Genomic DNA, 115,343 nt, shown 5'->3' with positions numbered 1-115,343 from the left:
CGGCACCGCTGCCTTCTCCTGCTTTCACGCGGGCTTCTGCTTCCATCAGGTAAGTATCTGCCAAACGGATCTCATACAGATTCTGAGGAAAGTTCAACTCCATGTTACCACCACCTTTTGAAATATTGGCAGTACGGCCAACAAATTTATTCAGGAAGAAACCGGTGTCATCAAAACTGGGAGAATACGTAGCTTTTTTTGCATCCACCAGCTCTTTCATATTTAAGATGGTAGCGGCATAGCGCGGATCACCTTTCATCACTGCCTCCAGTTCTTTGGAGACGATCAAAAAGCCCCAACCAGCTACATACGCGGATACTTCATTAGTGGCTGGTGTAGGTGTAAGACTACGTGGACCACAAAGAATATTCAGCATGTTACCGTCAGTCTTAGCCACACCATCTGTCCAGTTGCCACCGGAAGTAGATGTATAGGATACTTCAAAGATAGATTCTGTGTTAAATTTGAAGGCATCGTCTGACTTCCAGAGGTCGGCAAAATTCGCTACCAGGTTGTAGCCATATTTACCGCTGGGCTGTCCGGGTGTTTCTCCATTCACTTCTTTAAATTCAGCGGCTGCTTCTGTCCATTTCTTTTCATATAAATATACCTTACCCAGCAAAGCATGTGCAATACCTTTACCCATACGGCCACCTTCTGAAACACGTGGAGGAACATCCGGCAGGTTGGTCTCAGCAATACCATCTTTCAAATCCTGTTCAATTTGTTTATATACCTCTTCAGGAGTTGCCTGGGTAACGGTTTTTACTTCTTCCGGTGTAAGCGGTTTCGTCATCAGGGGTACACTCTTGAATAAACGAACCAGGTCGAAATAGAAATGTGCCCGCAATACTTTCGCTTCCGCTGCATATCTCTTCTTCAGGTTATCATCCATCGGCACATTAGGCAACTTGGCTAATAACACATTTGCACGGTTAACACCGGAAAAGCCTTTTTTCCACAGCTCTTCCTGCGGTCCTGTAAGAGGAGTCAACATGCTTAAGCGGGTCATTACCTGGAATACATTGATATCGGCCGGGCCACCACCACCTGTCCAGTGATCATCGGAAGCGGCATCCATGGCGCCTGTTTTATTGGTATAGTTGCCGGCCTGGTATCCTACCATATCATAGATGGCTACTAATCCGTTAAAGGCTTCCTGCTGGTTCTGATAGTAGCTGCTCTCCAGGAAATTACCTTTCGGAGCAACGGTTACAAATTTATCGCTACAGCCACCCATCAGCTGCAAACCTGCTGTAATAGCTACTATATATTTTAAGTTTTTTCTTTTCATTTTTAATCAGCTTTAAAGTTATCAGAAAGTAACATTCAAACCACCCATAAAGGAACGTGCCTGCGGGTATACACCACGGTCAACACTCAACGCATCGGTGCCACCAATTTCAGGATCGTAACCGGTATATTTGGTGATCGTCAACAGGTTTTCACTCATTATGTATACACGTATTTTCTGTAAACCAATTCTTTTAACTACGGTAGATGGCAGAGAATATCCTATCTGTATCGTTTTAAGTCTGAAGTAACCACCATCTTCCAGGTAGAAAGAAGATAACCTGTTGTAGTTGTTGTTAGCATCTGTTTGTGTCAGCCTTGGATAAGTAGTAGAGTGATTCTCCGGTGTCCAGCGCTCCAGTGCTTTGGTAGACCAGTTGGCATTTGGAATGTCCAGGCGGCGTAATCCCTGGAAGATTTTATTCCCGGAAGCGCCCTGACCGAATGCTACTATATCAAAGCCCTTGTAGGCAGCGCTGATGGTCAAACCGTACGTCCAGCTTGGCGTTGGATTACCAATAAAAGTGCGGTCATTATCACTGATCAATCCATCTCCATCACGATCAGCCCATTGAAAATCTCCGGGTTTCGCATTGGGCTGTATTTTCTGACCAGCCTTGTTAGTGTATTCATCTATTGATTTCTGATCCTGGAAAATACCCAGTGACTCAAAACCATAGAATGAGTTAAAGGCATGTCCTACCTGCGTTCTTACAATACCAGGCATGTTCTGGAAATTCACATCTTTGCCATCTAACTTTTCTACACCGTCACCCAGGAAAGTCACCTTATTTTTCATGTAAGACGCATTACCATTGGCAGAAAACTCTACCTCACCAATTTTGGCATGATAACCCAGTTCCAGTTCAACACCGTTATTAGTCATACTTCCCACATTGGCAGCGGAGTTGGCAATAGCACCGGTGAATAAAGGAAGACGGGGCTTCATCAGGATGTCTTTTGTTTTCTTGCTGTACCAATCGAAGGCGATGGTAAAATTGCGTAACAATGTTGCTTCAAAACCAACATTTGTTTGCGTGGTAGATTCCCATTTCAGGTTAGGGTTGGCGGGTGCATTAGGACTGTACCCTACGTTGAAATTGTTTAACCCGAAATTATAGTTTCTGCCGCTACCGATAGTGGATTCATAAGCCCCATCATCAATATCATCACTACCTACGGTACCATGGCCCCCACGGAATTTCAGGAATTCCATTACTTTATTTTCAGGCCAGAAGCTTTCTTTTGAAGCTACCCATCCTAATGAATAAGAAGGGAAAATACCATATTTATGATTCGGACCAAAACGGGTAGAACCATCCCGGCGCAGAATACCTTCTACCAGGTATTTTTCTCCGTAGTTATAGTTGATACGTCCGAAAAGGGAAGATACTTTGTGATCTACATTTTCCTTACCATCAGAGATACGATTGGCAGCAGCTGATTTGAAATTAAGCGATGCCTGCTCAAAAGTTTCCGCAGGAATATCATAGAATAATACGTTGGTTTCTTTCAAACGATTATCCATATAAGCGCCCTGGCCAGCCAGTAAAGTAATATTATGCTTATTGAAACTACGTGTATAGGATACCGTATTTTCCAGATTCCATGCATAGCTTTGGTGCTGACCACGGTTAAAGGAAGTACGTGTACCTTTAGAAACGCTGTTGTAATAGTAAATCGGTGTAAATGTTTCATCACCCCAGAAAGAAATTTTGGCCCCAAGTGTGGAACGGAATTTCAATCCTTTAATAGGTTCCATTTCCAGGAAAGTATTACCTACCACGTTATGTGACCAGTTATAATTGCCCAGGTGGGTGCTGATATATGCCAGTGGATTTGCGATCTCCTGTGTTACAGAGCTGGAAATACCATAAAACTGGCCAGCCGCATTTTTGCGGGCGCCTTTCTGCAGGTATTCACCACTGGCTGATTCCGCAGGATCAGTAATCACCGCCTTAGTGATCGGATCCAGGTTGATAGCAGAACTCAGCGGACCGCCAAACTCATTATTGGTGTTTCCAATGCCTATATTTTTTTCGTAAGAATAACCTACGTTTTCACCCCAGGTAAGCCACGGTGTAATTTTATGTATGGAATTCAAACGGAAGTTAACGCGTTCGTATTTGGAGATCTCGGAGGCAATCACACCATTCTGTTTCAGGTATCCAAAGGAGGTATAAAAAGTAGATTTATCACTGCCTCCACTGATGCTCAGTTCGTGGTTCTGACGGATCGCATTGTTGTTGAATATTTCCGCCTGCCAGTCGGTACCTTTTCCATAAGATGAAGGATTAGCAAATGGTAAAGGTTTACCATCGTTGGCTGCTGTTTCATTTCTTAAAGTAGCATATTGGGTAGCATCCAGCAGTTTCAGTTTGCGCGCAGGAGCAGAGGTACCTAAGTAACCGTTATAGCTAACAGATATTTTACCTGCCTTCCCTTTTTTGGTCGTCACCAGGATGACGCCGGCAGCAGCACGTGCACCATAAATAGCCTGGGAAGCGGCATCTTTCAATACTTCTACAGATTCTATGTCATATTGGTTCAGGTAACTGATACCACCATTGTCTACCACTACTCCATCTATTACCCACAATGGATTGTTATTATTGAAAGAGGTAATCCCCCTCACACGTACGGAAGAAGCAGATCCTGGTTGTCCGGAGCTGGCAGCCACCGTTAAACCGGAAGTACGGCCCTGTAATACCTGCTCAATACGGGTAACGGGCTGCGACTCGATGTCCGCAGCACGCACACTGGAAATTGCGCCGGTCACCACACTCTTTTTCTGGATGCCATAACCTACTACTACGGTTTCTGTAAGTGCCGTGTTAGCCGGTTTTAATTGTATCCGCATTGGACCGGTAGCAACAGCCACCGTTTTACTGTCGTAGCCAATAAAGGATATCAGCAGGAACACCCTGCTGTTAGGTACTCTCAGACTAAATTTTCCTTCCCCATCTGCCGCGGTACCACTACCGGAATTTTGTATCCGTATGGTTGCTCCCGGAATAGGATCACCTGCTTCGTTCACAATTCTTCCGGTAACCGTGATACTGGAATCTGCCGCCCCCTTCTCCGGGAATACATTCACCAGGGTAATACGGTTTCCTTCCATCACATAAGCCAATGGCTTATTCCTCAAACAGATGTCCAATGCTTCCTTTACGGATACATTGGTAACGTCTACATTGACATTAGCGAAAGAAGACAGTAAAGCCTCATCATACACCACGGAAACACCCGCCTGTCGGGCTACTTCTTTCAGCACTTTCTTTAGTGGTGCATTCTTTTCCGAGAGGGTGATCTGCTGCGACAATCCTTTTGCGCTGATATGCAGGCAAGCTGTGAGTAGCAAAAAGGCGGTCATTTTCATAACGCAGAACATTTTGGTTGATAGTAATTTCCGGGTACAGGAAATTATACCACATAAGTTTAATTGCATACTTTTGTAGTGTTTGGGAATTCTTGTAAAATAGTTCTTCGATTAAGGGATTGATTTTCAAGGGATGCCCAGACTCATACCGGCAGTGTTGCGAGCACTTCCGGTTTTTTTTGGGCATACGTTCCCTGACTAGCTTGTCTCGGTTGTTGCCATCTTGTTTAAAAATTTATCAGTTTCTACTTTTTATACGTGGTTTGCCGCAACGTGGAAGCAGCAATTTTTCAAGCAATTATCTTATAACGGTTAATTTTCTTCCTTCCAGATTAAACCTGGCGCCACTGCTTTCCAGCAGAGACAGCATTTCTGACAATGGCAGATTTCTGTTGATCCTACCTCCAAACAATCGTTTATCTACTATTTTAGTATCTACTTCTATATCATACCAACGGGCTAACTGCCGTAAAATGACATTTATATTGGCATTATCGAATTCAAAAAATCCAGTTTTCCATGCCACCACTTCCTGTACATCTGCATTGCGTACAGACATTACACCAGTGCTGTTGTCAATAGCCGCCTGCTGTCCGGGCTTCAGGTATTTTTCCACCACGCCCTGTTTCACTTTTACCGCTCCACTCACCAGCGTTGTTCTCAGCTCCTCTTCATCATCATAAGCCATAATATCGAAGCCAGTACCTAATACCTGCACTTCCATGCTATTCACTTTTACGACAAAGGGTTGTTTGGCATTTTTCTTTACTTCAAAATAGCCCTGCCCCTGCATTTCCACAGTACGGTTATTACCGGTAAAAGCTGTGGGATAGCGTAAGCTCGAAGCTGAATTCAGCCATACCTGTGTACCATCCGGCAACACAATGGTAAACTGGCCACCACGCGGCACTTTCAGCATGTTATAGCCAATGGAAGCATTATTGCCGGCTGTTGCATATTGCAGCTCTCCATTCTTCTGTTCCACCTTTGTTCCTCCCTGTTGTATTACCTGGTTACCTGCACTGTCTAATGTTACTACTGATCCATCTGCCAGTGTAAGCACCGCTTTGTTGCTACCCGGTTGTACATCGGCTACTTTTAATGCCAATACCGGCGCTTTTACTGGCCTGGGTAAATTATAAAACACAGTAACTCCCGTTACGAGTAATACCGCAACAGCAGCAGCAACACCCCATTTCCACCGCTGGGAAACCTTCATCTGCACCACCTTTTCCCGACCGATAGACTCCAGTAACCTGGCTTCTATGCGGTTACTTAATTCTTCCGGCACAACAGGCTGCGCTTTCATGATACGTTCGAAATCCTGTTGCATCACTGCCAGCAGCGGTTTATGCGTATCGGAAGAAAGCAGCCAGCTATACAAAGTGGCCATCTCCTCCGGGCTGCATTGCCCGTCAAGATATTTTTTCAGTAATGCTTCCTGGTAGTCTTCCGGCTGATTCATTATAATGATGCAGGACCATTTAAACACAAGTCCTGTATATAATATCCGGAAATAAAGAAAGAGGGTACCCCTGCGGAAAAATATTTTTTTATATAACGGTCGTGATCAGCAATACCGCCACCAGGATATCCCCATGACGGAAAATATAATCCTGTATAAACCGCATACTGAGCACCATATGTTTTTTGACGGTATCACGGGAGATACCTAATATGGCGGCGGCTTCATCATATGTTTTACCTTCCTGCCGGCAAAGACGGAATACATTCAAACGCTGACTGGTCATCTGACTCAATGCTTCCTGGAAAAGACGATCGTACTCCCGCGCTCTCACAGCCAGGTCTGTTAATCCCGCATCCTGATGCACCAACTGCAGAAACAATTGCTCCCGCATCTGCTCATCAGTCGATAATTTGGCAATGGTTTTGAAAACGTGGTTACGGGCAATCCGGTAAAGATAACCACTGAAAGAGAGCTGTGGGTTAATACGTGCCCTGATTTCCCAAACCTTCAGAAATACATCATGAACAAGGTCCTCCGCCAGGGAAGGCACTTTGCAAAAGCGTAACAAGTAGATATAGAGTGAAGAATGGTAGTGCCGGTAAATACTGGAAAAAGCCAATTCATCGCCTCCTATCATCCTCAACAACACTTCCTCTTCTGATGGCATTCGCTCCATTGAGTATAACAATTTTTAAATGATGCACACCGTTCGGATGTAAATTATAAAAAAGCATGAATAATACCAATAACACTATAGCGGGAGATTAAAGGTCCCTGCTACGCTTCCTGTAGAAACGCCAACGCCCTTTTCTCAGACCAGTAAAAGTCCTCCCCGAATCTTACAAAACCTACATGTCCACCCTGATGTGGCGTTTCCAGGTAAACAAACTGACTATCAGCAGCTATTTCGTATGGATAGCATTCTTTGCCCAGAAAGGGATCATCCTGCGCATTGATGACCAGGGCCGGAATACGAATGTTATGCAGGTAAGAACGGGAGCTGCATTGCTCCCAATAGGTCAATGCGTCCTTAAAGCCATGCATTGGCGCCGTATAGCGATCATCGAACTGCCGGAAAGACTTCACCTCCCCATAGCGGTCCAGGCTGATGCTGCCCGGGAATTGCTGTTCTTTTAACCGCAACTTATGACCCAGATCCCGGATAAACCGTTGCATATATATGACGTTATGCCTTTTCTCCAGCTCAGCAGACCCACTCTTCAGATCACAGGGCACCGATATAGCTACTGCCGACTTAATCACCCCCACCGCATCGTCTCCCTGCTCTCCCAGGTACTTCAACGTCACATTCCCTCCCAGCGAAAAACCTACCAGATGTATGGCCGTATATTTTTTCAGCGATACCAGGTAGGCGATTACGGCACGGAGATCATCCGTTTCGCCACTATGATAAAAACGAAGATTCCTGTTAGGCTCTCCGCTGCATCCCCGGAAATTCATGGACACGGTATCAAATCCGGCGCCATTGAAAATATGTACCATCCCAAACACATACTTGCGGGTGGAGTTGCCTTCGAGGCCATGCAAAATCACCACAATGCTTTTATTCCCCTGCTCACTGAAATCCAGATCCAGGAAGTCATTATCCGGCGTAACAATGCGCTCCCGGCGATAGGCAGCGGGTTTAATACTGCGAAACAATGAAGGATAAATCGTCAGCATATGACGATTCTGTAATAAAAAAGGCGCTTGATAATCTGAGTTGTGTAACACCGGCATGGCGCAAAATTACGAATTCATATCCCTTAATTCGTAATTTCGCCACATGTCGCTRCCTACCTTCGGTATTGAAAAAATCTTTAATCTTCCTTACAAAAAGGAAGATTTCAAAATCGTACATCATGCGCCATTAAATATGCCTGTCATACCCGAGGCGCATAAACATGATTTTTTTATGTTGATGATGATCAGCCAGGGCAGTGGCACACATACGATTGATTTTGAAGATTATAAGGTCAGCAACCGGACTGTTTTCTTTCTCGCCCCCGGCCAGGCACACCAATGGCATATGTCCAAAAACACGACAGGCTACCAGGTGATGTTTTCTGCTGCATTTATGTTACAAAAAGGTCCGCTATGGCCATTCTTTACCCCTGCTGCCGTGCCGGCACTCAAACTGGATACCGGACAATACGAACAGCTGATCCATGAATTACAGCTCATGGAAAAAGAAGCCGCGGCCAATATCATACAGCACCGGCTGCAGATTGTGTTACTGTTGCTGCAACGCTGGTATGCTGCCACGCACCCGGAAGAAGTGGCGGCTGCCTCCAATCATCTTATCAACCGCTTTCTCCTCCTGCTGGAAAAACATTATGCGCAATATCATGAAGTAAGCTACTACGCCGCCCAGCTGCACGTCACCGCGAGCTACCTGAACCAAGTATGCAAAAAAGAATCCGGCAAAACCGCCGGGGAATATATCCGTGAACGCCTGCTGCTGGAAGCCAAACGTATGCTCACACTCACCGATATGGATGTAAAGGAAGCTGCCTACGCCCTGGGCTTTAATGACACCTCTTACTTCTCCCGCTTCTTTAAAAAATATACCACATTCACGCCACTGGACTTTCGCCGTCAGTTATAAAAAGTACCCGCTTTCTTATAACCAGTACCATTTTTCGCCAGGAGGCCGGGGTACCTTTAGGAGATGAAAAAAATCTGGCTCTCTTCTCTGGCAATTCTTTGTGGTATCACTGCATTCAGCCAGCAAAAAAAGGCGGACCTGCTGATTAAGTCCGTTCGCATCATTGATATAAAAACCGGCAGGATCACTGCCAACCAGGCCATCGCCGTGCGCAACGACAGCATCATACAAGTGATGGATAACCAACTGGCGAAACAATACAAAGCCACCCAAACAGTGGATGGCAGCGGTAAATACGCCATGCCCGGATTATGGGATATGCACATGCACTTCGGCGGCGGCGACACGCTGAGCGAAGAAAATAAAAACTTCCTGCCTTTGTATCTCGCTAACGGCATTACTACTATCCGCGACTGTGCTGCAGACATCAGCCCGGATGTATTACAATGGCGCGATGAAATAAACCAAGGACAGCTACAAGGCCCCACCATCTTTACTTCCGGCCCAAAACTGGAAGGCTATAAGTCCATATGGCTGGGCGACCTGGAAATAGGCACTTCCACAGAGCTACAACAGGCCCTCGATTCCCTCCAAAAACTGAAAGTAGATTTCGTAAAAATTACAGAGAACACGATTAAACCGGAGATCTACCTGGAAGCATTACGCGAAGCCAGAAAAAGAGGCATGGCGATCTCCGGTCATGTTCCGTATGTACTCACTATGAAACAGGTAGCTGACGCCGGTCTCAGCTCTGTAGAACACCTCACTTATGCATGGAAATCAGGTGTAAAAGATGATGCAGCTTTATCCCGCGGCATCGCCAGCGGCGAAATAAAAGGCGCAGATATCAATAAGTACATTCTGCAGCATTTCGACACCGCTGCTGCGATGAAAACATATCGCTATATGGCGGAAAAGGGCATGTACCTTACTCCCACACTCACCCTGGGAAATGTAATGGCTTATTTTGATCAGGACAATCACGCACACGATCCATATCTGCAATACATCGGTAAAGGATTGCAACGTACCTATCAATGGCGCGTAAAAAGAGCCGCATCAGACGATAGCGCTGCTATTGTACGCCGCAAAATGATCTACGAAACATCTTCTTCTATTCTTCCCCTGTTACAAAAAGCAGGCGTGAAAATAATGGCAGGAACAGATGCCGGATACCTCAATTCATTTGACTTCCCGGGCATAGGCTTACACCAGGAATTAGCGCTGATGGTAAAATTTGGCCTTACGCCCTTGCAGGCATTACAGGCATCTGTCATCAACTCACCGGCTTACCTGCACAAAACCAATTACGGCGCTATTGCCGCTGGTAAAAAAGCTGATATCCTGTTGCTGGATGCCAACCCGGTAGCGGATATCCACAACACACAGAAAATTAATGCACTTGTAGTAAAAGGTAAACTGCTGGACAGAGCGGCACTGGATCAGCTACTGCAGGAAGTAAGAGAAAAGACAGCAAGCACTAAATAATACACTGCGGCATTTTTCTTACTCCCCGGAGCAGGGAGTAAGAAAAATGCCGCTTTACTTTATCGAAGAAAACAACCGTCCCCACCTGATACGGTTCTTATGATAGCTTAACCAGATAATCCATGCTTTCCCTACTATATGATCTTCGGGAACAAAGCCCCAGAAGCGGGAATCCGTAGATTCATTCCGGTTATCTCCCATCATCCAGTAATAATTCATCTTAAAAGTATAGGTAGTGGTTTCCTGTCCATTGATATAAATTTTGTCCCCGTCTCTTCTCAGGGTATTATGCTCATAGGTATCAATAATACGCTGATAGAAAGGTAGTGTAAGGGTATCCAGTTTTACGGTTGCACCTTTTTGGGGAATGTATATCGGGCCAAAACAATCTTCGTTCCATTCATAATGTTTCAGATCAAAAGGAAATACCCTGGAATCACCGAATGCATCGTACGTTTTACGCTTCACAATAGCCCCCCTGGCACGAAGTGTATCTACATTAGCGCTACTAAGATTATAAATAAACATGGTAGAATCTACCGTAGGCCTGGAAATATGATCTGATTCCAGCTGATCCAGCAATTGACTGTCTATAGGCTTATGATCCGGCATCGTTACAAAATACCGGGCCTCAAAATGAAGGGGTACTTTACCCGGCTGACCATTGATATATACGATGCCGTCAATGATCTGCAAGCTATCGCCACTGATAGCCACACATCGTTTAATCCAGTTCTCGCGTTTATCCACAGGCCGGGTAATTATAGGCGGATAATTTTTGCGGATATATTCGTCTCCGAGTGACCGGTACATGGAATAGTAATCCTCATCTTCCCCCGCCAGGTTCTTCAGCACACTATCACCGCAGGGGTAATTGAATACAATCACATCATTCCGCTTTACACTGCTGAAACCGGGCAGTCTTTTGTATGGCCATTCTATAGCTGTGGTAAAAGGTTGTATATTTTTCGTAAACGGAAGCGTATGATGCGTAAATGGCCATGCCAGTGGCGTATTAGGGATTCTGGGGCCATAACTGATTTTGCTGACAAAAATAAAGTCATTCACCAGCAGGGTTTTCTCCATCGAAGCACTGGGGATAACAAAAGCTTCGAAAATGAAAGTGCGGATGAGGGTAGCAGCAACCACCGCAAAAAGAGCTGCCTCTATCCATTCCCTTACTTTAGATTTCTTCCTGACGCCTTCTTCTGCCTGACTTACATTGCTGAAAAAAAAACTCATTTTAGACGCGGTTTTGGATAAGTAACTACTAACAATTTAATTAATTAAACCCACATCTTTTCAAAATTTATATAAACGAAAAAGGCTGCTGTTATGATGCAGTACATATGCAATAAAAACCGCCACAGATAAAGCATACAGATAAAATGAGGGTTGTACACGTATACGCGGTTACGTTAGAACGATGATGCTATTCCAGCCGTTTTTTGCAAAAAAGCAGTAGCACGGCATTCTCTTTTTAAAAAATTTCAACAAGTTAAAATCGTTTTATTAAATTGCTGTGCAGAACTGCTTCAGTAGTTATACATTTATCCACGTTAAAAACAACACCCGCATGCATACTTCAAGACGTTCATTCATTCAGCAAACAGGACTCATGGCAGCCGGCATGATGTTACCCGGCAGTATCTTTGCCATGACAGGCAATAAAGCCCTTCCCAAAAAAATAGGCTTACAACTATATACCCTCCGTGAGGAGCTGGGCAAAGACGTCAAAGGCACGCTGGCCAAAGTAGCCGGCATCGGCTACAATGAAGTAGAAACTTTTTATGGTTACCAGGGCGCAGGCGATAAAGGCGAATTCTGGGGATTAAAACCAAAAGCACTCAGTGCCCTCTTAAAACAATACCACCTCAATACACCCAGCGGACACTATCAGCTAAACGATTACCTGACCCGTGGCAATGGCAATGCAGACGCACTGCAGCCACAAATAGAACTGGCAGCAGCACTCGGTCAGCAATACTTCATCGTACCGGTATTACCCCTTTCCCTCTGGGATAAAAAACTGGTGGCAGATGATTACAAATTCATGGCAGCACAACTGAATAAAGCCGGCGAAATATGTAAAAAATCAAACCTGCATATCGGCTACCATAACCACTACTGGGAGTTTAAAAAACTGGCAGATACAGACAGCACCGGCTACGATATTATGTTGAAAGAAACGGATCCGGCCCTCGTTTCCTTTGAACTCGACCTTTTCTGGGCCGTGAAATCAGGCCGCGATCCTATCACACTTTTTAAAGAAGCACCCGGCAGATTTGTGGCCTGGCACGTAAAAGACATGGATAAAAACAATACTGCCAGTCTTACTGCCACCGGCACAGAAAACAAAACCTCCATGGAGCTGCTCTCCGGTGTCACCTTTGCAGAAGTAGGTACCGGCAGCATAGACTTCCGTAAAATATTTGCCCAGGCGAAACTCGCCGGTGTGAAACACCTGTTTGTAGAACAGGACAAAATCACCATCGATCCATTCCAGAGTGTAACGACCAGTTATAAGTATGTGAAGAATGTACTGCTGAAGTAAAGAATTACGAATTAAGAATTACGAATTACGGATTTGTGGGTAGATCAACGCGTTTACTATATCCCCACAAATCCGTAATTCGTAATTCCTAATTCGTAATTTCGCAAAAAAGCGAGTTACATATGGCGATGCATGAAGTAGAATCATTGGTGGAGCTATCCGTTTATTGTCTGGACAAAAGTCAGGAAGAAGGACTGGATCGCAGGAGCCTCTTTTACAATCTATATAAATTACAAAACCAGTTTGACACTGGCTTTACCCATTTCAGGGTAATGGATCAGTTAATCAAACATCATTTCGTATATACCTTTCCTGTTAGCGCCCACCCGGCGTATACAGCCCATCAGGCATGGTTTGATGCACTGGCCGCCAGCCAGAAATTCAGCTTTATCTACCAGCAGCCAACGGAAGTATGGGACGAAGAAAGCAACCCCGTTACCGGCTACGCCAATTATGACTTCCCTTCCAAAACGTATATTTTATACTGTGATGCAGGATCTGCACTCTGGGCCAGCCTGGTAGCCAATGGCACCATTACCGGCGAAGATGCGGAAGCTCCTGTTGCCATGGATACCTTTTCTATGGCGCATGAAATTGCGGAAATTGCCGGCGAGCAGAAAGACAAAGACCTGCTCGCCCTCTGGTATCAGCTCATTCCATACATGGTAATGCAGGCGGAACAGGAAGGCGAAACCATTCACTACAAAGCATTGGAAGCCATCCAGGATTTAATCATCGCCAATGATGCCATTAAAGAAGAAGGCCTGCCTCCTGCCGATGAACTGCCTGTAGGTGGTGAATTAGGTAAATTCTGCCAGTGGTGGTATGCGCCGGCGGCCGACAAAATGAAAGCAACCGCTGAACCGGAAGAAGCCATCGATCTCGAAGCCATTCCATTTACGGAAAATGTAGAAAAAAGCGCTGCCTGGTACGAACAACAGGTTGTACAAATTCTGCAGGAAGCCAATGAAGCCATCAGTCAGATAGAAGAACAGGGCGCAGATGAAGCTACCCGGCAGCACATTTTCAACCGCCTCCAACTGGGACTGCAATACGCTGACAAAGGACTGGAACTGTCGCCTGGCGAACCAGGTCTGCTGATGAATAAAGGCTCCATCCTGATGTTGCTGGAACAATACGACCTGGCCCTCGCCACGTATGATCAGGCGCTCGCTATTGCACCTGAAAATCCCTATGTACATTTGAACCGCGCGGTACTCTTTTATCATATGGAACAAGTTCCCGCATCCATTGCCTCCTTCGAAAAACTGCTTCAGCTGGATCCAGGCAACGAATTTGCACAACAATGGCTCGCTCATCTGAAAGGTAATGAACAATAATATCAGAGATATAGAAGAAGCACTCGGCATAATATTGCCGGGTGCTTATCGTAGTTTCCTGTTACAGGAACAGCTGTCAGGAGATCGCTTTATAAATGATCTCCTGGCACTTTACGGCACCAACAGCCTGTTAGAACGTAACACTACCTACCAGGTACAACATTACCTCCCTGCATATATCAGTATCGGCGATGACAGTGGCGGACAAGCCATCCTCCTGCATTGTAACGACAGCGATGAAAAAGTATACCTTACCGGCTATGGTGCACTGGATACCGGCAGTATGGAAGTTATAGGTAACAGCTTTTCTACCTGGTCACAGGAAGGATACCCATTGGAAGTTATCCGCGAAGCACCGGATGTGCTGGCATTCCGCGCATCTGAAACCTATCAGTTGAGAACAGCTTACCAGGAGATGCATCGTGCCCTCATTCAACTGGAAAAAGCAAAAGCAACCGGAATGGACCTTAAAACATATCTCACACAAAAACGTGCTTTACAACAACAGATAAAAGACTTTGAAATACAGCATGCCGGCAAAAAGTACCGGGTATAAATAAATCACACCTTACTTCCCACCGGCTTGCACCAACATATCCACGATGGCTTTATATCCCCTGCTCTTTGCGTGCTGCAAAGCCGTAATACCTTCTTTATCTCCGATGTTCAGATCTGCGCCGGCAGCTATCAGCATCTTCACTACCTGCTGATGTGTAGCTCCTCCGGAACCTAATATCACCGCTTCCAGCAATGCAGTCCAGCCCAGACGGTTAATATGATTCACCGGAAAAGTTTTATCTGCCAGTAAAAGTGCAATCACCTCAATATGGCCACGCTCACATGCGGGTATCAATGCAGAACCGCCGTAACGATTATACACTTTGTAATCCGCGCCGGCAGACATACACATTTTCAAAACATCTGCATACCCTTCTGCACCAGCATACAGGAAAGGAGAATTCAACATTTTATCCTGCGCATTTACATTTGCCCCTGCTGTAATCAATATCTGTGTAGCCGCCGCATGATGATGATAAGTTGCCACCATCAATGGCGTGCGTCCTTCTGCATCTCTCGTTTCCAGTAATGCAGGGTTGGATAATGCCCGTTGAATAGCAGCAGTATCATTGTTTGCCGCTGCTTTTAAAATATTATTTTCGGTCATGGTAACTTCTTTTTTTTGGGCGCATGCCGGACTACTCATCCAGAGCACGGCCAGTATTAAGATAATTCGCATAAATAGTTAGTTACTGTTTACAAAAATAAGYAACCACTGCTGCCGGTAATGGTGCTCATCCGGGATAAAACAGGATTAATTAAAACAATCCTACCGTATCGAAATACCAATATTTTTCCCTATCTTATTAGTGAAAAATACTGATGCAAAATGTCTGCTGAAAACGACCAACAACCCTCCTCTCACAAAAAGGATAAACAGGAAGCACGCCGTGACTTTCTGAAGCAGTCCTCCGCAATGATGGCACTGGCGCTCACTCCACCATTGGTGATGAAAGCGGCTCAACACGATGAAGCCATTGCAGGTATCTTTGAAAAGATGCCCGTGAGTATGGAAATAAATGGAAAAAAAATGCAGCTGTCTGTGGAGCCACGCACCACCTTGCTGGATCTCCTGCGGGAACAACTGGGAATGACTGGTACCAAAAAAGGCTGTGATCACGGACAATGTGGCGCCTGTACGGTACATGTAAACGGCCACCGCATTAACGCCTGTCTTACCCTCGCAGTGATGCAGGAAGGAAAACAAATCACCACTATCGAAGGACTGGCCAATGGCGATCAGCTGCATCCCGTGCAGGAAGCTTTTATTAAACACGATGGCTTCCAGTGTGGTTATTGTACACCCGGTCAGATCATGTCGGCAGTAGCCTGTATACGTGAAGGGCATGCAGGCTCTCCGGAAGAAATACGTGAATTCATGAGCGGCAATATCTGCCGCTGTGGCGCATACGACAATATTGTAAATGCCATCACCGATGTAAAAAAAGGAGGGAAAACAGTATGAATCAATTCTCCTACGTAAGGCCCGCCAACCTGAAAGCCGCTATTGACGCCGTTGCCAAAGACAACGCCCGCTTCATTGCCGGCGGTACCAACCTGCTGGATCTGATGAAAAGCGGTGTAGTCATACCGGATAAACTGGTAGACATTAACCGCTTGCCACTAAAAGATATTCAACTGAATGAAGGTACCCTGCATATAGGCTCCCTGGTGCTCAACAGCGATCTGGCCGCGCATGAACTCGTAAAAACGCATCATCCGCTGCTATCCCAGGCCCTGCTGGCGGGTGCCTCACAGCAACTCCGCAATATGGCTACCGTGGGTGGCAATATGATGCAACGTACCCGCTGTTCTTATTTCTACGATACCACCATGCCCTGCAACAAACGTAGCCCTAACACTGGCTGCGGCGCTATCGGCGGCATCAACCGCATGCACGCCATCTTTGGCGCAAGCGACAGCTGCATTGCCGTACACCCCAGTGATATGTGTGTGGCCCTGGCTGCACTGGATGCAACGGTGCTGGTAACCGGCCCTAAAGGCAACCGCCGCATTCCGTTCGCCGACTTCCACCGGCTGCCCGGCAATACACCGCAACTGGATAATAATCTCGGTAAAGGAGAACTGATTACCGCCATAGAAATTCCGGCTAATCCATTCACTAAAAATGTACACTACCTGAAAGTACGCGACCGCGCTTCCTACGCATTTGCACTGGTATCAGTAGCTGCCGCACTGGATATCCGTGATGGTGTTATTCAGGGCGCCCGTCTCGCAATGGGTGGTGTGGCACATAAACCCTGGCGCTTACCCGATGCAGAAAAAGCACTCACCGGCAAAGCACCTACCGCAGAAAACTTTCAAATAGCCGCCAACATCGCTATGCAATCCGCCAAAGCGTATAAACATAATATGTTTAAACCAGCCCTGGCACTCAATAGTATTCAAACCGCATTACAAAAAGCAGCCACCGTATGAAAAAACAACAAACAGGACAGTCCATGGACCGTGTAGATGGCCGCCTGAAAGTAACCGGCGGTGCAAAATATTTCGCAGACTATCACGTCGATGATCTGCTGTACGCTGCACTGGTATGCAGTCCTATCAGTCACGGTACCATCAGAAGTATTAACACCACCAAAGCCCTGCGCGCTCCCGGTGTAGCAGATGTTGTATCTCACCTCAATGCTCCCAAAGTAGCAGGCTATCAGCAATCCAAACCCGGCGAAAAAAATGGATTGCAGATATTCAAAGATGACCGTATCTACTCCAATGGACAGCCCGTAGCCATTGTAGTGGCCAATACCCTGGAACGTGCCGTATATGCGGCCACACTGGTAGATGTACAATACAACCAGGAAACACATTATACCGACATGAATGCCAGCATCGGCAAAGCCTTTCAGAACAGTCGTATGAAAGACTATCTCCGCGGAGAAGCCGATGCCTGGGAAAAAGCAGCAGTCACACACAGCGCTGAATATACCATTCCACTGGAAGTACACAATCCAATGGAGCTGGCAGGTATCATCGCTCACTGGACAACACCAGACACGCTGACACTCTACGCCAAAACACAGGGCGTAAAAAGCGTACAGGAAACCATCAAAGACCTGTTCCAGATACCGGAACAGAACATCACGGTGCATTCGCAATTTGTAGGGGGCGGCTTTGGAATGGCCCTCCGCATATGGCCACTGGAAGTAGCTACCATACTCGCCGCTAAAAAAATACGTAAGCCGGTAAAACTGGTGATCACCCGAGACCAGATGTTTACGCTGGTAGGCTACCGCCCTAATGCTACCCAGAAATTAAGTCTGGGTGCTACTGCCGAAGGTAAATTGACCGGCATCACACACGAAGCCGTAGCTATCACCTCTCCCTACGAAGACTTCACAGAAGGCATTGTATCCATGAGCAAATTCATGTACGCCTGTCCGAACGTGAATACGAAATACCAGCTGGTGTCACTCAATATGAGCACGCCGGTATGGATGCGCGGCCCCGGTGAAGCTACAGGCGCCTTTGCCCTGGAATCGGGTATCGATGAACTGGCATATAAACTGAAAATGGATCCACTGCAACTGAGAATCCTCAACCACGCAGATACCGATCCGGAAAGAAATCTTCCATTTTCCAGTAAATATTTGAAAGAAGCATATGCACTGGGTGCAGAAAAAATAGGATGGTCCGCCAGGAACCCACAGCCCCGCAGCATGGAAGAAAATGGGATGCTGGTAGGCTATGGCATGAGCAGCGGTACTTTCGGTGCTTACCGCGGTAAGGCTACGGTGTCGGCTACGCTGAAGGCAGATGGCTCCCTGATATTGCAAAGCGCCGCCAGTGATATTGGCCCTGGCACCGCCACTGCCATGGTACAAATTGCCGCAGATGTTACCGGTATTGCACCAGAAAAAATAAAGTTCATGCTGGGAGAATCGATCTATCCTTTTGCACCTGAACAAGGAGGTTCTTCTACCGTATCTACTGTAGGTAGCGCGGTGTCAGATGCCTGTAAAGCGTTACAGCAACAACTGGCCACCATCGCCATCAGTAATATTCCCGCTTTTAAAACAGCTACACCGGAAACTGTTATTTTTGAAGATGGACAACTGATGACTGCCAACCAGGAAACAAAAATCAGTTACGAAGCGCTCTTACAACAACAGCAGCTACCGGAAGTAAAAGTAATGACAACCTCACAAGGAGGTCCGGAAAGAAAAAAATACTCCATGTATTCTTTTTCTGTACACTTCGCCAAAGTGCATGTGCATCCGGATACCGGCGTAGTACGTATTCAACACATTGTAAGCGTGGCCGATGCAGGCACTATCGTTAATGCCAAAACTGCGCGCAGCCAGATGATTGGCGGCGTTGTTGGCGGCATAGGAATGGCACTAACGGAAGAGGCTATACTGGATCACCGCTTTGGAAGATTTGTAAATAATAACTTTGCAGACTACCACGTAGCCGTCAATGCAGACACGCCACCCACAGATGTATATTTCATCAATAAAAAAGATCCTTACATTAATCCCATGGGCTCCAAAGGCATGGGAGAAATAGCGCTGATAGGCTTTGCTGCCGCCGTTTCCAATGCCGTATTCAATGCTACCGGTAAACGCGTACGCGATTTACCCATTACACCTGATAAGGTATTGAATACAGCAGCATCTATTTAGTGCATTAAAATGACTACATGAAAGAACTGGAAGATATCGTGAAAGCGTACCATACTGCCTGCCGACAGGGACTCAAAACAGCACTGGCCACCGTAGTGCATGTGGAAGGCTCTGCCTACCGGCAACCCGGCGCACGCATGCTGGTAACAGAAAACGGTCTCCTCACCGGCGCCATCAGCGGTGGATGCCTGGAAGGAGATGCTCTGCGTAAAGCACAACTGGTCATGCTACAGCAACAACCCATGCTGGTGACCTACGATACCAATGATGAAGACGATGCCAAACTGGGCGTAGGGCTGGGATGCAATGGCATCATACATATACTCCTGGAACCTGTAAATACAAACGATCCACGTAACCCGGTAGCGCTGCTGCAGGAAGTAACCAGTCATCGTGCACCCGCAGTACTCGTCACCATTTTTACCCTGCATAACCGCAAAGCGCCACAACCCGGCACCTGCCTGGTACTCACGGCCAACGGACAAATGCAGCACCACATCCCGGACTGTCACCTGCAAAATGCCATCACCGCAGATGCACACCTGGCACTCCAGACACAAACCACTTTCACAAAAACATACCTCTCTACCGGCAACGACTATACGGCACATACCGCCTACCTGCCACCGGCACCTCAGTTACTGATTGCCGGCGCCGGCAATGATGTAATCCCACTCGTGAAAATGGCCAGTCTCCTCGGATGGCATACCATTGTTGTGGACGGACGCCCGGGATACGCCACTACCACCCGCTTCCCGGAGGCTACACAACTATTCACAGCCAAACCTGCACCCGCACTTGCACAGGTAGCTACCGACCAGCATACCGCCGTGGTACTCATGACACATAACTACAATTACGACCTGGCACTGCTGGCACAACTGCTGCCATTGCCATTACCATATATCGGCGTATTAGGGCCCGCAAAAAAATTACAACGCATGCTGGTGGAACTGTCTGAAAATGGCATTCCTATTTCCAGGCAACAACGTGCACGCATACACGGACCTGCAGGACTTGACCTCGGCGCAGAAACAGCCGAAGAAATAGCATTATCCGTTATCAGCGAAATAAAATCCGTATTGTCTGCAGCAGCAGCCACCTCACTGCGGGAAAAAACAACCACCATCCACCCACGTGAACAACAAATCATCCTTCAACAACAACTATAATGGAAACAACCGGTATCATCATCCTGGCCGCAGGCGCCTCAAAAAGACTGGGTACTCCCAAACAACAATTGCCCTTTCAGAATAAAAGCCTGTTACAAAATGTAGTACACACCGCCACACAATCAGGCAATATGACCGTGGTAGTAGTACTGGGCGCTTTCGCCACACAGATCAAACAACAACTGATCGATGAAAAAGTAAACACAGTGATAAACCCCGGCTGGCCCACCGGTATGGGCGGCTCCATCAAAACAGGCTTACAGCATCTACTCCACCTTTCACCAAATGTGAACAGCGCTTTATTGCTGCTCTGCGATCAGCCATTCATTACCACACCACTCCTGGAAGAAATGTATGCACTGAAAACTACTTCCGGCAAACCTATAGTAGCCTGCTCCTACGGCAATACCATTGGCACCCCTGCCCTGTTTGATAAATCACTCTTCTCCCAACTGCTCGCGCTGAACGGACAGGAAGGTGCAAAAAAAATATTACTGCAACATCCCGAACAAGTGGCTACCGTTGACTTTCCACAAGGTGCTGTGGACATTGACACCAATGGCGATTATGAACAACTACTGACCAAAATATAAATTACCGGAAATCCCGTATCCATTCTCCATCTCAAAGAGACTTACCCACCTGTTTGTCAGCAGGTTATCAAACCATTAACATCCGTATAACACCGGACAGCAAAAAATATTTTTTGTAAATAAAATGATATTCCTATATTTGTCTACAAGAATGGTAGACTAATAAAAAATCATATTCACCATGAACACAGATCATCAATATCGACATCCGCACCAAATACGTGCAACAGCCAAACATCAAAATGTAGCAGTTTCCTATTGTTGTTGTTAATTCCCCACTCCTGCCTGCGGTCACCCCACCAATTGCCGCTATAGCATTTTCTATTTCAACAACTGTTTTATCACTGTCAGCTAAAAGTACTTCGTCATGAAAACGAACAACCAACCATTATTCCGCCTCGACGAGGGGGTAACAGATGCGCATCTCGCATACTTCCAAAAATATGGCATCATCCAGTTTAAAAACTTCCTGGACAAATCTGCCTTAACGCATATCCATACGGAAGTGCAGCAGGTACAGGAATTACTGATCCGCAACAACATCCAGAAAGTTAACGGGATACCGCTGAAATTCGGTACTGATGTGGATGGCAGCCCCCTTATACAACGTATTGCCTTTGCATCGCACTACAGCAACGCATTGCGCGAATTACTAAAAGACAAAAGGCTGCAATCACTCACCACTTTACTGGGCTCCTATGCTGGCAGGATTGGTGAAAATGAAAAAGATGGTTTGGTCATCAACCATTATGTAAACGCAGCAGAGAGCCAGTTTAAGCAACTGGGCTGGCATACAGACAGTCCACGGGACCTGTTCCTCGGATCACGCATTCTCCCTATGCTGAATGTGGGCATTCACCTTGATGATTGCCCGCTCAACAACGGCGGCCTGCGCGTACTCCCCGGTACACATGAGCAGGGATTACTGAAATTATTATTCAGAAAAAAATATTTCATCGATAACAATCCTGATGAAAAAGAAGTAGGCTTTGATATTGAAGCAGGAGATCTGACTGTACATGATGGCCGCCTCTGGCACCGTGTACAACAATCACCACACACCGGCGAAAAGAGCCGAAGAAGAGTGATGTATATTCCGATCATTACCGGCGCCTATCAGCCTAAAACGGCCAATAGCCCTACTCCTTTCTATCATAAGCTGGCACATCTCAAACAACATCTCTACGGTGGCAGACCGCAGTGGGTGAATGTAAAAGCCAGAACAGAAAGTCTTGCTGAAGTAAACTCACCATCTCTCTAAAAAATAACAAGCATGTCATACGCATTAATAACCGGCGCAGCCAAAGGAATAGGAAAAGCCATTGCTGCACAACTCGCAGAAAGAAATTATCATTTGCTGCTGGTAGATATAGACGCTGAAACACTGGCCACCACTGCAGAAGAATTATCTGCTCAGTATCACGTACACGCACATACGTTGCATCAGGATTTATCACACCCCGATGCCTTACTGAAGGTGACCGCCTGGACCAGTACCTACCATGATGTACTTTCTGTAGTAGTGAACAACGCCGGTTATGGCATCAATGGTGCATTTGAAGAACTGTCCCTGGCAGAACAATTCAATATTATTGATGTAAACATCAAAGCGCAGGTGGGCTTATCGTACGCCTATATACCGGTACTGCGGAAATTTCCGAAAGCATACCTGCTGAATCTTGCCAGTACCACTGCTTATCAAACAGTGCCTTACCTGAATATCTATGCAGCTACGAAAGCTTTTGCGCTCTCGTTTACACGTGGATTAAGGCATGAACTAAGGCATTCCCCTATCTCTGTCAGCGCCCTGAGCCCTGGCAGTACCGACACCGATTTTGTGAACAGAGCCCGCATGGGCGACTATACCCGCAATGTGGCCAACAGGTTTAACATGACACCGGAGAGCGTGGCTAAAATTGCGGTGGATGGGCTTTTTAAAGGAAAAGCAGAAATCATCCCCGGCTTCACCAACAAGCTGAATGCCTGGCTGCCTAAATTTTTCCCGAAAGCATTTGTGGAAAAAATCGCAGCAGGTATATACGAACCTAAAGAAAAAAAAACTACTGAAGTAGTGCTCACAACATAATACCATATCGCCTGTCTTTTAAGAAAAACCCGGCATCGTCTAGAACGATGCCGGGTTTCCTATGCTTACTTACAGGTTTATTCAAACAACACCTGTTCATCCGTATAATACGTTTTCCTGCCACCACCGGTATCCTTCTTAATCTCTGCGCCACCGGGACTCTCAGTTAGTTTGGAATTATGCACCAGCATAAAATCCCTCACTTCTCCGTTAATAATATCAGGCTTACTCTTCAATATTTTCTTTTCCGCTTCCTGCAGAATTTTCTTAATAGATTTCAGCAATACTTTTATCTGTGTAGCAGGAATTTTATTGCAAACAGAAAAAGGAGAAATCTTTGCGTCCCACAAAATATCATCCGCATAAGCATTACCTATACCCAATACATTGTGCTGATCCAGTAAATATTTCTTTATGGTGATTTTCTTCTTCCCTAACTGTGTTTCCAGATAGCTTTCGTTAAACTCTTTGGATAACGCATCCGGCGCAGTCTTCTCTTCCGGATCAAGGAAAACGTTGGCGGCGCCCTGGAAATCCGTCAGGGCCAGGCCTGTGCCATCTCCAAATAATAATTCTACAATGGTATATTTCTCTTCATTTTTTTTCTGGAAGAGATATAATTTACCATGGAGCATTAAATGCATACCTAATACATGACCATTCTTAAATACAAAATGTAATTCTTTTCCCACCCTGAGTATATGCTCCAGCGTTTGACCTTCCAGKGCCGATTGCAGTGCTTCCGGTGTGGTGTGTAATTTCTTTGCATTCTTAACCGTCAGTGACTTTAATTTTTTATGCAGCAACGCTTTTTCCAGGTTATGGCGAAAAGCCTGCAGGTCGGGTAATTCAGGCATGACTTAATTTTTATGAAAAATTAAAGATAATGGGGCAAATAATAAAGGGCCGGTAACGGAAACCGACCCCTTTTTTTATGGCAGTTTTCTCTTCTTACGAAACAATACTTCAAAGATAAATCCCCCAGCGTAGCGCGTTATGCCGAAATTGTCCATTCATTAACAGATGTTTGCCACTTATATACATTTTCCATGTATGTGAACAACCTGTTAAAAATACCCTTACAGCGGCCTCTGACGGGCATTCAGCCTCCTTTTCCACTGCAATAATCGTTATCTTCGTTGCCTTATGCCATTTTTATAACCAACTAAAATATTACGGCGTGAACATGAAATTGAAGCGATTAGTTAAACCGTTAATTTTTATTCTTACCATTGGCCTTTTTGCATTTCTGATTACTACTCTTACTACAGCAGAAAATACCACTGCAGCTCATGAACCGGCTGTTGCTGTTATCAAAACAGATTCTTCCAAACAGGAAAGTCTATACGATAATATGAGACTGGACTCTGCAGGTCTGTCAAGGGAGGCTTTTGAAAATGCATTAAGAGGGTATCAACACCTGGAAGAAACCGGACGGATAAAAAATCCGGACGTAATTTCCATTATCGACTTTTCCCTGCCCAGTACCAAAAAACGTTTATTCGTAATAGATCTCAAAAACAAGCTATTACTTTTCAACACCCTGGTATCTCATGGCAGAAATTCCGGTAAAGACATTGCCAGTACTTTTTCTAACCAGATGAACAGCTTCAAAAGCAGTCTGGGCTTTTATATCACCGGCGATACTTATACCGGCGAACATGGTTACTCCCTCCGTTTGGAAGGAGAAGAAGCCGGCATCAACGACAATGCCCTCAGCAGAGGTATTGTTATGCACAGTGCGAACTATGTAAATGAAAGCCTCGGTAAAATCCAGGGATACATAGGCCGCAGCCTGGGATGCCCTGCCATTCCGGAAAACGTTCACCGTAAAGTAATTGAACGCATCAGAAATGGCACCTGCCTGTTTTTATACAGTCCGGATAAATACTATTCGGCTCACACAAAAATCCTGGGCAGAGATAGTACCGCCTCCTGATTTATTGAAACAATTTCTTTCTGAAAATAATATCGTGTCCATATACATCGGATGCGAAATGTAACATCCCATTATCACTCCAGGCGGTAAAGTAAGTAATGATCACGGGCACCGGATCTTTTACCGCCACAAATTTCTCCTTGCCACTATTCATGGCGCTATCAATTTTTTCGTTGGTCCATTGAGGTGAGTTCTCCAGTACAAACTGCGCCATTTTCACCGGATCTTTCAATCTTATACAGCCATGGCTGTAAGCACGGTTATCGCGGTTAAAGAGGCCCTTTTCCGGCGTATCATGGAAGTAAATGTTATAACTGTTGGGGAACAGGAATTTTACCTTTCCAAGCGCATTATGTGCCCCGGGTAATTGCCGTACTACGGGCAGCCCGTTGGCCGTTCCGGTCACCTCCATATGTTTGGAAGCCAGGTATCTCTTATTTCGCCCGATAGCAGGCAGTATTTCCTTTCTCACTATGCTGCGGGGAATATTCCAGTAAGGACTAAATACTACCTGGTTCAGCACACCCGAAAACATAGTAGTGCTATGCCCCTCTTTTCCTACCACAATATCCATATCAAACAGGTGCTTTGGTCCATCTGTTACATGTAGTACAAAAGCCGGTATATTCACCAGTATTAACTTTCCGGCAGGTGTTTCCGGCATCCATTTCATGCGTTCCATATTTACCAGTAACTGCTGCAAACGCTCTTCTGCGGGTATGTTCAGTGCATTCGTCACGGTATCATTCAATACACCATTTTGCGTATAGCCATTACTGCTGCGAAAGCTGTTTACGGCAGCTTCCAGTTCGGCTGTAAATACCTCGCTGCTATCGTTATTTTTAAGCTCACCGGTTATGAAAAGCCGTTTTTTTATGGGTATTATTTCGGGAGAAGACTGACCTGTCTTTAATCCCTTTTTCACCGCGGGCACAGGCTGCCAGCCACCTTTGCTGACATACTCCCTATAGGCTTTGAGCGGCCCTTTCATAACAGCTACGGCCGGAAACATTTTGTCGTTGGTTTGCAGCATGGAATCAGCCAGCACCATTACAGGATAACGTTGTACCGGCACCATATGCTCCAGTTGCGCAATACTGCCGTTCTTTTCCTGGAAGTAATTAATCAGTCGCCAGGTAAGCTGCAATTCAGTACTGACCATCTGGGGATCGGTAGCGCTGATTTCCAGGCTATCCTCATCCATTAAGGCATCCAGGCGTCTGTCCAGGGCTTTGTTGCTGATACTGTCTTTACTATAATTAAATAAACTACGGAAAGCTGCCGCCTGTTCTACCGGCCCCCGGCTGTCGAGCCAGGCAAATTCAAAATTGCGCGCATTATAAAAACTACGCAACCGTGTAGCAATGGTATCATCCAGTTTTTGCGCTGCAATAAATTTTTCTACCGCAACACTATCAAGGAACAGGTCGTTATACGCATTCTCCCGCGTAATCCCGGTATTGCGGGGACTTATATCGCTTTTGTTGTTGGAGTTGACCGGAGCGGAGGGGGAGCCGCAGCCATTCAGCATAATGTATGCAAACAATGCAACCAGTAGTAGCCTTTTCATATGATCTGTATATCAAAAGAAAAGCCGATTGCTATAGCCCCTCTGATGGCAGTTGTAGCGCCAGTAGTACGTGGCTGCCCGGGAACAAACTGTGCATATACTGCAACAAAAAGTCCCCCAGCCACCGGCAGGAGGACTTTTCCATCGTTGTGATATTATGGTATTAATCTTTCAGACCCAGGTATTTTTGTACAGATTTATAGTTCTTCCAGTCTACCGCACTACTGCTGCTACGTGCAGCCACTCCGCCTGGAATCAGGATATAACGGTATTGAAAAACTTTTGCGTTGGCAGCGTTAAGCCCGGTAGATAATTTGAGATTTGAATTGATAGAAATATCGCCGGTCAGCAGCGCATAATTAAGGTATACCTGCCCGTCCACATAAGGGATAGACACTACTGTGGGATCTGCCAGTGTACTAAGATTTACATACACATACACGAGTCCCTTTGAGATAATATCTGCTGTAACCTTTGGCGCGTCAATATCGCCTCCAAACCCAACAACCGCACCGGTGTTATCCTTCAGCGTATCAAAAGCAACATCCAGCCAGTCGGAATAAATAACATTGGCGGTACCGGGATCGCCTTTCCCTCCGGCAGGGCCACCAGGACCAGCGGGACCGGCAGGACCAGCAGGGCCGGCGGAGCCATCTTTAGAACATGCCGCGAAAGCCAGAATAGCGGCTAATAAGAAAAGGTAAGGCAGGTGAGAGTGAATACGTTTCATAAAGGACCGATTTTGGATGATTTAAATATGATTAATTGGTTGAGGTAATACGAGGCAAACGGGATCATTAACCCAATAGTCAATATACAAAAAAACAAATAACAAAAAAACGATAATTTAGTTCAAACATCTATTCATAAAAAAGCCGCTCCCCGTAACGGAGAGCGGCTTTCTATTCTCAATTCTTCTGGTATTAAACTCTTCCCATTACCGGGTCACTGAAACTTTCTTTGCCTGTTTCTACTCTGCCTGCATACCGCTGTTCAAAAGACGCGCTGCCAGCCACCTTCATTGAAAAATCGTACCAACCATGGCTTTTAGATAAGTCTATCACCAGCGTTGCGGTTGTACGGGCAGCCACTGTTTTTTTCAACTCCCCTTTATGGTAACCCAAATCGTTGATGGCGATATTGGCCGTCCCGCTACTGTGATTGATCAGCTTCAGTTCCACGTTGCCGGTGAGCTTCCTGCTATTGGTCAAACCAGGCTGATAGCTGCACTGTACCTCTATCTGAGGATCATTGGCATCTCCGGCAAATTCACGGTAAAACCCGTTAGGACCATACACCCTCAAGTGATAATGCGCATCTTCAAAGGAAGCCAAAGGCCAGGTATCTTTCAGCTTATCTGCCGGCTTCACCGCATAGGACCAGGTTCTTACCGGTTCCAGCGCCTGTGTATCTTCCTGCAGATGTTTACCGGGAGCATACACGTTAAAAGGTGCGCCTGCCGCCTGTTTGCCAAATACTTTGTTACCCGCCTCAAAACTGATCTCAAAGGATTTTTTATCCGCACTCAGCTTACCACCTACATACAACTCATAGGGCAGTGCATTCGAAATACGGACGCCTTTTTCCTGGTGAGCCATCCATTCTGATCCGGCGGGATCCGTATTGATCTTCGCAATTTCATCCGCTGTCAGCAGCTTAAATCCATCCGGCAGCTTCTTGAATTTTGCGTTGTACACCATTTCTATAAACTCGTTCCTTTCCGGGAAAGGTACGGTCACTTTTTCCCCATTAAACGGCCGGAATACAGAGGTTAAATCACTGCATACTGTACGACGCCACTCAGAGATATTCGTTTCCTTAATAGCCTTACCCGTTTTATGCTGCAGGAAATTTTCCATCAGCCGTATAATAGAAGTATGATCACATACCTGTGAGTTCACATACCCACCTCTGCTCCACGGAGATGCTATCACCAGCGGTACCCGATATCCCAATCCTATCGGGCTTTCACGGATTTCATCCGCACCCAGGTATGGCTTCGCCTGCTCTTCTTCCTTCGTTACGTATTCAAGACCGGTATCAATTCCTTCGGAAACCTTTCCTGTACCTGGTTTATGTGGTGCCGTAAACGGAGGCACGTGATCGAAGTAACCATCATTTTCGTCGTAACAAAGAATGAAAATGGTGTTCTTCCATACCTCTTCCTTACGGGTTAATATGTCCAGTACTTCAGATACATACCAGGCGCCATACCAGGGGGAACCCGGGTGATCTGAAAACTCGCCCGGTGCCACCAGCCAGGATACGGTAGGCAGTTTGCCTTCATTTACATCTGTTCTGAACTGATGCAGGATATCGCCTTTAGGCACCTGCACTGTTCTTTCGGTATCCCCGTCTTTATAGGTCAGCGTTTCCAGCTCATGATAATCAGGATCGCTTATATTGGTGGTAAATGCTTTTTTGTGAAGGTTTTGCGCACGCTGTGGCAGTTTCGCAAAATTAGCGGCCGTGAACTTTTCTGCATCACTCCTGGTTTTCTCCAGCTCTGCTTTCCGCTGCTCCAGCTTCTTTTGCACCTTTGTTTTTTCATCGGCGGCAGAAGTAGCTGCCAACACTGCTTCCAGGTCAGTTATTTCAGCCGGGAGTTCTTTGATTCTCCTTTGCAGGTAGCCAATATGCCCTGCAGCAAAACGTACGTTAAAGGCCGCAAACCATTCTATCGGGTTATCGGTGAAGTTGGCCAGCATGCCATCTTTCTCCCCTTCTAATCCGGCTGCACTGATTTCATTCTGGTATATTCTCCAGGAAACGCCGTTATCTTCCAGTCGCTCAGGGAAACTGGTCCAATGGGCTTCCCGTCCGTAGTCCACATCTTCATTCCATACGTTGGCTTTGGCGGAAGCCTTTTGTTCGTCCCGCAGGGTACCTGTCCACAGATAAAGCCGGTTAGGCGTGGTGCCGGTCAGGGAAGAACAGAAATTCTGGTCACATACGGTGAAAGCATCTGCCAGTGAATAATAGAAAGGAATATCTTCCCGGTTGTAATACCCCAGTGTGAGTGGCATAGGCGACCAATCCTTGTTACCGGATTGTTTCACCAGCAGCCATTTATCATATTTACCATGGTTACGGGCATCTACCTGGTTGCCCCAGGAATGTGGCAAACTGCTCATCCAGGTGGCTTTGGTATCTTTCAGATTCAAACGGAAAGGTGCATACGTTTCGCCTTTGGCGTTGCTTTGCAGCCAAACCAGGTTTTTGTTGGGCAGTTGAATCGCACGTGGATCATTGTATCCACGCACGCCCCGCAAAGAGCCATAACAATGGTCAAAAGAACGGTTTTCCTGCATCAGGATCACAATGTGCTCCGCATCCAGGAAAGTAGTACCAGGCTTGGGATCTATGGCCATAGCCCGCTGAATGGAAGCTGGCAGGGCACTGAATACTCCGGCAGCCCCGGATAGCAACGCTGCCTTTTTAATAAAATCTCTTCTGTTATCCATTAATGATTAATTTTTTCATCTACACTGGTAAATGGGATTCACGTGAAAGGCGGAAAATAATAAAAATCTACAGCTACGCACAACTAACTGTGAGGAGTGGTAGTTATGTTATTGTTATGATCAAATAAAAAAGGCCCCCGTTTTCACGGAAGCCCCTGTATATATGTTGAGAAATGGTAAAGCCTATGGCTGTATTTCTGAAGGTACCAATACAATTTTAATCCATACTTTGGTAGTTGGTTTCTGACTGGCAGCACCGTTAACGCCCTTAATATCTACTTCCACGGCACTTCCATTGTGAATTACGAAATAAGACTGACCACCGTATACCTGTGGTAACAACTCAAATGATTGTGGGTCTGCACTGCTATTGACTTCATATCTGCCTATAGATACGATTACCCCATCTGACTGATTTACGTTATTGAGCTCCGGAACCGGCACTGAATAAAAGTAAAGCTGGTTAACAGCATCAAATCCCCAGTCATTGGGATTTACTGGTTGTAATATTGTTTTATTCGGAATCACTACCTCATTTGTTGTTTTGGTGCACCCAGAAAAAACAAACACCAACAGTAGCAGCGGAAGGTAAAACCATGTTTTCATATGAGACTCTTTTCTCAGAAATAACCAAATACAATGCCATAAAAGAAAACTGATCCGTAATCCGTAATTTCACGGTATGTTACAACGTTACCCGAAGGCATTTGAAGGCATTCCCACAGTAAGATTACACCACGCCGGCAGGTCCGTGGTGGCCTGGTTCAGGCTTATGGACAAACACGACAAAGAGGAAGGCTTCCTTACAGAAAACACCCTGGTGTTTTTGCTCAAAGGGGTGAAACATATTCACCTCGGCGAGGAAGATATCGTGGCCCATGCGGGCGACCTTATTCTCCTGAAACGGGGCGCCTATTTCATGACCGATTTCATTACAGATGGCAGCGACTATCAGTCGCTCATGCTCTGTACGGATGACGCACTGTTGCGTTCCTTTATCAGTGAAGATGCAGGCTTCAACGCCGCCGACCAGGTACGTCACCGTATCCCCTCCGCCCCCATGGTCATCCACTGCTCCCCGGAAGTACTGCAGGTACGCAATAGCATACTGGATTACCTTCAGCACCCCAATAACAATACCGATAAGCTGCTCGAACTGAAGATCCGTGAAGTATTATTATTACTGCTATCAGGGGCACATCAGCAAAGCGTGTTGTCCTTCCTGTTTCACATGTTCGACAGCAGTGCAGAAAGCATTATCCTCACCATTCGCCACAACCTGTTGCAACCCTTTACCCTGGRAGAATATGCAAAAATGTGCGGATTAAGTCTCTCTGGCTTTAAACGGGAGTTCTCCAGGTTGTATAATGCGCCACCCAAAAAGTGGATAAATGAGGAACGATTGAAACATGCTCAGCAACTGTTATTGCAGACCCGAAAAAATGTCAATGAAATTGCGGACGAGTGCGGCTTTGAAAATGTGTCTTACTTTATCAAACAATACAGGCTACTATACGGTACCACCCCTAAAAATGCACAACGAACCAAAAGTGCTATTTTTTGAACGATTCCTGTTACCCGCCTGCCCCTGCCGCCTATACCTTTGCTAAAAATAAAATCAAACGATGAAAAGTATCACCATGGCAGGGCTGATAGCTGCCGCCTTACTCACAGGCGGCCACACCTTTGCACAACAACAACTCAACAGTACCTCATTTATGCATGCTCCTGAAAGCGTGGCCACAGATGGCAAAAGCTTTTATATCGCAGATGTTGGCGAAGGTGGCGACCCTACTAAAAAAGATGGAAACGGCATTATCTTTAAAATGGATCAGCAAGGCCACAGCAGCATCTTTGCCAAAGGGCTGGATGCACCCAAAGGAGCCTTCCTGTTGCACCACCAACTCTTTGTGGCAGATATAGACAAAATAAAAGGCTATGACCTAAAAGATGGTACACTACGTTTTAATATAGATGTGGCGCCGGCTACCAACTTTTTAAATGACATAGTAGCTATCAATGATTCGATGCTGATCGCTTCTGCAACAGACGTAAACAAGCTTTTCCTCGTACACCTGGGCAATCATCCCCGCGCGGAAGAACTGCTTTATACAACGCCGGTAAGAGGCACTAACGGGCTTGTATATGATAGCAAACTGAAACGGCTATACGTATGTGGATTTGGTGACGCGGGAAAACCAGACGGACAAATCGGTTATATTGATATGGCAGCAGCGAAGAAAGTGTTTGTACCATTGACAGACCGCCTGGGTTACTATGATGGCATTGCCCTCACGCAACATAACACGAAACTGATCATATCCGATTGGGTAGCATTTGAAAAGAAAGGTGTGCTGCTGGAGCTGGATCTGGCAAGTGGAAAAGTAAACACATTAAACCACGTATTGATTGCCGGCCCGGCCGACTTTATATTAGATAGTAAGGGAGATGTAATTACACCGGCGATGTTGGAAGGAAATATTCTGAAATATAAAATCACTAAATAGTCTGACGCGTTTTTTTGTCTTTGGGCAGGATTATATTAATCCTGCCCAAAGACAATATCCGCTTATAACCTTACCTGTACACCACCTGCTGCACCGATGTAAGCTCCGTTAAAACGGTTATTCCTAACATCTTCAGACCAGATATAATGATTCACCAGGTCTACTCCCAGGTCATGTTTGCTTTCAACATAGTTAAACGTAGGCCCCGCAAATACTTCCACTCTGCTGCCAAAACGATAAGCTGGATAAATCCCTAATGTTTGACGATGAAAATCACCTCCTTTAAAAGCTGTCATGAAGGTATTGGTAGCTTCTGCATTAATTCTGAAATGAGAGAGTAAAGGCAGATGTGCACCGATACCTGCCTGCAGGGCGTATAAAGAAGTACTGTTTTTCGCGTTATATCCCACGCCCAGAATACCATACAGGATCCGGCCACCAGACTTAAAAGCTGCCATGATAGTCGTCGTTTCATCTATGCTCACACTCACCTGTTTTTCTCCGCCTTTTATAATGTTAATAGCCCCGATAGGACACTCATTACTATCTGCAATATTGATGAAACCCACCTGCACACCTTTTACTTTCTTAGCGACGTTCAGGAACCCGGCTACCTGTACATGTACATCAGTTGCTTTATTCATAAAACCAGTTACCTGTACATTTCCTTTATTGGTAATATTCGTGAAGCCGGAGATCTGCGCCTGTGAATTATTGCGGGCCATATTCATGAAACCGCCCACCTGTGTACCGTCCACATCTTTGGATACAATATTCGCAAAACCGGCTGCCTGAAAGCCTTTCAGGCTACCATCCAGATTCATAAATGCGGCTATCTGCGCACCATTGGCATCATTCTTTACCTGGTTCATAAATCCTGCTACCTGTACACTGCGGGAAGTGCGGCCAATATGATTGGAGAAGCCTGCTATCTGCAGGCCGGTAGCGCTGTCTTTGATGATATTGGAGATGCCGGCAATCGCTGCACCAGTTTCTGCTTTGGATAAACCTGCAATAATATTTAATGAAAAATGGTTCGTATAAGCCGCTGCATTTTTACCATTACTGCTCAACGGATAAACGAGTCCTACATGTGCGGGACTTGTAAGTGGTGTCTGCGCAAACGCGCTGCTGGCGAGGGATAAAATTGAAATTACAATTATTACGATCCGGTTGCTGAAGTTAAATGTTCTCATGTTGTGTAATTATTTCGTATAGTATAACGACACGTTGAGGAACATCTACCCCTATGCAATAAATGAAAAATTAAAAAAGACTGATACCGGCCTGCCAGCCCAGCCAGCCCTTGGCTGAACCTCCCATATCAAAAGAAGGATAGTGATTACCGAAATCAATGTAGTGACGTGTGGGATCTATTTTATTCTCGGTGTCGGCTACAGCAATAGACAGTGCAGGTCCTGCAAATAAAGAAATACGTTTGCTGAGCTTTACATTCAGTGAAGGTTGCAGCCGGTATATCTGGGTATTATGATGCCAGCCACCTTGCCAGGTGTTTTGTGCAGTGACTTCTGTTGCAAGAGAAAGTACTTTATTTAAAGGAATATTTTTTCCAATACCATATCCGATAGACCACGCATTATTGTTTTCACCGGTACCAAAACCTCCCAGCAAAATACTGTATAACTCACTGCGGCCAGCCTTCCAGGCGATATTGTAAGGCAACACGTCTGTGGCAAACAATACCACTTTTTTATATCCCCGGCGTACAATGTTAATGATGCCGATGCTATAACCATTCACGCTATCAGCAATATTCACCAGGCCTATCTGCACCCCATCCATCTGCCGCGCATAATTAAAAATGCCGGATATCTGTACGCCTTTCATGGTACCCCGGCTAATATTGCCCGCACCTGCCAGCTGCACCCCGTTCGCATCTTTCTGGCTGTAATTGGCAATACCACTCAGTTGCAGTCCTTCGAGATTACCTTTCGTATAATTTAATGCACCAGACACCTGCCAGCCAATGGTATTACCACGTGTGATACCTGCCAACCCCTGTATTTGCGCACCATTCATGTTACCATATACCTGGCCTACAGCGCCGGTGATCTGCACGCCCCGCAGACTGCTTTCTGTAATATTACTGAAACCGGATACCTGCAAACCAATCATAGAGTCCAGCACATTGTTATGGAAACCCGCTAATTGTACGCCTCTTGTTTTTCCACCTACCACATTCACCAAACCCGCTATCTGTACATCCTTCATATCATTTTTCACAATGTTGAATGCGGTACCTATTTCCACACCATCCACACCGGCAGTATAACCACCCAGCACATTCACGGAAAATTTATTCACTACCTGTCCACTCATGCGGCCATGCGTACCTAGTCCAGGTGTAAGCGATACCTGGTAAGGCTTATCTGCCAGGAAGGCCCCTATATTCAAGCTGGTTAATTTCTGACGGGAGGATAAGAATATTTTAGCAAACCATGTTTTTTCTACCTGTGAATGCCCGGTAATATCTACCGTTTTCAGTTGATAGGTAGTAGGTGAAATACTCACCGCTACTTCCTGATCATAGCCCGTAGTGAGGAACAGAGAGGTATCTGCATACAGGTCCTTACTAACGCTGATGGCTGCGGTAGGATATTTATCCTTTAACCGCAGCCTGAAGTAACCGTCGTTGTTTGTTAATGTAGAAATGAGTTGCTGTCGTTCATAGACACTGGCATTGGGTAGCCGCTGTCCTGTTTTTTTATCCGTGACGACCCCGCTGATCAGATAATATACCTGCGATTGCCCTGAAGATTTTTTTAGCAGGATAATATAATTCCCCGATTCTTTATACTGGTAATCAGAGAGCAACATATCCAGTATCTGTTTTACACTTTTATTCTTTTCCGAGATGCTTACCAGACTGTCTTGCGGAAGCATCGTAGTTAGATAGGAGAAATAAAAACCGCCTTGTTTGCTAATCAAAGTAAGTACCTCTGAAAGTGGCCGCTGCTTTGCTTCTATGCTCACTGTTTTATTCAACAGATTTTGTGCGGCAACCGACATGGAGAAAATAGATCCTAAAAATAAAGTCAGCAATTGCTTAGATAGTAACATACAGTACGAAGGCTATTATTTCAATATGATTTGTGATCCTTTTCTCTCCACTTCAATCTCATAAGTAAGCCCGATTACTTGCAAAGTACTATCCAGCGAACTGTTGGTAAAGGTAGAATTAATCTGCAAATCACGTTTATTATTATCCGCAATAACAATGTTCACACCATATGCTTCATTCAGGATCTCTACCAGTTTCCACAGCGGTGTATTATTACATACAAAGGTTTGTGTGCGGTAATAGCTGTACAGCTCATCGTTATTGCTTTGTTTGCTGGGGGCCGACTGGTCGTTGGTAACAACTGCTTTCTCATGTTGTTTCAGCTGCACGCTGTTGCTATTTTTACTTACTTCCACGGCACCTGTTTCTACGATCACTTCTGTTTTTCCATTTACACTTTTTACATTAAAAGAAGTACCCAATACTCTTACGGTTACATCGTTTACCTTTAATATGAAAGGTTTTCCGGGATCCTGTGCCACATTAAAAAATGCTTCTCCTTCCAGTTTTACACTCCGCTCTTTTTTAAAGGAAGCGGCATACTCAATGGTAGACTGTTTGTTAAGTGTTACCTGTGAGCCATCGGGCAAGGTTTCGTTTTTTATTTGTTGACCGGAGCTCACGATCATGGGTTGCCCATTTGTTTTGGACAGGTACCAGAATCCTGCGGCGCCCAGGAGTACAACAAGTACGGCAGCAATACGGAGTAAAGGTTTCCAGTTTATGCCGGTATCCAGTTGTACAATACGTGCAGTATTTTCGTTGGTGCCTACCCGTTGCTGGAAGCGACTCCAGGCAGCATTTTCATTAACCGTACTAACGGCAGCAAGTTTCTTACTTTCTGTCCATATGAGGCGGAAATGTTCAAAATAACGTTGGTGCTCCTCTTTTTCCGTCAGCCATTCAGCCACTGCTGCTTTCTCCATAGGAGTGGTAATATCCAGCAGATATTTTACCAGGAGGTCATCGTTTATATGATCGGATTGTTTTTTCACTTATGCACTTTTACAGGTGGAGCAAAATTAATAACAAGGGTAGAAAATCTACCAGGTTGAGTCGTAATAAGCGCAAAGCTTTGCCCATCTGGTTTTCCACAGTTTTTATAGAGATATCCAGGCGATCCGCTATTTCCTGGTATTTCAATTCTTCAAACCGGCTCAACTGAAAAACAGTACGGCACTTCTCTGGCAATGCCTGTAAAGCCAGTTCCAGCTTCTCTTCCAGCTCCCGTAACATTACTTTACCGGAAGCGTTTCCGGCGCTTTGATCATTGCTCATCTGATATTTTGAATGTGCCTGGTGGGTGGCTTTTACTTTTTCATGTCGCAGGTAGTTAATGCATTCATGGTATACTGCCCGGTAAAGGTATCCTGAAATGGATTGCTTTATTTTTATATCGCCGGATTTCTCCCACAGTTTGCAAAAGACGTTCTGCACCATTTCCTCCCCCATTATTTCGTCTTTTAACAAGGTACAGGCATAGGAATGCAAGCCTTTAAAATGTGTTTTAAAAACCTGTTCAAATGTTAATGAGTTTTCTATCTCCGGTACGGCAGTACCCGGATTTCTAAATTCCATGCTTAGGGTTTGATATCTAACGTCAAATATAATTCCTTCTGCCAATTGAACTGATTTATTATACGACACGCTGAGGAGCTCCTACCCCTACGCTGTAATGCAAAATTTCCTTGTGGAAACATCCTTTTTGGGATGAAGCCGGCGTACAATTTCATATCTAATTGGTTATCTGTTAAATATGCAATATTATAAAGGTGTTTATATGAAGCACTAACTATCAGGTATTCATCTCCCAAAAGGTAAAATGAAACTAAAAGTAGCGAATACAGGCCGTGATACATCTGTTAGTGGCAAGGAAAAGGGGATACAGCGACAGTTTAAGGCTCCGGAAACGCGTTAACTTTTCTAGTCACTTTAACAATACATTATATTCGTCTTATAGAATATTTCACAACTGGACCACTAATATTGTGAAAATTATCCCGATGAAATTTATCTGTACACTTTGTCTGCTGCTATTAGGAAGCACTGTTCTTTTTGCCCAATCTAAAACGGGTTATATTAATTTTCAACAAATGATTGGTTTAATGCCTGAGAGCAAACAGGCCACTGATACATTAAATGTATTGCAGGAAAAATTAAATCAGGATGGGCAGCAACTGCTGGCGGAGTATACCAAAAAGGTAACGGAGTTCGACAGTATTCAAAACAAACTAACACCTGCCATGCAGGAAGTAAAGGTATCTGAGATTAAAAGTATGCAGGCTAACTTACAGCAGTATAAACAAATGTCAGAGCAAACCATGTCTACCAGGGAACAGGAATTACTTACACCTATATTAGATAAAGCTAAAAAGATTTTGAAGGCGGTGGCTAACGAAAAAGGCTATACGCTGGTGATTGATAACTCCAGAGACGCGGTATTGGTATCCGCAGAAACCGATGATTTGATGCCGGCTGTGAAAGTGAAGATGGGCATCAAGTAAGAGGGCATTTGGGTATTTAGTTATTTAGTTATTTGACTGGTATAAATGTTTGTCGTCTCTTCCGCCATTCTTATATTCTGCAATATGTTTACTACCGGCAAATAATTAAATAACTAAATGTCAAATGTAACTTGTAAAGAACTATATGTGTAAACCGTGCGCCAGCAATGTTTTCCACTGCGGATTGCTACGTACAAATTCTGCCACTTTTTTGCTGGAAGGTACCATACGGATATTCTGTGCAGAAATCTCCTCCATTACTTTTCCCAGCATCATTGGTAATACACCCTGCTTTTCCAACACCGGAGGCACTTCTGCACCAGTCAGGAAAATACGGCTTCCATTTCTTTCGTAAATTACTTTAGCCATTTGTCCAGCGATATGCGCTTCAAACTGCCTGGCTTCCTTGTTGTCAATAATTTTAAAATCCTTCATGATCATAATTATTTTTTACACGATGTTTCTAGCGGTAGCGTACTAAAGGGAAAGTATCTTATGCAAAAGGGAAGTTGATATAAGATAGCATGATTGGTATTAAAATACCCTGAAAAAGCTCATTCCGTCTGCAAATATACTAATATTTTAGTAGAAAACCGTGAAACATTAATATGTAAAAATAATTAATACTTAAAGTAGTTGGCAGGTAAGCCTTTAACGGGAAGTCTTACGTGAAACACACTACCACTAAGGGGATATTCCCTTATTTGCTCCGCTGTCATATGCTCCCGGGCGGTAGTAATCAGCATTTCATCCATATCGGCACCTCCAAAAGCACAGGAAGAAACATGTGGCGCAGGCRCTTCTACCTTACCCAGCAACTCCCCCGTTTCAGGATTCCAGCAATACACACCCCAACCACCCCATTGAGCAATCCATAACATGCCGTTGCTATCCATCGCCATACCATCCGGATCTCCCAGTGCTTCAGGAATACGAATCGCTACGCGCGTAAAGGCAATAGCACCCGTGGCTTCGTCATAACTGAATTCCTGCACTGTACCTGTATGTGTATCGTTATAGTACATCTTATCTCCTTTCCACACCAACCCGTTGGAAATGGTAACGCCTTCCAACTTCACTACCGGCACAGCTTTGCCCGTAATACAATACAATGTCCCGGTGCCTTCTTCTGCCGGCATCTGCATGGTACCTATCCATAGCCTTCCTGCCGGATCGCACTTACCATCATTACATCGCATATTGTCTCTGTCATCGAGTACTGTCAACAGTTTACCCAATCCCTGCTCCGGAGAAAAAAAGGCAATACCCTCTTTCAGTCCCGCTACTAAGGCATTCTGCCCGGCCACCGGTACCAGTGTAGTGACATGGGTACCCGCATCAAAAGCTTGCTGATGCCCGTTTTCATCTCTCATGTAAATAATATGTCCGAGTATATCTACCCAGCACCAGCTCTTTCTTTCCGGCCACCAGCAGGCGCCTTCGCCCAGCTCACTCGTTAACTGCGATAATAACTCCGGTTGATATAACTTCATATTTCTTATTTTAATAAACAACCCTGTTGGCAAACATCCAATATATACTTTTGCGCGTTGATATTGTATATTGCATGCTATAATGATTGTTAATTTCCAGTTCTTTAATTCCGTCTATGAACGTAAAAGTATTTGAAAAACTCCACAAGGAGGGGTTGATAAATGACAACTCCCTGGCATCCGTAAAAACAGCAGAAGAGCATCATTTATTTTCCCTCCACTGGGAAATTAAAACCCTCCTGTATCTCGGCGTATTACTGCTGAGCGGCGGTTTAGGTATACTGATCTATAAAAATATTGACACCATTGGCCACCAGGTAATATTGCTGATCATTGGTGTGATCTGCGCCGGTTGTTTCAGTTATTGTATCCGGCAAAAACTGCCCTTTTCATGGCAACAGGTAAAGTCACCGAATACCTTTTTCGATTATGCGTTACTGTTAGGCTGTCTCACGTTCGTTACTTTTATCGGATACCTGCAGTTTCAATATACCGCTTTCGGTACCGCGTACGGACTCGCTACTTTTATCCCATTGGCAGTACTTGCCATCAGTGCTTATTACTTTGATCACCTGGGTGTGCTGTCCATGGCTATCACCAATCTGGCTGCCTGGATGGGGATTGCTGTCACACCATTTCAGTTACTATCTGCCAATGATTTCAGCAGCCAACGACTCATTTACACCGGCACATTATTAGGTGTGATCCTGTTGTTACTGGCCATGTTATCTACCCAAAAAAATCTAAAGAAACATTTCGCCTTTACCTATCAGAATTTCGGCGCGCATATTATTTTCATTTCCTGCATAGCAGGTATATGCATGTTTGATGACGCTCACTTCTTCTGGTTCCTCTTTATGGCTGGCATAGGTACTTACATCTACCTGCAGGCATTCCGGGAACGCTCTTTTTACTTTGTTCTGATCACCGTCTTATATCTTTATCTCGGCTTCACGATTGTATTCTTCCGGGTGCTTTTCAAGGCGCCGGATATCGGGGGGCTGTACCTCGGATTTTTCTATGTGATCGGCTCTGCTATCGGCGTTATCCTGTTATTGATTAACCTCAACAAAAAAATTAAAAATGCTCGCGTATAATTCCAACACACTCGACAACCTGGAAATAAAAGAAGAAGCGGAAATAGCGCTGAGAAAGGATTGTATTGACGTGGCTACTTATAAAGCCATTGAAGCAGCACATCCCGTAAATTTTTATACGCCTAACCCCATCATCAAAATCGGGCTGTTTATACTCACCACTATTATCATTTGTTTTTCACTCGGACTGCTGACTTTAATGACGCTCGACGCCCTGCGCAGTGAGAGAGGATTTGCAGGCCTCTGTATTTTCGCCGGAGTAGCCTGTTATGTGGCACTGGAATTATTTATACGTGAAAAAAAATTGTTCCGTGCCGGTGTAGATGATGCGTTGTTATGGGGTACTGTGTTATTGCTGATCAGTAGTTTAATTGCTTACGACTTTGACCACGTTTCCATGACTACCTGGTGTCTGGTTACTTTTATAGTAACGCTATTGGCCACCTTACGTTTTGCTGATATGGTGATGGCAGGAGCCGCCTTCCTGGCATTCCTGGGGCTTGTTTTCAGTCTGCTGATCAAACTGGGGCCTGTTTCTAAAACCGTCACTCCTTTTGTGGTAATGGCGCTTTCGCTGGCCGTTTATTTTATAGTAAGAAGATGGATGAAACAGGTGGCTTTCCGGCACTACAAACATTGTTTAACGGTGATATCGGTGCTCGCTTTACTCACGCTTTACCTGGCCGGCAATTACTTTGTAGTAAGAGAAGTCAGTAACGACATGTTTGACCTGCAATTACAGGATGGACAGTCTATACCCGGCGCTTTATTCTTCTGGATATACACGACCATTATACCTTTCATATACCTCTATCTTGGCATCCGTAAAAAAGACGCTATCCTGTTACGCACTGGTATGATCCTGTTAGCAGCCATTGTATTTACCGTCCGGTATTATCACAGTGTAATGCCGCTGGAAACAGCGATGGTAGTTGGTGGCCTGGTATTAACTTTCGGTGCGTGGGCACTGATACGCTACCTGCAGATACCTCGTCACGGCTTTACTTATGTAGAAACAGATGAGCCTTCCCTGGCCGATAAACTAAAACTGGAATCGCTGATCATTGCCCAAACTTATGTACCTGGTGCACATACGCCGGATATGGATTTTGGTGGTGGCACCGGTGGTGGTGGCGGCGCCAGCGGAGATTATTAAAGCGGTTACAGCCTGGCCATAGCAGCGGGCTTAGATCTGCAGCATTCGTAGGGGCATAAAAAAAGCCTGACTGAAATAATCAGTCAGGCTTAAAGAGCGAAAGACCGGGCTCGAACCGGCCACCCCGACCTTGGCAAGGTCGTGCTCTACCAAATGAGCTACTTTCGCAGATGTATTAAGAACTTCGGGATTGGCTTCGCATTAGCTATGAGCGTCATGCGTTACTTGTTATCCCCAACAAGTATTTGGAGCGAAAGACCGGGCTCGAACCGGCCACCCCGACCTTGGCAAGGTCGTGCTCTACCAAATGAGCTACTTTCGCAGGTATTAAAAACTTCGTTATTTTAAGAACTTCTCCCTTCCAYGTGCATTCTTTCGTTTGCTTTGCCCTGTGGCGTTTTTGTTGGGATTGCAAAGATAGGAAACGGACTGAAAACACAAAATTTTTTTTCGAACTTTTCTAAAAAAATTATGCACGGATATATGCACCAACTTACTGAAACACAGATCTGTAAAGCATTTCAAGAGAAAAATTAGTAATACTTTTTATTTACATTGTGTCCGTTACTGCTACACTACGAATGACTAAAGGCTTCTTTTTAGACTTTTTCCGCTTGCCCCACCATACCAAGAAACCCGTTACAGGCAAGGAAGCGCATATTAAGCTGACAATAAATGCAATGATCTTTCCTGCTATGCCACCAATAGCACCTACATGAATATCATAGTTCATTTCTATTAACCGCTCACCTGCATTTTTGTGTGCATCATTACGCCTGCCCAGCAGTTTTGCGCTGTATTGATCAAACTGTAGCTGATCGGATCCATAGTACGTTTCCTTTCCTTTATAGCCACCAATTACATTCACGCCTTTTTCACCACTTGCAGGATAAATGAAAACGCGGTCGTTGCCTTTCAGGATAGGCAACGCTTTCTCAAAAGCGAGGTCCAACGGGTCACCCGTCAATGACGCAGTTCCTTTTACCGACTCGTGCAATGATCTGTCAGGAGGCGTAATACTACGGGAAGCCACTACATACACCGTAGCCTCAAACCAGGTAAATGCCCAAACCATACCTRTCAGGGCCAGGACCAGCGCAAGGATGAGGGCATAAAAGCCCAGCACATTGTGCAGGTCGTAGTTCACCCTTTTAAAACCAGCTTTCCACTTAATTTTAAAGCTCTTATCACGATTGCCTTTAGTCCACTTTTTAGGCCACCACATGATCAATCCGGTGATCAACAGGATCACAAAAATGAAAACGCTCCAACCTACAATCGGCTGCCCGATTGCATTATTTAACAGTAAACTCCAGTGAATAGCTTTTACAACAGAAAAGAAATTGTGCTTATAATCAATGATGCCCGTAACCTGTCCCGTATAAGGGTTCACCATGGCAGATTCATAGTATTCCATGGAGCCGAAATAGGTCAGCGCGGTATCATTCCCTTTGTAGGTCATAAATTCCCACGCCTGGTCAGGGGCAGTATAGGTAGTAATATTACTAATCGGCTTATCGGGACCCAGTGCGGCCTCTGCTGCTTTCTTCAGCTCGCTTAATGGACGTACGCCATGTGCTTCGGGGGTAACAATTAGTTGTTTACGGTAATAGATGTCGTTCACTTCTTTCTGGAAAACAAACAAACATCCTGTAATGCTTACAATCAGCACTATAATTCCTGCTCCCAGGCCTAACCAGAGGTGCAATTTTTCCACTGCTATCCTGAAAAGCGACTTATGTTGCTTCTTTTTTAATTTATCCGTCCGTTTAAACATAGATCAATACCGTGGGTAGCTATTATTCCCGAGATACAAAAATCCTTGTAAAAAGGCATTTTCACTACTCGGATCCGGAATTTCATTTACGCAAAAGGGAAAGATGGGGCATAAAAAAAACCTCCCCCGGAAAAACCGGAGGAGGCCTGGATAATTATGTTAAAGCCGTTGCTTACTTATATTTTGGATTATACAGCGAGCTTCCCTGTACTTTTACTTCAGGTTTTCCGGCATATCTATGTGCATAAAGGCCGTAGCTAAGCCCCAGGATAAAGGCCACCAGGCAAAACAACTGCACGTAAAATAACCAGCGGGAGCGGGAAACCTTATCTAAGGTAATATCGTATTTATTTTCTACTGTATTCTGTTCCATAATCAGTTTATTTCCGATGCAAACCTACATAATATTTTGAAATTTTCGAAGTTATTTGGCCGGTAACGAAAACTTTTGCCTGCTAAATCAGCTCGGAGAATTTCTTATGTTTTAAAAAATAATACCTCCAGATCATGATACCATGAAACACGCCCTTCATTTTCATCAGCTTCATTTCCGGTAAATCATCCTTTCTCACATATTTACGGCGCCAGCGGTAGTAATCCTTATAAGCACGGTAAATAGCAGCCATATCCTTGGGCTTCCCTGCTACCAGGCTTTTAACACCTGCCAGGATATCCAGGAAAAAACGTTGTACCAGTACTATCCACCGATCCTCACTATGCAGGTTTTTCCACAGCATCATCAGGTTATTCCGGAAGTTCAGATACAGCTTACGGGGATTTCCCTGGGGCAAACTTCCCCCGCCCACATGAAACACTGTGGAGTCCGGGCAATAACAAATACGGTACCCTGCCCGCTGTAAACGCCAGCAAAGGTCCACTTCTTCCATATGTGCAAAAAAATCGCGATCAAAACCATTTACCTGGTGAAAACAGGCCGAACGTATAAACAACGCTGCTCCCGTAGCCCAGAAAACGTCCTGCACATCGTTATACTGTTCCTGGTCCTTTTCTGTAGTATACAGGATACGTCCCCGGCAGAAGGTATAACCCAGGATATCCATCCAGCCTCCGGCTGCACCGGCATACTCAAACTCGTCCGGCTGCAGATAAGCCCTCATTTTAGGCTGACAGGCAGCAATACGGGGATCTTGCTGCATTAATGCCACCACCGGCTCTATCCAGCCAGCTTCCACTTCCACGTCCTGGTTCAGCAACACATAAATATCTGCTTCTACCTGTTGCAAGGCGTCATTATAACCGCCGGCAAAACCGTCATTACTGGCATTACGGATAATCCGGATCTGCGGGTAATGTTGCGCCACAAAAGCCACACTGTCGTCCGATGAGGCATTATCTGCCAGCACCAGCTGCAGGTTGCCGTAAGTAGAACGGCAAACAGACGGCAGGAACTTCTCCAGGAAAGATTTTCCGTTCCAATTTAAAATAACAACTGCTACTGATGGCAATACGGGCAACTGATATTACGTTTAGCGTGAACAATTATTTTTGAGATGCAAATATGCAACAAAGGATTTTAATATTTGCTAATCATTACAGAATCAGACAAGCCAAATATGGCTTAAATTAGAAGTATGTTTAAACAGTATATCGGATGGAAGTTTGTACTGGCCTCCATAGCAGTGCTCATCATTGGGACCACTATATGGTTTGTAAGTAATTTATCAAAGAATATTCAGGAAGAAGAAAGGAAAAAAGTAGCTATCTGGGTGGAAGCCAACCGCGAATTGCTGCGGGCGGATACTGATGCCAACCTCAATCTGGCCATCAGCATTGTGACCAACAACACCACCATCCCCCTGATACAGACCAATGAGGATGGGAAAATAATGGATAGCCGAAATCTCGACTCCATGCGCATTATGCAGGATCCCAGGTATCTCCCCGATGAACTGCTGGCCTTCAAAAAACAACATCCCCCCTTTATCATGGAGGTAGATGCCAGGCAAAAAAAATATAATTACATCTATTACGGCGACTCGCTTATTCTCCGGCAAATCCGCTACTATCCCTACATACAACTCATAGTAGTTACCCTTTTTATCGCCATCGTGCTTTTTGCCTTATCCAGTACCAACCGTGCCACCCAAAACCAGGTATGGGTAGGACTGGCCAAAGAAACGGCCCACCAACTCGGTACGCCACTATCCTCCATGGAAGCCTGGCTGGAAATTCTCCGGGAAAATGAAGCCAATACCACCCTGGTAACGGAGCTATCGAAAGACGTAGATCGCCTGAAACTTATCACAGACCGCTTTTCGAAAATAGGAAGCATCCCAAAACTGGAAGAAAAAGACATCGTGGAGCAGATCCGGAATATGACCAACTATATCCGCAAAAGAGCACCACAAAAAGTACAATTAACGGTGCATAGTGCAGAAGAAGAGCTACCAGCTATGATCTCTCCCCCGCTTTTTGATTGGGTTGTGGAAAACTTATTAAAAAATGCGTTGGACGCCATGGAAGGCAAAGGAAAGATCGATATTACCATAGAAAACCATCCTACTTTTATCACGGTAGATGTGTCGGATTCCGGAAAAGGGATTCCGAAAATGAGCTTCGAAAAAGTGTTCAAACCCGGATTCAGCACCAAAAAGCGGGGATGGGGCCTTGGACTCTCCCTCGCCAAACGGATCATAGAAGAATACCACCGCGGCAGGCTCTATGTAAGGTCGTCTGAAATCAACAAAGGAACCACTTTCAGGATCGTACTGCGAAAATAATGACCCGTTTCAGCAAAATATGAATAAATAAATTTGCTTATTTTAAAAAAGCCGTTATTTTTGCACCCCATTCTACCAGATGCGAAGGTGGCGAAATTGGTAGACGCGCTACTTTGAGGTGGTAGTGCCTGAAAGGGCTTGGGAGTTCGAATCTCCTCCTTCGCACACAAAAAAGACTTGCTGAATCAGCAGGTCTTTTTTCATTTATATCCATCCTTAACAATTACCTAACCCCTCCTTAACGCCCACCTAACAATAAATTTCCAATTTGCACGCACACCCCAATCGTATTACGACCCCTCGAAAACCCTTTACCTGTTGTTTGTTTCTACTAACGTTGATTAATAAGGAAGGATGAGGAAACTCCTTCCTTTTTTTATTAAGGCAACCAATCCCCTATCTTTACTTAATTTTTTTACTGAATACTATGGGAACATCAATCACCTGTCCCAGTTGCAAGCACCAGTTTGTCATGGAGGATGCCTTTGCAGCGGATATCGAAAAAGAAATGAGGAGTAAAATGGAAGATGAATGGCRCCGCCGCCTCAAGTCTCTCCAGGACGAGAAAGATACGCTCCTATCCGAAAAAAATAAGATGGCACTGGAACGCCGTCAAATAGAAACACTGAAACAACAACAGGAAGAAGAAGTGAATAAGCGTGTCCTGGTGGAGAAAAAACAACTCCAGGAAACGATGGAAGGAGAACTGCGCAAATCCATTACTGCCGACCTGGACAACCAGATGGCGGTGTTAAGAGAAGCTAACCAGGAGCAGGAAGAAAAGCTCAGGGAAGCCCGTAAACAGGAACTGGATTTTCTGCGCAAAGAACAGGAACTGAATACCAAAGAACAGGAACTGGAAATTAACCTGCAAAAGAAATTACTGGAAGCCCGTTCTGAGCTGGCAGATAAAATACGTAAAGAAGAATCTGAGCGAAACAGTCTCCGGGATACGGAACACCAGATGCGTTTAAAAGAACTGGAAAAACAACTGGAAGATCAACGCCGACTCGCAGAAGAGATGAAACGCAGGGTTGAACAGGGTTCTACGCAGTTGCAGGGAGAAGCCCAGGAACTCGTGCTGGAAGAAATGCTGCGCGCCAATTTTCCATTTGATGAAGTCACCCCGGTAGGAAAAGGCGTACGTGGCGCCGATTGCGTACAATTGATCCGCAATCAGTTCGGACAGGAATGCGGCCGGATCATTTACGAAAGCAAACGCACCAAAGAATTTATTAAAGACTGGGTAGAAAAACTCAAAGCAGATATGCGTAGCCAGGGTGTTGATGTAGCCATTCTCGTTACCCAAACCATGCCTAAAGACATGGAACGCTTCGGTGAAAAAGATGGTATCTGGATCTGTACTTTCGCAGAAGTAAAAGCACTGGCCTATGTGTTGCGCGATGGTATCATAAAAATTTCCAGTAAGCTCCGCACCCAGGAAAACAAAGGCGATAAAATGCATATGCTCTACGAATACCTTACCGGTGGAGAGTTTGCAGAACAATGGAAAGCCATCCGTGAAGGATTCATGTCCATGAAATTATCGATACAACGGGAAAGGGATGCCATGGAAAAACTCTGGAAATCACGCGAAAAACAACTCGAAAAAGTATTACTGAACGCAGCACATATCAGAGGATCGATTGAAGGCATTGCCGGCAGCGACTCTGTAGACCTGCAACTGCTGGAGGATGCAGCGGATGAAATACTGGATTAATTTTTATTTTTTTATTTATATACGCCTATGCAGTCATCTATCAATACCATTATTTTTGATCTGGGAGCAGTATTAATTGATTGGAATCCCAGGCATCTGTATCGTAAACTTTTTTCTTCTGAAGAAGAAATGGAAACATTTCTGCGCGATGTTTGCACATCCGACTGGAATGAAGCACAGGATGAAGGCAGAACACTCGCTACAGGTACTGACTTGCTCGTAGCCAGCTTTCCACATCACGAAGAAAACATCCGCGCCTACTACGGCAGATGGTCCGAAATGCTGGCCGGAGAAATTGAAGGCACCAAAAATATATTACAACAGTTGAAAGAAAGCGGACAATATAAATTATATGCGCTCACCAATTGGTCTGATGAAACATTTCCTATAGCACAGGCTATGTATCCTTCCCTTCATTGGTTTGATGGCGTAGTGGTATCTGGTCGTGAAAAAATGCGTAAGCCCGCCGCCGCCTTTTATCAGCTGTTATTAGACAGGTACCAGGTAGCTGCTGCCAACGCTTTATTCATCGATGATAATGAAAGAAATGTGATTGCCGCAAGAGCGTTCGGTATCGACAGTATTTTATTCGAAAATCCACATCAGTTAAAAATTGAATTAGAAAATAGATCTATTATTATTTAATCCACTTCGTTAATAATTGAATCTGTTAACCCTTCTTTCACTTTAGGATTTCCTTAACACTCCACAGCTAAACTTTCTGTAACAATCAACTATCTAATCCGTTCAAGAGAGAGGAAACACGGAAAACATGATTGTCAGGAATACCAACCTGTTTTGGTTCATCATTGTTAGCCTGTAAGGAAATTATTTTTTAAATTAATACGCTAGGACATGAAAAAAACTTTGTTTTTATTCAGTGCCGCTGCCGCAGTGGTAGCGATGGTTTCATTCAGCAGCTGTCGTAAAGATCCTTTGAAAGATATGACTAATGAAGAGTCAAGGATCTACATTACGAATCACGATAGCACCGCAAATTTCACATCTTATTCAACATTCAGCATAGTAGACTCGGTAGCTGTATTAACGCGTAGCGCGGATACCGCTAAAAAAGCATTGACGGACTATGATAAAAAACTGATTGCATCTGTTACTGCTGCAATGCAACAACGAGGATATACACTGGTGAACAAAGCGGCCAAACCCGATCTGGCAGTGAATCTTACCCGTATAGATAATTCCTATACCAACATCTCCTGGAATCCGGGATGGTGGGGCGGTGGTGGCTACTGGGATCCAGGTTACTGGGGATATCCCGGTGGTGGCTGGTATTGGCCTTCTTACTACACCGTATACCAGGTAAATGAAAAACAAGTGGCGATCGATCTTTTCGACCTGAAAAATCCGAAAGGAAACAAGCTGACAGCTGTATGGAACGCACTGTGGCGCGGATCAGGCGTATGGACTACCGGAAATATAGACCCCATGGTACAGGCATCTTTTGCCCAGTCCACTTACCTGAGTAAAAAATAATGTTGACTTGAACTTTTAAATTGACAGGAAGATGAAAAAGATTATAAACTGGATATTGATTTTTGCAGGATGTTTTGCAGCGCAGACAGTATCTGCACAGGTTCGTCCACCATTATCAGTGGATATCAACTATTCCATCGCACAGCCATTTGGCTCACTGAAAGATTATACCGACAAAACCAGCTTCCGTGGCTGGAGTGCAGGATTACAATATATGCTGAATGATCAATGGTCAGTGGGTCTCCGTTTCGGATTCCAGGACTTTTATCAGAAGCTCCCACGTGCTGTTTATCCCGATAAACAAGGGGATGTATCCGCCGTACAAACACGTACACTCCAGGTGATCCCTATTCAGGCCACCGTGAGTTATGCATTCACCAAACCCGGATCAGCAGTCATCCCATACGCAACAGTAGGCGTAGGTACAGCAAATATGAATTATGAAAAATATTGGGGTGAGTTTGTTGAAAAGAATAACAGCTGGCAGTTTCTCGTAAGCCCCGAAATAGGTATCAACGTTCCTTTTGGCAAGGCTTCACCAGTAATGTTTAATGCGAATGTGCGCTACAATTATGCACCGTATAAATATGGCGACATTACCAGCTACAATACCCTCCAGGGAAATATTGGGTTGAAGTTCCATTTGAACTAAGACTCACTTTTGTCCATATTCTAAGAAAGAAAAGTGAGAGTGGATCCCATCCGTTAAACCAGCGGATGGGATATTTTTTTTCAGAATTCCATGTATTGCTGAAACCCTTTGCTAAACGCCTCTTTAATAGTACCCTCTTTATCTTTATAGATGTAAATAGCTTCCAGTCCGTACTCCGCATGTGCTGCAATATAAGCCAGTCCCTTTTCTACCCCCATTAAGATGAGCGGATTATCAAATGCGTCTGCCGTAAAACAATCTTTTGCAATCACCGTTACACTGATAATATTATTGTGCAATGCCACCCCTGTTAACGGATGAATGGTATGTGCAAAACGGGTACGTCCCTGATCAAAAAAGCGGCGGTAATTACCACTGGTAGCAATGCCTTTATCCGGAAGCCGCACCAGCCCCTGCACGGGCTCATAAGTGGTATCACCTGGCGATGGCCTTTCTATTCCCACACTCCAGACTTTATGTTGATGATTGTGACCTTTTGCGCACAGCTCCCCGCCCACATCTACCAGGTAATTATTTATGCCCTGCGCAGCCAGAAAATTACCCAGCACATCTACGGTATATCCCTGTGCAATGCCATTACAATCTATCTGCACCCCTTTTTTTGTAGTATACAACTCATTCCCTTTTACGTGGAGATAACGCGAACCTATATACGACATCGCCGCTTTGATACTATCCGGCGGTGGCACACCTTTAAAGGATGGTTTGCTCACCCCGAATCCCCACAGGTACACCAGCGGTTTAACGGTGATATCAAACAGACCTGCTGTGGCTTTATTGGTAAACAGGGCTTTTTTTATCACCGCCTGCATATGTTCATCCATTTGTACCCGACCGGTTTCATTGAAACGATTAATGACAGAACCCGGCTTATACAAAGAAAGTGATTGATCAATCACGCGGAAGATAGAATCTATGCGCGGTTGCAGCGAAGTTGTATCTGCAGACAAATATTTCACAATGTAGTAGGTGCCTTGTGCTTTGCCTTCACAGGCCACCAGTTTCAAGACAGGCTCCTGCTGCGCTTTAGCCGCAGTAGCCCATAGCAGGATACCTGCAAATAATAATTTGTTCATTTTTAATTCAACTGTTGGCGCTAAGTTATCTCCATTTCAGTATAGCTGCAAGCGCCTGCTCATGGCTGCATTTCTGAAAGCTATCTTCGCTGCATTTCTATTCGCTGCATTTCTAAAAGCTAACTGCTAATAGCTAAAAGCTATTTAAATGCATCAAATCCGGTTACGTCCATACCGGTTATCAGTAAATGTATTTCATGTGTGCCTTCGTAGGTCATCACGCTTTCCAGGTTCATCATATGCCGCATCACAGAAAATTCACCGGTAATGCCCATACCGCCTAAAATGGTGCGGGCGTTGCGGGCAATATTGGCCGCTACCTCGCAGGAATTGCGTTTCGCCATGGAAATTTGTGCAGGGGTAGCTTTGCCTTCATTTTTCAATACCCCCAGGCGCCAGTTGAGCAATTGTGCTTTGGTGATTTCAGTGATCATTTCTGCCAGCTTTTTCTGTGTCAGCTGGAAACCGCCAATTGGGCGACCGAACTGGATGCGTTCTTTCGCATAGCGGAGGGCCGTATCGTAACAATCCATTGCCGCGCCTATCGCTCCCCAGGCGATGCCATAACGAGCGGAAGAAAGGCAGGATAATGGCCCTTTTAATCCTTTTGCATCAGGCAGTATATTTTCTTTAGGTATTCTTACATTATCAAAAACCAGCTCACCGGTGGCGCTGGCACGTAAGCTCCACTTTCCTTTCGTTTCAGGTGTGGTAAATCCTTCCATGCCTCTTTCCACAATAATGCCGCGGATAACACCGGCTTCATCTTTTGCCCATACTACTGCGATGTCTGCAAAGGGGGCATTGGATATCCACATTTTGGCGCCATTCAGTATTACATGATCCCCATCGCTCGTGAAGTTGGTGATCATACCGGCCGGATTGGAGCCATGGTCAGGTTCGGTGAGCCCAAAGCAGCCCATGAATGCTCCTGTAGCCAGTTTAGGAAGATATTTTCGTTTCTGTGCTTCACTGCCAAAAGTAAAAATGGGATACATCACCAGCGATCCCTGCACCGAAGCGGTAGAACGGATACCACTGTCGCCGCGCTCCAGCTCCTGCATCATGAGTCCATAGGAGATGTGGTCCATTCCTCCTCCTCCATATTCTGTTGGAATGGTAGGACCAAAACAGCCCAGTTCTCCGAGTCCATCTATAATCTGCGTGGGAAAAGTGGCCCGCTGGCAATAGTCTTCAATGATAGGCGATATTTCTTTCTTCACCCATTGTCTGACCGCATCACGGGTCAACAGGTGTTCTTCTTTCAGCAAAGCATCTACGGCAAAGTAATCGGGTGACTGAAACAGATCTTGTTGCATTAACTACAGGTTTAATACCCAATATAAGAAATTACGAATTACGGAGTTGCGGGAAGCAGGCAGGTGTAATGAAAAAATGCTGTCAGGGGCTATAGTGGCTGCATAAATAATGCAGTCTCCTGCAAAATCTTCGCTGTTATAAACGCGTTAATTCGAGACAAGTTAGTACCTTTCCATCAAATTAGAGAGCTATGGCAAGCAAAGTTATACCTGCGCTTTTGCTATTGGGATTCTTAGTCGTTGTGATGTTATCATTTCACCCCACACCATTACAATCTGTTGCACTCAAGGTGCTACCCCCAAAAGTCAAATCAGGCGCTACCCCTGAATTAAAAAGGTACTGGATGGTCTTTTTACGGAAAGGCTCCAGACGCGACCAGGATACCGCGGTTGCAGCAAAAATCCAATGTGATCATCTCGCTAACATCCACCAACTGGCCGATGCGGGCAAAATTATTGTGGCAGGCCCTTTTGGAAACGATGAAGATCTGCGCGGTATTTTAATTATGAATTGTGAAGACAGTCTCGAAGTAGTATCTCTGGTTAACAGGGATCCTGCAGTGGTGGCAGGCAGACTGGTATTTGATGTAAAGCCGTGGTGGACAGTAAAGAACGCGGTGTTTAAGTAAAGAATTACGAATTTCAAATTACGAATTACGGATTTGTGGGTAGATATAAGCGAAGCAGATATTCGCGTTTACTATCTTCTCACAAATCCGTAATTCGTAATTTGAAATTCGTAATTCTTTATACTGTCGCAGCAATCTTATTCAGGTATCCTGCCATTTCCTGTTGATATTTTATGGCCACATTTCTGGCATCTGTTGCGAAATCTTCTCCATTACCGGCATAAATAATGGCACGGCTGGCATTTACCAGTAACCCGCAATCCTTATTCATGGCCTGTGTAGAAATTTCTTCCAGACTGCCTCCCTGTGCACCTACGCCCGGCACCAGGAAGAAATGATCTGGAACCAGCTTACGGATATATCCCAGTTGGGTAGATTGTGTAGCGCCTACAACAAACATCAGGTTGTCTGGTGTACCCCATTCCACACCGGCTTTCAGTACTTTTTCAAACAGGAATTCATCGCCCATCTGTTGCATCTGAAAATCCTGGCTGCCTTCATTGGAGGTGAGTCCAAGCAGGATGGCCCATTTTTCAGAAAACTGCAGGAAAGGTTCCACACTGTCTTTTCCCATATAAGGCGCCACGGTAACGGAGTCGAACTTATAGGTTTCGAAAAATGTTTTGGCATACTGGGTAGATGTATTGCCTATATCACCACGTTTGGCATCAGCAATTGTAAATATACCGGCAGGGATATACTCTACGGTGCGTTGTAAACTTTCCCAGCCACGGATACCCATACTTTCGTAAAAGGCCGTATTAATCTTGTAGGCTACACAAAGATCTTTGGTAGCATCAATAATCGCCTTGTTAAAGGCAAACACCGGATCTGCATGAGAAAGCAGGTGTTTTGGAATCTTTTGTATGTCTGTATCCAGTCCTACACAGAGGTATGACTGCTTTTCCTTAATCAGATTCACCAATTCCTGTYGATTCATAGTCGGTTAATTTGGGGCGCAAAGTTAAGTAAAACTTAAGTATTGACGCTTCTTTAAACATATTATGATTACCTGTAATTGAAAACAACTCTAAATATTCACTGTGGTAGTTGTGGTTTACCAACATAATTTTTATGAGGAAGATAAATTAAAGATATTCCTTTTTGCGAATACGCGCATCAACAAAAAATAAAATAATTCTTCTATTTTTCTGCTGCCCGGCGGGCTTCCATTTCTGCAGCCACACGCAGGGAATTTTCATCCCCCAACGCCCGTAAATGGGCAATTACGCTGTAATAATCTGTATCTTTTTTATTCTGGCTGAGCTTATAATTGGCATTCACGTCTCTCACAGTAAGTTCAAATCCAACAATCGCCTTTACATTATTCCCGAGTGTTTTATCATCAATATCTGTAATATGCACCGGGCAGGCAGATGCGGCTTCATAGTGGTCCATCAGGGAATCCAGTGCAGCAATTACTTCCGCCTCTTCCTGTATCCTGATCTGTCCGTGAATATGCACGGCCATATAGTTCCAGGTGGGGATTTTCTCTTTTTCATACCAGGAAGAAGAAATATAGGCATGATGTCCGGAAAAAACAGCCAATGTATCGCCCTTGCTGAAATACTCCCATTGCGGATTAATCCTGGCAATGTGTCCATGTAACACAAAATTTCCGGGTGTTTTTTCTACCAGCGTCATGGGAATATGAGTGGCGTGTGGTACACCGGCATCATCCACATTAATCAGCAAACCAAAACCATTTTCTTTGATAAAAGCGGCAATAGTATCCCAGTTGGTTTCCCTGGTGAGTTTTGGAGTATACATCTGAAGAAAGAATTACAAATTACGAATTACAAATTACGAATTACGTTTGTTGTGAAACGCCGTAATTCGTAATTCATAATTCGTAATTTTCTAAACGATAATATCAACGATCTTGGTAGGTGCTATGTTGGCGTTACGCATCGCTATACTACGGGCGGCGGCACCTGCAACATCCAGGAATGCTTTACGGATAATTTTCTCATCCCCGGCCATAGCAGGCACACCGGCATCACCACCTTCGCGGATGCTTTGTACCAGTGGTATCTGTCCCAGGAAAGGTATTTCCAGTTCTTCTGCCAGGCGTTTACCGCCTTCTTTACCAAAAATATAATATTTGTTATCCGGTAACTCTGCTGGCGTGAAATAGGCCATATTTTCCACTAAACCAATGATTGGCACATTAATCTGTGATCCCTGGAACATGGAAATTCCTTTTTTAGCATCTGCCAGCGCTACATCCTGTGGAGTGGTAACAATCACTGCACCGGTAACAGGTACGGTTTGTACCAGGGTCAGGTGAATATCACCAGTACCAGGAGGCATATCGATGACCAGGTAATCCAATTCATCCCAGTATACGTCGGTAATAAACTGTTTTAATGCGCTGCTGGCCATGGGGCCACGCCACACAACTGCTTGTCTTTCATCGATCAGCAAACCAATAGACATTACCTTGATACCGAATTTCTCAATCGGCTGAATCATGCCTTTACCGTCTACATTCACCATCAGTGGCCTTTCTCCACGTACACCGAACATGATAGGAACGGAAGGACCGTAAATATCAGCATCCATCAACCCTACTTTAGCACCATCCCTACCCAATGCCAGGGCCAGATTGGCCGCCACAGTGGATTTACCCACGCCTCCTTTACCGGAAGCCACCACTATAATATTCTTCACATTAGACAGTACACCTTGTCCGCTTGTTCTTTTGGTACTCACATTGGCGGTCATCACTACTTCCACTTCCGCATCCCTGCTCACTATCATGTGAATAGCATTCACACAGGCATTCCTGATCAGGTCCTTTAACGGACATGCCGGCGTGGTAAGTATGACTGTAAATTTTACTTTGTTGCCGTCAATCTCTATATCTTTTACCATGTTCAGCGTAACGAGATCTTTCCCCAGATCTGGCTCCTCTACGTTGCTCAGGGCCTTTAAAACCTGCTCTTTCGTGATCATAAATTGTTGTTAATTTTGAATCCAGACAGCAAAGTTAACCCAATTGGGATTTAATTTACAATTTCTCTGGGCAGCTGATCAACTGCATGGAAACACGTAATTAAATTTTTATATCTTAGGGCCGGCATGCATCAGAAAAGATCCTACATACTGTCACTCATAATTGTTTTCCTTTTGTCTCCTTTCCTGTTGAAAGCACAGATTGCGGAATTCAGAGACAGCGTCATTCAGATTTCAGGTATTACCATGACAGCAGACAGCCTCCGGGCCATCCCTGCGGTAAGCGTACTGGTAAGAGGTCAGGGCAGAGGTACCATTTCCAACAGATCCGGTATATTCTCCATCGTAGTGTTTAAAGGTGATACCCTGTCATTCAGCGCAGTAGGCTTTAAGCATAAAAACTACCGGGTACCGCCAGATATCAAAGGAAACAGTTTCTCCCTGATACAACTGATGGTAGAAGATACCACCTATCTCCCGGTCACCATCATCAAGCCCTATCTCTCAAAAGAAGAATTTGAACGTGCCTTCGCTAATATGGACATCCCCGATGATGCCTATGAGGTGGCACGAAAAAATACCAACAACGCCAGGCTCCGTGCCATGGCCCGCTACACTCCTGTTGATGGACGTGAAGGCGTAAACCAATACCTCAACAAACAGGCACAGAGCCTCTACTATGCAGGTCAGCCGCCACCACAGAACATCTTTAACCCGCTGGCATGGGCACAATTTATCCAGGCCTGGAAGCGAGGCGACTTTAAAAGGAAAGACGATAGTTACAGCAACTAGTTCGTAACGGGTAATTCTTTAAATTAGTGGCTTATTCAATTCTGACAAATCACTACACCATGCAAAAAATTGCGGTAATCGGCGCTGGTACCATGGGAAATGGTATTGCGCATGTCTTTGCTCAACACGGCTATGCCGTTACTTTAATAGATGTTTCTGCCCCGGCACTTGATAAGGCACTACAAACCATTACCCGGAACCTCGACAGGCAGGTGACCAAGGGAACTATTACAGAAGCCGTTAAAACTCAAACGATTGGCAACATCTCCCTGCAAACAGATCTCGCTACCGGCGTAAAAGACGTTTCCCTGGTAGTGGAAGCAGCTACCGAAAATATTTCGCTGAAGCTGAAAATATTCCAGGAACTGGATCAACATGCCCCTGCCGACGCGATCCTGGCCACCAACACGTCCTCTATTTCTATTACAAAAATTGCAGCAGCCACCAAACGCCCTGCTAAAGTAATAGGCATGCACTTTATGAATCCCGTACCAGTCATGAAACTGGTAGAGATCATCAATGGCTATGCTACCGATAAAGACGTGACCAACACCATTGTGGCGCTCTCTGAAAAACTGGAGAAAGTTCCCTGCGTGGTAAATGATTATCCGGGCTTTATTGCTAACCGCATTCTGATGCCCATGATCAACGAAGCTATCTGCTCCCTGTTTGAAGGCGTAGCTGAAGTTGCAGAAATTGATACTGTCATGAAACTGGGGATGGCTCACCCGATGGGACCCTTGCAGCTGGCCGATTTCATAGGATTGGATGTTTGTCTTTCCATCCTGCAGGTGCTGCATGATGGCTTTGGCAATCCTAAATATGCACCTTGCCCACTGCTTGTGAACATGGTAACTGCAGGCTATTTAGGCGTGAAAAGCGGAGAAGGATTTTATAAATATACTGCCGGTAGCAAAGACCTGGTAGTAAGTGAAAGATTCAGCAGATAATAAACAACGGGTAGTATATGCAGCTGATTTAGCTACCTATACTACCCGCTAATAGTTTATTCGTCTCCGTTATACTACAGCAACCCTACTTTCCATTTATTCTCCCAAACAGATTCCCGCTTCTTGCCATCAATTAACCAACTGCCGCCCACTTTTACAACAACGTAGATAAAATGCTCCGGCATCGGTTTGGTCCTTGCCGTGCTGATGGCAATTCTGCCGGCACGCTCACTAATTCTTTTGACAAGCGTATATCTTCTTCTGATGCCATTGTAATGACTCGCTAATTCGTTATCAATCGCTATCTGATTTTATCCAAAATGCTGATGGCCAGGTTTCTGGAAGCATCGCTTTGCGATGTTATTTTAGTCAACAGCTGGACGTCTTCTTCCGTATTGAAATAAACATTTACGCCGCTCTGCATAAATACGACTGTTTCTTCTTCATCCCCATAGATCGCCACTATTTCCGCATCATATTTTGTAACAAAGTCAGTATAATCAGTCAATGCTGTTAATACGGCCGAACGCAGCATTTCTATCTGCTCCGCTGTTATTTGATTTGAGAAAGTATCATAAACAAAAGAAACCGTAAAATCTTCCAGGTAGAAGTAATACATAGGTACCTCCTCTCCAAAAACACTGTCGCTGTTTTCTTTGAGCCAATCTATATTAACTTTTTTTCCTTCTTTATCAAAAAAACTACCCGAATGAATAAATTTATCAATATTGAATTCCATCATAAGTGCTAATGCTGTTTGAGTGCTTTTGAAGTTGTTTCGAAATCTCTTTTGTTATTTGGATAATTTTGATGCGCAGCATCTGCTACCGCGGCAAGCTTAGCACGATTCTTAGGATTAGCAGCAAACTTATCTACCGCTTCCGTTATTTTATTCCATTTTGATGCATCCTTCCCCATAATTGCCGTGGCTGTTGGATCTGCTGGTTTATACTCAATGTTATATTTATCAGGAATTATTTTTCCTTTTTTATCCAGCTGTGGTGTTCCCACAATTTCAACGTGCATTGTTTCTCTTCCATCCGCTACGTTGACATGTACTCCCCTGGCAGGAACATCTGTCAATGCAGTATTCATAGAAACACCAATCTCTCTTGCCAGGCCCAACACATCTACCCATCGGTTCGGATCTCCAACATACCCGTACAATCTTATTCCCCCTGCCAACCCTATCGGGTCCTGACTTAAATACATCCCTTCTTCGGGTGAATAATACCTAAACCTGTTATACGCCAGTCCTGTTTCCTCATCTTCATATTGCCCCTGATAAAGATAATTACAAAATGTTTTATCCCCGTGTAGTTGTCTCGTTTTTCCATAGCRATCCAGCTCACGCTCCCACACCTTACCGCCAAAAGCATCATATGCGTGGGTAGGCGTACCCAGATGATCCGAAATAATACTGTATGAATCGCTTCCGACAATTTTTGCACAGGGCACAAATGAATCTTCCTCAAAAATCCAGGTAACCAGATCTTCCACCGGTATCCTTTCTTCCTGCAGGTCGCCATTGGCGGTTGCTGCTAAATAGGGAGGATAATCACCCTTATATTGCCATTCATGCAAAGGAACATGCCCATCCCACAACCAGCGCGTTACTGTTTGTTTACGTTTATTGACTTTGGCAATACGTCGCCCTAAAGGATCATAACTAAATACTATTTCACCTCCTGCAGGTGCAATCACACGGTGTAATAAACTATTCCCTTTCCATTCGTAGATCCAACCAGTTCGGCTGCCTTTGAGTGTTATCCCCGCGGCGTTGGCATATGCCTTTTTATCTTCTGCAGTGGTGTGATGATTATTCTTAAATTCTTTAAACACCAGATTGCCTTCTACATCATAATGATAGTAGTAATCCGGACACTCCAGCAACCGGCCACCTTTGCCATATACCCGATCTTTCCGTGCCGGTGTACGGAACAGGTTACCTAATTTATCCGGTATCCGGTAAACAATAGCAGCAACATCACCAGGCTGCGCATAGGTAGCACTCACCAGGTTATCAAACTCATCATAGGCAAATTGTGTCTGTACTCCAGACAATTCATTGATGATACGGCGTACCTGCATCGACTGCCCCCATTCGTAACGGATGCGGCTCTGCTCTGTATTATCCACGCCAATAGATCGTCGTATAACCCGCCCTTGTTTATCCCGCTGTGTTTGTACGTTCACCCCACCCACCAGCATCCGCTGCAATTCCTGTCCGCTGTGATTACGCTCCCAGGTGGCCGTCCAGTTATCTGATATGCCATTCGATGCTTTCATTTTTTCCACAAACCCGGCCACGCTGTATTGCAGACTAACAGCAGCACCAAGACTACTACCTGTGAAACAATGATCCCCCGCTTCATCGTATTCATGCGTCACCTCATTCGTTCCCTGTATTTCACTGGTCACGCGACCATAAGCATCCCGTTGCAGGGTAATTTCGCCATCTTCATTAAAAGCCCCTGTCAGCAAACCATCTTTATCATAGCCATAGGCTGCAGTAGTACCGTCATGAAATTCTTCACGCACTACCCGGCCTACACTATCATAATCATACATTGTACTGCGGTTGCCTGGACGAATTATTTTTTTAATGCGCCCTGCTTCATCCCGCTCATACCTGCGTTGTATGCCATCAAAGCCCCATTCGTGAATGGTTTTTCCCGTCGCATCCGGTTCCAACCGGTACATCTCGCCTCCTTCATTGGCAATGCTACGCAACTGCAGCTCCGCATCATAGTTGAAGCGAACATTTACGCCATGCTGGCTTCTCCCCGTTAATATGCCTAACGGACCATAGGTAAAATTCACTTCCCGTTGCCCATCCTTAGCGCCAATCAGATTATCGGCGGCATCATAGCTGAAGGTATTGATATTACTATCTGCTTCTGTTATCTGTATAGTATTTCCGGCCGCGTCATACTGATAGGTATACCAGTAACCGGTAGCGCTGGTTTCTTTTACCAGTCGCCCCAGGTCATCATATTTCCAATGTAGTTGCGAGCCTTCCGGCGTAGTCAGTTCACTGAGATTATGCTGCGAGTCATACGCCAGGTCAAATGCGCGGCCACTGCTGTGAACAATCCTGACCACATCTCCCCCGCTATACTCATACTTTAATGTATTGCCATTCACAAAGGTTTTCTTCTCCAACAATCCCTGTTCATTATAGCTCCATCGCAACCGCCTGCCACCCGGACTTTTAACTGCAATCAGCCGCTGCTCCTCATCATACGAAAACAGGGTCGCTTCCCCATTACCATTTACTTCTTTCTCTATTCTGCCAAATTCATCATAGCTGTTTTTCGTAGTATTCCCTACCGGATCCACTATCACTTCCAGCTCCTGGTAGCTGTTATACTGCTGCATGGTGACGCCACCGTTGCCATCAATAATTTTATAGATGAGATGCTGTTCATCAAAATAATATTCCGTGCTGTGTCCGAGGCTATTGGTAGCAGTGGTTTTCCCTACTTCATAAGATGTATGATACTCCAACACACCACCATCGCCCCAGGTATGTATGCAGCGGGCATCTTCGCCTGTGCCATCATACTTCCAGTAAAAATTCAGACCACTCTGATTTGTTAATTGCACTAATAAATGTCCTTTGTAAAAAAAGTATTTACTTACATCCAAAGCATTGGTGGTACTGCTTAAATTACCATCTTCATCATACGTATAGCGTACGAGGTTGATGATATCTGCGCCATTGCTGGTATGAATTCTTTCAATGCGTCCCTGCTCATCTGTGGTTACCAGCAACAACCGGTTGCTACTGTCAATGATCTGTTGCAGATAGCCGTTACCGTTATAACGGAACAGGATACAAAATCCGGCTACGCTCCTTATTTCAGAAAGCTGGTAAGTTCCGTCCGGAGCAGGTTTGGATGCAAATCTGTAAGTTTGCTTTGCAATATCCTCCAGGTAATAGCCACTGTTGTCACGATGCCACCATAGCTTTTCCCCTCTGTTATAATAACTACCTCCCGTTGCTAATACCGGCATCACGGTTTCACGACCATCCCGCAGTCGTATGCTGAAATAGCCGTTTTGAAGGTCATATACATGCATGTTATAGGTGTGATGCCAGTTATAACCCAAAGGGCCTTTTACTGCTGCATCACTATAATAGGTACGTTCCCATACCAGTGGAATGGGCCCAGGCAATTCAAAATCTATGTTGGAGGAAAATACTCTTCCGCTGGCTGCATCTACGGGCTCACCAAAATGTTTGCATTTGAAGTCCTGCAGAATGGCTGCCAACCGCGGAAAGCGGCTTTCTATCTTATCAATCACCTTCTGCAATATCTTGCCTGCTGCTTTTGACAAGCCTTTCAAGCCAAGTTTAAACATCAGCTGAAACAGGTCTATCGTTGGCGGTCCGCCTACCAGCACAGGTTTGCCGGCAGAGGTCATAATGAGCAACACAGAAGTGGGGGCCATCAATGCAAAGGCGGAACTCTTTTTATTAAGACGGGGTGGTGACGGTAGTCCTACCAGGTTACAGGAAAGCGCCGGGTGAAACTGTGTAGAAAAAGGGCCGCCATCTGCCAGCACAGTAGAACTACCCATCCACATTTCCGAGGCCGCTTTAGGCTTTATGATGGGAAAAGGCAAATGTGCAATGAATGCTGGCAAATGAAAAATGGTAGTGCCGGCGTTGGCGATCCATTGGTTATGCACCTTTACAGAAGGACTTAACGCATGTACCAGCATTTGCGCGGTAGCCGCCAGGGAAAATGGTTGAGGTGCTGGTTCTTTCCCTTCTTCCGGTTCCGGCGGTTCGGGCGGTGGTGGCACCACACTGGCTATGGCCGCCATAATAGCGCCCATTATATCGAATACCATTCCTATATGAGGTACTGGTAACAAGGGAGAAGGAGGAAATACGGAATCATGAAAATCGATTCCTATGCCCAGGTCAAAATACTTCGCGGCGGGCATGCCCGGGAAGGAGGGTAAAATGCTCGCCATTCCTTTTTGTATATGGTCCAGCGAGTTTTTCTTTTCTGCAAACAATGCTCCGAAGCCTTTATTTTCTGCAGCCATAGTAATATTACTTTGATCCCTGTTGGGAGTGGGCTATTTAGTTAAATTCAAAAAGAGAGGACTTACGTCTTACAGTGGCCTTATCCATGCCTTCAGATTGAAGCAGGGTGGCCCAGTCATCACCTAGCAATTCCTGTAACTGGTCCTGTAATATTTTCAGATCTTCCGGTCCTCTGATTTTTTCACAGAGGTGAACTGCCATGCTGGCGGCATGCAGGAAAGTAGACTGACGCCTTACTTCCAGCTCCAGGTAGCTGCCACCGGTAAGGGAAAGCAAAAGATTTTCAAACGCAATATTCAGTTGACTCAGTTCATAATACAGGTGACCACAAAGCCGGTAGCCTTCCATGATCATGAATGCATCTCCCTTATCCGCCGCTTCATGTGCCAGTTCCTCATACAATGCGATGGCCTGTTTACGCTTCTTTTTGCCTACTAATATGGCTGCTTTTATCATGACGCATGATTTCCAGGTGGGATACCCCGCCGGATCACTGGCATCCATGAGCTGTCTGGATTGTACGATGGCTTTATCTGCATAAACAGCACTCTTATTGGGTTCCCGGATCATAAAATACGCCTGGGCCGCTATCATCAAACCAGCTACGGCATGTGTGGCACCACCCATCTTTTTACACAGGGAAAGCAGCACAGTTATTTCATTATCCAGGACGCCTGCATCCTGCTGCGTGGTGCAGTCCATTACTTTACGGATCTGTTTACGGAAACGTGCATCGATGCTGACAGTATCAGAATTGCCGCCACCTTTGTCCATATCGTTTTTTATCGCAGCCACCATATCCAGCTGCGGCTGCAGCAACGTTACCTGTTCAGCTAATATTTTTGGGGAAAGGGTAATCCTGGGGTTTGTTACAATATCAATGGTAACAAGACGAATGCCATCCGGTAAACCTTTCTTCAGTACATCGGTGTACCAGTCGCCGGCATCCGGACTATCCRGTCTCAGCATGGGAAAATAAATGCAACAGCCAATATTTTCCAGACCGGTGATATAGGATTTAAAACGAAGTAATTCTTTCCATACGCTCTGCACACATGGTGCCAGCGTCATGTCTGGCTGATAATCCTGTTTCAGTAATCTGTCCTTTTTCAATGCGCCGTAAACATCATACTTCGAATCGGGTATCGGCTCAAACCAGCTTACATATTCCTCCCACAACGCTTTCTCCCAGGCTTCATGATCCCCGTTCCAGGGCGCATCAAAACGAAAAAAAATCTCTTTGAAAACACCTACAGCAGTGCGTTCAATTTCCAGGAATTTATCAATAATATCTACATCTGCATATTGTACCAGCCAGATAGCCAGTTTCCAGTGTTTTTGCTGATCAGCAACGGCCCAGGCGTCCCTTACTTTATAGAATTCCTGCCCAATGGAAGGTGAGGTCGTCATAAGTTAGCATTAAGGAATCAGGAATTTATTTTCACTAGTCCGCCAGATACTACCAAGTCGGCAGTACAGCTCACCGACACATCTTTCCTGGCGTTCACGGTAACAGAATCACCTGCAATATTTGCGGTGGCACTGCCTTTGGCAAGAAACTCCTTCGTCAGCATAGTGATAGAGCTATCCCCTTTAAACAGGGTATCTTTTCCTTTAACAACAACTGATTCCTTCCCTTCCATATAAATCCCTTTCGTTGCAGTTAAAGTACCTGAGTCAGATGCTGCAATGGTGAATTTTTCCGCACTGATTTGAATTTCTTTGGAAGAAATATCCATTTTGGTTTTGGAAGAAATGGCAATACTTTCCTTTCCATCCATAAAAATGCGGTTACCACCAGGATCTGTAATGGTAACGCTGCCATCGGCATCATTCAATAAGATGGAAATACCACTGCGGGTGCGGATGGCTTTCATATCATTGGCTGCAGTACCAAAACCCGACTTACCTTCTCCGTTATAGGTAGTACCCAGTACAAAAGGTAATTCCGGATTGCCACCTTCGAAGTCCACGACTACTTCCTCTCCTTTTTCCGGCACCATGTACATGCCTTTGCTGCCACCACCATGAGGAGACACCACCCGCATCCAGGGTGTCATTCCCTGCTGCTGCCATTTAAAGCGGGCCCTTACCCGGCCCAGGTCTTTAGGATCATGGTTGTCTACCACGGTGGCACTCTGTGCTTCGGAGAAAGGCATATTTTCCAGGTTCACGGGTGGTGCGGCAGCATCGGCGGGAATACCTTCAAACTCATTATAGTAATCGCCGTTGCCGGTAACATGATGTGTCAGACCCCAGATCATAAATTTACCATGATCATCTTTCGCATATACATTTTCCTGGATAGCAATATGATCTCCTACCCGCAGGGAAGTATGTCTGCTGCTGCCTTTCAGCTGCACCATCGCCGCCATACGGCCTTTCTTCTGCCGGGTCACCAGCGTATCCAGTTCTGCTTTTGCATTGCTGGTAAACGCGTGTGTCATTTTATACAGAGAAGGATTACTGTATAACTTCTCACTTAACCCCTGTACATGTTGTGTATAATCATTTACTTTTCCTGCCGGCTGCGCAGAAGTGGAATTATCCACTACCTTATTACTGCGGTAGTCATATCCGTTCAGGTGCTGATTATTAGGCTGCACCTTCATTTCCAGGTCGAAGCTCATTAAGTCTACCAGGTGTACCAATGATATTTCTCTTGGTTGATATTTTCCAAAAACAACCTGCTGTCCGTTATAAAAAAACCATTCGCCGAAACGCTCCGACATCCGGTGCAGAAAGTCAAAAGATGTTTCTTTATACTGCACAATATATTTCAGGGAAGTACTCGTAGCCGGGTCTACCAATGGACGCGAAATGTAGGGACCACAGGCTTTCAGTGCGGTATTCACAATCGTAGCCAGGTCCTGGTTCTCGAAGGCTTGTACATGTGGGTCATTATTCAGCAATATCGTGGGACTGTATCCGCGGATCACGCAAAAGCCATGTGTGCCATCGCTTTCCTTACCGGAGCTGACAGACATCACAATGCCATTAAAGATCAGCGGATCATAGTGTTGTAATGCTTCATAGGCCTGGATCGTGATACTCACTTCTTTTCCCAGGAAAGCTTTGGTGGCAGATACTATACCTGGACCCAGTTCCTGCAGCCAGTCGTAACCGATCTTCAGCTCAAAATGATGATGCCCCTGTAATTGTTGCTCCAGGCGCAGGGAATGGAATTGTTTAAATTGCTTGTCGGCAATAGATACGGTTGTTATGGTATGTAACATAAACAAGGGGGCTTTTAATATTAATATGGTCATGCATGTATCCTGAATAAAAAGAACGGATACTGTTATAAAAACACTAAAAACGGGCTAATAAAAAACGTTAGTTAACAAAATTAAATTTAAGAAAAAATACATAAAACGAGGTCAATTTTATGTAAACGTGGAAAAATATTTCACAGGAGATGGGGATATCGAAATATTCGTAAGATGATCCTGATAAGTATGGATTCCTATCTTTAGACAAAAGGCATAAAGCGGAAAGCAAAAAGCTATCAAAGCGAATGATCATTCGCTCTGATAGCTTTTTGCTTTATGCTTTATGTTTTTTTATATCCAGTCCGTAAATATCTTTCAAACGCAGGAGGCACAGCTCCTCGCCGGATTTAGGCACACCTATTTCCATCTCACAAAATAACTGCAAATCCTGTGATAACACGGTGCAGTTGTTTTGTTTTACCACCATCATCACATCATTCATGATGGTGTAATCAAAGCTGAGATGATATTTTGCTTCTATATTTTTCTGGATAACGGGGATCAGTTGCAATACCATTGCAGCGCTCATTTTATACGCGTTAATAAGTCCGGGTACACCCAGGAGACTGCCACCGAAATAACGTACTACTACAATGAGTACATCCGTAATCTGTTTGCTGTCTATTTGTCCCAGGATAGGCTTTCCGGCAGATCCGGATGGTTCACCGTCATCACTGGCACGAAACTGGAGACCAGCCGTACCCAGGCGATAAGCATAACAGTGATGTGTAGCTTTGGGGTGTTCTTTTTTCACTTCTCCGAGGGCTTCTTTTACCTCTTCCGGGGTTTTGACAGGAAAGGCATATGCCAGAAATTTGCTGCCCCTGTCCTTGAACTCTGCTACAGCTGTTTTATCAATTGTAAAATAAACCTCCATCAATATCATTTAAAATGCGCACCTGAAAACTACGCAGGATTATAAAAATCAATACGATCGCCGTTCACCTGCATCGTATCTACACTTATTGCCCGGGTGAGTACAGGTGCCGACAGTCCGTCTGCCAGTGTAACCGTACCAGTTATAATGCGGGCCTCATCCCATAACCCGGCTGCGATAAACTGCTGCAACAGATGAGGACCACCTTCCACCAAAACGCTCTGAATATGCCGCTGGTGCAGCTGTTTCAGTAACGCGGGCAGCATATCGGTAAAATCCAGCTCCATGATTTCCGTCAACCCGTGGGTATCTGTACTGTTGCCTGTAATAAATATGGTAGGAATGCTACCATCCCATACATGGTGGGAGCGCGGAACTTTCCCTTCCCGGTCGATGATGAGGCGGACCGGATCTTTGCCGGTCCACAGCCGGTTATTCAGCCTGGGATTATCCAGGATAGCGGTTCGGGTACCTACCAGGATGCCCATCTCCTCACTGCGCCATTTATGCACCAGCCGGTCGCTGTAAGGATTGGATATTTTTACGGGTGCTCCATCGGCAGCGGCCATGATGCCATTACTGGCCTGCGCCCACTTCAGTACAATATAGGGGCGTTTCTTTTCATGAAAAGTAAAAAAACGGCGGTTGATATACCGGCATTCTGCCTCCAGCATGCCAGTATGCACTGTTATCGCGGCCTTTTTCAGCTTCTCAATGCCTTTACCTGCTACGGCAGAAAACGTATCTATGCAGCCAATCACCACTTCTTTAATTCCCCGTGATACAATCAAATCGGCGCAGGGCGGCGTTTTGCCGTGATGGGCACAAGGCTCCAGGCTTACATACATGGTTGCCAGCGGGATCAGTGACTGATCTTCTGCGGCAACGCTGTTAACGCAATTCACTTCTGCATGGGCCTGCCCGTACTGCCGGTGATAGCCCTCTCCTATGATGCGCCCCTGGTGAACCAGTACAGCTCCTACCATTGGATTAGGTGCTACCTGACCTGCTCCCATAGCGGCCAGCTCCAGGCAGCGCTGCATAAAAAATTCATTGAACGTGCTATTCATAATCGCCAGCGATGTAATATTTTTGCAAATGTATCGTTTTTAGCCAGTGGAAAATGCCGCTCCCCCAGGTTTGCATTTTTCCGGTTATATTCCTTAAACTATTTATATTGACTATACAAACGGCCTTTACCTATATTACTGGTGCCATCAGTGAACTATATGAGGAGCGGGAAGCCGCCAATATAGCGCACATTATCATGGAATACCTAACGGGCATGAGTAAACTGGATCGCATTGTTCACAAAACAAAAATCCTCTCCCCCGATCAGAATCAACGACTAAAAGCAGCTATTGAAGCACTGCAGCGCCACGAGCCGGTGCAATACATTACTGGTAGCAGCTGGTTCTACGGCATGGAACTCCTGGTAAATAAAAATGTACTCATTCCCCGCCCGGAAACCGAAGAGCTGGTAGAATGGATGGTACAGGATGCGGCACACCGCCATCGCCTGCACCTGCTGGATGTGGGCACGGGCAGCGGATGTATTCCCCTGGCCCTGAAAAAATCATTGCCTGACGCACAGGTGTCTGCAATAGATGTAAGTGAAGGCGCCCTGGAAGTAGCCCGCAGCAACGCCTCCCGTCAAAGACTGGATGTTAACTTCTTGCTGCTGGATGCACTGGATCCCGCGCAGCTGGCCACATTACCGGAATTTGATATGATCGTCAGCAATCCGCCCTATATTACACAAAGCGAGCAAAAAACAATGCAGGAGCTGGTTTGGGGCTTTGAACCCTCCCTGGCCCTTTTTGTTCCTGACAACGACGCCCTGTTGTTTTACCGCCATATTTCTGTGATGGCAAAAAGTAAACTACTCCCTGGCGGAGCGCTTTACTTTGAAATCAATGAAGCACTGGGTAAAGAAGTGATGACCCTCATGGAAGAGCTGGGATTCAAAGACGTAGTCCTGAAACAGGATATGTTCGGGAAAGACAGGATGGTGAAGGGAGCTTTTAGCTTTTAGCTTTTAGCTTTTAGCAAAAATGCAGCGGAGAACATCAGATATGTTCATCTCCGCTGCATTTTTACTAAAAGCTAAAAGCTAATGGCTAAAAGCTAAATCGCTATTTGTGTGCTGTTGCCAATACCACCTTGGCTCCCATTTCTCTGGCCACTTCCATCACATTCACCACATCTTCTACGGGGACTGATTTCTCGGCATTGATTACAATCGTAGGCTCTATCTTTTCATTGCCGATAGATGGAGCCAGGGCTTGTTTCAGATGATCAAACGGTACTTTGTTGGTACCTACAAAAAACTCGCGTTTCTCATTAATACTTACTACTACTGTTTGCTTGGATTTGGTGTTGCTCTTGGCTTTGGGCAACAACAGCTTAATAACATTCGGATTAGCCAGTGTGGAAACAATAAGGAAGAACAACAGCAGAATGAACAGGATGTCATTCAGTGCAGAGTTGTGCATTTCCACCTGTCTCTTATTTCGCCTGCGTAAATTCATGATCTTTTGTTTTAGCGGGTGGGTTCCTGCAAAATATCGATGAATTCAGCTGAAGCGCCTTCCATCTTATTTACTACCTTATCGATCTGTGCATTCAGATAGCTATAACCAATGAAGGCTACGATACCGATAATTAACCCGGATGCAGAGGTGATCATCTTTACATAGATACCACCGGCAATGGTACCCAGTGTAATATCTGACGTAATAGAGATGTTGAAAAAGGTTTGGATCATACCCGCAATCGTACCAAGAAACCCGAACATTGGTGCAATTCCCGCAATAATAGACAGGATCACCAGGTTCTTTTCCATCCGGTAGATTTCCAGCTTACCCACATTTTCCATGGATTTCTCAATATTGTCGATAGGCTTGCCTATACGTTGAATCCCTTTTTCAATCATACGTGCAATGGGACCAGCAGTATTTTTGGCCAATGAACGCGCTGACTGCATATTACCAGTGGTGATCTGATCACGGATCATTGGCATAAAGTTATCAGGCAGCGTCCCGGCTTTTGCAATGGTGATGGCCCTTTCCACAAACACATATACTGCGATCAGCGACAGGATACCTAATGGAATCATCAGGACACCGCCTTTCATCAGCATGTCTATCAGGTGGATCTGTGGTGTGGCCTCAGCGGTAGCGGATATGCCCTGTGCCACAGTATCTGCTTTAGGACGTAATAAAGAATCCTGTAATAATGTAATAAAACCTAACAACATGAACTATATTTTAACGGGTGCATAAGTAGAACACTACTATAAACGGTTAAAGTAAGAAAATATTTGCGAAAGTTTTCCGCATAATTTATGCCTTCTCTTCCCAAACCTGTGCCAGATATACAATTGTCTGCACCGCTTTCCGCATATCCTGTATGCTCACATATTCATGCTTGCTATGTAAGGCCATCTCCCCTGTAAAGATATTCGGGCAGGGTAATCCCATAAAAGAAAGACGGGAACCATCTGTACCACCGCGGATGCTCATTCTCAGCGGCTGTACACCTGCACGGCGTATGGCCTCTGCGGCATGGGCAGTTACTTCCGGGTGTTTCACCAGCACTTCTTTCATATTACGATATTGCTCCGTTACTTTCAAAGTAGCTTTTGCACCATGGTGTTTATCCAGTACTTTGTCCATAATACGACGCAGGTAAGTTTCATGCGCTTCCAGGTGATCGGTTTCAAAATCACGGATAATAAAATCTATTTCCGTTTTCTCTACCGTACCCTGTATACGAACCGGGTGAATAAAACCTTCGCGGTCATCTGTGGTTTCAGGAGAGAGGCTGTCTTTCGGTAACGCATCTACGATTTCACCGGCTATTTTAATAGCACTGATCAGCTTATCCTTCGCAGCACCGGGATGCGCGCTCACGCCATACACGGTAATCCTGGCACCATCGGCAGAAAAGTTCTCATCTTCCAGGGAACCCAGCTCTCCACCATCCATGGTATAACCAAAATCTGCTGCCAGCTTTTGCATATTCACTTTCTCCACACCACGACCTACTTCTTCATCCGGGGTAAACAGGATGCGGATAGCACCATGCTTCACTTCCGGGTGTGTCATCAGGTAATTGGCCGCATCCATGATTTCTGCCACTCCGGCTTTATCATCTGCTCCCAGCAAGGTGGTGCCGCTGGCAGTAATGATGTCATCGCCCTTTTTACTGGCCAGGTAAGGATGCTCCTTTGCACTGATCACCACTGTTTCATCGTCCGGCAAAGCAATGTCACCACCATCATATTGCTGGTGTACAATAGGCTTTACGCCTGTACCACTACTGTCTGAAGAAGTATCTACGTGAGAACAGAAACAAATCACCGGTACTTTTTTGTCCGTGTTTGCAGGGATCGTTGCATAAACATAGCCATGCTCGTCCAGCTCTGCATCCGTAATGCCCATTTCCTGCAATTCCTTTACCAGCAGGCGGGACAGATCCTTCTGCTTTTCCGTTGTCGGAAAACTGCTGCTCATCGGATCTGATTGCGTATCTATTTGCACATAACGCATGAAGCGTTTGTCAACCGTATATGAGTAATTTGTAAACATATTGCAAACCTAAGGAAAATCACCTATACACCCCTGCCGTAGATTATTCTGTTTTACCACCTCTCACAATATCTTCAAAAGTAAATTATTCTTTTTTTTACTTCTTTTTTAAGACAAAAAACTGAATTTGATGCAAATGATCGAACAAATGATCAATAATAATAGGTTTGTGAAGAATAAAATATATCCTATATATGCTTACCAACATTCCAGGCTACCCTAGAATAGGCAGCCAGCGGGAACTGAAAAAAGCCTGCGAAAACTATTGGGCCGGAAAAATTTCACTGGAAAGACTTGAACTAACGGCAAGGCAGCTACGAAAAGAAAACTGGACATTGCTGCAGGAAGCCGGTATAGACCTGATACCATCCAACGACTTTTCTTATTACGACCAGGTACTGGACATGTGTGTAACACTGGGCGTAATACCATCCCGCTTCCGGGCCCTCCAACAAACATTTGCCAACCCTACCTGTCCTGAGCTGTACTTCGCCATGGCAAGGGGTTACCAGAAAAATAATTTTGATATCACCGCCCTGGAAATGACCAAATGGTTTGATACCAATTATCATTACATGGTACCGGAATTTGAAGCCAGTCAACAATATGCACTGCATCATCCCAAATGCGTGCAGGAATTCAAAGAAGCACTCAGTCTGGGTATTACGACCAAACCGGTACTGATCGGGCCTGTTACCTTTATTTTAAGTGGTAAAATAAAAGACGCCGGTGTCGGCTATACGCAGTTGCTGGAGAAGTTGCTGCCGGCCTACATTCAACTACTTGCTGCTTTACAAGAGGCAGGCGCAGAATGGATTCAGCTCGATGAACCATCGCTGGTAACAGACCTCGAACCCGCTGTCAGAGAGCTTTATCATACGGCCTATTCATCCATCAGACAGGCATTGCCTGCGGCAAAAATATTGCTGACCACTTATTTCGGTGGCCTGGAAGATAATACTGCACTGGCCCTGCAGTTGCCGGTACAGGCACTGCATATCGACCTGGTGCGGGCTCCGGAACAACTGGATGCCGTATTATCTGCTTTACCGGAAGATAAACTGCTATCCCTCGGTGTGGTAGATGGCCGTAATATCTGGAAAAATGATTATGCCGTTTCCATCGGTCTCATTAAAAAAGCGATCGCCCAAATTGGCGAAGATCGTCTCCTGCTCGGCACTTCCTGCTCTCTGCTCCATGTCCCCTATAACCTGGAAGATGAAACAGCGCTGGACCCGGAAGTAAAACAATGGATGGCTTTTGCGAAACAGAAGGTAGCCGAAGTAATAGCGCTGCAGCAAATCGCCGCCGGTGATGACACCTTACCGGCCGACAACGAAAAAGTGATGAACAGCCGTAAAACGGCCAGTAGCATACATCTTCCGGATGTAAAAGCCAGGATAAAACAGATTACTACTGCAGATACCCAGCGCCACAGCATTTTCCCGCACCGGCAGGTATTACAGCACAGTGTTTTACAACTACCGTTGTTTCCTACCACCACCATTGGCTCCTTCCCGCAAACCACGGAAATAAGACAGCTACGCGCAGACCTCAAAAAAGGAATTATTACGCAGGAAACATACAATGCAGATATCCGCAATGCCATTACTGAAACCATTTACCGCCAGGAGAATCTTGGTCTCGATGTGCTGGTGCATGGCGAGTTTGAGCGGAATGACATGGTGGAATATTTCGGCGAACAACTCGATGGATTTGTATTTACACAAAATGGCTGGGTGCAGAGTTATGGTACCCGTTGTGTAAAACCACCGGTGATTTTCGGAGATGTACAACGTCCGGAACCCATGACCGTCGCCTGGAGCCGCTATGCACAATCACTCACCAGCAAACCGGTGAAAGGCATGCTTACCGGCCCCATTACTATCTTACAGTGGTCATTTGTGCGCAACGATCAACCCCGCATGCAAACGGCTTTCCAACTGGCACTGGCGATCCGCGATGAGGTAAAAGACCTGGAAGATGCGGGTATCACCGTAATACAGGTAGATGAACCTGCCCTGCGCGAAGGCTTGCCACTCCGCAAATCCCAGCGTGCAGCATACCTGGAACAGGCAGTAAAAGCTTTCCGTCTTGCCGTATGCACAGTAGATGATGCCACCCAGATCCACACCCATATGTGCTACGCGGAATTCAATGATATTATTGAACATATCGCCGCCATGGATGCCGATGTGATCACGATAGAAACATCCCGCTCACAAATGGAGCTGCTGGAAGCATTTGCACATTTCCGGTATCCCAATGAAACGGGACCCGGCGTATATGACATTCATTCTCCCAGAGTGCCCACAGTGGCCGAAATGGAAGCATTGCTGCATAAAGCCGCACAACTGTTGCCAGCCCGCAATATCTGGGTAAATCCGGACTGCGGACTGAAAACCCGTAAATGGGCGGAAACCGAAGCTGCGCTTCGTAATATGGTGACTGCAGCGAAGAATGCCAGAATACAGCAGATAGCTTTTAGCTTTTAGCTTTTAGCTTTTAGCTTTTAGCTTTTAGCTTTTAGCAAATGCAGCGAAGATCATGATATGTTAATCTTCGCTGCATTTGCTAAAAGCTAAAAGCTAATGGCTAAATGCTTTCATGCTTTCATGCAAAAAAATGGCTACTTTTATGCATGGCATATCATGAAACAGTAACCTGTCCGCGATGTCAGCGCAGCTTCGAATGCCGTGTAGGTACTATTCTACGCTGCCAATGTCAGGATGTAACCTTATCGGAAGAAGAGCGATACTTCATCCAGCAAAAGTTTAGTGGTTGTCTTTGTGCAGATTGTTTACGTGATATGAAATCAGCGTTTGAGGCGCCGGAAACACCATTGGGAGAAGGCCATTAATGGCGCATGGGGAGAAATAAATAATAACAAACAACTTATTGGGATAACAATTATTTAGGGATTTCCGAATATCCGGATGCGGTTGATCACTACATCCGGATATCAAAAATCCCTAAATATTATACGATTTCTACCAGTTCCAGGTCAAAAACCAGGTCTTCACCAGCCAGTGCGTGGTTAGCATCCAGGGTAATGAACTCTTCACCGATAGCAGCTACTTTCACCTGGAATACCTGGCCCTGGGGATTGCTCATCTGCAATTCCATGCCTACTTCAGGATTCAGATCAGCCGGGATATTTTCTTTTGGAAAATCCATGATCATTTCTTCGCTTTTGGGACCATATGCCTGATCAACAGGGATATGAATGGTTTTCTTGTCGCCCACTTTCATGTCCAGCACACCATTCTCAAATCCTTTGATAACCATACCGGCACCTACCTTGAATTCGAGCGGCGGTCTACCTTCAGAAGAATCAAAGGTAGTTCCGTTCGTTAAACGGCCATGGTAATGCACCTTCACTGTATCCCCGTTTTTAACAGCTTGCATAAAAATTAATTGTTTAGTGTTAATAATTACGCGCAAGATACAAAAAGCTGCTATAATCCGCGCTTTTTGATGCAGCCAATAAAGCTTTGCCGTATCTTAACGGTATGAACCGTATACTACTTATTTGCATCCTCCTGGCGGGGTGCTTTTTTGAAACCTCCGCTCAATATGCGGACCTTGTATTGCCAGGCGCCACGCAGACTTCCCGGTATTTGCCGCTATTGAAAAATAAGCGGGTAGCCATGATGGTGAACCAAACTGCGACCATTGAAAAAACGCACCTGGTGGACTCTCTGTTGAAGCTCCACATAAAAATTCAAAAGATTTTCAGCCCGGAACATGGCTTCAGAGGCAATGCCGGTCATGGTGAGAAAGTGGCCAATAGCATTGACTCGGCTACCGGTATTCCCATTGTTTCGCTATACGGACAGCACCGCAAAGCCACTGCAGCGGATCTGAAAGATATAGACGTCCTCATCTTTGATATACAGGATGTAGGTACCCGCTTCTTCACCTACATTTCTTCCCTGCAGGAACTCATGGAATCTGCTGCTGAAAATAAAAAGACGCTCATCATCCTGGACCGTCCCAATCCCAATGGGGACTACGTTGACGGCCCCATCCTCGATACCGCTTACCGTTCCTTTATAGGTATGCAGCCCATTCCGATTGTACATGGAATGACCGTTGGTGAATATGCCCGCATGCTGAACGGAGAACGCTGGCTCAGCAAAGGTGTACAATGTGATATTAAAGTGATCCCCTGCGAAAACTATAGCCATCAGACCTTCTACCGCGTGCCCATCAAACCTTCTCCCAATTTGCCCAATATGGCCGCCATCAATCTGTATTCTTCTACCTGCTTTTTTGAAGGAACAGTACTCAGTCTGGGACGTGGTACCGACAAGCCTTTCCAGGTATATGGATCACCACTGTTTCCCAAACAGGGCTTTTCATTTACCCCGCGTGCCAGTGCTTCCAATCCCAGCCCGGTGTTGAAAGACCAGCTGTGTTATGGTTATGACCTGAGCAATGTACCGGAAACTGTACCCCATAAAGGCCGTAAAATTGAATTGAAATGGCTGATAGATGCCTACCGGATATTCCCTGATAAAGACAAATTCTTTATCCCATTCTTCAGCAAAGTAGCGGGTAATACAACACTGCAGCAACAGATCGTGAAAGGCGTTTCTGAGGCAGATATCCGCAAAAGCTGGGAACCAGGCTTAGCAAAATTTAAAGTGATCCGCGCGAAATACCTGTTGTATTAGCTTTTAGCTTTTAGCTTTTAGCTTTTAGCAAAATGCAGCGAAGAACATGTTATATGTTAATCTCCGCTGCATTTTGCTAAAAGCTAAAAGCTAATGGCTAAAAGCTAAACAATCCTCGTTATTTTTGCATCCTATGAGTAAAGATCTCCGTATTATTTTTATGGGTACGCCTGATTTCGCAGTGGCGTCTCTGGATATTTTGGTACAAAATGGCTTCAACATCGTTGGCGTGATTACGGCACCGGATAAGCCGGCTGGCCGCGGCTTGCAGTTGCAGGAAAGTGCAGTGAAACAATATGCTGTCAGCAAAGGATTACATGTATTACAACCGGAAAAACTGAAAAACCCTGATTTCATTGCGGCATTAACGGCTTTGAAAGCAGATCTGCAGGTAGTTGTAGCTTTTAGGATGCTGCCGGAAATGGTGTGGAACATGCCACCGGAAGGCACTATCAACGTACATGCGTCTCTGTTGCCTAACTACCGCGGGGCAGCGCCTATTAACTGGGCCATCATTAACGGCGAAAAAGAATCCGGCGTTACTACATTTAAATTACAACATGAAATAGATACCGGTGATATCCTGTTCAGTGATAAAGTCGCTATCAGGGAAGATGAAACTGCCGGAGAACTACATGATGCACTGATGCATACAGGTGCCACTCTCCTGCTTAAAACGGTGCAGGCCATCGCTGCCGGCAACGCCACGGGAACGCCTCAGGCGAATATTCCGGCTGCAGAAATAAAACATGCACCCAAGATATTCAAGGAAACCTGCCAGATTAGCTGGCAGCAACCTCTTGACAACATCTACAATCATGTAAGAGGGTTGAGTCCTTATCCTGCTGCCTGGACTACTTTCCAGGGGAAAAATCTGAAAATATACAAAGCGCACAAAGAGCATACAACACCTTCAAAAGCACCAGGGGACTTTGATACAGATCAGAAAACCTATGTGAAAATTGCTGCGCCTGATGGGTATTTGTACCTGGACGAAATACAGCTGGAAGGCAAGAAGAAAATGGATATTGAGGCCTTCCTGCGGGGATACCGGTTTAGTTCCTAGCCTTGGCCGGACACTATAAAAAAGGAGCGGAGATGTGTATAATACAACATCTCCGCTCCTTTTTTATGTAATAGTTACCTTAGTTTTCGTAATTCAGCTCACAATAAAAGCGGGATTCATTACTTCCCAGAGCTTGCATCGCACTGTCGCTCAGCTTGATAATCAGGCCTGCATTGGATTTCATCTGCGGAATCACATCCAGTACTTTTGCATATACCGCTTTACCATTCAGCGGATTGGTTACTTTAATGATGGTGCCACGGGGAGCCGTGTTATGCAAAGCATAATATTTTCCAACAGCATTGCTCTTAAACCAGGTACCAGGGCCTTTTTCAGAGCCGGCTTTTTTACCATTGTTGGTTTGTTGCTCATACAGTTGTTCAAAATCAGCGCTGCTGTTGGCCGCTGCTGGTTTAACCGGAGCGGGTGCAGGTGTTTCTGCTACTTCGGGAGCAGGGACTGTTTCTTTCTTAACAGTTTCTTTCACCGGAACAGTTTCTTTCACCGGAGCCGGAGCAGGTGTTGGTGTTGCTACTACGGCTGTTTCCACTGGTTCTGGTACCGGAGCTGCTTTTTCTTTCTCTTTCGCTTTCACTTTCTCCACTTTAGGAGCAGCTTCAGCAGCGGCGCCACCAGCTTTCATAAAGCCGATGATCACGTAGCTATCTTTTTTCAACCCATCACCTGAAAAACTATTCCATTGACGGATGTTGTCCAGAGGAACTTTGTTGTAATTCACACTTACCCGGTATAAAGTTTCTTTGTCGGTTACTTTATGATATACGGGTTTACCTGCTGCATCTGCCTTCTGTGAGAAGTTGGCAGCGGTGAGCGGAATATGCAGGTTATGTCCCAGTTGCAATCCCTGTTCCATAGTCACTTTATTTGCAGCGGCTATTTCCTTTGGCGGCAAACCGTATGCACGGCTGAGGCTATAAAAATTTTCTCCTTTCTTAACAACATGGGATATGTAAAGGGCGGGTGAGGTACCTTGTACCTGCAGTGTGTCCTGCGCCTGCACCGCTCCTGCACTAAAACCAAACAAGACGATTGATAGAATCGATTTTACCATACTAACTCTGTTTATGATTGATGATCTGCCTGCTGCTCCGGATATTTTTGCGCTCGTATAAGATACCCAACGACAACCTAATTATACCATTGCAGCACCAAAAAATCTGGATTTTTTATTTGCTATTTCGGGCAACGAATATATGCGTTAAAATTGACAATTTTATTTAATAAAACAAACGAAAAATTCCTCCTTTTGTTGTGGTAACCGGCATAAACAGCTACGACACTACATACTCAGCAAATAGCCGTTGGCAGCGCATTTCAAAGTTGGAACAGATCGCACTCCCCTATTCTTTACACCCCGGTAATTTCTTTCAGGATACGCAATTCTTTGGGGTAATAATTGTTCATTCGGTTTGGTAAAAATTTAGCCCAGCCCAGATTCATTCCCTCATACCTTACCAGCGACCAGCCCCGCACCCCGGTGGTTACACCCGGATCTTCCTTGCGAAGATATTGTAATGCCTGTTGTAAATTCAGGGAAACTGCCGGCAGATCGTCAGATACCAGCATACTCGCTGCCAGCTGATGATCAGGAATCAATTCTTTCTGTCCCGGCTGTCCTGCTTTTACGCCCGCTTTGCGAATATACAATTGTTGCTGCAACAATGGCATTTCCGCCGCCAATAAAGGTGGTAATATCAATACTTCGTCCTGATGCAGGAAGTATTGGTAAGATGGTGGAATATTTAACCAGGGAGTGATCACCTCCCGTTGTCGCGCGGTGAGCGCCACCCGTTTCTGCTCTTTTGGTCTGCGGACAGTGCCACCGCTGCGCTTACGGAAACAGGCAACAAAAAAGCCTTCTCCTTTCAGCCGGTCCGGATAAAAACGATATCCGGTACAATTCCGTTTATGCGTTACCGTTGGTATAATTCCCCATTGCTCTTCCAGCGGTATCGTAATATTTTCCAGCTCAAAATGGTCTGCCAGCCAGTCCAGGATCGCTTCATCTTCTTCTGCCGAAAAAGAACAGGTAGAATAAATAACAATACCATCTTCTTTCACCGCAGGTAACACATCTGCCAGAATCCGCTGTTGCCGCTGGCTACAGAGGGTTACATTCTCGGGTGACCACTCCGACACCAGTTCCGGATCCCGGCGAAACAAGCCCGAACCGGAGCAGGGCGCATCCACCACCACCAGGTCAAAATAACCAGGCAGCCTGGAAAAATCACGGGGATCATTGTTGCTCACCACTACATTGGGCGCCCCCCATTTAGTAAGATTATCTGCCAGTAATGCAGCACGCACTTTTATTACTTCATTGGCCACCAATAAGCTGTCAGGGCTAATCAGCGACTGCAGCAACGTAGATTTTCCACCCGGCGCCGCACRCAGATCCAGGACTTTCAGCGGAGCAGATAAATCTACCGTGGCACGCACAGCTTGTTCCAGGAACATCGACGATGCTTCCTGCACGTAATAAGCACCTGCATGGAAAAAAGGATCAAAAGTAAAGGAAGGTCTTGCCGGTAAATAGTACCCCTCACTATTCCAGGGTATTTTGCTCACACCAGCAACAGATAAGGATTGAAGCACCTGCTGTGCTTTCTCCGGCGATTTAATTTTAGTAGGATTCAACCGCAGGGAAGTGATTTTTTCTGCGGCAGCATGTACTCGTTCAAATGTTTCCCGGTTATAACCCGGAAGTCCTGCTAACGAATCAAGCAGTGCCGCTGGTAAATGACTGGACAAAGGAATTTTTTCCGCAAAAATAATGAAAATGCAGATTTTATTCTTCTGTAAACCAAACTCGTTATTATACCTCTTTAATCGCCGTCAGCAACTCCTGCAGCACTTTCTTCGCATCGCCAAACAGCATAGAGGTTTTAGGTTGGAAGAAAAGATCGTTTTCTATACCGGCATATCCCGGCTTCATACTACGCTTGTTGACAATCACCACTTTGGCATTTTCCACTTCCAGTATAGGCATACCGTAAATGGGACTGGCAGGATCATTTTTGGCAGCAGGGTTCACCACATCATTGGCACCTAAGATCAATACCGCATCGGTAGTAGGAAATTCAGCGTTGGCATCTTCCATCTCCAGCAATTTTTCATAGGGTACATCCGCCTCCGCCAGCAACACATTCATATGCCCTGGCATACGGCCTGCTACAGGATGAATGGCATATTTTACCACTACTCCTTTTTCTTCCAGCAACTTTTCCAACTCATGACAGGCATGCTGGGCCTGTGCTACGGCTAATCCATATCCCGGTACGATAATTACTTTATTGGCATATGCCAGTACTACAGCAGCATCACTTAAACTGATTTCCTTATAACTTCCCTGGTCTTTGCCCCCAGCAGCCGATGCTACAGCACCACCACCAAAGGAACCTATCAGCACATTTTTAAGCGAGCGGTTCATAGCCTTACACATCAGGATGGTGAGAATAGTACCGGCAGAACCTACCAGTATTCCACCTGTCAGCATCACCGGATTAGCATATAAAAATCCACCACAAGCGGCTGCTACACCCGTAAAGGAGTTTAACAGGGAGATGACTACCGGCATATCTGCTCCGCCGATCGGAAGCACAAAAAGTACTCCGTAGAACAATGCCAGCAGGAAAATAAGATAGAAAACAAGGAGACCTGTACCCGGTGAAACAGCGAACACCAGCAGCAACCACACCGACAATCCCACTATTAAGGCCAGCACGCCCAGGTTCAGCAGGTGCTGCCCCTGGAAGGAGAAATCTTTCACTTTTCCGGTCAGCTTTCCCCATGCTACAATACTGCCTGCACAGGACACCGCACCAATCACCAGACTCAGTAAAATGATCACCACTGTTCCTTTTGAAGCAGATGACTCCAGTAACTGCAGCATCAAATGATCATCTGTAACAGGAGCATATAAATTCTTTATCAGCGCATGAAGATGGTTAAACTCTACAATGGAAATCAATGCCGCACAAGCGCCCCCCATACCATTAAACATACTCACCATTTCCGGCATCGCCGTCATCTTCACTTTTTTGGCAGATAATACACCGATGACGCCACCTATCAGCAGCCCGGTAAATATCCAACCATAATTGTGCAGGGGAACCTCGTTTACTCTATAGAGAAAAATAGTGCCTACAATGGCGAGTGACATGCCGGCAGCCGCTATCAGATTGCCTTTACGGGCAGTATCCGGTTTACTTAACATCTTTAGTCCAAGGATAAAAGTAACAGAGCCGATCAGGTAGATAATTGATAAAATGCTGGATCCCATATTGAATAGTGCTTTAGCTGTTAGCAATTAGCTTTTAGCCATTAGCTTTTAGCTTTTAGTAAATGCAGCGAAGAATAACATAACATCCCCTTCGCTGCATTTACTAAAAGCTAAAAGCTAATTGCTAACAGCTGGTTCGGTTTTCTATTTCTTTTTTCCTTTGAACATTTCCAGCATACGGTCTGTCACCACAAAGCCGCCCACTACATTGACCGTGCCCAGTATCACTGCCAGGAACCCGATGATCAGCGCCAGATAGTTATCTGATTCTGCCTTCCCCATCACAATGATAGCGCCTATAATCACCACACCGTGGATAGCATTGGCACCACTCATCAGGGGTGTATGGAGCACAGACGGCACTCTGGAAATCACTTCTACCCCCAAAAAAATGGACAGGATAACGATGTAAATCAGGTCAATATGCTGGTGAAGAAAAGTGAAAATATATTCCATGTTTAACGGGTGTTTTTACATTCCTAACTACTAAGCAGGCTGCATCATGCTTTTCACACGCTCATTCACAATTTCTCCGTTATGTGTGATACAGGCTCCCTTTACAATATCGTCCCCGAAATCCAGGTGCAGGGCTCCTTCTTTAGTGAGAATTAATTTCAGGAAATTGAATAGATTTTTTGCATACAACTTGCTGGCATCAGCTGGCATGGTCGCTGGCAGATTAGAGTTTCCTATGATGGTAACCCCATTATAATGCACGGTTTCATTGTTTTTAGTAACAGTGGTATTGCCACCGGTAGCTGCTGCCAGATCTACAATTACAACGCCGGCACGCATACGGTCCAGCATTTCATTGCTGATGAGTATAGGTGCAGCCTTGCCTGGAATCTGCGCAGTCGTAATCACGATATCTGCTTTGGCAATACTTTCTGCAATACGTTGTTGTTGCTGCTGTTTATAAGTTTCGCTTTGTTCTACCGCGTAACCACCGGCTGAGGAAGCATCTGCAGCACCTTCCACTTCTACGAATTTTGCACCCAGACTTATCACTTCTTCTTTCACTGCCGGTCTGGTATCAAACACTTCCACTACTGCCCCGAGGCGGCGGGCAGTGGCAATGGCCTGCAATCCGGCTACACCTGCACCCAGTATCAGTACTTTGGCAGGAGCAATGCTTCCTGCTGCCGTCATCAACATAGGAAAATAACGTGAATAGCTATACGCTGCGAGCAATACTGCCTTATAGCCGGCAATATTGGCCTGAGAGCTGAGTACGTCCATCACCTGCGCACGGGTGGTGCGGGGAATCGTATCTAAACTGAAAGCGGTAATATTTCTGGAAGCCCAGTACTCTACCTCGTTTACACGGTAGAGTGGCTGTAAGATACCGGCAATGATTTTACCGGCGGGAATCTGATCTGCCAGCTCCCGGGATGGAGGCTGCAGCGTAAAAATAATGTCTGCTCCGGAAAGAATGTCTGCTGCCGTTTTAACCAATGCTCCTGCCTGCATATAGGCGTCATCGTTATAGAAGGCATTGTCGCCGGCTCCCTGCTCCACCCACACGGTCACCGACATTTGCTGCAGTTGCTTTACTACTTCAGGTACAAGAGATACCCTGGTTTCGCCGTTTTTTTCCTTTAAAATTCCTGCAATCATCTGGTGGAAATTTATAATGGAATTTAAAGAAAAAACGGCAACAACGAACTATTTTTCTGATTAATTTTTCTTCAGCGAAGCGGCGAAAGTAGCGGCATATTGTAGTAAAGCCGGGATAGCCACGCCTTGCAGGTAATTCCCGCGGATATATATACCAGGATATTTTTTTTCAAAATCTGCTACCGCACTACGCAACTTAACATGCCCTACATTCAGTTGCGGAATGGCCTTTCCCCAGGTACTGAACTGCTGCATCACCGGTGGTGAAGATAAATGCAGCAGAGAAGTAATCTCTTCCACTACACGTTGTTGCCATGTTGCAGCATCCAGCTGATCAAACAGGTGCTCCTGTCTGGCCCCGCCCATAAACACTGTAAACAGTATTTTTCCTGCCGGGGCTTTCTCCGGAAAAATCGCTGAGTTGCAGATAGCTCCCAGGAAATGCATATTTTCTGCATGGGGTACCAGGAATCCAAAACCATCCAGCGGTTGTGGCAATGCTGCCGCATCAAAACCCAGGTGCAATACGCCCATACGCGGATAAGGGATGCCTCGCAGCAATGCCGCAGTGGCGGGATCCAGGGAAAGAATCGTTTCTGCGGTACTGTAAGCAGGGCTGGTCACCACTACTCTGGTAGCCACAAAGCTGGCAGAGACACCGTTTTCTACAGCACTGACCATATACCCGCTGCCCGCTTCACTGATACTGGTTACCTTACAATTAAAGCGCACCGGTGTTGTGAGCAATTGCTCCAAACGATTGGTGAGTACCTGGTTGCCTCCTTTGAAACTGATGATCTTTCTGCCGCTCATAGCCGCTTTATTCTTCATCAGCCCTTTGGTAACACTTCCGTATTCCTGCTCCCATCGCGGCAATGCAGGTAATACTTCGGCCATACTCATCCTGTCAGGATTACCGGCATAGATGCCCGATAATACCGGGTCAAATACATAATCTGCTATCTCTTTATTAAATCTCCTGGTAATAAAATCAGTCACCGTTTCCTCTGCTGATACAGGTGAGGACTTCCGGAATCTTTCGGTAAACAAACGCCACTTACTGCCACGACTCAGATAAGCCGAAGCCATGATTTTGAAGGGGTGTGGAGAAACCCCATGCAATTGATTGTTTCTGACGAGGAAACGATGTTTACTGGCGGCAGTAGCCTCCAGTATATCTGCTTCCAGACCCAGTTCCCGGAAGAACGTTAATATTTCCGGCGAGGCGGCAATGGTATTAGCGCCTGCATCCAACTCAAAACCATTCTCCCGGAAGGATTGCATTACGCCACCCGTATGACTGGATGCTTCCAGCACCAGGTAGGGCACCTGTTGCTTTTGTAGTTCATACGCAATACTCAGCCCGGCAATGCCGGCGCCGATAATCAATACGGGTTGTTCAGACATATGGAAAGATTAGACTACTTGTTCTTGTGCTATAATCTCCGTACAATATTTCACCACTGCTTTTACCCACATCGGATGAATATTCAGGCAGGGGATCATGGTAAATGTTTCACCACCACTATTCAGGAAAGAATGCTTTCCTTCTACCGCTATCTCTTCCAACGTTTCCAGGCAATCAGACACAAAAGCCGGACATACAATCAACAGCTTTTTCTTTCCCTCTGCAGGCAACGTTTCCAGCAAACCAGCCGTATAAGGCTTCAACCATTCTTCACGTCCCAGTCGCGACTGGAAAGAGATTCCCCATTTTTCACGGGGTAATCCCAGTTGCTCTGCTACCAGTTCCGTGGTAACGGTAATCTGGTGACGGTAACAGAAAGGATGTGAAGCCGATTTAACATGACAACAATCATTCACTTTCATACAATGGGCACCAGTAGGATCTGCTTTACGCATATGCCTTTCCGGTAAACCATGATAACTGAAAAGTATGTAATCATATTCCTGTTGCAGGTATGGACGCATACTTTCTGTTAATGCATTGATATAGTCCGGTTCATCATAAAACGGCGGAACGATGGACAATTTGAATTTATACTTCTTTTTCCGGTAGATCTCCTGCGCATATTCTACGGCTGTTTCATAAGAAGACATCGCATAATGCGGATACAACGGAAACAGTACGACTTCTTTCAGATCAGGATTTTGCTTCAACAGGTTGTTGTAAGCCACTTCCGGGCTGGGGTTGCCATAGCGCATAGCTATTTCCACCGGAATTTCCATATCGTTCTGTACAGCCATCTGTAATTGCCTGGTAAGTGCCACCAGCGGGGAGCCTTCTTCCCACCAGATAGATGCATAAGCTTTGGCAGATTGCTCCGCGCGCTTTGGAACGATGATACCCTCGATTAATATCTTACGAAACAACCATGGATAATCTATCACACGCTTGTCCATCAGGAACTCATTCAGATAACGCTTTACATCCGGTACGGTTGTAGAATCAGGCGATCCAAGGTTCATCAATACTATTCCAACATCAGATTTCGATACCATTTCTTATAAATTGGTGCAAAAGTAAGTAAAAAGCAGAAAGCTAAAAGCAAAAGCAATAAAGGGAATGACAATACAACAGCGCATATTCTAAAAATCAGTACTATCTTTACTGTCAGAAGCTTTATGCCTTTTGCTTTCAGCATTTCGCTCCGTTACTGTCATCCTATTGTAATGATTAAAAACTGATAAAAATCATTTTTTCCTCGTGCTGATTACCAGTAGTAGAAATGACACACTAATGACAGCCTAAACCCGTTTGTTTGGGACGTATGAAAGTACTTTTGCAACCGGAAGCTTATACAAGAACATGCAGGTCAGTCATTCAAAAGAAATAGCAAATTTTCATATTGTTGGGATCAACTATAAGAAAACAGACGCTGCTATCAGGGGATTATACGCCATCAATCCGGCTCAGTATCAACAACTCCTGGAGCATGCCAGGGCAGTACAACTAGACGATCTATTTGTACTATCCACTTGTAACAGAACGGAGGTATACGGATTTGCAGCCAATCCCGGGCAGCTGATAGACTTGCTATGCAGGGAATCAAACGGCGACAGAAGCCAACTGGAAGAATTAGCCTATATCAAGTCAGGAGAAGATGCCATCAGGCATTTGTACCAGGTAGGTACAGGTCTGGACTCCCAGATCCTCGGCGATTATGAAATCATAGGTCAGATACGCAACGCCACGAAGTTTGCCAAGGCACATCAATGCCTGGGTAGTTTCCTGGAAAGATTAGTGAACAGCGTATTGCAGGTTTCCAAACTTATTAAAACAGAAACAGGCCTCAGCAAAGGCACCGTATCTGTGGCATTCGCCACCGTAAGGATGCTGGAACGCATTTGTCCTGATGTAAAAGATAAAAAGATTGTGCTGCTGGGTGTTGGCAAAATAGGCCGCAACACCTGCAAAAACATGATCGAATACCTTGGTGTAAAAGAAGTGACCCTCATTAACCGCACCATGCAGGTAGCCGCAGATTTTGCAGATCAGCATGGATTGAAATACGCGCCCTACGAAAATATGGTCAGCGAAATGCAACAGGCGGATGTAATACTGGTAGCCTCTAATGCACCACAGCCCACTGTATTGGCTCATCATCTGCAAACATCATCGCCCAAACTGATTGTGGATCTTTCTATTCCATTTAACGTAGAATCTGCTGTAGGCGAGCTTTCCCATATCACCCTGGTGAATGTGGATGAACTTTCCAAGGTACAGGACGAAACGCTGCAGAACAGACTGGGTGAAGTACCAAAAGCCATTGCCATCATCGATGAACACATGGAGGAATTCCTCTACTGGTATAAAATGCGCAAGCACGCAGTGGTATTGAAAGCAGTGAAAGATAAACTGCATGAAATACATACCCGCGAAATAATGCAGCAGAAAAACGGAGGGCACTACAAAATAGAAGATATAGAACTGGTATCCTCCCGCATCATACAGAAAATGATTAATCTCATGGCAGGTAAAGTACGTAAGGAAACCGATAAGAGTGACCAGTACATTGCTATGATCAACGATATTTTTGAGACCGGAGTTAACCAGGAATAAAAAAATGGATAAAGTTATCAGGATAGGTACAAGAGAAAGTCAGCTGGCCTTGTGGCAGGCAAACCAGGTAAATGATCTGCTCACCGCACAAGGCTACCGCACCGAACTGGTACCCATCAAAAGCGAAGGCGATATTGACCTGGTCACGCCCCTTTACGAAATAGGCGTACAAGGCATCTTCACAAAAAGTCTGGACCTGGCACTGCTCAATAATCGTATAGACATTGCCGTTCATTCCTTCAAAGATGTTCCCACACAACTACCTAAACAAATCGTACACGCTGCCATACTCAAACGCGGCCCCGTAAAAGATTTGCTGGTATATAAAACAAATACGGATTTCCTGGAACAACGGGACTATGTTGCCAACATTGCCACCAGCAGTGTACGCCGCAAAGCACAGTGGCTCCGCAAATATCCACAACATCAGCTGCACAATCTGCGCGGCAATGTAAACACCCGCTTACAGAAACTGGCCAACGAAAACTGGGACGGCGCCATCTTTGCAGTGGCAGGCCTGGAAAGAATTAATGTACGCCCTGCTACTTCCATCGATCTCGACTGGATGCTGCCAGCTCCCGCACAAGGCGCGGTAGTAGCCGTATGCAGAGAAGACGACACCTTCTGCCTGGAAGCATGCGCTGCTTTCAATCACGAAGAAACAGCCCTGGCCACACATATAGAACGCGAATTTTTACGTACCCTGATGGGCGGCTGCACCACCCCTATCAGCGCATACGCTTATATACAAAACAATACCGTACATTTCAACGGCGAACTTTGCAGCCTCGACGGGACCGGCTTTTTCAGCACCTCCCGCGAAGTACCACTGACACAGGCACAACACCTGGGCCAGGAAGCAGCGGAAGAGATTATGGCGCAGGGTGGCGCTGAAATTGTAGCACAGATCAGAAATGCAAAATGATAAATACCGCATATTAAGCACCAGGCATTTAACAGACAGCTCTATCGCTGTGGCTGGTGAAAGTGGTATTCTCATAGAAGTAAAAGATTTTATCCAGATAAAGCCAATCACACTTCCCGCATTGAAAGGAAGTATTCCAAGCTGGAACAATAGCAGTATATCTGATATTTTCCAGCCACCCCACGTCTCTGTTTTTACAAGCGCCAACACCGTAAAAGTGTTGGAACAACACTATTTCAGCATAAACGGCTTCAGAAATAATGGTCTCCATACTTTTTTCAATACAAGGAATGCCAATATCTGCTGTATCTCCGGCAAAACGCTGCAAAAAGCCATGGAGGCATTTCCGGATTGCAACATACTGGCGTCTTCATCCTACGGAAGTGAACTCGCCACTGCTATCATTGCACTGGGAAACATCACGGAAGTAAATTTCTATTGCGGCAATCAGCGGCGGGATGAATTACCTGCCGGATTAAAACAGGCTGGGATCCGGGTTAATGAGTATGTCATCTACGAAAATATACCGTCACCGGCAGTTACGGCAGAAGATTATGATGGCCTGTTTTTTTTCAGCCCCAGCGCTGTAAAAAGTTATCTGTCCGCCAACAGACTTCATAGCAAAACCGTTTGTTTCGCTATCGGCAGAACAACGGCCACCGAACTGAGAGAATACACCGACAACAAGATTATAATGAGCACCGACATCAGCGAAGATGCGATGGTGCAAACAGCTATATTTTATTTTAACAACATTAACTGCTACGAATGAGCGCATTGAAGAACGACTTATTGCTGAAGGCCCTTAAAGGTGAAACTGTTTCCCGCACGCCCGTATGGATGATGCGCCAGGCTGGTCGCTATCTCCCGGATTATATTAAACTGCGTGATAAATATACTTTTTTCGAACGCTGCGAAAATCCGGAACTGGCAACAGAAATAACAGTCATGCCGGTAGACCAGGTAGGTGTAGATGCTGCGATTATTTTTTCTGATATCCTTGTAGTTCCGCAAGCCATGGGTATGGAAGTACAGCTGGTAGAAAAAGTAGGTCCCTTACTGCCTGCCCCTATTAAAACCGCGCAGGACCTTCAACGTTTATGCGTTCCCGATGTACAGGAAAGATTACACTACGTATTTGAAGCACTGGCCCTCACCAAAAAAACACTCGATGGCCGCGTGCCGTTGATTGGCTTTGGTGGCGCTCCCTGGACTTTACTCTGCTACATGGTACAGGGCAAAGGCTCCAAAACTTTTGATGAAGCAAAAGCATTCTGCTACCAGCAACCTGCAGTAGCACATCAGCTGTTGCAAATGATCACCGATACTACCATCGCTTACCTGAAAGCACAGGTAGCCGCCGGCGCAGATACCGTACAGGTATTTGACTCATGGGGTGGCTTGCTCAGCCCACAGGATTTTGAAATCTTCTCTTTACAATATATCCGCCAGATAGTGGCGGCGATGAAGGATGTTTGTCCTACCATCGTATTTGCCAAAGGTGCCTGGTTTGCACTGGAAGACATGGCCGCTACCGGCGCTCATGGCCTGGGCATAGACTGGTGCATTAAGCCTGAACTGGCGCGTCAGTTTGCCGGCAGCAACATCACCCTGCAGGGCAATTTTGATCCGGCTAAATTACTGGCACCAATTCCGGAAATTGAAAAGGCTGTGAAAGAAATGCTGAAAGGATTTGGCAGACAACGTTACATTGCTAACCTCGGTCATGGCATTTTACCAAATGTACCGGTAGATCATGCCAGAGCATTTGTGGAAACAGTTAAAGCACACGGATAATGATCCAGCCCTTAGCTATTGGCTGTTAGCTCTTAGTGACTCATAGCAGCTCAATACTAACTGATAAATAACAAAACAAACTAAAAGCTAATTGCTAAAATGATAAAAGCTGCATTCATCGCCTTCATACACGGCCTGCAGGACGATATCTGTGCCGCACTGGAAAAAGCAGATGGTAAAGCTACCTTCCGCGAAGACCAGTGGGAACGCCCCGGTGGTGGTGGCGGTAAATCACGTGTAATCGCCAACGGTAATGTATTTGAAAAAGGCGGCGTAAGCACCTCTATCGTACACGGCGAATTACCAGAAGCCATGGCACAACAGTTTGGTGTTACCAACAGCCAGTTTATGGCCTGTGGTATCTCCCTGGTGATTCATCCGCTGAATCCTTTTGTGCCTACAGTACATGCCAATTTCCGCTACTTTGAACTATATGCACAGGACGGAACTTTGAAAGACAGCTGGTTTGGTGGTGGCGCCGATCTTACACCCTACTACCTGGCCGAAGAAGATGGTATTCATTTTCACCAGACCTTTAAAAATGCCTGTGATCCTTTTGGTGCAGACCTCTATCCAAAATATAAAAAACACTGCGATGAATATTTTATCAATAAACATCGCAACAACGAAGCACGTGGTATAGGTGGTATATTTTTCGATTACCTGCGCCCCGATGAAAACACCACTGCTGAAGAACGGCTGGCCTTCTCCAAAGCCAACGGCAACGCTTTCCTGGATGCCTACATCCCCATTGTGGAAAAAACTAAAAACCTGCCCTATACAGAAGCACACAGAAGCTGGCAGGCGTATAGACGTGGCCGTTATGTAGAGTTCAATCTCATTCACGACAGAGGAACACTTTTTGGTTTAAAAACCAATGGCCGCACCGAGTCGATTTTGATGAGTCTGCCGCCGGTAGCCCGCTGGGAGTATGATTTCCATACCACACCGGGAAGTCCTGAAGCACAACTACAGGAGTTTTTAAAACCACGAGACTGGATAAAGCCCACTATATAAAAACAATAAAATTTTTATAAAGATGATCAGAAGAAACAGAATTTTAAGAGTATCTCCCGCCATTCGTGCAATGGTAGCGGAAACAATTGTAAGGCCCAGCGATTTCATCGCGCCGTTATTTGTTACCGAAGGAGAAAATGTGAAGGAAGAGATCAGCTCTATGCCAGGTTATTTCAGGTATTCGCTGGACCTTACCATTAAGGAAGCCAAAGAACTCTGGAGCCTGGGTATTAAAAGTGTGTTGCTGTTTGTAAAAGCACTGGATAGTGTAAAAGATAACAAAGGAACAGAAGCCGTTAATCCGGACGGATTAATGCAACGTGCTATCCGTGGTATCAAAAATGCCATCCCCGACATGATTGTGATGACGGATGTGGCACTGGATCCTTACTCCTCTTACGGCCATGATGGTATTGTGGATGGTACTGAAATTGTGAACGATCCTACCGTAGAAGTACTGGCCCGTATGAGCCTGAGCCATGCACAGGCAGGTGCTGACTTTGTAGCCCCCAGCGATATGATGGACGGCCGCATTCTGGCTATCCGTAACATCCTGGAAGAAAATGGTTTCGATAAAACAGGTATCATGGCTTATAGCGCCAAATATGCGTCCTGCTTTTATGGCCCATTCCGTGATGCACTGGATTCTGCCCCCGGCTTCGGCGATAAAAAAACATACCAGATGGACTACGCCAATTCCCGCGAAGCCATCAAGGAAACACTGATGGATATTGAAGAAGGTGCTGACATTGTAATGGTAAAACCAGCGATGGCTTATCTTGATATCATGCGCATCATTAAAGATCGTACTACCGTTCCCGTTAGTGCGTATCACGTGAGCGGTGAATATGCGATGATTAAAGCAGCAGCGGAAAGAGGATGGCTCGATGAAAATAAAGCGATCCTGGAAAGCATGACCAGCATGAAACGTGCGGGCGCGGATCTGATTGCTACTTACTTTGCAAAGGATGCCGTAAAACTGCTGAATGCATAATTCCCTATATTGCGTAAAATAATAAACCACCAACAGATGTACAGCAAAAGTGAAATGTTATTCGGGAAAGCAAAGCAGGTAATTCCCGGCGGTGTTAACTCTCCCGTACGAGCATTTAAAAGCGTAGGCGGCACACCCGTATTTATGGAACGCGCAAAGGGCGCCTACATGTACGATGTAGATGGCAATCAGTATATTGATTATATCAATTCGTGGGGCCCGATGATCCTCGGTCATGCTTATGAACCGGTGATAAAAGCCATACAGGAATATGCCACTTACTCCACCTCTTTTGGTGCACCCACTGAACTGGAAATAAAGATCGCAGAACTGATCGTATCCATGGTGCCTAATATTGATATGGTACGCATGGTGAACTCCGGCACCGAAGCCTGTATGACAGCGCTGAGACTGGCCAGAGGCTATACCGGCCGTAACAAGTTTATCAAATTTGACGGTTGCTACCATGGTCACGCAGATGCATTCCTGGTAAGTGCCGGCAGTGGTGTAGCGACCCTGGGTATACAATCTGTTCCCGGTGTAACAGCCACCGTAGCACAGGATACACTCACTGCTCCCTATAATAATTTACCTGCGGTAGAACAACTTGTAGCGGAACATGGCGCCGATATCTGTGCTATCATTATAGAACCGGTAGCTGGTAACATGGGCTGTATTCTGCCACAACCGGGATTCCTGGACGGACTGCGCAAGATCTGCGATGAAAATAATATACTCCTCATCTTTGATGAAGTGATGACCGGCTTCAGGCTGGCACGTGGTGGTGCACAGGAATTACTGGGCATCAAAGCCGACCTGGTGACCTTCGGAAAAATAATTGGCGCCGGTATGCCGGTAGGAGCTGTAGCAGGTCCGAAAGAAATCATGGAAAATCTGGCCCCGGCCGGAAAGGTATACCAGGCGGGCACCTTAAGCGGCAACCCTATCGCCATGATTGCCGGATATACACTGCTTCAAACACTCAACGACAATCCCGTCATTTACCAGCAACTGGAAGAAAAAGCCAGCTACCTCGTAAACGGATTAAAAGAAGCATTTGGCGCTGCAGGTATTGTACACAGCATCAACCAGATGGGATCTATGCTGAGTGCACATTTCACAGAATATCCTATCGTGGATTTCTCCGCTGCCTCTGCTGCCAACAATGAATTATTTAAACGTTTCTTCCATGCTATGCTGGAACGTGGTGTATATCTGCCGCCTTCCGCCTTCGAAAGCTGGTTTATGAGTAATGCACTCACCACCGAAGACCTGGACAAAACAATTGCTGCCGCTAAATCTGCCATGCAGGCAATCAAATAGTTAACAATTCAATCCTGTGCTGAGTGGAAAAGGCTGTCTCTCTACAAGAGACGGCCTTTTACTTTTTACCGGTCATCTATTGCTATTTCCTTTTATGTTCAAACAACCAGGTCATTAATCCTGGTTCTACAAAGGCATTATCCCAGCTGTTATGTCCTACACCGGGATATTCGGTATACTTCTCTTCTGCACCCAGTGCTTTCAGTTTGGCATCATATGCTCTGGAAGCATCCACAGGCACTACTTTATCTTCACCACCATGGAAGATCCAAACCGGTACTTTTTTAGCAAACCGGCCCGCTTCTGCTACATTGCCTGCACCACAAATAGGAAAGGCAGCCGCAAATAATTTAGGTCTTGTGCTGATCATATAAAAAGTACCCATACCACCCAGGGACAGGCCGCCAATGTAAACGCGTTTGGTATCAATTTTCCCGCTGGCCAGCAAGCTGTCCAGTAAGGGATTAAGTAAGGCTGTAGGTGGCGTGGGCCCCTCATTCAGTGGAAAATCGCCACGGATGATTTTCCCGGTGCTGTCGCGGTCAAATTTCATGGGTGCCCAGGTTTGATTAGGCGGACATTGCGGAAAGAGTACAAAGGCGGGGTAGTTGGTGCGGATACTGTCTCGCAGGAACATATCACCTCCATGCAGCAGCTGGGCATTATTATCAGCACCTCTTTCCCCTGCTCCATGTAAAAAAATAATCAGGGGATATTTTTTATGAGCGTCATAGTTGGCTGGCAACAGCAAACGATAACGAAGGGTATCACCTTTACGGCTAAACGACTGATAAGTATACTGCGGAAGATCCTGTGCAGCTGCTATCATACCGGTTGTCAGCAGACAGCTCAGGAGAAAGATTTTCATATAACGCATATCGGGAAGTTTATACCCAATATACTACCGGAAAATCAGTATTTCAGCGTGAAATGCTGTTTGATCTTAAAATCTTTCCGGAAAAACACCAACCCTATGAAAAACAGGTCGATAGTCATCGTGACCTGCGGATGCTCCTGTATGGTATGCCAGGCGGCTTCCATATCAGGTGTCCAGTGGATATCATCAAAAATAAAAACGGAATACTCGTCTGCAAACTGCAGGCACTGCTCAAAATAAGCCAGTGTAGGCTCTTTACGGTGATTACCGTCTATATATACCCAGTCAGGCAGCTGCATCTGCTTCAATACATCAGGTAAAACGGTATCAAAATTACCGGTTACCTGCTCAATGTTCTTAATATGGAGGGCTTCAAAATTCTTAGCTGCACGGGCCGCTATGTTAGGGCAGCCTTCAATGGTAAATATTTTGGCATGCGGAGCCGCTTTGGCCATATATGCCGTAGAAAGGCCCATAGAAGTCCCCAATTCCAGGATACGACCCGGCTGGAGGTATTGTATCAGCCGGTAGAATAACTGCCCGAATTTAGGCTGTTTTGCCGCATAACGGGTAATATCCCGTACCCGGCGTTCATTACCGGCTGATATCAGTGAGCCTGCTCCCAGGTCGGTGACCTGTAGCGTTTCATTACTTTGCAGTAGTTGTTTGCGCAACTGTTCTATTTCTCCAAAAGCTGCATGCTGCTTTTTATCCAGCAATACATCTTCTATCAATGCATACACAAAAGGTGAATGTACATCGTGGCGATTGCCTGAAGTGAAATAATATTTGAGATACTTCCCGGCTAAATTATACTGTTGCGCTAAACCCACTGGCTATATTAATTTTAATAAATCTTTCCTTTCATCATGCCCCACATATGCAAACGATGCTGCAGGGATACTCTCAATACACCCAGGCCGTAAATAGCACTGCGCTTGAAATTAATACTGGAGGCTTCGTCAAAATATTTGGTAGGACAGGTTACTTCTGCAATATCGTATCCTTTCATAAATATCTGCGAAACCATTTCATTATCGAAAACAAAATCGTCATTATCAGCCATATAGTTGATATCACGCAGCACTTCCGCAGAAAATGTCCGGTAGCCGGTATGGTATTCACTCAGTTTCTGACCAATCAGGATATTTTGTGTTAATGTTAAGAAACGATTAAATATGTACTTATACATAGGCATTCCCCCCTTCAGGGCGCCTTTACCAAGGATCCTTGAGCCGAACACCACCGGATACACATCATTGGCAATGATACTGCACATCGCTATAATGAGCTTAGGCGTATATTGATAGTCGGGATGCAGCATCACTACTATATCAGCGCCTAACTCAAGCGCCTTATTATAACAGGATTTCTGGTTACCGCCATAACCCTTGTTGTTATCATGACGGATCAGGTGTCTTATACCCAGTTGTTTTCCAACCTCCAGGGTATCATCCTTACTGGCATCATCCACCAGTACCACGTCATCAACGATTTCAAAAGGAATCTCCCGGAATGTTTTTTCCAGCGTAAGCGCTGCGTTGTAGGCCGGTAATACAACCACAATCTTTTTGTTATTAAGCATGAAAGTGGATCAAATTTGGACGCAAAGGTAAGTCACCTGCCGATAATTCAAAATATATATGGAAAAGCATTATTTCACCACCTATCATGATTTAATTTTAACTGTTATTAATTATTTATCTTTGCCTGATGATGTTTTTGGCATCATATTTTCTTAAATTTTTGTTAACAAAAAGCAAAAACAACATGTTAAAACACCTACCAACGGAAATGAAGCATGATAAACGCTTGACTGCCAAGCCCGATGAGTCATTACCGTTAGTACACCTGGCCCAAAGATTCTTCACTACAGGATGGATTAAATTTATACCAGCACCTCTTGTTTTACTTTTTACTTTTCAAACGGTGTATGCACAGGATCCGGAACTGAAAGGAACCGTTGCTCCTGTTATCAAAACTCAGGATACCACTATCCGTAAACTATTGGAAGAAGTACAGCGGATCACGGATAATGACAAGCAAAATTCCAATGCCATACAGGCATTGCTGCAGGGAAAGGACTTCGATAATATGACCAAATATGACCTGATCAAAAATAATATTATCAATGCCAGCGAAACTTATTACCTGCTTAACAAAAAAATAATTGATCTCAAGTCCCGCACCACTACCAACAACCTGGATGTATTCATCACTTCACTGAATAACCCCGAAAGTAAAGCGCTCGGGTTTTCACTGAGCGATCGCATTGTTGAGCTGGTAGAAAAAATCATTCTTAAAAATAAAGGGGATAAAAGCGAGAAGAATTCTAAAATCGTAGAGTCTACCAAGTCAATTATCAACAGCCCTATTTTCCAAAGCTTTACTTCCCTCACACCACCACTGGCCATTGCCAATTCGGTGATGAACTTCCTGCACAGTGTGAGCGTAAATAACAAACAGATTAATCAGAAGTCATTACAGGATTTCGAAAAAGAGCTGAACAAATATGTAGTGTATTACACCGCATTAAATGATGCCAATCAGAAATTCGAATATGGCCTCAACTTTAATAAAGATCAGTTAAGTCTCCTGCAGGACAACTTATTTGATCACCTGTCCTTCACGGCTACATCCATGAAGTTCCCCGCCCCTCAAAAGGGCAATCAGAGCCTGAGTCAGACAATGAACGAATATTTCATTGATTTCAGAAAAGAAAAAGTGGTGGATTATTTCAATAAACTGGAAGAAAAATATTCCAAAGGCAAGCGGATAGATTATGAATCCCTGCTGCGTGAAAATTCTTCCCTGAAAGAAGTCAACAACCAACTGGAAGACCTGGTACTGCAAACCAAAAGATTCGAAAATCTTTATAATGAGTATTTCACTTTGCTGGATTCTTACTACACCAAAGTAAATAACTCCCTGAAGATTGCCCAGGATAACGGACTGGCAGATAAGAGCATTATTGACACCAAACAAGCTGAATTCAGAAACCTGAAGACAGAAGCAGTGGGCGAAATTCAAGCCTCTATCAATATCCGTGAACTGTATAGCAATACAGAAAAGAYCAAGTACAGATACAGAATATTTTAGAATTACGAATTTCAAATTACGAATTACGGATTTGTCAGAAGACGGTAAACGCGGAGATCTTCTCTCGCTCCCGTCTTCTGACAAATCCGTAATTCGTAATTTGAAATTCGTAATTCTTTTTCATCGTCCTATAGATTTTATTGATACCTTCGTGGGATCAATTTAGAGGAAAATGACGACAGTTCAATTGGAGTATATTGTTGCGGTAGATACTTACAGAAGTTTTATCATGGCAGCAGAGAAATGCTTTGTGACCCAGCCAACGCTAAGCATGCAGATACAAAAACTGGAGGATGAATTAGGCATTAAATTGTTTGATCGTAGCAAATTACCGGTAGTCCCTACTGAAATAGGTATTTCTGTGGTAGCACAAGCAAGGATTATTATCAAGGAAAATGCCCGCATCCGGGAAATCATTGCAGACCAGAAAAAAGAAGTACAGGGCAACCTGAAAGTAGGCATTATCCCTACACTGGCTCCCTATCTGCTGCCCCGCATTCTCACCGGGTTCATGAAAAAATATCCGAAGGTAAAACTGGAAATATGGGAATACCCGACAGAACAGATTATGCAACAGCTGAAACAGGAACTGCTGGATTGCGGTTTACTGGCCACTCCCCTGCATAACCCTCACCTGGAAGAACATCCCCTGTTCTACGAATCCTTTGTAGTATACACTGYCAAAAGCAATGCTTTATACGAGAAGAAAATAGTGAAAGCAGAAGAGCTGGACATCAAAGATGTATGGCTGCTGAATGAAGGACATTGTATGCGCAACCAGGTGCTGAATATCTGTAAAGATAAATTCACCATGGGCGATAACAAAAACCTGGAATACAATACAGGTAGTGTGGAAACCCTGAAAAGAATGGTGGACCTCAACGAAGGATATACCATTTTACCAGAGCTGTCCTTACAGGATCTTACTACCCGGCAACTGAATATGGTACGCTACTTTAAGGCGCCGGAACCAGTACGGGAAATCAGTCTCGTTACCCACCGCCACTTTATAAAGCAAGCGCTGATAGAGGCTTTCAAGAAAGAAATCCTGGCGCATGTACCAGAGAAAATGAAAGTGCAGAAGAATAAAAAAGTAATAGATATTATTACAGAGAAAGCATAAGGCACAAAGTAAAAAGCTATTAAGGCGAATGAATAGAGCGGAACATATTCGCTTTATTCATTCGCCTTAATAGCTTTTTACTTTATCCTTTATGCTTTACACTTTTCCCGGTGTATAATACTTCATCGCTTCCGGCATCAGCTGCTGCAATTTCTGTACACGGGTAGCATCGCTGGGGTGCGTACTCAGAAACTCAGGTGGCTTTTGTCCCTTGCTCATATTTGCCATGCGTGTCCAGAAAGGAATGGATTCCTGTGGATTGTATCCGGCCATCGCCATAAATATAACACCCAGGTGATCGGCTTCGAGTTCATTGGCACGTGAAAACGCCAGCATGCCCATATTACCACCTACACCAAAAGCCTGATTAAACAGGTTTACAGCAGTGGGGTTTTTATTCAGCGCCACAGCACCTGCCACCTGAATCCCCTGCACTACCAGTCCCTGGCTCATACGCTCGTTACCGTGACGGGCGATAGCATGCGCTATTTCATGTCCCATTACGCAGGCCAGTGCCGTTTCATTTTGTGTAACAGGCAGCAGACCGGTATATACTACTACTTTACCACCTGGCATGCACCAGGCATTCACTTCTTTATTATCTACGAGGTTGAATTCCCATTTATAACTGGCTACTTCGTTGCCCATATTGTTTTGGGTCATGTACCTGGTAACAGCGGCAGCAATGCGCTGCCCCACTCTTTTTACCATTTCAGCATCTTTACTGGTTGTTTGAGCCACCACCTTGTTGGACGATAAAAAACTCTGATACTCCTGCAGTGCCATTGACTGCATAGTACTTTCAGGAAGGAGGTTCAACTGACTGCGGCCAGTAATAGGAACGCGCGAACAGGCGGCTAATGCAAGGCTAGCAGTAAAGAATAAGACATACTTTTTCATGGGAGCATTAATTTAAATCGCGTTAAACGCAAAAAGCACAAAGCAAAAAGCATGCACATTTTATTGGCCATCGCTTCCAGCTTCATGCTTTTACTATATAACTATAACTAGTTTTTGTCCTTTTTATTCTTAAATAACGGCACTTTACTCTCGACTCCTTTCAACAATCGTGTAATGTTTTTCTGATGGGTTAATACCACCATCAGCGCCACAGCTATAGCGAAGATGCGATAAAATATCTCAGGCTCATTAAAAATATAAAGGATCAGTATCGGAAATGCGATGCTGGCAATAATAGAACTGAGAGATACATATCTTGTTAAAAACAGGATCATTAAGAAAACACCTACACAGCATAAAGCAACCAGTGGCTGAATAGCCAGTACCAGGCCAAACAGGGTGGCAATACCTTTACCTCCTTTAAAATTTGCCCAGATAGGGAAAATATGACCTACTACAGCAGCCAGGCCAAGTCCGATCTGAAGATTTACCAGCTGCGTGAGATTAGTATGGTCCTGATAATAAGGGGCCAGATAAGCTAAACGTACTGCTAACACGCCTTTCAGCATGTCAACTACCATTACAAAAGTACCGGCCTTAGGACCCAGTACCCTAAAAGTATTGGTAGCACCGGCATTGCCGCTACCATACTCCCTGATATCCATACCAAAAACGCCTTTACTTACCCAGACAGCTGTGGGAACAGATCCGATCAGATAAGCACCAATAAGCAATAAAATTTCTACCATCACTACAAGTTAGGAATGCTAAGATAACAAATTCTGTGTTAAAATAGAGACAATATTAGAAAAGATTATAACACAAAAGTTGGATTATCAACACTTTTTATATGTAACTTTTACTCTATTACGGTACAGGCACTTCAAATTGCAGGGCGAGCCAGTTATCCTTTTCGATCCTCTTTTCCTTTACAAATCCCTGTAAAACAGCGGCGGCTACAATATTTTCTTCATCGGTAGGTAAGATGCCACTTAACAGTAATTTGCCTCCAGGTTGAATCAGGCCGTGCATATCCCCCATAAATTGTAATAAGATGTTACAGTTGATATTCGCCAGCAATATATCATATTTTTCGGTAATGGCATCAAGCCGATCCGCCTGCCATACTTTTACTTTACTCATCTGGTTAGCGGTAATATTCTCCAGCGTATTGTTTACGGCCCATTCATCATAGTCAATAGCATCTGCTGTGGCCGCTCCCATCATTTCAGCCAGTAWAGCCAGTATACCTGTACCGGTGCCAAAATCAAATACTTTTTTACCCACAAAATCGATGTCTTCCATCAGCTTTATCATGGAAGAAGTAGTGGCGTGATGCCCCGTACCAAAGGCCATTTTAGGTGTAATCACAATCTCATAGGCTGGTTTGGGGTTAAAAGGAGGATGAAAATCCGCCCGGATTCCGCAAAAATCATCTACCTGCACAGGCTCAAAATTACTCTCCCACAACGCATTCCAGTTAGCAGGTAAAATAGTTTCTTTTGTATAGGTAACTCCCTGAGGCTGCAGGATTTCCTGCAACGCTGCTTCATCAAAATCAGTTTCCGGAATGTAAGCGATGAGGGCATCCGTTTGCTCTTCAAATCCCTCATAATTCAACACAGATAATTGCGCAATCAACAGGTCAGACTGCTCTGCACCTGCACGCATCGTAATAGCAATGTAAGACATAGAGGGCAAAGATAGCCATTAGCCGCTAGCTTTCAGCGGCTAACAGGTAGCTAATCGGCTGATATAACGATAATTTATAGGCGGCTTACCTATATCCACCTGACACAGGGACTGTCTTTATACATATTAATGTGAATAGTATTATATTTGATTAATAAATAATATTAAATATCCTATGAAAGCACTATTCCTCCTGCTGGCCGGCGTGGCGTTGTCCATATCCGGAATGGCCCAGGTTATCAAAGTAAGACAACCTGTAGAACCGATCATCGACTCTATTGTGTATCAAACCGAGAATGTAACACTGATCTTCGAACGGAGCAATCTCCGCGATTATATGGTAAGCATGGACACTACGCTCCGCAACGCCAAATACAGCAATAAAGTGTTCAATAGTGTGCAGTTTACCCGCCTGAATGCCATTGATATGGGTAATCACTTCCGTAAAGCTTATTGCTACCTGGAAGATACCACCAACAAGGACTTCAGCTATAGTACGGGCAGAATGAACATGTTATGGGCCGAAGACGGTGGTATCATGTTACCATACGTAGAAGAAATACTACCGGATCTGCTGGCAGCAGGAACCGTGAGAGTGATCGACAGAAGTACCAAAGCATTGCAACCCGCCTATAAAATGATTGCAGAACCTATAGACGGTAGTAACTACCGGGTATTCCGCTTAAACAGTGGCCGGGAAATTTTCCGTGAAAGCACTTTCCGGGTAGAGCAGCTAACAAAGCGGTAACGAGTAATTACCGGACGGTCGACCGCTAAAAACAAATAAAAACGGAAATTTAAGGCCATTAAAGCGCATTAATTTGACTGAAAGTGGTGTATCGCGCGAAAAACGGAAATATTGGAGCGTTTCGCCAATAAAAGCCAGATGAAAGTTAAAAATGCAACAAAAACGGAAATTTCACACCTTTTCCCATTAAAAATAAAAATGCAGCGAAGAAGAAGATTGATCACTCCTTCTTCGCTGCATTTTTACTAACAGCTAAAAGCTAATGGCTAATAGCTAAAAAAGCAGCCTCCGTAGAGACTGCTTTTCTTCGTATTTAATTCCAGTTATCTGCTAGCTATAACAGCGCCTATTCGGCATCAAAGGTAGGCTCCTGTGGTTTTTCCGGACGGGAGTTGTAATCTCCGCCGCCACGGTTGCCATCGCGGTTGAAATCACGTCTGTCGCCGCCACCACCGCGTCTGTCATCACCGCCACGTCTGTCGTCACGGGGACCACGTCTGTCGCCACCACCACGTCTGTCATCTCCGCCACGTCTGTCGTCACGGAAATCACGTTCGCCGCGCTCTTCGCGTTCTGGTCTTTCTACGTAACCTTCTGGTTTAGGCATGAGCACTTTGCGGCTCAGCTTAAACTTACCGGTTTTAGGATCAGTACCAGTCAGCTTCACTTTCACTTTTTCGCCTTCTGTCAGCACACCTTCCATTGTTTCCAGGCGTTTCCAGGAAACTTCAGAGATGTGGAGTAAGCCTTGTTTACCAGGCATGAACTCAACAAAAGCACCATAAGGCATGATGGATTTAACAACGGACTCATATACTTCACCTACTTCAGGTATAGCAATGATTCCTTTTACCCATGCAACTGCTTTATCGAGGCTTTCTTTCTGAGCAGAGAAGATGCTAACTTCACCGGTTTCACCAACTTCTTCGATGTTGATAGTAGTACCGGTTTCGCGTTGAATCTCCTGTATAATTTTACCACCGGGTCCGATTACAGCGCCGATAAATTCACGGTCGATGATAATCTTTTCCATGCGTGGTGCATGTGGTTTAGGTTCAGGACGTGCAGCAGGGAATGCTTCGTACATGGCTTCCACGATGTGTAAGCGACCTTTCTTAGCCTGAGCCAGCGCGGAGCGCATTACGTCCATGCTTAAACCATCTACTTTAATGTCCATCTGTATACCCACAATACCATCACGGGTACCGGTTACTTTGAAGTCCATATCACCCAGGTGATCTTCATCACCAAGGATATCGGTTAATACCGCCCATTTACCATCGGAAGCGCGGGAGATAAGACCCATTGCCACACCAGATACGTGTTTAGGCAAAGGTACACCTGCGTCCATCAGTGCCAGTGAACCAGCACATACGGTAGCCATGGAGGAAGAACCGTTAGATTCGAGGATATCAGAAACTACTCTCACGGTGTAAGCGTAGTCGCTGCCCGGCATCATTTGCTTCAGGGAGCGCATGGCCAGGTTACCATGTCCAACTTCACGACGACCAGGGCCGCGCATCATTTTCACTTCACCTGTAGAGAATGGAGGGAAATTGTAATGCAGAATGAATTTGGAGTAGTTGGAAACAGCTGCACTTTCTACCAGCAGTTCATCTTCCGGTGTACCGAGGGTAACAGTAGTCAGGGACTGTGTTTCGCCACGAGTAAACAGGGCAGAACCGTGCGGGGAAGGCAGGATATCTGTTTCCATTGCCAGTGGACGAACCTGATCCAGTGCACGACCATCCAGACGAACGGATTCATCCAGGATCATGTTGCGGATCACTTCTTTTTCCAGATCATGCAGGTATTCTTTTACCAGCGGTTGATCTTCTTCCGGCAATTCGCCCAGGTGCTCTTTCAGTTCCACGCCGATAGCTGCAAACGCATCGCTGCGATCGTGCTTGGCAGAAGCTGACTTAGCCACTGTGTATATTTTTTGAGTAGCAAAAGCTGCTATTTTCGCTTTCAGTTCTTCATTCTGGTGAGGCTGGGTGTATTCACGTTTACCGGTTACACCTTTCAGATCACGCAGTTGTTCCTGCGCCTTCACCTGCACCTTGATAGCAGCGTGTGCTGCCTCGATAGCGAGGATCAGGTCTTCTTCCTGGCACTCTTTACTTTCGCCTTCCACCATCATGATGTTCTTGTCAGTAGCACCAATGATGAAGTCCATATCAGCTTTAGCCAGCTCAGTACGGTTAGGGTTGATAACGTATTTGCCATCGATACGGGCAACACGGGCTTCAGAAATAATTTCCTGGATAGGCACGTCAGAAACGGCCAGTGCAGCAGATGCAGCCAAACAAGCCAGCGCATCAGGCATTACTTCAGGATCGGAAGAAATCAGGGAAACTAATACCTGTACTTCGCATAAGTAGTTATCGGGGAACAGGGGACGCAGAGCGCGGTCAATCAGACGGGAAATGAGTACCTCTGAATCAGACAACCGGCCTTCACGTTTGAAAAAGGAACCGGGTATACGACCGGCAGAAGCAAATTTTTCCTGGTAATCAACTGTAAGGGGGAAGAACGACTGGCCTGGTTTGGGTTCCTTATTTGCTACCACAGTGGCCAGCAAAATGGCATTCCCTAAACGCACCGTAACAGCACCGTCAGCCTGACGGGCCAACTTGCCAGTTTCGATGGTCACCATACGACCGTCTCCTATATCGAACTTCACTGAAATAGGTGTCAGATTCATAATAAAGTGAGGATTAAATATAAAGTTATCCTTTTTTGATCGCTAAAGGATAACAAAAGGTATACATACAAAAAAACTATTCCCAACCTAAAAAGTTGGGAATAGCGCTATAAATAAGTCATGGTTATTTTCTGATACCTAACTTCTCGATGAGGGCACGGTAGCCTGTGAGGTTGGTTTTAGATAAATAGGAAAGCAAACGCTTTCTCTGGCCAACCATCTTCATCAAACCACGGTGGGTAGAAAAATCTTTTTTGTTTTGTTTCAGGTGACCGGAAATGCTGTTGATACGCTCAGTCAGCAGTGCAATTTGTGCTTCCGAAGAGCCTGTATTTTTTTCGCTTCCACCAAATTCCTTAAAAATATTGGCTTTCTTTTCAACAGTTAAGTAAGACATCTTTAAAAATAATAAGTAATAATAATGTTTTTTGTCGCTATTTTTCCGGTGCAAAGGTAATTTAAAAAATAGGAATTACCAATTAACAGGAAATTAATAATAAATGAGTGATAATGACCATTTGTAAATATTTCTTCTTCAACAACTCCTAAGAAGAAAAATTTACTGCGGCATTATCTGTTACATACCCGTTTTCCGTACGTAGTACTCTTGACGGGAATTTTTGTAATACAATATAATCGTGTGTGGCCATTACGATGGCAGTTCCCTCCCGGCAAATACGGAATAACAACTGCATAATACCATCGGAGGTTTCCGGATCCAGGTTACCTGTAGGCTCATCTGCCAGGATCAGCTTGGGCGAATTCAGCATAGCACGGGCAATGTCCACACGCTGTTGCTCTCCACCTGAAAGCTCATAAGGCATCTTAAAACCTTTGGTTCCCAATCCCACTTTATCCAATACGTCCGAAATCTTGTTCTCCATCTCCTTTGGATCCTGCCAGCCGGTAGCCCGTAACGCAAATTTCAGATTATCATGCACATTGCGGTCTGTTAATAACTGAAAATCCTGGAACACCACACCCAGATTCCGGCGAAGATACGGCACTTTTTTCCAATCCATCTTCTTCAGGTCAAAACCAACTACCTGACCTGTACCATCGTTTAAAGGCAAATCACCATACAACGTCTTTAAGAGACTGGATTTACCAGTACCGGTTTTCCCAATGAGATAAACGAATTCTCCCTTATTCACCGTGATATTCACATCAGATAAAATCAAGGATTGCCCCTGGTATATGCTGGCATTAGTTAATTGTATGATAGGTTGTTCAGGCGTCATGTCCTTTCTATTTTTTACGATCAGTTACGAACAAAAATAACTAATTAAAAAATAACTCGTTGTGATAATATATCAAATATCCTCTCCGGTGTTCATCTCCTTACAACTAAAAAAATAGTTGTAAAACTAAATAATTAGTTATATCTTAGAATCAGCGATTAAAACAAACATATGAAACAGCTTACCAAAGCCGAAGAGCRGATCATGCAGGCACTATGGGAAACAGGTCCTGCATTTGTGAAAGATATGATAGAAGTAATGCCGGAACCCAAACCACATTATAACACGGTATCTACCCTCATCAAAATTCTGATAGAAAAAGGCTTTGTGGATTATAAAGCCTACGGCAAATCCCACCAATATTTTGCCCTGGTTACCAAAGATGCCTATAGCCATAAAACCGTCAACAATATTGTAAAAGGATATTTCGATGGCTCTTTTAGTAACATGGTATCTTTTTTTGTGAAAGAAAAGGAATTAAGCATCTCTGAATTAGAAAAACTGGTACAAAAGATTAAAGACGCGCAAAAACCAAAACAATGACAGTGTTGCTCACCTACCTGGCCAAAGTAATCGTATGCTCTGCTGTACTATATGCATATTATTATATAGCATTGCGCAATAACCGCTTCCATCAATGGAACCGCTATTACCTGGTACTGATTACCATCGTGTCCCTGCTCACGCCCCTGTTAAAAATACCTTTACCAGGGCAAACGCCGGAACCTTCCACGGTGCTTTCCTATACCAACCGCATTATTACCCTGCGGGAATCAGTAATGCCCGTGGTGGCCAGTCCTGTGATCAGCTCCGGAATGTTGATTAACCTGGCATATATGCTGATCATCGCCCTATTGATGACCCGTATACTGGTGAGCCTCTTCAAGATTAAAAAACTGATTCGCAGCAGCCAGGTACAGCAGGTACCACCTTACCGTTTTGTAAAAAACGATGACATTAAAGCTCCCTTTTCCTTCTTTACATATATATTCTGGGATCCAAATACTTCGCTGAACAGCCAGGAAGGACAACAGATCCTGAAACATGAACTCGTACACCTGCAGGAAAAACACAGCACGGATAAACTATTCATGGAAATCGTCACTGCTGTTTGCTGGATCAATCCCTTTTTTCATCTGATCAAACGCGAACTGGCGCTCGTACATGAATTCCTCGCCGACAAAAAAGCCGCCGGAGAAGAAGTAGCGGGTTATGCCCAAACCATTCTTCAAATGGCCTTTCAAAGCAAGCAATTCAGCTTCACCAACGATTTTTTCCATCCGCCAATAAAACGAAGAATCCTTATGCTCACACAATTCCACACACCCAGGTTCAGTTATCTCAGACGTATACTCGTACTGCCGCTGGCTGCATTCATTTTTTGTTCACTGGCTTTTGTGGTTGATAAGCATCCTTCCGCCATTCGGGTGCTTACCACCACTGCCAACGCCACCTTTAATCCTCGTCCGGAAGCCGCCATCAGCGCCACACCGGGTGATACCACCAGACGGCCTAAAATAATTAAACCAGACGGCAATGCGGTATTCACTTTTGTAGAACACCCTCCTATGTTTAAAGGTGGTGAAGATTCCCTGTCCAGATACCTGTCGCGTAACATCCGCTATCCGAGAGTTGCCCAGGAAAATGGCATTAAGGGCACCGTGTTCGTTCAGTTTATAGTAGATAAAGATGGTACCATTAAAGAACCTAAAACTATTGGCGCCGAACGCGGTGGTGGTCTTGAAGAAGAAGCCATCCGGGTAGTAAAGGGTATGCCTAAATGGATGCCGGGACAGCAAAATAAGAAAAATGTAGCAGTACAATTTAATCTGCCGATTCGCTTTGTCCTTGAAGAAGGTGATGCGGTAGTAGCCCCAGCTCCCAGTGAGGCAGTCTTCTACTTTGTAGAACAACCACCTGCTTTCCCGGGCGGAGAAGAAGCTCTCGCTAAATACATTTCTAAAACCATTCACTATCCGGCAGAGGCGCAAAAAACCAATACTCAAGGTACTGTGTTTGTACAGTTCCAGGTAAGAAATGACGGCACCATCGCTGATGTTAAAACAGTTGGTGCCCTCAAGGGTGGTGGCCTGGACGAAGAAGCCATCAGGGTAGCGAAAGATATGCCTAAATGGAAGCCCGGCAAACAGAACGGCCGGGAAGTAAATGTGCAGTTCAATTTGCCGATACGATTTACTTTACAGCAATAACACTTATAAAACAATCAACAATCATGAAGGGTCCCGGTTTCTACCGGGACTTTTTTATGGATTATAGTGGAAGGGGCGTCTATATAAAAAGTTCTGCTATGCTTCTCCTTTCCTGTTTACTAACCGCACTCACAGTTTTCCCGACAGATACCTCTAAAAAAGTACTTGTGAAAACAGCAGATGCGAAAGCTAACGCTGATATCGAAGACGGGTTCTATTGTGGTCTTATAGAAGTATGTCCCAGCTTTCCTGGCGGAGAAGAAGCCCTTACCAACTACCTGAAAAAAAATATAAAATATCCTGCGGCTGTATTAAAAGGAAAAGTAAGTGGAACCATCTTTGTACAATTTACCGTGAGCAAAGATGGTGTTATCCGGGAAGTCCATCCACTCGGGCCTTACAAGGGATATGGCATGGAAGCCGAAGCTATTAGAGTAATATGCAACATGCCTAAATGGAAACCAGCCAGAATAGGTAGTAAGCCTGTTGATGTACTGTTTAACATTCCCATCAGGTTTATTCTTCCAAAACAAAAATCATAAAATTATCTCCTGCTTTTCTTTTTTAAATATAACATTTGCAGTCAAATATATTTATTCCAATGCCATTCAAATATCTGATCCCGGTTGTGCTCCTGGCTGCAATCACCGCCCACACGCCCGTTTCCCATCATCTTTCTCCCGGAAAAACAAATGTTGCCGACAGTAACATACGTCCCATCCGCGTAAATGGAGATAGCACCTTTTATGAAAATGGGTTTGTATTTGTGGAAACACATCCCGCCTATCCTGGTGGCGAGCAAGCGCTGACAGCGTATATTTCCGATAACATACGTTATCCTAAAGCCGCCTGGAAAGCGCGCAAAAGCGGTACAGTCAGGGTTCGTTTTACACTGGATTCTACCGGGCATGTTACTAACATAAAGGCATTGGATAGTCTTGGGTACGGCCTGGAAGAAGAAGCAACCCGGGTGATCTCCGGGATGCAGCAGTGGAAACCGGGTACACAGCAAGGGAAACCAGTAAACGTTGTGTTTATGTTTCCGATTAAATTCTCCCGGTGATAAAATAAACAATCCCGTTTCGTTATGAAGGCGAAACGGGATGCTATGTATAAAACAATTTTATTAATACACAAATGTGCCAGCCGGCGCAATCACAGTCACTTTCTTCTCTTCTGCCGCTTCTACCCTGCCTATTATCTGTGCATCGATGTTAAAGCTTTTGGAAATGGCGATGATATCTGCTGCAATTTCTGCCGGCACATACAATTCCATTCTGTGTCCCATGTTAAACACCTGGTACATTTCTTTCCACGGCGTACCTGATTGTTCCTGGATCAGGCTGAACAAAGGAGGTACCGGGAACAGATTATCTTTGATCACATGCAGTTTCTCAATAAAATGCAGCACTTTGGTTTGTGCGCCACCGCTGCAATGTACCATGCCGTGTATTTGCGGACGGAATTGCTCCAGCACTTTTTTGATCACAGGTGCATAGGTACGGGTGGGAGATAATACCAGTTTACCTGCATCTACTGCACCGAAGCCTTCAATATCTATTTTATCTGTCAGTGATTTTTTGCCGCTGAATACCAGTTCAAAAGGAATGTTGGGATCAAAGCTTTCCGGGTATTTTTCCGCAATGGCCTTGTTGAACACATCATGACGGGCGCTGGTCAGACCATTGCTGCCCATGCCGCCATTGTATTCGGATTCATAGGTAGCCTGTCCGTAAGAAGCCAGACCTACCACTACATCTCCCGCCTGAATACGATCGTTGGAAATAACGTCTGCGCGTTTCATGCGGCAGGTAACGGTAGAATCCACGATGATGGTACGTACCAGGTCTCCTACATCGGCGGTTTCTCCACCGGTGGAATAGATGCTGATGCCATGATTACGCAGTTCTGCAAGAATTTCTTCGGTGCCATTAATGATGGCGGCTATCACTTCACCTGGCAGCAACTGTTTGTTGCGGCCAATGGTGGAAGACAACAGGATATTATCGGTAGCGCCTACACAAAGCAGGTCGTCCATGTTCATGATGATAGCATCCTGGGCGATGCCTCTCCATACGCCCAGATCACCGGTTTCTTTCCAATAAATGTAAGCCAGGGATGATTTGGTGCCGGCACCATCTGCGTGCATAATATTGCAATATGCATCATCGCCCCCTAAAATATCGGGTACAATTTTGCAGAATGCTTTAGGGAAAAGACCCTTGTCAATGTTTTTAATGGCATTATGCACATCTTCCTTGCCTGCTGAAACACCGCGCTTGGCGTAAATATTATTATCCACCGGGAAATAAATAAATATGTAAATAAAAAATAAAGTAACTAAAGATGCTCTTCAGGCTGCAAAAGTAACAGATTCCATGCAGAATGCCCGCCGAATGTGTTAGATTTGCACGGCGTTTTTGATAGTATTGAATTATATGAAGGTTCACAGGGACTTAGACCACTTACCGGAATTCCGAAATGCTGTTATCACAATAGGCACTTTCGACGGAGTACATGCAGGCCATAGCTTCATTATCCAGCAACTGGAGCAGGCTGCCATTGATTGTGGCGGGGAAACCGTGATCGTTACCTTTGACCCGCATCCACGGGAGGTATTGTTACCCAGCCCCAATAACATCAGACTACTCACCACCTTACCCGAAAAGATAGCTTTACTGGAACTTGCCGGTATAGACCACCTGGTAGTGGTGCCTTTTACCAAAGCATTTTCTGAAATGCCCGCCCGCGGTTACCTGGAAGACTTCCTGGTAGCACGTTTCAAGCCGCACACCATTATCATTGGCTATGATCACCGTTTTGGTCATAACCGGGAAGGCGGACTGGAACTGCTGGAAGCAGAGCAACAGCAATATGGGTTTAAGCTCATAGAAATTCCGCAGCAGGTAGTACATGACCTCACGGTAAGTTCTACCAAAATCCGTAAACGCTTGCAGGAAGGCGGCTGTAGCCTGGCCAACGAATTACTTGGCTACACTTATTTTTTAACCGGCACCGTAGTGCATGGCGACAAAATGGGCCGTCAGCTGGGCTACCCCACTGCCAATCTGCATTTAAGCGATGAAAGAAAACTGATTCCTGCAGAAGGCATTTATGCGGTTCGTGTTGGACTCAGTGGCCATACAGAGCTGCTGCCGGCAGTGATGAGCATAGGCTTCCGTCCTACTTTCAACGGCACAGACCTCCGCCTCGAAGTACATCTCTTTGATTTTAATGAAGATCTTTACGGACAGGAACTGACCGTATACTTTGTGGAGTATATCCGTTCCAATCTCAAGTTTGATAATGTAGATGCATTGATAGTGCAGATGGATAAGGATTCCGCACAGGCGAAAGAGATATTGGCGAAAGAAGTCTAAATCCTTGTTCCCTCCGCATCCACTATTTTCTTCACCTGGTTCAACATTCTATAACCTGCTCTCAGCAGGAGAAAGCCACTTATGCTACTAAGTGTCATAGCCAACCAAAAGTCAACCACAACAGAAGACGTAAGCATATGCGCCCCTGTACGATAAAATACGGCAGGATCTGTTCCCAGTCTAAAGAGAAAACTAAGCATCAGTATGGCGCCTAACGAGGAACATACGATAGTCCGTATTATTCCTTCCCACAGCGACACACTTGTTTTACGTTGCAGATTCCCGGAGGCTTTCACCCGCATAAACAGGCGGTAGCCAAACCGGCACAGGATAAAGGCAAGCCATAGAAAAGTTAATAAAACGAATGCTCCGGCTATCTTTTTGGCCAGACTGTCCATTTTTTCAAAATAGTCCGTGAAAAATGCTGTTTTACCAATAACGAAGACTATTATAACACTGAACAGCACGCAGAAAAAGGCTAAAACACATTTCAGTACAGCATAGAGGCGTTGCATAGGGAATAATTATAATGCAATAATAATGTATTAATGCATCACCTTGTACATCAGTTCTTTCATTAATTCTCCATCTTCTACTCCACTATCGTTAATGCCTATACTCCGCAGATTGTATTGATGTAATAGCAGGATCGCTTTCTCGGTGCCTTCAGGGCCATATTGTCTGGCTGCACTCATGTAGTCCTTTACAAAGAAGGGATGTACGCCTAATGCAGCTGCAACCTCCTTTTCAGCTCCTTTCACGCTGAAAATGAGGTTTACTTTGGCGAAGAAATTATAGAGAGCGGGCAGGGTCATTTGCATGGGCGCGGCTTTAGGGTTGGCCGCAAAGTAGCTGATGATCTTAAATACCCTGGCGGTATTCTTTTGCCCGAGGGCATTCTGTAATTCAAATACGTTATATTCTTTACTGATCCCTACATACTTTTCAATATCACCTTCATCGATCTTTTTCTGAGCGGGCAGGTTGACCAGCAGCTTATCTATTTCGTTGGCAATACGGGACAGGTCATTCCCGATATGATCTACCAGCAGGATGGCTGCTTTTTGGGAAATCGCCAGTCCACGGCTGCTCACATAGGATTCTACCCAGGCAGGCAGCTGGTTATCATATAATTTTTTGGTAGACAGGAGTACGCCTTTGTCTTTAATGAGTTTGGCCATTTTACTCCGGCCATCGATTTTGCCCTGTTTGTGTGCTACTACAAAAACGGTAGAAGACAATGGGTTATCGATATAGGTTTCCAGTTTGAGCAGGTCCCGCATAGCCTGTGCTTCTTTGAGCAGTACCACCTGTCTTTCTGCAAACATCGGGTAGCGGCGGCAGGCATTGATTACGGTGCTCCAGTCGGTATCTTTTCCGTATAACACGGTGAGGTTGAATCCTTGTTCAGATTCCGGCAGCAGTTCGTGTTCCGCATAGCTGGTCACCTGGTCAATAAAAAAGTCTTCCTCTCCTTCCAGCCAGTACAGTGACTTAAATTTCTGTTGTTTCCAATCCCTGATGATATCCTGGTAATCCATTGCTTTAGCTTTTGGCAGTTAGCTATCGGCATTTAGCTTTTAGCGGGTGCTTTTATTTTACGATAATTATATCTTCTTCTTTGAGTGCCGGCACACGTTTAAACTTTAGCAGCAGCTGCGCCACAGCCAGCACATCTTTCTGGCAGTAGGCGGCAATGCGTTCCAGGTCTTTCTGTTCCCAGTATACTTTAGCTACCATGCTGCCGTCTATATCGTCTTTAGGTGTGTCAATGCCCATAACGGCCGTCAGCAGTTTCAGGGAGATATAATGTTTAAAGTCTCCGAAACGCCACAGATGCAGGGTGTCCAGCATGGGAATTTCCCAGGGTTTGAAGCCATGCAGCTGTAAAGGCTGCGGCAAAGATAATTGATGGATAACAGACCTCCTGCAAATAAAAGGAATATCAAATTCTTTAATGTTATGTCCGGCGAACTGAAACCGGGGGTGTTTCGCATAGAACTTATTAATTAATTCTAAAAAACCAGATAGCACAACTGATTCATCATCATTATAAAACGATTTCAGCCGTAAAGTATAACGGTTATTCTCGAGGCTGAAGAAGCCGGCGGAAATGCACACGATTTTGCCGAATTCAGCGTAGATGCCAGCCCTGTCAGCGTATGCCGAATCCTCATTTCCGGAAACTGGCGCAGTTTTTGCAATTTTGTCCCGCCAGAGCTGTTGCATATCATCAGATAATTGCTCCAAGGCAGGGGCAGCAGGGGTTGTTTCTATGTCCAGCAGTAATAATTGATCTAACGCAATATTTGGAAGCACGATTGGAAAACTGTTTTATATCTGTTATAAAATAAGAATATTATAAGTACTTTTGAATAACAATTTTTAACCATATAACAATAAACATAAAACTCACAACTATGACGGAGAACACATTTAACACCCCTGCGCCGGGCTCACCCGGACCAGAAAAACCACGTAGCCGCAATGGTCTAATTTACGGTATTTTAATCGCAGCATTAGCCGGCACGTGGATATATATGTTATACGATAAGAACAAAACCAGCGATCAGATCGTACAAAAAAACACGCAGATAGATTCTATCTCTTCTTCACGTGACGCCTTACAACAAGAATATAATGCAGCCAATGCCCGTTTGGATGATCTGGTTTCACAGAACACCCGGATGGATAGTCTTGTTAAAACAAAAGATAAGGAAATACAGGATATGAAAGCCAGGATCTCCAGTATCCTGACTAACAAAAATGCTACACAGGCACAGCTGGCAGAAGCCCGTCGTTTGATTGAGCAACTGAAAACCAATATCGAAGGCTACCAGCAAACAATTGAGCGCCTGGAAGGTGAAAAAATTGTATTGGCAGGAGAAAGGGATGTAGCGCGTAAAGAACGCGACTCTGTGTCTACTGTTAAAGACAGTCTGAATAAAAAAGTAGATCTGGGTTCTGTATTGCATGCTTCTAATATTAAGCTGCTGCCTATCCGTGTTAAGCACAATGGCAAAGAGGTAGAAACCAGCAAAGCGAAACGTGCAGATATGATGCGTGTAACCTTTGACCTGGATGATAACCGTATTGCTCCAACCGGCGACAAAGAAATTTTTGTAGCGATCACTGCTCCTGATGGTGCGCCATTAGCGGTAGAAGCACTGGGTTCCGGTCGTTTTACACTGGAAGACGGTACTGAAAAGTTATATACTGCCAAGAAAACAGTGGCTTATGTAACTGGTCAGAAACAAACTATCAGCATGGACTGGAAACAGAATTCTGATTTCAAACCAGGCGATTATGCAGTAGAGATCTATCACAATGGCTTTAAAATTGGCCAGGGAAAAGTGACCTTGAAAAAAGGTGGTCTGTTCTAGCAGAGAGCAAAAAAGATAAAGCATTAAAGCTATTAAAGTAAATGACCAGAGCGGATGTTAATCCTTCGTTCTGGTCATTTTCTTTTAATAGCTTTTTAACTTTGGGGACATACTTTGGGGGTTTCTTGGTGTTTTTTTCACTTATCTAATTTGTTAATGATTAGTTATTGACAAAAAGATATATATAAAAATAAAATTAAATTAACGTTCTTTGCTACCACAATTAAAGATAGCCGGAGGCCACTGTGTTCCCAGACCAATGCTTGAGAAGAAGAATGTGACAGGCAAATTATAATGCCCGATTAAGCC

Annotated in this window: 103 protein-coding genes and 3 tRNA genes (1 of these 106 running past the window's edge); 48 read left to right on the top strand and 58 right to left on the bottom strand. The window is 45.1% G+C overall.

All coding sequences use genetic code 11. From position 1 onward, the window contains the following. From AC1DP6_RS05785 to AC1DP6_RS05765, 5 genes are all read right to left on the bottom strand, one after another. Nucleotides 1–1,294, bottom strand: the 5' portion of a protein-coding gene (locus AC1DP6_RS05785) for a RagB/SusD family nutrient uptake outer membrane protein (RefSeq protein ID WP_477053967.1). 278 nt of this gene lie to the left of the window's left edge; the window shows 1,294 of its 1,572 coding nt (coding positions 1–1,294); the start codon lies at nt 1,292–1,294; its stop codon lies off the left edge, out of view. Nucleotides 1,295–1,315: 21 nt separating this feature from the next. Further along, a complete protein-coding gene (locus AC1DP6_RS05780) occupies nt 1,316–4,672 on the bottom strand; it encodes a TonB-dependent receptor (RefSeq protein ID WP_477053966.1) in 3,357 nt (1,118 codons plus the stop codon). 298 nt (nt 4,673–4,970) lie between these two features. Beyond that, nucleotides 4,971–6,164: a FecR domain-containing protein gene (locus tag AC1DP6_RS05775; RefSeq protein ID WP_477053965.1), complete on the bottom strand. Its 1,194-nt coding sequence runs from the start codon at nt 6,162–6,164 to the stop codon at nt 4,971–4,973. Nucleotides 6,165–6,225: 61 nt separating this feature from the next. Then, a complete protein-coding gene (locus tag AC1DP6_RS05770; protein WP_477021860.1) occupies nt 6,226–6,816 on the bottom strand; it encodes an RNA polymerase sigma factor in 591 nt (196 codons plus the stop codon). 101 nt (nt 6,817–6,917) lie between these two features. Then, nucleotides 6,918–7,823 carry a YheT family hydrolase gene (locus AC1DP6_RS05765; RefSeq protein WP_477053964.1) on the bottom strand — a complete coding sequence of 302 codons (906 nt, stop codon included), beginning with the start codon at nt 7,821–7,823 and terminating at the stop codon, nt 6,918–6,920. Nucleotides 7,824–7,926: 103 nt separating this feature from the next. Between AC1DP6_RS05765 and AC1DP6_RS05760 the strand changes: the two genes are divergently transcribed. Continuing rightward, on the top strand, nt 7,927–8,748 hold the full coding sequence (locus tag AC1DP6_RS05760) for a helix-turn-helix domain-containing protein (RefSeq protein ID WP_477053963.1): 822 nt from the start codon (nt 7,927–7,929) through the stop codon (nt 8,746–8,748). 63 nt (nt 8,749–8,811) lie between these two features. After that, on the top strand, nt 8,812–10,236 hold the full coding sequence (locus AC1DP6_RS05755) for an amidohydrolase family protein (protein WP_477053962.1): 1,425 nt from the start codon (nt 8,812–8,814) through the stop codon (nt 10,234–10,236). Between the two features lie 54 nt (nt 10,237–10,290). Here AC1DP6_RS05755 and lepB read toward each other — a convergent pair whose 3' ends face one another. Further along, a complete protein-coding gene (gene lepB, locus AC1DP6_RS05750) occupies nt 10,291–11,478 on the bottom strand; it encodes a signal peptidase I (RefSeq protein WP_477053961.1) in 1,188 nt (395 codons plus the stop codon). Between the two features lie 334 nt (nt 11,479–11,812). Between lepB and AC1DP6_RS05745 the strand changes: the two genes are divergently transcribed. From AC1DP6_RS05745 to AC1DP6_RS05735, 3 genes are all read left to right on the top strand, one after another. After that, nucleotides 11,813–12,790 (top strand): sugar phosphate isomerase/epimerase family protein, encoded by a 978-nt coding sequence (locus AC1DP6_RS05745; protein WP_477021855.1) that lies wholly within the window; start codon nt 11,813–11,815, stop codon nt 12,788–12,790. Nucleotides 12,791–12,912: 122 nt separating this feature from the next. Next, entirely contained in the window at nt 12,913–14,130 is a 1,218-nt protein-coding gene (locus AC1DP6_RS05740) for a tetratricopeptide repeat protein (protein WP_477053960.1), read from the top strand. Beyond that, nucleotides 14,120–14,686, top strand: a complete 567-nt coding sequence (locus tag AC1DP6_RS05735; protein WP_477053959.1) for an SMI1/KNR4 family protein — start codon at nt 14,120–14,122, stop codon at nt 14,684–14,686. The genes AC1DP6_RS05740 and AC1DP6_RS05735 overlap by 11 nt, the downstream gene beginning before the upstream one ends. Nucleotides 14,687–14,698: 12 nt before the next feature. Here AC1DP6_RS05735 and AC1DP6_RS05730 read toward each other — a convergent pair whose 3' ends face one another. Beyond that, on the bottom strand, nt 14,699–15,367 hold the full coding sequence (locus tag AC1DP6_RS05730; protein WP_477053958.1) for an ankyrin repeat domain-containing protein: 669 nt from the start codon (nt 15,365–15,367) through the stop codon (nt 14,699–14,701). Between the two features lie 150 nt (nt 15,368–15,517). On the opposite strand from AC1DP6_RS05730, the gene AC1DP6_RS05725 reads away from it, so the two are divergent. From AC1DP6_RS05725 to AC1DP6_RS05695, 7 genes are all read left to right on the top strand, one after another. After that, the gene (locus AC1DP6_RS05725) at nt 15,518–16,153 is read left to right on the top strand and encodes a (2Fe-2S)-binding protein (protein ID WP_477053957.1); all 636 of its coding nucleotides are present in this window, start codon (nt 15,518–15,520) and stop codon (nt 16,151–16,153) included. Continuing rightward, a complete protein-coding gene (locus tag AC1DP6_RS05720; RefSeq protein ID WP_477053956.1) occupies nt 16,150–17,127 on the top strand; it encodes an FAD binding domain-containing protein in 978 nt (325 codons plus the stop codon). The genes AC1DP6_RS05725 and AC1DP6_RS05720 overlap by 4 nt, the downstream gene beginning before the upstream one ends. Next, complete coding sequence (locus AC1DP6_RS05715) at nt 17,124–19,331, top strand: xanthine dehydrogenase family protein molybdopterin-binding subunit (protein ID WP_477053955.1); 2,208 nt, start codon at nt 17,124–17,126, stop codon at nt 19,329–19,331. Before AC1DP6_RS05720 ends, AC1DP6_RS05715 begins: the two co-directional genes overlap by 4 nt. A gap of 17 nt (nt 19,332–19,348) precedes the next feature. Continuing rightward, entirely contained in the window at nt 19,349–20,503 is a 1,155-nt protein-coding gene (locus AC1DP6_RS05710) for an XdhC family protein (protein WP_477053954.1), read from the top strand. Then, on the top strand, nt 20,503–21,096 hold the full coding sequence (locus AC1DP6_RS05705; RefSeq protein WP_477053953.1) for a nucleotidyltransferase family protein: 594 nt from the start codon (nt 20,503–20,505) through the stop codon (nt 21,094–21,096). The genes AC1DP6_RS05710 and AC1DP6_RS05705 overlap by 1 nt, the downstream gene beginning before the upstream one ends. Nucleotides 21,097–21,463: 367 nt before the next feature. After that, a complete protein-coding gene (locus tag AC1DP6_RS05700; RefSeq protein WP_477053952.1) occupies nt 21,464–22,357 on the top strand; it encodes a phytanoyl-CoA dioxygenase family protein in 894 nt (297 codons plus the stop codon). 12 nt (nt 22,358–22,369) lie between these two features. Beyond that, complete coding sequence (locus AC1DP6_RS05695; RefSeq protein ID WP_477053951.1) at nt 22,370–23,182, top strand: SDR family NAD(P)-dependent oxidoreductase; 813 nt, start codon at nt 22,370–22,372, stop codon at nt 23,180–23,182. Between the two features lie 77 nt (nt 23,183–23,259). Here the strand turns inward: AC1DP6_RS05695 and AC1DP6_RS05690 are convergent, their stop codons facing one another. Next, the gene (locus AC1DP6_RS05690; protein WP_477053950.1) at nt 23,260–24,039 is read right to left on the bottom strand and encodes a DNA-formamidopyrimidine glycosylase family protein; all 780 of its coding nucleotides are present in this window, start codon (nt 24,037–24,039) and stop codon (nt 23,260–23,262) included. A 329-nt stretch (nt 24,040–24,368) separates the two neighbouring features. Between AC1DP6_RS05690 and AC1DP6_RS05685 the strand changes: the two genes are divergently transcribed. Further along, nucleotides 24,369–25,121, top strand: a complete 753-nt coding sequence (locus tag AC1DP6_RS05685; RefSeq protein ID WP_477053949.1) for a murein L,D-transpeptidase catalytic domain family protein — start codon at nt 24,369–24,371, stop codon at nt 25,119–25,121. Nucleotide 25,122: 1 nt separating this feature from the next. Here the strand turns inward: AC1DP6_RS05685 and AC1DP6_RS05680 are convergent, their stop codons facing one another. From AC1DP6_RS05680 to AC1DP6_RS05665, 4 genes are all read right to left on the bottom strand, one after another. Continuing rightward, a complete protein-coding gene (locus AC1DP6_RS05680; RefSeq protein WP_477053948.1) occupies nt 25,123–26,691 on the bottom strand; it encodes a L,D-transpeptidase family protein in 1,569 nt (522 codons plus the stop codon). Between the two features lie 163 nt (nt 26,692–26,854). Further along, nucleotides 26,855–27,421 (bottom strand): hypothetical protein, encoded by a 567-nt coding sequence (locus tag AC1DP6_RS05675; RefSeq protein WP_477053947.1) that lies wholly within the window; start codon nt 27,419–27,421, stop codon nt 26,855–26,857. 193 nt (nt 27,422–27,614) lie between these two features. Next, nucleotides 27,615–30,155, bottom strand: a complete 2,541-nt coding sequence (locus AC1DP6_RS05670; RefSeq protein ID WP_477053946.1) for a phosphocholine-specific phospholipase C — start codon at nt 30,153–30,155, stop codon at nt 27,615–27,617. 183 nt (nt 30,156–30,338) lie between these two features. Then, entirely contained in the window at nt 30,339–30,761 is a 423-nt protein-coding gene (locus AC1DP6_RS05665) for a hypothetical protein (protein WP_477053945.1), read from the bottom strand. A 76-nt stretch (nt 30,762–30,837) separates the two neighbouring features. Between AC1DP6_RS05665 and AC1DP6_RS05660 the strand changes: the two genes are divergently transcribed. Both AC1DP6_RS05660 and AC1DP6_RS05655 read left to right on the top strand, forming a co-directional pair. Then, nucleotides 30,838–31,719, top strand: a complete 882-nt coding sequence (locus tag AC1DP6_RS05660; RefSeq protein WP_477053944.1) for a helix-turn-helix domain-containing protein — start codon at nt 30,838–30,840, stop codon at nt 31,717–31,719. Between the two features lie 61 nt (nt 31,720–31,780). Further along, complete coding sequence (locus AC1DP6_RS05655) at nt 31,781–32,662, top strand: hypothetical protein (RefSeq protein ID WP_477053943.1); 882 nt, start codon at nt 31,781–31,783, stop codon at nt 32,660–32,662. Nucleotides 32,663–32,724: 62 nt separating this feature from the next. On the opposite strand, the gene AC1DP6_RS05650 is transcribed toward AC1DP6_RS05655, so the two are convergent. From AC1DP6_RS05650 to AC1DP6_RS05635, 4 genes are all read right to left on the bottom strand, one after another. After that, nucleotides 32,725–33,858 (bottom strand): hypothetical protein, encoded by a 1,134-nt coding sequence (locus AC1DP6_RS05650; RefSeq protein ID WP_477053942.1) that lies wholly within the window; start codon nt 33,856–33,858, stop codon nt 32,725–32,727. 70 nt (nt 33,859–33,928) lie between these two features. Continuing rightward, complete coding sequence (locus AC1DP6_RS05645) at nt 33,929–35,743, bottom strand: carboxypeptidase-like regulatory domain-containing protein (protein WP_477053941.1); 1,815 nt, start codon at nt 35,741–35,743, stop codon at nt 33,929–33,931. Between the two features lie 15 nt (nt 35,744–35,758). Continuing rightward, complete coding sequence (locus AC1DP6_RS05640; RefSeq protein WP_477053940.1) at nt 35,759–36,739, bottom strand: FecR family protein; 981 nt, start codon at nt 36,737–36,739, stop codon at nt 35,759–35,761. 10 nt (nt 36,740–36,749) lie between these two features. Further along, a complete protein-coding gene (locus AC1DP6_RS05635) occupies nt 36,750–37,322 on the bottom strand; it encodes an RNA polymerase sigma-70 factor (protein ID WP_477053939.1) in 573 nt (190 codons plus the stop codon). A 425-nt stretch (nt 37,323–37,747) separates the two neighbouring features. Between AC1DP6_RS05635 and AC1DP6_RS05630 the strand changes: the two genes are divergently transcribed. Continuing rightward, nucleotides 37,748–38,248, top strand: coding sequence for an OmpH/Skp family outer membrane protein (locus AC1DP6_RS05630; RefSeq protein ID WP_441572216.1), 501 nt, complete (start codon nt 37,748–37,750; stop codon nt 38,246–38,248). A gap of 141 nt (nt 38,249–38,389) precedes the next feature. On the opposite strand, the gene AC1DP6_RS05625 is transcribed toward AC1DP6_RS05630, so the two are convergent. Then, complete coding sequence (locus AC1DP6_RS05625; RefSeq protein WP_159454320.1) at nt 38,390–38,683, bottom strand: GNAT family N-acetyltransferase; 294 nt, start codon at nt 38,681–38,683, stop codon at nt 38,390–38,392. Between the two features lie 185 nt (nt 38,684–38,868). After that, a complete protein-coding gene (locus AC1DP6_RS05620) occupies nt 38,869–39,741 on the bottom strand; it encodes an SMP-30/gluconolactonase/LRE family protein (RefSeq protein ID WP_477053938.1) in 873 nt (290 codons plus the stop codon). A 116-nt stretch (nt 39,742–39,857) separates the two neighbouring features. Between AC1DP6_RS05620 and AC1DP6_RS05615 the strand changes: the two genes are divergently transcribed. Both AC1DP6_RS05615 and AC1DP6_RS05610 read left to right on the top strand, forming a co-directional pair. Further along, nucleotides 39,858–40,838 carry a DUF2157 domain-containing protein gene (locus AC1DP6_RS05615; RefSeq protein WP_477053937.1) on the top strand — a complete coding sequence of 327 codons (981 nt, stop codon included), beginning with the start codon at nt 39,858–39,860 and terminating at the stop codon, nt 40,836–40,838. Then, nucleotides 40,825–41,994: a hypothetical protein gene (locus AC1DP6_RS05610; protein WP_477053936.1), complete on the top strand. Its 1,170-nt coding sequence runs from the start codon at nt 40,825–40,827 to the stop codon at nt 41,992–41,994. The genes AC1DP6_RS05615 and AC1DP6_RS05610 overlap by 14 nt, the downstream gene beginning before the upstream one ends. Before the next feature lie 95 nt (nt 41,995–42,089). On the opposite strand, the gene AC1DP6_RS05605 is transcribed toward AC1DP6_RS05610, so the two are convergent. The 5 genes from AC1DP6_RS05605 to AC1DP6_RS05585 form a co-directional block, all read right to left on the bottom strand. After that, nucleotides 42,090–42,162, bottom strand: a tRNA-Gly gene (locus AC1DP6_RS05605). A gap of 78 nt (nt 42,163–42,240) precedes the next feature. Continuing rightward, nucleotides 42,241–42,316: transfer RNA gene (locus tag AC1DP6_RS05600), tRNA-Gly, on the bottom strand. Nucleotides 42,317–42,544: 228 nt separating this feature from the next. Then, nucleotides 42,545–43,771: a PepSY-associated TM helix domain-containing protein gene (locus AC1DP6_RS05595; protein ID WP_477053935.1), complete on the bottom strand. Its 1,227-nt coding sequence runs from the start codon at nt 43,769–43,771 to the stop codon at nt 42,545–42,547. A gap of 172 nt (nt 43,772–43,943) precedes the next feature. Then, nucleotides 43,944–44,144, bottom strand: coding sequence for a hypothetical protein (locus tag AC1DP6_RS05590; protein WP_441572221.1), 201 nt, complete (start codon nt 44,142–44,144; stop codon nt 43,944–43,946). Between the two features lie 82 nt (nt 44,145–44,226). Then, nucleotides 44,227–45,246: a glycosyltransferase family 2 protein gene (locus AC1DP6_RS05585; protein ID WP_477053934.1), complete on the bottom strand. Its 1,020-nt coding sequence runs from the start codon at nt 45,244–45,246 to the stop codon at nt 44,227–44,229. Nucleotides 45,247–45,363: 117 nt separating this feature from the next. Here AC1DP6_RS05585 and AC1DP6_RS05580 point away from each other — a divergent pair, with 117 nt between their 5' ends. From AC1DP6_RS05580 to AC1DP6_RS05555, 6 genes are all read left to right on the top strand, one after another. Beyond that, nucleotides 45,364–46,512: a sensor histidine kinase gene (locus tag AC1DP6_RS05580; protein ID WP_477053933.1), complete on the top strand. Its 1,149-nt coding sequence runs from the start codon at nt 45,364–45,366 to the stop codon at nt 46,510–46,512. 81 nt (nt 46,513–46,593) lie between these two features. Beyond that, nucleotides 46,594–46,677: transfer RNA gene (locus AC1DP6_RS05575), tRNA-Leu, on the top strand. A 262-nt stretch (nt 46,678–46,939) separates the two neighbouring features. Further along, on the top strand, nt 46,940–48,232 hold the full coding sequence (locus AC1DP6_RS05570) for a DUF2130 domain-containing protein (RefSeq protein WP_477053932.1): 1,293 nt from the start codon (nt 46,940–46,942) through the stop codon (nt 48,230–48,232). 27 nt (nt 48,233–48,259) lie between these two features. Continuing rightward, nucleotides 48,260–48,877, top strand: a complete 618-nt coding sequence (locus tag AC1DP6_RS05565; RefSeq protein WP_477053931.1) for an HAD family hydrolase — start codon at nt 48,260–48,262, stop codon at nt 48,875–48,877. A 210-nt stretch (nt 48,878–49,087) separates the two neighbouring features. Then, nucleotides 49,088–49,726, top strand: a complete 639-nt coding sequence (locus AC1DP6_RS05560; protein WP_477021823.1) for a DUF4136 domain-containing protein — start codon at nt 49,088–49,090, stop codon at nt 49,724–49,726. A 31-nt stretch (nt 49,727–49,757) separates the two neighbouring features. After that, entirely contained in the window at nt 49,758–50,378 is a 621-nt protein-coding gene (locus AC1DP6_RS05555; RefSeq protein ID WP_477053930.1) for an outer membrane beta-barrel protein, read from the top strand. 80 nt (nt 50,379–50,458) lie between these two features. Here AC1DP6_RS05555 and AC1DP6_RS05550 read toward each other — a convergent pair whose 3' ends face one another. Continuing rightward, nucleotides 50,459–51,475 (bottom strand): FAD:protein FMN transferase, encoded by a 1,017-nt coding sequence (locus AC1DP6_RS05550; RefSeq protein WP_477053929.1) that lies wholly within the window; start codon nt 51,473–51,475, stop codon nt 50,459–50,461. Nucleotides 51,476–51,615: 140 nt separating this feature from the next. After that, nucleotides 51,616–52,794 carry an acyl-CoA dehydrogenase family protein gene (locus AC1DP6_RS05545; protein WP_477053928.1) on the bottom strand — a complete coding sequence of 393 codons (1,179 nt, stop codon included), beginning with the start codon at nt 52,792–52,794 and terminating at the stop codon, nt 51,616–51,618. A gap of 191 nt (nt 52,795–52,985) precedes the next feature. On the opposite strand from AC1DP6_RS05545, the gene AC1DP6_RS05540 reads away from it, so the two are divergent. Next, nucleotides 52,986–53,423, top strand: a complete 438-nt coding sequence (locus tag AC1DP6_RS05540; RefSeq protein WP_477053927.1) for a YciI family protein — start codon at nt 52,986–52,988, stop codon at nt 53,421–53,423. Between the two features lie 118 nt (nt 53,424–53,541). Here the strand turns inward: AC1DP6_RS05540 and pyrF are convergent, their stop codons facing one another. The 3 genes from pyrF to AC1DP6_RS05525 form a co-directional block, all read right to left on the bottom strand. After that, nucleotides 53,542–54,363, bottom strand: a complete 822-nt coding sequence (gene pyrF / locus AC1DP6_RS05535; RefSeq protein ID WP_477053926.1) for an orotidine-5'-phosphate decarboxylase — start codon at nt 54,361–54,363, stop codon at nt 53,542–53,544. Nucleotides 54,364–54,566: 203 nt separating this feature from the next. Continuing rightward, a complete protein-coding gene (locus AC1DP6_RS05530) occupies nt 54,567–55,193 on the bottom strand; it encodes an FMN-binding negative transcriptional regulator (protein WP_477053925.1) in 627 nt (208 codons plus the stop codon). Between the two features lie 90 nt (nt 55,194–55,283). Then, nucleotides 55,284–56,381 (bottom strand): Mrp/NBP35 family ATP-binding protein, encoded by a 1,098-nt coding sequence (locus AC1DP6_RS05525; protein ID WP_441572233.1) that lies wholly within the window; start codon nt 56,379–56,381, stop codon nt 55,284–55,286. A 126-nt stretch (nt 56,382–56,507) separates the two neighbouring features. On the opposite strand from AC1DP6_RS05525, the gene AC1DP6_RS05520 reads away from it, so the two are divergent. Both AC1DP6_RS05520 and AC1DP6_RS05515 read left to right on the top strand, forming a co-directional pair. Further along, the gene (locus AC1DP6_RS05520; protein WP_441572234.1) at nt 56,508–57,173 is read left to right on the top strand and encodes a carboxypeptidase-like regulatory domain-containing protein; all 666 of its coding nucleotides are present in this window, start codon (nt 56,508–56,510) and stop codon (nt 57,171–57,173) included. 59 nt (nt 57,174–57,232) lie between these two features. Further along, nucleotides 57,233–58,123, top strand: coding sequence for a 3-hydroxyacyl-CoA dehydrogenase family protein (locus AC1DP6_RS05515; RefSeq protein ID WP_477053924.1), 891 nt, complete (start codon nt 57,233–57,235; stop codon nt 58,121–58,123). Between the two features lie 301 nt (nt 58,124–58,424). Here AC1DP6_RS05515 and AC1DP6_RS05510 read toward each other — a convergent pair whose 3' ends face one another. The 6 genes from AC1DP6_RS05510 to ribD all read right to left on the bottom strand — a co-directional run bounded on the left by AC1DP6_RS05510 (nt 58,425) and on the right by ribD (nt 68,407). Next, a complete protein-coding gene (locus AC1DP6_RS05510; protein ID WP_477053923.1) occupies nt 58,425–58,865 on the bottom strand; it encodes a hypothetical protein in 441 nt (146 codons plus the stop codon). A gap of 5 nt (nt 58,866–58,870) precedes the next feature. Then, nucleotides 58,871–63,187: a DUF6531 domain-containing protein gene (locus AC1DP6_RS05505; RefSeq protein ID WP_477053922.1), complete on the bottom strand. Its 4,317-nt coding sequence runs from the start codon at nt 63,185–63,187 to the stop codon at nt 58,871–58,873. 37 nt (nt 63,188–63,224) lie between these two features. After that, a complete protein-coding gene (locus AC1DP6_RS05500; RefSeq protein ID WP_477053921.1) occupies nt 63,225–64,598 on the bottom strand; it encodes a hypothetical protein in 1,374 nt (457 codons plus the stop codon). Nucleotides 64,599–64,615: 17 nt separating this feature from the next. Further along, nucleotides 64,616–66,424, bottom strand: a complete 1,809-nt coding sequence (locus tag AC1DP6_RS05495; RefSeq protein WP_477053920.1) for a type VI secretion system Vgr family protein — start codon at nt 66,422–66,424, stop codon at nt 64,616–64,618. A gap of 310 nt (nt 66,425–66,734) precedes the next feature. Further along, entirely contained in the window at nt 66,735–67,337 is a 603-nt protein-coding gene (locus AC1DP6_RS05490; protein WP_441572240.1) for an IMPACT family protein, read from the bottom strand. A 29-nt stretch (nt 67,338–67,366) separates the two neighbouring features. Beyond that, on the bottom strand, nt 67,367–68,407 hold the full coding sequence (gene ribD / locus AC1DP6_RS05485; protein WP_477053919.1) for a bifunctional diaminohydroxyphosphoribosylaminopyrimidine deaminase/5-amino-6-(5-phosphoribosylamino)uracil reductase RibD: 1,041 nt from the start codon (nt 68,405–68,407) through the stop codon (nt 67,367–67,369). Between the two features lie 107 nt (nt 68,408–68,514). On the opposite strand from ribD, the gene prmC reads away from it, so the two are divergent. After that, a complete protein-coding gene (gene prmC / locus AC1DP6_RS05480) occupies nt 68,515–69,372 on the top strand; it encodes a peptide chain release factor N(5)-glutamine methyltransferase (RefSeq protein WP_477053918.1) in 858 nt (285 codons plus the stop codon). Nucleotides 69,373–69,472: 100 nt separating this feature from the next. On the opposite strand, the gene AC1DP6_RS05475 is transcribed toward prmC, so the two are convergent. From AC1DP6_RS05475 to pepT, 3 genes are all read right to left on the bottom strand, one after another. Next, nucleotides 69,473–69,868 carry an ExbD/TolR family protein gene (locus tag AC1DP6_RS05475; RefSeq protein ID WP_133810104.1) on the bottom strand — a complete coding sequence of 132 codons (396 nt, stop codon included), beginning with the start codon at nt 69,866–69,868 and terminating at the stop codon, nt 69,473–69,475. An 11-nt stretch (nt 69,869–69,879) separates the two neighbouring features. After that, nucleotides 69,880–70,596 (bottom strand): MotA/TolQ/ExbB proton channel family protein, encoded by a 717-nt coding sequence (locus tag AC1DP6_RS05470; RefSeq protein ID WP_441572244.1) that lies wholly within the window; start codon nt 70,594–70,596, stop codon nt 69,880–69,882. A gap of 85 nt (nt 70,597–70,681) precedes the next feature. Continuing rightward, entirely contained in the window at nt 70,682–71,929 is a 1,248-nt protein-coding gene (gene pepT / locus AC1DP6_RS05465; RefSeq protein WP_477053917.1) for a peptidase T, read from the bottom strand. Between the two features lie 194 nt (nt 71,930–72,123). On the opposite strand from pepT, the gene metE reads away from it, so the two are divergent. Continuing rightward, the gene (gene metE / locus AC1DP6_RS05460; protein WP_477053916.1) at nt 72,124–74,424 is read left to right on the top strand and encodes a 5-methyltetrahydropteroyltriglutamate--homocysteine S-methyltransferase; all 2,301 of its coding nucleotides are present in this window, start codon (nt 72,124–72,126) and stop codon (nt 74,422–74,424) included. A gap of 146 nt (nt 74,425–74,570) precedes the next feature. Then, complete coding sequence (locus tag AC1DP6_RS05455) at nt 74,571–74,789, top strand: cysteine-rich CWC family protein (RefSeq protein WP_477021804.1); 219 nt, start codon at nt 74,571–74,573, stop codon at nt 74,787–74,789. 119 nt (nt 74,790–74,908) lie between these two features. Here the strand turns inward: AC1DP6_RS05455 and AC1DP6_RS05450 are convergent, their stop codons facing one another. Beyond that, complete coding sequence (locus AC1DP6_RS05450) at nt 74,909–75,337, bottom strand: FKBP-type peptidyl-prolyl cis-trans isomerase (protein WP_133810109.1); 429 nt, start codon at nt 75,335–75,337, stop codon at nt 74,909–74,911. Nucleotides 75,338–75,441: 104 nt separating this feature from the next. Between AC1DP6_RS05450 and AC1DP6_RS05445 the strand changes: the two genes are divergently transcribed. Together AC1DP6_RS05445 and fmt are read left to right on the top strand one after the other, a co-directional pair. Continuing rightward, nucleotides 75,442–76,608 (top strand): exo-beta-N-acetylmuramidase NamZ family protein, encoded by a 1,167-nt coding sequence (locus tag AC1DP6_RS05445; protein ID WP_477053915.1) that lies wholly within the window; start codon nt 75,442–75,444, stop codon nt 76,606–76,608. A gap of 133 nt (nt 76,609–76,741) precedes the next feature. Then, nucleotides 76,742–77,674 carry a methionyl-tRNA formyltransferase gene (gene fmt / locus AC1DP6_RS05440; protein ID WP_477053914.1) on the top strand — a complete coding sequence of 311 codons (933 nt, stop codon included), beginning with the start codon at nt 76,742–76,744 and terminating at the stop codon, nt 77,672–77,674. A gap of 79 nt (nt 77,675–77,753) precedes the next feature. Here the strand turns inward: fmt and AC1DP6_RS05435 are convergent, their stop codons facing one another. The 7 genes from AC1DP6_RS05435 to hemH form a co-directional block, all read right to left on the bottom strand. Beyond that, nucleotides 77,754–78,746: a DPBB and LysM peptidoglycan-binding domain-containing protein gene (locus AC1DP6_RS05435; protein ID WP_477053913.1), complete on the bottom strand. Its 993-nt coding sequence runs from the start codon at nt 78,744–78,746 to the stop codon at nt 77,754–77,756. 296 nt (nt 78,747–79,042) lie between these two features. After that, complete coding sequence (locus tag AC1DP6_RS05430; RefSeq protein ID WP_477053912.1) at nt 79,043–80,446, bottom strand: methyltransferase RsmF C-terminal domain-like protein; 1,404 nt, start codon at nt 80,444–80,446, stop codon at nt 79,043–79,045. 64 nt (nt 80,447–80,510) lie between these two features. Next, complete coding sequence (locus AC1DP6_RS05425) at nt 80,511–81,977, bottom strand: NAD(P)(+) transhydrogenase (Re/Si-specific) subunit beta (protein ID WP_477053911.1); 1,467 nt, start codon at nt 81,975–81,977, stop codon at nt 80,511–80,513. 144 nt (nt 81,978–82,121) lie between these two features. Beyond that, complete coding sequence (locus AC1DP6_RS05420; protein ID WP_441572253.1) at nt 82,122–82,433, bottom strand: NAD(P) transhydrogenase subunit alpha part 2; 312 nt, start codon at nt 82,431–82,433, stop codon at nt 82,122–82,124. Nucleotides 82,434–82,463: 30 nt separating this feature from the next. Beyond that, on the bottom strand, nt 82,464–83,594 hold the full coding sequence (locus tag AC1DP6_RS05415) for a Re/Si-specific NAD(P)(+) transhydrogenase subunit alpha (protein WP_477053910.1): 1,131 nt from the start codon (nt 83,592–83,594) through the stop codon (nt 82,464–82,466). Nucleotides 83,595–83,654: 60 nt separating this feature from the next. After that, nucleotides 83,655–85,001: a protoporphyrinogen oxidase gene (hemG, locus tag AC1DP6_RS05410; protein ID WP_477053909.1), complete on the bottom strand. Its 1,347-nt coding sequence runs from the start codon at nt 84,999–85,001 to the stop codon at nt 83,655–83,657. A gap of 9 nt (nt 85,002–85,010) precedes the next feature. Further along, nucleotides 85,011–86,057 (bottom strand): ferrochelatase, encoded by a 1,047-nt coding sequence (gene hemH / locus AC1DP6_RS05405; RefSeq protein ID WP_477053908.1) that lies wholly within the window; start codon nt 86,055–86,057, stop codon nt 85,011–85,013. Between the two features lie 307 nt (nt 86,058–86,364). Here hemH and hemA point away from each other — a divergent pair, with 307 nt between their 5' ends. The 7 genes from hemA (at nt 86,365) to hemL (ending at nt 93,674) form a co-directional block, all read left to right on the top strand. After that, nucleotides 86,365–87,618: a glutamyl-tRNA reductase gene (gene hemA / locus AC1DP6_RS05400; protein WP_477021795.1), complete on the top strand. Its 1,254-nt coding sequence runs from the start codon at nt 86,365–86,367 to the stop codon at nt 87,616–87,618. A 4-nt stretch (nt 87,619–87,622) separates the two neighbouring features. After that, a complete protein-coding gene (hemC, locus tag AC1DP6_RS05395; RefSeq protein ID WP_477053907.1) occupies nt 87,623–88,543 on the top strand; it encodes a hydroxymethylbilane synthase in 921 nt (306 codons plus the stop codon). Then, nucleotides 88,533–89,315 (top strand): uroporphyrinogen-III synthase, encoded by a 783-nt coding sequence (locus AC1DP6_RS05390; protein WP_477053906.1) that lies wholly within the window; start codon nt 88,533–88,535, stop codon nt 89,313–89,315. The genes hemC and AC1DP6_RS05390 overlap by 11 nt, the downstream gene beginning before the upstream one ends. Beyond that, nucleotides 89,312–90,340, top strand: coding sequence for a uroporphyrinogen decarboxylase (hemE, locus tag AC1DP6_RS05385; RefSeq protein ID WP_477053905.1), 1,029 nt, complete (start codon nt 89,312–89,314; stop codon nt 90,338–90,340). Before AC1DP6_RS05390 ends, hemE begins: the two co-directional genes overlap by 4 nt. A gap of 99 nt (nt 90,341–90,439) precedes the next feature. Beyond that, nucleotides 90,440–91,357 carry an oxygen-dependent coproporphyrinogen oxidase gene (hemF, locus tag AC1DP6_RS05380; protein ID WP_477053904.1) on the top strand — a complete coding sequence of 306 codons (918 nt, stop codon included), beginning with the start codon at nt 90,440–90,442 and terminating at the stop codon, nt 91,355–91,357. A 22-nt stretch (nt 91,358–91,379) separates the two neighbouring features. Further along, entirely contained in the window at nt 91,380–92,351 is a 972-nt protein-coding gene (hemB, locus tag AC1DP6_RS05375) for a porphobilinogen synthase (RefSeq protein ID WP_441572262.1), read from the top strand. Nucleotides 92,352–92,387: 36 nt separating this feature from the next. Next, nucleotides 92,388–93,674 carry a glutamate-1-semialdehyde 2,1-aminomutase gene (gene hemL, locus AC1DP6_RS05370; protein ID WP_477053903.1) on the top strand — a complete coding sequence of 429 codons (1,287 nt, stop codon included), beginning with the start codon at nt 92,388–92,390 and terminating at the stop codon, nt 93,672–93,674. Between the two features lie 82 nt (nt 93,675–93,756). On the opposite strand, the gene AC1DP6_RS05365 is transcribed toward hemL, so the two are convergent. Genes AC1DP6_RS05365 through AC1DP6_RS05355 form a run of 3 tightly spaced genes read right to left on the bottom strand, consistent with a single transcriptional unit; the run spans nt 93,757 to nt 96,136 of the window. Continuing rightward, nucleotides 93,757–94,551 (bottom strand): carboxylesterase family protein, encoded by a 795-nt coding sequence (locus AC1DP6_RS05365; protein WP_477053902.1) that lies wholly within the window; start codon nt 94,549–94,551, stop codon nt 93,757–93,759. A 35-nt stretch (nt 94,552–94,586) separates the two neighbouring features. After that, on the bottom strand, nt 94,587–95,384 hold the full coding sequence (locus AC1DP6_RS05360) for an O-methyltransferase (protein WP_441572269.1): 798 nt from the start codon (nt 95,382–95,384) through the stop codon (nt 94,587–94,589). Nucleotides 95,385–95,398: 14 nt separating this feature from the next. Further along, nucleotides 95,399–96,136, bottom strand: a complete 738-nt coding sequence (locus AC1DP6_RS05355) for a glycosyltransferase family 2 protein (RefSeq protein WP_477053901.1) — start codon at nt 96,134–96,136, stop codon at nt 95,399–95,401. Between the two features lie 185 nt (nt 96,137–96,321). Between AC1DP6_RS05355 and AC1DP6_RS05350 the strand changes: the two genes are divergently transcribed. Together AC1DP6_RS05350 and AC1DP6_RS05345 are read left to right on the top strand one after the other, a co-directional pair. After that, nucleotides 96,322–97,650 carry a hypothetical protein gene (locus AC1DP6_RS05350; RefSeq protein ID WP_477053900.1) on the top strand — a complete coding sequence of 443 codons (1,329 nt, stop codon included), beginning with the start codon at nt 96,322–96,324 and terminating at the stop codon, nt 97,648–97,650. Nucleotides 97,651–97,822: 172 nt separating this feature from the next. Beyond that, on the top strand, nt 97,823–98,773 hold the full coding sequence (locus tag AC1DP6_RS05345; protein ID WP_477053899.1) for a LysR substrate-binding domain-containing protein: 951 nt from the start codon (nt 97,823–97,825) through the stop codon (nt 98,771–98,773). A 96-nt stretch (nt 98,774–98,869) separates the two neighbouring features. Here the strand turns inward: AC1DP6_RS05345 and AC1DP6_RS05340 are convergent, their stop codons facing one another. From AC1DP6_RS05340 to prmA, 3 genes are all read right to left on the bottom strand, one after another. After that, nucleotides 98,870–99,673, bottom strand: a complete 804-nt coding sequence (locus AC1DP6_RS05340) for a M48 family metallopeptidase (RefSeq protein ID WP_477053898.1) — start codon at nt 99,671–99,673, stop codon at nt 98,870–98,872. A gap of 107 nt (nt 99,674–99,780) precedes the next feature. Further along, complete coding sequence (gene plsY / locus AC1DP6_RS05335; protein ID WP_477053897.1) at nt 99,781–100,422, bottom strand: glycerol-3-phosphate 1-O-acyltransferase PlsY; 642 nt, start codon at nt 100,420–100,422, stop codon at nt 99,781–99,783. Between the two features lie 118 nt (nt 100,423–100,540). Continuing rightward, nucleotides 100,541–101,365: a 50S ribosomal protein L11 methyltransferase gene (gene prmA / locus AC1DP6_RS05330; RefSeq protein WP_477053896.1), complete on the bottom strand. Its 825-nt coding sequence runs from the start codon at nt 101,363–101,365 to the stop codon at nt 100,541–100,543. A gap of 175 nt (nt 101,366–101,540) precedes the next feature. Here prmA and AC1DP6_RS05325 point away from each other — a divergent pair, with 175 nt between their 5' ends. Continuing rightward, entirely contained in the window at nt 101,541–102,113 is a 573-nt protein-coding gene (locus tag AC1DP6_RS05325) for a hypothetical protein (protein ID WP_477053895.1), read from the top strand. Between the two features lie 346 nt (nt 102,114–102,459). Here AC1DP6_RS05325 and AC1DP6_RS05320 read toward each other — a convergent pair whose 3' ends face one another. From AC1DP6_RS05320 to AC1DP6_RS05310, 3 genes are all read right to left on the bottom strand, one after another. Further along, the gene (locus AC1DP6_RS05320) at nt 102,460–104,820 is read right to left on the bottom strand and encodes a polyribonucleotide nucleotidyltransferase (protein ID WP_477021777.1); all 2,361 of its coding nucleotides are present in this window, start codon (nt 104,818–104,820) and stop codon (nt 102,460–102,462) included. Between the two features lie 124 nt (nt 104,821–104,944). Continuing rightward, a complete protein-coding gene (rpsO, locus tag AC1DP6_RS05315) occupies nt 104,945–105,217 on the bottom strand; it encodes a 30S ribosomal protein S15 (protein WP_106528148.1) in 273 nt (90 codons plus the stop codon). A gap of 148 nt (nt 105,218–105,365) precedes the next feature. Continuing rightward, the gene (locus AC1DP6_RS05310) at nt 105,366–106,061 is read right to left on the bottom strand and encodes a cell division ATP-binding protein FtsE (RefSeq protein ID WP_133810138.1); all 696 of its coding nucleotides are present in this window, start codon (nt 106,059–106,061) and stop codon (nt 105,366–105,368) included. A gap of 171 nt (nt 106,062–106,232) precedes the next feature. On the opposite strand from AC1DP6_RS05310, the gene AC1DP6_RS05305 reads away from it, so the two are divergent. The 4 genes from AC1DP6_RS05305 (at nt 106,233) to AC1DP6_RS05290 (ending at nt 109,334) form a co-directional block, all read left to right on the top strand. Beyond that, on the top strand, nt 106,233–106,604 hold the full coding sequence (locus tag AC1DP6_RS05305) for a BlaI/MecI/CopY family transcriptional regulator (protein WP_477053894.1): 372 nt from the start codon (nt 106,233–106,235) through the stop codon (nt 106,602–106,604). Beyond that, nucleotides 106,601–108,271 carry a TonB family protein gene (locus AC1DP6_RS05300; protein WP_477053893.1) on the top strand — a complete coding sequence of 557 codons (1,671 nt, stop codon included), beginning with the start codon at nt 106,601–106,603 and terminating at the stop codon, nt 108,269–108,271. Before AC1DP6_RS05305 ends, AC1DP6_RS05300 begins: the two co-directional genes overlap by 4 nt. A gap of 98 nt (nt 108,272–108,369) precedes the next feature. Next, nucleotides 108,370–108,813, top strand: coding sequence for an energy transducer TonB (locus tag AC1DP6_RS05295; RefSeq protein WP_477053892.1), 444 nt, complete (start codon nt 108,370–108,372; stop codon nt 108,811–108,813). A 59-nt stretch (nt 108,814–108,872) separates the two neighbouring features. Continuing rightward, the gene (locus AC1DP6_RS05290; RefSeq protein WP_477053891.1) at nt 108,873–109,334 is read left to right on the top strand and encodes an energy transducer TonB; all 462 of its coding nucleotides are present in this window, start codon (nt 108,873–108,875) and stop codon (nt 109,332–109,334) included. Nucleotides 109,335–109,397: 63 nt separating this feature from the next. Here AC1DP6_RS05290 and AC1DP6_RS05285 read toward each other — a convergent pair whose 3' ends face one another. After that, nucleotides 109,398–110,573 carry an AIR synthase related protein gene (locus tag AC1DP6_RS05285; RefSeq protein WP_477021773.1) on the bottom strand — a complete coding sequence of 392 codons (1,176 nt, stop codon included), beginning with the start codon at nt 110,571–110,573 and terminating at the stop codon, nt 109,398–109,400. Between the two features lie 136 nt (nt 110,574–110,709). On the opposite strand from AC1DP6_RS05285, the gene AC1DP6_RS05280 reads away from it, so the two are divergent. Then, nucleotides 110,710–111,651, top strand: a complete 942-nt coding sequence (locus AC1DP6_RS05280) for a bifunctional riboflavin kinase/FAD synthetase (protein WP_477053890.1) — start codon at nt 110,710–110,712, stop codon at nt 111,649–111,651. Here the strand turns inward: AC1DP6_RS05280 and AC1DP6_RS05275 are convergent. The 3 genes from AC1DP6_RS05275 to AC1DP6_RS05265 are packed head-to-tail and all read right to left on the bottom strand — an operon-like array spanning nt 111,648 to nt 113,970. After that, the gene (locus AC1DP6_RS05275; protein WP_477053889.1) at nt 111,648–112,166 is read right to left on the bottom strand and encodes a hypothetical protein; all 519 of its coding nucleotides are present in this window, start codon (nt 112,164–112,166) and stop codon (nt 111,648–111,650) included. The genes AC1DP6_RS05280 and AC1DP6_RS05275 overlap by 4 nt on opposite strands. Before the next feature lie 30 nt (nt 112,167–112,196). Beyond that, nucleotides 112,197–113,192: a DNA polymerase III subunit delta gene (holA, locus tag AC1DP6_RS05270; protein WP_477053888.1), complete on the bottom strand. Its 996-nt coding sequence runs from the start codon at nt 113,190–113,192 to the stop codon at nt 112,197–112,199. Nucleotides 113,193–113,244: 52 nt separating this feature from the next. Continuing rightward, nucleotides 113,245–113,970 (bottom strand): ribonuclease H-like domain-containing protein, encoded by a 726-nt coding sequence (locus AC1DP6_RS05265; protein WP_477021769.1) that lies wholly within the window; start codon nt 113,968–113,970, stop codon nt 113,245–113,247. Nucleotides 113,971–114,071: 101 nt separating this feature from the next. Here AC1DP6_RS05265 and AC1DP6_RS05260 point away from each other — a divergent pair, with 101 nt between their 5' ends. Next, a complete protein-coding gene (locus tag AC1DP6_RS05260) occupies nt 114,072–115,034 on the top strand; it encodes a zinc ribbon domain-containing protein (protein WP_477053887.1) in 963 nt (320 codons plus the stop codon). Nucleotides 115,035–115,343 lie beyond the last annotated feature (309 nt).

It is taken from the genome of Chitinophaga sp. 01L420, from assembly GCF_056399985.1.
Note: the sequence above shows the minus strand (reverse complement) of the source record. Positions and strands in the feature narration are given on the sequence as shown.

Bases quoted from the DNA above. Each gene is read 5' to 3' on its own strand.
- AC1DP6_RS05780 (WP_477053966.1), bottom strand. From the start codon at position 4,672: ATGAAAATGACCGCCTTTTTGCTACTCACAGCTTGCCTGCATATCAGC.
- AC1DP6_RS05770 (WP_477021860.1), bottom strand. From the start codon at position 6,816: ATGGAGCGAATGCCATCAGAAGAGGAAGTGTTGTTGAGGATGATAGGA.
- AC1DP6_RS05765 (WP_477053964.1), bottom strand. From the start codon at position 7,823: ATGCTGACGATTTATCCTTCATTGTTTCGCAGTATTAAACCCGCTGCC.
- AC1DP6_RS05755 (WP_477053962.1), top strand. From the start codon at position 8,812: ATGAAAAAAATCTGGCTCTCTTCTCTGGCAATTCTTTGTGGTATCACT.
- lepB (WP_477053961.1), bottom strand. From the start codon at position 11,478: ATGAGTTTTTTTTTCAGCAATGTAAGTCAGGCAGAAGAAGGCGTCAGG.
- AC1DP6_RS05745 (WP_477021855.1), top strand. From the start codon at position 11,813: ATGCATACTTCAAGACGTTCATTCATTCAGCAAACAGGACTCATGGCA.
- AC1DP6_RS05740 (WP_477053960.1), top strand. From the start codon at position 12,913: ATGGCGATGCATGAAGTAGAATCATTGGTGGAGCTATCCGTTTATTGT.
- AC1DP6_RS05735 (WP_477053959.1), top strand. From the start codon at position 14,120: ATGAACAATAATATCAGAGATATAGAAGAAGCACTCGGCATAATATTG.
- AC1DP6_RS05730 (WP_477053958.1), bottom strand. From the start codon at position 15,367: ATGCGAATTATCTTAATACTGGCCGTGCTCTGGATGAGTAGTCCGGCA.
- AC1DP6_RS05725 (WP_477053957.1), top strand. From the start codon at position 15,518: ATGTCTGCTGAAAACGACCAACAACCCTCCTCTCACAAAAAGGATAAA.
- AC1DP6_RS05720 (WP_477053956.1), top strand. From the start codon at position 16,150: ATGAATCAATTCTCCTACGTAAGGCCCGCCAACCTGAAAGCCGCTATT.
- AC1DP6_RS05715 (WP_477053955.1), top strand. From the start codon at position 17,124: ATGAAAAAACAACAAACAGGACAGTCCATGGACCGTGTAGATGGCCGC.
- AC1DP6_RS05710 (WP_477053954.1), top strand. From the start codon at position 19,349: ATGAAAGAACTGGAAGATATCGTGAAAGCGTACCATACTGCCTGCCGA.
- AC1DP6_RS05705 (WP_477053953.1), top strand. From the start codon at position 20,503: ATGGAAACAACCGGTATCATCATCCTGGCCGCAGGCGCCTCAAAAAGA.
- AC1DP6_RS05700 (WP_477053952.1), top strand. From the start codon at position 21,464: ATGAAAACGAACAACCAACCATTATTCCGCCTCGACGAGGGGGTAACA.
- AC1DP6_RS05695 (WP_477053951.1), top strand. From the start codon at position 22,370: ATGTCATACGCATTAATAACCGGCGCAGCCAAAGGAATAGGAAAAGCC.
- AC1DP6_RS05685 (WP_477053949.1), top strand. From the start codon at position 24,369: ATGAAATTGAAGCGATTAGTTAAACCGTTAATTTTTATTCTTACCATT.
- AC1DP6_RS05680 (WP_477053948.1), bottom strand. From the start codon at position 26,691: ATGAAAAGGCTACTACTGGTTGCATTGTTTGCATACATTATGCTGAAT.
- AC1DP6_RS05675 (WP_477053947.1), bottom strand. From the start codon at position 27,421: ATGAAACGTATTCACTCTCACCTGCCTTACCTTTTCTTATTAGCCGCT.
- AC1DP6_RS05670 (WP_477053946.1), bottom strand. From the start codon at position 30,155: ATGGATAACAGAAGAGATTTTATTAAAAAGGCAGCGTTGCTATCCGGG.
- AC1DP6_RS05665 (WP_477053945.1), bottom strand. From the start codon at position 30,761: ATGAAAACATGGTTTTACCTTCCGCTGCTACTGTTGGTGTTTGTTTTT.
- AC1DP6_RS05655 (WP_477053943.1), top strand. From the start codon at position 31,781: ATGAAAAGTATCACCATGGCAGGGCTGATAGCTGCCGCCTTACTCACA.
- AC1DP6_RS05650 (WP_477053942.1), bottom strand. From the start codon at position 33,858: ATGAGAACATTTAACTTCAGCAACCGGATCGTAATAATTGTAATTTCA.
- AC1DP6_RS05645 (WP_477053941.1), bottom strand. From the start codon at position 35,743: ATGTTACTATCTAAGCAATTGCTGACTTTATTTTTAGGATCTATTTTC.
- AC1DP6_RS05635 (WP_477053939.1), bottom strand. From the start codon at position 37,322: ATGGAATTTAGAAATCCGGGTACTGCCGTACCGGAGATAGAAAACTCA.
- AC1DP6_RS05630 (WP_441572216.1), top strand. From the start codon at position 37,748: ATGAAATTTATCTGTACACTTTGTCTGCTGCTATTAGGAAGCACTGTT.
- AC1DP6_RS05625 (WP_159454320.1), bottom strand. From the start codon at position 38,683: ATGAAGGATTTTAAAATTATTGACAACAAGGAAGCCAGGCAGTTTGAA.
- AC1DP6_RS05615 (WP_477053937.1), top strand. From the start codon at position 39,858: ATGAACGTAAAAGTATTTGAAAAACTCCACAAGGAGGGGTTGATAAAT.
- AC1DP6_RS05610 (WP_477053936.1), top strand. From the start codon at position 40,825: ATGCTCGCGTATAATTCCAACACACTCGACAACCTGGAAATAAAAGAA.
- AC1DP6_RS05590 (WP_441572221.1), bottom strand. From the start codon at position 44,144: ATGGAACAGAATACAGTAGAAAATAAATACGATATTACCTTAGATAAG.
- AC1DP6_RS05580 (WP_477053933.1), top strand. From the start codon at position 45,364: ATGTTTAAACAGTATATCGGATGGAAGTTTGTACTGGCCTCCATAGCA.
- AC1DP6_RS05565 (WP_477053931.1), top strand. From the start codon at position 48,260: ATGCAGTCATCTATCAATACCATTATTTTTGATCTGGGAGCAGTATTA.
- AC1DP6_RS05560 (WP_477021823.1), top strand. From the start codon at position 49,088: ATGAAAAAAACTTTGTTTTTATTCAGTGCCGCTGCCGCAGTGGTAGCG.
- AC1DP6_RS05555 (WP_477053930.1), top strand. From the start codon at position 49,758: ATGAAAAAGATTATAAACTGGATATTGATTTTTGCAGGATGTTTTGCA.
- AC1DP6_RS05550 (WP_477053929.1), bottom strand. From the start codon at position 51,475: ATGAACAAATTATTATTTGCAGGTATCCTGCTATGGGCTACTGCGGCT.
- AC1DP6_RS05545 (WP_477053928.1), bottom strand. From the start codon at position 52,794: ATGCAACAAGATCTGTTTCAGTCACCCGATTACTTTGCCGTAGATGCT.
- AC1DP6_RS05540 (WP_477053927.1), top strand. From the start codon at position 52,986: ATGGCAAGCAAAGTTATACCTGCGCTTTTGCTATTGGGATTCTTAGTC.
- AC1DP6_RS05530 (WP_477053925.1), bottom strand. From the start codon at position 55,193: ATGTATACTCCAAAACTCACCAGGGAAACCAACTGGGATACTATTGCC.
- AC1DP6_RS05525 (WP_441572233.1), bottom strand. From the start codon at position 56,381: ATGATCACGAAAGAGCAGGTTTTAAAGGCCCTGAGCAACGTAGAGGAG.
- AC1DP6_RS05520 (WP_441572234.1), top strand. From the start codon at position 56,508: ATGCATCAGAAAAGATCCTACATACTGTCACTCATAATTGTTTTCCTT.
- AC1DP6_RS05515 (WP_477053924.1), top strand. From the start codon at position 57,233: ATGCAAAAAATTGCGGTAATCGGCGCTGGTACCATGGGAAATGGTATT.
- AC1DP6_RS05510 (WP_477053923.1), bottom strand. From the start codon at position 58,865: ATGATGGAATTCAATATTGATAAATTTATTCATTCGGGTAGTTTTTTT.
- AC1DP6_RS05495 (WP_477053920.1), bottom strand. From the start codon at position 66,424: ATGTTACATACCATAACAACCGTATCTATTGCCGACAAGCAATTTAAA.
- AC1DP6_RS05490 (WP_441572240.1), bottom strand. From the start codon at position 67,337: ATGGAGGTTTATTTTACAATTGATAAAACAGCTGTAGCAGAGTTCAAG.
- ribD (WP_477053919.1), bottom strand. From the start codon at position 68,407: ATGAATAGCACGTTCAATGAATTTTTTATGCAGCGCTGCCTGGAGCTG.
- AC1DP6_RS05475 (WP_133810104.1), bottom strand. From the start codon at position 69,868: ATGAATTTACGCAGGCGAAATAAGAGACAGGTGGAAATGCACAACTCT.
- AC1DP6_RS05470 (WP_441572244.1), bottom strand. From the start codon at position 70,596: ATGTTGTTAGGTTTTATTACATTATTACAGGATTCTTTATTACGTCCT.
- pepT (WP_477053917.1), bottom strand. From the start codon at position 71,929: ATGTTTACAAATTACTCATATACGGTTGACAAACGCTTCATGCGTTAT.
- metE (WP_477053916.1), top strand. From the start codon at position 72,124: ATGCTTACCAACATTCCAGGCTACCCTAGAATAGGCAGCCAGCGGGAA.
- AC1DP6_RS05455 (WP_477021804.1), top strand. From the start codon at position 74,571: ATGGCATATCATGAAACAGTAACCTGTCCGCGATGTCAGCGCAGCTTC.
- AC1DP6_RS05450 (WP_133810109.1), bottom strand. From the start codon at position 75,337: ATGCAAGCTGTTAAAAACGGGGATACAGTGAAGGTGCATTACCATGGC.
- AC1DP6_RS05445 (WP_477053915.1), top strand. From the start codon at position 75,442: ATGAACCGTATACTACTTATTTGCATCCTCCTGGCGGGGTGCTTTTTT.
- fmt (WP_477053914.1), top strand. From the start codon at position 76,742: ATGAGTAAAGATCTCCGTATTATTTTTATGGGTACGCCTGATTTCGCA.
- AC1DP6_RS05435 (WP_477053913.1), bottom strand. From the start codon at position 78,746: ATGGTAAAATCGATTCTATCAATCGTCTTGTTTGGTTTTAGTGCAGGA.
- AC1DP6_RS05425 (WP_477053911.1), bottom strand. From the start codon at position 81,977: ATGGGATCCAGCATTTTATCAATTATCTACCTGATCGGCTCTGTTACT.
- AC1DP6_RS05420 (WP_441572253.1), bottom strand. From the start codon at position 82,433: ATGGAATATATTTTCACTTTTCTTCACCAGCATATTGACCTGATTTAC.
- AC1DP6_RS05415 (WP_477053910.1), bottom strand. From the start codon at position 83,594: ATGATTGCAGGAATTTTAAAGGAAAAAAACGGCGAAACCAGGGTATCT.
- hemG (WP_477053909.1), bottom strand. From the start codon at position 85,001: ATGTCTGAACAACCCGTATTGATTATCGGCGCCGGCATTGCCGGGCTG.
- hemH (WP_477053908.1), bottom strand. From the start codon at position 86,057: ATGGTATCGAAATCTGATGTTGGAATAGTATTGATGAACCTTGGATCG.
- hemA (WP_477021795.1), top strand. From the start codon at position 86,365: ATGCAGGTCAGTCATTCAAAAGAAATAGCAAATTTTCATATTGTTGGG.
- hemC (WP_477053907.1), top strand. From the start codon at position 87,623: ATGGATAAAGTTATCAGGATAGGTACAAGAGAAAGTCAGCTGGCCTTG.
- AC1DP6_RS05390 (WP_477053906.1), top strand. From the start codon at position 88,533: ATGCAAAATGATAAATACCGCATATTAAGCACCAGGCATTTAACAGAC.
- hemE (WP_477053905.1), top strand. From the start codon at position 89,312: ATGAGCGCATTGAAGAACGACTTATTGCTGAAGGCCCTTAAAGGTGAA.
- hemF (WP_477053904.1), top strand. From the start codon at position 90,440: ATGATAAAAGCTGCATTCATCGCCTTCATACACGGCCTGCAGGACGAT.
- hemB (WP_441572262.1), top strand. From the start codon at position 91,380: ATGATCAGAAGAAACAGAATTTTAAGAGTATCTCCCGCCATTCGTGCA.
- hemL (WP_477053903.1), top strand. From the start codon at position 92,388: ATGTACAGCAAAAGTGAAATGTTATTCGGGAAAGCAAAGCAGGTAATT.
- AC1DP6_RS05365 (WP_477053902.1), bottom strand. From the start codon at position 94,551: ATGCGTTATATGAAAATCTTTCTCCTGAGCTGTCTGCTGACAACCGGT.
- AC1DP6_RS05355 (WP_477053901.1), bottom strand. From the start codon at position 96,136: ATGCTTAATAACAAAAAGATTGTGGTTGTATTACCGGCCTACAACGCA.
- AC1DP6_RS05340 (WP_477053898.1), bottom strand. From the start codon at position 99,673: ATGAAAAAGTATGTCTTATTCTTTACTGCTAGCCTTGCATTAGCCGCC.
- plsY (WP_477053897.1), bottom strand. From the start codon at position 100,422: ATGGTAGAAATTTTATTGCTTATTGGTGCTTATCTGATCGGATCTGTT.
- AC1DP6_RS05325 (WP_477053895.1), top strand. From the start codon at position 101,541: ATGAAAGCACTATTCCTCCTGCTGGCCGGCGTGGCGTTGTCCATATCC.
- AC1DP6_RS05320 (WP_477021777.1), bottom strand. From the start codon at position 104,820: ATGAATCTGACACCTATTTCAGTGAAGTTCGATATAGGAGACGGTCGT.
- rpsO (WP_106528148.1), bottom strand. From the start codon at position 105,217: ATGTCTTACTTAACTGTTGAAAAGAAAGCCAATATTTTTAAGGAATTT.
- AC1DP6_RS05310 (WP_133810138.1), bottom strand. From the start codon at position 106,061: ATGACGCCTGAACAACCTATCATACAATTAACTAATGCCAGCATATAC.
- AC1DP6_RS05300 (WP_477053893.1), top strand. From the start codon at position 106,601: ATGACAGTGTTGCTCACCTACCTGGCCAAAGTAATCGTATGCTCTGCT.
- AC1DP6_RS05295 (WP_477053892.1), top strand. From the start codon at position 108,370: ATGCTTCTCCTTTCCTGTTTACTAACCGCACTCACAGTTTTCCCGACA.
- AC1DP6_RS05290 (WP_477053891.1), top strand. From the start codon at position 108,873: ATGCCATTCAAATATCTGATCCCGGTTGTGCTCCTGGCTGCAATCACC.
- AC1DP6_RS05280 (WP_477053890.1), top strand. From the start codon at position 110,710: ATGAAGGTTCACAGGGACTTAGACCACTTACCGGAATTCCGAAATGCT.
- AC1DP6_RS05275 (WP_477053889.1), bottom strand. From the start codon at position 112,166: ATGCAACGCCTCTATGCTGTACTGAAATGTGTTTTAGCCTTTTTCTGC.
- holA (WP_477053888.1), bottom strand. From the start codon at position 113,192: ATGGATTACCAGGATATCATCAGGGATTGGAAACAACAGAAATTTAAG.
- AC1DP6_RS05260 (WP_477053887.1), top strand. From the start codon at position 114,072: ATGACGGAGAACACATTTAACACCCCTGCGCCGGGCTCACCCGGACCA.